The organism is Streptococcus parauberis NCFD 2020, assembly GCF_000187935.1.
GTDB lineage: Bacteria > Bacillota > Bacilli > Lactobacillales > Streptococcaceae > Streptococcus > Streptococcus parauberis.
Genome location: NZ_AEUT02000001.1, coordinates 2,065,514 through 2,164,480, shown reverse-complemented (window position 1 = coordinate 2,164,480; position 98,967 = coordinate 2,065,514). Strand labels below are relative to the sequence as shown.

Here is a 98,967-nt window from a genome sequence, read left to right as displayed (position 1 = left end):
GGGAGAACGATTACGGATACTCGAGGAAGAGCATGAGAAGTCAAAGCTGAATTAGTTGAAGCCGAGGAACAGCTTAATATCGACCAATACAATACAGTTGATGATAAAGTTAGAAAGCTTGAAAATGCCGAACGTATCTGTGAGTTAAAGCATGATAAGATTTTAGATACGCCTTTAATAGATGAAGCTGAATACAAGAAGAAACGTAAACAGTTAGAAGATAATGCAATCACTAAGATTGAAGCTATCAATGATAAAGCGTTACCGCTTATCACACAGATGAGGGAGCTGGCTGAGCAAACAGATATTATTTTCAATGAAACTAATGAACTACTAGATATCTTATTTAGAGACTTGTATAAGAGTGATGACATGATTAACCCATCATTTTCATATTATGAAAATGCTAGACTTTTATTCAATGATATTAAATCATCACACTTGACACAGCGCTTAGGAATTAAAAAGAACAATCATTCTTAGAACGTATGTTTATTCATCAAGATGAACAACAATCAAAGAAATATAAAATGAATAATAAAAAATAAGACCAGTTGGGCGGGTAGGATGGGAAAGGTTTTTGTAGTTTAAAAGTGGCTGTTTTGTAATCGTGCTTATCTTGTAAATAACTTTCAGTTCATAAGTTTTCATATTACAAATCACTTTCTTTTGGTAGGCGTACACAGTGCGCTTGCCTTTTGTTTTGTTGGGCTGTAAGTGTTGATGGGGTTTAAAATTAAATATTTGATAAAAAAAAGATTTTTATTATTTTTGAAGTGTTTTATAGTTTGTTAAATGAAACAAGATAACCCCCCTATGAAACGCTCGAAAACCGCACCAGAATAACGGTTGTACTCCTCTTGTAAAACTCTCCCCCATTTTTTTTGACACTTGAAACAGAAATTGCCCTATAAAATGGTATCTAAAAACTATCACAAACTTAATCATAACTAGAGAAAACTTAATTAAAATAATTACTAAATAGTAATAGCTTACATGAAACATATTAAATCATTATTGAAACGGGTAACGATATGAAAAAGAAATTGACTTTAGAAGAAATTAAATTGGAAAAAATGTTATCAAAAATAGAAAGAGACCTAACAGAAAAGAAGCATGCTCCTAACTTTAGGAAAAAATATAAACAGTATAGCGGTATTAAAAAGTAGGTAGTTACTTCCTTTTATTGTCTATATAAAGCGATATGAGACACATTTATTATTAAGTATATAAGTTATCGCATTTCCTATTGAAGTGGCTTAGAACGCAAGTGAGAGCGTCTGACAACGTGTTAGCAACAATCTTATTCCTTTAGCTAACTACATGACTGATTGATACTTGTATATCAGAATACCTTGTATCGTATAAATAGTACAATAGTATTATAATTATAAGTTGTTTTGTATAAAAAACGCGCTATATAATGTAATAGTACCAGAGTACCCCACCTAAATTTAACGGGGCTATGATTAAGTTTAAACAAAAGAACGCGGTCTATTTCGCGCAGTATTTCCCTTTTTTAAAACTTTTGAAAGAATGAAAAGACTATATTGTAGGCGTTTGTGAGACTTTTTTAGTCGTTATACTACCCCAAAGAGCAACAAAAAAACCGCATGGATAACCACACGGAAAAATAGATATGAGGTAGTTACAACTTTCCTATGTTGTTTTGAGAGAGAAATAGAGAGAAAACTGAAACTTCTTTTTTCTGAAAGTATACTACTTCCTTTGTTATCTGTAAACACCCTATAAAATCAATTCTAAGAGCGTTTAAGTTTTTAGGTATAATTCTATTGCTTCACTATTTAAAACACACCCCGCCCCACGTATGAGCCATAGGAGAGCCACTATAAGGTGTCTTCTTACAAAAATATCCAATTTTCCAGATTTTTTATAGGGTGTCATGGTCTCTATAAACATTGATATAACAGCTTTCTTTAAAAAATATGAGTGAAAAACGTACCTGTTTTAGACAGCAAAAAAGCCACTGATTAACAGTGACCTTACTACTCTGATAAGAACAAAAAGCACCCACGAAAGAACAACACCTTTAGTATTAGTTAGTAAATATATTATACCATAACATGCTAATAAATGCTAAGTTTTATCCTCTTTCAAATTGCTATAAAGCTAGTCATATCAATTGATACGGACAATCAGTCACTTAAAAACTTTACCTTGGCTTAGATTGGCAATATCAGCATTAAAGCTGGATATTTTTTCATTATTTTTCATTTATCAAACTTTTGAAATGTTGGTAAATGTTAACGTATCAATATATAAAGATAACTTTTAACCTGACTACATGAAAAAGGGGGCTATCTCTACCCACCCTACCCCCATTTTGTGAGCTTCCCGCTGTATTGTACATTTTTATTCATGTTAGGATATAGAACAAAGTTGAGCAATACCAGAACCAACAGAATTAACTTAAACCATTGATACCATTGATAATAATAGCTATAATGATAACCCCATTGTTCAAGTTAGGATATAGGAAACAAAACTTTCCGACTTTTTCCGATACTGCCATTTGTAAACTACTAATCTTTGCTAGAAAATACGAGCATATCCCAACAATACCCAACAATTCACAGGAAACAAAAATACCACCTTTCAATGGGTGCTTTTCTTCTTGCTTATCTGTGAATGATACGCGCCTAGAATGTCTTAAATTAAAAAATTTATTTTTTCCGAACGTTACCGTCTGTTTTTATATCAAAAATTGAACCCAAACAAGACCTATGTTATAGTAAACCTATTATTTTAAATAGGAGTATTCAAATGCATTGGGAAGTATTGAGAACAGAAAAATGTAGTCGTTGGCAATCTAATAAAATAATCAAAAAATTTACTACCGAAGAAGAAGCTAAAAGTTACAAAAGTTCTATAAAAGGGTATAGTGAAATATACATAGTTAACGAAAGCTACTCAAACCAATAGAAATCAGAAAGGCATTTCTTAAATAGAGATGTCTTTTATAATATAAAAAAAGCACTCTTCTAAATAAAGAGCGCAAAACGGGAGAATTGGGATAATTATATATTTATTTTTATGGAGAGAGAGAATATATAATTTTCCCGTTTTGAATAATTATAGCATAGATATTTCTTTTTGCAATACTGCAACTGGTACTAAAATATACTCTGTCTCTAATATTGTATCTACCATTAGCCAAATAAATGAGCTTCTCCCTATACATTTGACTTGTAATAAATATGCAATATTGTTTTATAAAAATTAATTAACAAAAATCCTAGAATATATTGAATTTTTTAAATATTTAAATTATAATATACTTATCTAAATAAAGACGAGCCTATGCTATCAGAGAGAGAGTGTGCACGGGCTTTTTTTATTTGTAATTAGAATAGTAATATGTTAAGTTGTTACTTGAGAGGTCTAGACCTCTTGCTAACATTTCTCGACTCGTACAATGTCTCCTAACATTGCATGAGTTTTTTATTATTAAAAGTAAAGTCTTTTATCATAATATGGCATTCCTATTGTGCTAAAAACTTCATGGTGGTATTATTCAGGTATAAAATAGCATAGGGGGCTTACTATGGTTAGGGATATACTTGATATTCTACTAAAGATATTTATCATTCCTTGGTATAGATTAGTCAAATATGTACTAGATGATATTGATTGAAAGAGGCGAATAGATGAAAAAGATAGTTAAATTATTTATCCTTATTCTGATTGGTGTACTTGGTGGTGTTGGTGGCAGTATGTACTTAGGAAGTGAGCGAGACAATGAAGAAGAAACTTACTAAAGATTGGTTGCTTGAAAATATCTACAATCTTATTTTAGACACTAACACACCTCAAAGTGAGCGAGAACTAATGCTAAAAGCCAAAATGGCACTAGAGAACAATGACTACTATATCCCAGTTGCAAAGGAACTAGTATCTGATATATCACGTTTAGCCATCAATAGAAAGTTATCAAGCGAAACTATTGCTTTTTATATGGCATTACAAAAAAGTCCACAATTACATAATAAGATAGGTCCTAATACATTTCTGTTTTTTTAGATATTAAGGGTAAAAGACCATGAAGAAGATCACTGACATTAAACATATAAAGACATTTAGGATAATACAAGCCATTGTACTAGTCTTAGCAATATATATATTAATCATAAAATGGGGAAACCCGTTTGGCGTCTTTTTTATAATAGGTATAAGCTGGTTATTATCTTTGTTACTTCCTTATGAGTATCAGGGCGGATATAATAAAGCACAAAAGAACGTTTTTCTAAAAAATGTTAGTCCACTGACAGAAAACCTAATCACTGATGGCTTAATTGCATTGGTTGTTATTATATTATATTTCTTAAATAAGTAAGGTAATCCTATGAAGCTAAAACAATTTACTGACATTAAACATATTAGGATAATAAAGGTTATTCAGATAGCCCTCCTCCTATTGGGGAACATTATTCTAGTGAAACATCTACCTAGTCTATTAAGTTATTTAATCATGACTATAATTTTACTTTTAGCCTTTCTCATTCCTAAAGACTACCAATGGGGGATTGGTGCTAAGAAATCTACTTTCTTTAGAAACAGTGACCCATTTATGGAAGCCATACTAATATTTGTTATCGTGATGATTATAATAATATCCATAAGTTGGTTTGTCTAATTTTTAACTAGTAGGAATAATAAACTTTAAGAGAATGCAATCACTTGTATTCTTTTTTCTATGCTCACCCCGACCTGAAAATAATCTACTTAAAACTAAAATTGGATAGCGGTGGGAAGGGTCGACTAAAGAAAAATATTTCTCTTACACGTAAGGGGGGGGATATAAAAAAATAAGCACTTTAATTAGTATTTTTCAATTATATAAATAATAGCATATTTTTATTGACAACGTTTTCAAATAAGAATATAATTATCTCAATTTATTAAGAAAGCTTGGTAAAAAAACATGGAAGTATTCACTTTATTTGCTAGTCTCATTGGTGTTTTCGCATTAGGATATTTAGTTTACTATATTTTTAGTTCAAAAAAAACCGACAAAACAAATCAAAATATTATCCAAAACCCATTATCTGGGAATGGCGGCATCCTAGTTGTGTTTTCAGATAAAGAAAAACAAATAGGAGACTTTCCAGAAATCTCTAAATTAGCTGATTGGGTTTACAATGATAGGTTAAAGGGTTTTGAAGCTACTAATATTAAATCAAAAATTGTATTAAGCGAACTTCGTCAAATATTCAAAGATTCCTATGGATTAGATAATAAACATGTTTCAGTTCAATCTATCGCTGGCACTTGGGGAACAATGATATCATAAAAAAATAAGCACCCGTTAAGGTGCCTTTTTTTTTTGCTTGCGGGACTCGTTTTTTGTGTACCTTTTTTCGTACTTTTTGTGCACTAATATATTAATCAATGAAACATAGAAAAATTGGAAAGTTATTAATACAGGGGTTATTCAACCTTATTAAAATATAAACAAATAGCACGGAATAAACCACGATTTTTCATTTTAATACTACCAAGTCACCTTTAAAAGGGGACCTTTTCCTTTTCATTTTTAACAATGTCTCTATTATAATTTATTCGAAAAAGAATAGCAAAAAATGATGACAGCTTTGCTATTCTCATAAAGAAAAAATCCCAACCAGAGTTGAGATAAATTATGACTAATTTTCAGGTACGAACTTAAATAGGACAACTGACATGATTGCTGTCATGCCAAAGAACAAAATCTTCATCCATACGAACGGAGCAAAAATAATAGATATTCCCATTAATATCCAAACTTGGATACATATTTTCTTTTTGCGGTCCCTAGCAATTGTCCGCGTTTCTAAATAGTCACCGACGTAGTATTTATAAACTTTTGTGTTGACCAACCAACTGTTAAAACGATCTGAACTTCTGGAGAAACAAAATCCTGCAAGTAACAAAAGGGGTGTTGTGGGTAAAATTGGTAACGGTATCCCAATAATTCCCAATACGAAACTTATTAAACCAACCGTAATATATATTATTTTTTTCATGATAATCCTTTTTCTTAATTTTTTACCATTATATCAAATTAAGAGAAAATCATCTCTCATCATGTTTTAATGTTATATATTTTGTTAAAAATTTTTGATTATTTCTTGATTTAATTTTACGAAAGCGATATCATTAAAATGAGAGAAAATCTCTTGGTTATTAGAAAAGAGGAAATACTATGAAACTGATTAGTATCGTCGGAACTAATTCAAAAAATTCCACTAATCGTAAGCTTCTCCAATATATGGTTAATCATTTTGCGGATAAATGTGATATTGAAATAATTGAAATCAAGGATATACCAGTCTTTAACAAGCCTGCTAACAAGGTTGTCCCTGAAATAGTAAAAGAAATCGCATCAAAAATTGAGGCTGCTGATGGTGTCATTATCGGTACACCTGAATATGACCACTCTATTCCTGCCGTACTGATGAATGCACTAGCCTGGTTATCCTATGGAATTTATCCACTGTTGAAAAAACCAGTCATGATTACTGGTGCTTCATATGGAACTCTCGGTTCTTCTCGTGCACAACTACAATTACGTCAAATCCTAAATGCACCAGAATTAAAAGCAACTGTTATGCCAGATGAATTCTTACTATCTCATTCCCTTCAAGCATTCGATAATGATGGTAATTTATTTGACCTAGAAACTATTCAAAAATTAGATGCCATCTTTGATGATTTTCGTATTTTTGTAAAAATTACCGGTAAGTTGTCTAATGCTCAAGATCTTTTGAAAAAAAATGCTGAGAACTTTGACTGGGAAAGTTTATAAGAAAAGAGGAAGTCAAATATGAAATTTGTAGGTATCGTCGGCTCAAACGCCGAACAATCATATAACCGTATCTTACTTGAATTTATTAGACGTCAGTTTAAAACAAAATTTGATCTTGAACTATTAGAAATCAAAGATATTCCTATGTTCAACCAAGATGACACAAATCAGTCAAATGAATTTGCGGTGCAATATATGTACAACAAAATCACTCGTGCTGATGGTGTAATCATTGCCACTCCTGAACATAATCACACCATTACACCTGCTTTGAAGAGTGCTTTAGAATTGATGTCTTTCAGTCTTCATCCACTTGAAAATAAGCCCGTTATGATTGTGGGAGCTTCTTACTATGACCAAGGAACATCACGCGCTCAGGTACATTTACGTAAAATTCTGGATGCTCCAGGTGTCAATGCTTACACATTACCAGGAAATGAATTCTTACTGGGTAAAGCTAAAGAAGCTTTTGACGACAAAGGAAACATCATTAACGAGGGAACTGTGAAATTCTTAGAATCTTGTTTAGATAACTTCATCAAATATGTTGGTGTCGTTTCTGCTTTAAAAAAACCTAAAGCAATTATGCCTGAAGATTTAGATGCTAGTAAACCAATTGCTACTACGATTACTGAAATCGATCCAGATGATCCAGATTGGTTAGAAAAAGCTTCTAAAATTGTCAATGCAGTTGAAGGGGACACTTATGTCAAACTTGATAATGGTCTCTTGACAGTTGATCAAATCAATATGTTCTTGAAAGCTATGCCATTCGAGCTAACCTTCGCCGATGACAATAATCAATTCCTCTATTACAACAATGCCCACCAAGACCCAGAAACAATGTATGCTAAACGTGTGCCTGCACAAGTTGGGAACCGTATGTCGACTGTTCACGGAAGTCTTCCTCCAAAACGTATGAAGAATGTTGAATGGGTTATTGGAACACTTCGTAACGGTAACCAAGAGTATGTTCGGACAATTGTACCTGGTTCCCCAGCAGAAATCATTAATACACACAACTACCAAGCAATGTACTATCCTGATGGATCTTATGCTGGTATTAATGAAATTGTCTTCAACTTTAAACCATGGTTAGACTGGTACTTAAAAGAAACTGGCCAACATTTAGCCGGTGGTAAAGCAAGTGCAATGCCTGCAGCTGCACACGCTCATGCCGATGCTAGCTCAGGTGCTTCAGACACCGGAGATGCTGCAGCTGCAGCCGAAGCAATTGTTGCTGAAGCAGATGCAAATTCTGGTGCTTCTGAAAGCTAATTATTTGAACTAAAAAAAAAAGACTCGATTTTAAAATCGAGTCTTTTTTTACTCAAACACAAACTGGTTGTGGTAGAGTTCTGAGTAGAATCCTTTTTGTCTGAGGAGCTCGTGATGATTTCCTTGCTCGATGACTTCACCGTCTTTTAAGACAATAATCTCATCAGCATTTAATATCGTTTTTAGTCTGTGGGCGATAACAAAGCTTGTTCGACCTGCGACAATAGCTTCCATAGCTTTTTGAATCTTACTTTCTGTAACAGTATCAACGTTTGACGTTGCTTCATCTAAGATGAGAACCTGTGGATCTGTTAACAGGGTCCGGGCAATTGAAATTAATTGCTTTTGACCTGTTGAGAAGATGTTTTCATCATCTGTTACTAGTGTATTGTAACCTTCCGGTAAAGACATGATAAAGTCATGAATATGGGTTGCACGCGCAGCTGTTTCAACCATTTCTTGACTAATGGAATCATCTCCAAATCGGATATTATCTGTAATTGTACCTGAGAAAAGGACTGATTCTTGTAATACAATTCCGACATTTTTACGAAGGCTATCCAGATCATAGTCACGAATATCAATACCATCAAAAGTAATTGAGCCAGCATCAACATCATAGAAACGGTTAATAAGGTTCATAATAGTTGTTTTACCAGAGCCAGTTGGCCCAACTACGGCTACCATTTTACCTTTTGACGCAGAAATTGAAACGTTCGATAAAACTTTTTTATTTGGTAAGTAGGCGAAATCAACATTTTTTATTTCAACGCCTTCTTTTAATTCTGAAAAGACAGGTCCATTCTCTGGACGGACTTCTTCTTTTTCATCGAACATTTCCTGTATGCGGCTAGCTCCAGTAAAGGCTAACTGTAACTCACCCCATGAAGCTGCAATTTGCATGATTGGTTGATAGTACTGTTGTGAATACTGAACAAACATCACGACCAAACCTAAACCAGCTGCCATTGAAATTGACTTATCGTCTAGGACAATTTTCGAACCAAGGAAGATAACAATGGCTGTGTTTACGAGACTCATCCCGTTCATAACAGGGAAGAGTAGTCCTGAGAAGAGGCGCCCTCTAAAGGTTGCTTGACGAACTTTTTCATTATGCTCTAAGAAACCATTAATCGTTTCTGCCTGAACACCTTGGACAATAATAGCTTTTTGACCAGAAATTTTTTCATCCATGTAGGCATTTAATGCTGAGACTTCTTTTTGTTGAATATTAGTGTATTTGCGAGCTAAACGGATAATGATAACTAAGAAAATCAAAGCGACAGGTGTTGAGGCAACAGTTAACCAAGCAAGACGTGTGTCCTGTCTAAACATCATCCATACTAAACCAATATACAAAGCAACGTTAGTTACAACCTGTACCAAAGATTGATTAAGTGAGTTTTGAATATTATCAAGGTCACTAGTGAAACGAGATAAGATATCACCATCTTTATGTTGATCAAAGAAAGCAACTGTAAGACGTTCCAATTTCCCAAATAACCCTTTTCTCATACGGTTCGTTGAGTGAGCAACGATTCTTGTAAAGAGTAAACTATAAACAAGGTTAGCAAGAGCTGTAAAGATATAAGCTAAAAGCAATTTCCACATTACAGCCATAAAATCTGACATATCTGGTTTAAAACCAGTTTGCCCAGCCATTTTTGCCATATAGTATTTTTGACCAATTTTACCCATTTCAGTTAGGGATTCCCCTAAGAAAACAGGTGCTTTAACTTGTAGGTAAGTGGCTAAAATAATAGCTACAAAGATAAAGAAAAATGATAATTTAAAACGTTTAAAATAAAACCAGAAAAAGCGTGCTGTTTTCATTAGTCTTCCTCCTTACCTTTCTGTGTATCATAAATTTCACGGTAGACTGCATTATTTGCTACTAATTCAGCATGGGTTCCTTGACCAATTAACTTACCTTCATCTAAAACTAAGATAGTATCGGCTTTAACCACTGACGAAATCTTTTGTGCAATGATAATTGTTGTTGTATCTTTCAAGTCCTTGTTTAAAGCTTCTTGGACTAGTTTCTCTGACTTAGCATCTAAGGCTGACGTTGAATCGTCCAAGACTAAGACCTTAGGATTACTGATAACCCCACGAGCAATGGACAACCGTTGTTTCTGACCACCAGAGAAATTATTTCCACGTTCTTCAACTTCACTTTCGTAGGCTAAATCCATTCGGTCAATAAATTCTTGAGCTTGCGCGATTCTAGCAGCACTTTCCATAGCTTGTAAATCAGCTGTTAAATTTCCTTGGCGAAGGTTATCTGCAATAGTCCCCGAAAAGAGAATAGCTTTTTGCAAAACAATTGAAACTGTTTCGCGGAGTGTTTGTTGGCTGAGTGTTTTTAAATCTTTACCACCAATTGTGATTGTACCCTCTTGTGGGTCAAATAAACGAGGAATTAATTGAGCCAAGGTTGATTTTCCGGCACCTGTTGCGCCAACGACACCAACCATTTGCCCAGATTTAATAGAGAAGGAAATATCTTTTAACATAGCATCTTCTTCATTTGGATATGAGAAAGATACATGATCAAAAACAATATCGCCATTTAAATCTTCAACTTCTTCAGTAGCAAAAGTCATTGCAGGTTCTGTCTCTAAAACTTCTTTCAGACGACCAATTGAAATAAAAGCACGACTAGCTTGCATCCCCATGAATCCAACCATAATAATTGAAAACATGATTTGCATCATATAAGTCATGAAGGAAGCAATACTACCTATAACTGTTGGATCTGTTTTTACCATCTTGGAAACTAATAAGAGTGATACAAAAACAGCTAAATACGAAACTAGCATTAAAGCTGGTTGCATCATTGAAAAACCGTACCCAATAAACATATTAAGATCTAATAGTTCATTTGATGTCTCTTTGAATTTAGCATATTGTTCTCTTTCTTGAACGAACGATTTAACGACACGAACACCACGTAGATTCTCTTTAGCAATACGATTAATTTTATCCATCAAGGTTTGGAACTTCCCAAAACGTGGGCCCATTTGACTCATAACAAGGGCCATAATAATAGCAATTAATACAACCATCAGGATAATAACCCACCATAGTTTTGGTAAAGTGTTAACCGCCATAATAAAGGCACCTATAAATAAAATTGGTAAACGGAGCAAGACTTGGAAAATCATCATCACCAAGTTTTGGATTTGGTTAACATCGTTGGTCATACGAACAACTAAATTACCAGCATTAAATTCCTCAACATTAGCATATGAAAAACTTTGGATTTTTCTAAATACCTTCTCACGGATATCAGCTGATACACCTTGAGCTATCTTAGCTGCTAAAATGGTATTGACAGTACCGGCAATTAAACCAACTCCTGCAATAATCAATAATAACTGTCCAACTTCTGTAATTTTATCTGTGTCATTTTTCATGACTGCACTTAGCACATCTTTCAGATAATGAGGTTGTAACAATGCACTTGCTACAACTGCTATGATCATTAAGACAGAACCTAGGGCATACCATTTATAACGCATGATGGCATTTTTAAGCATTTTTCTCTCCTTTGTATTCAGCAATATTTAGTTTTAGCTGGTCTATGACATGCTTGACTGTCATAAAGTCATCTTTTGATATTTCCTTGAAAAAATAATTTTCGATAGCCTTCCGGCATTCATGCAACAAAGGAATCTTTTCTTTTCCAACCTCTGTTAATACGACTTGTTTAAAACGTTTATCTGCTATTGAAGGAACTACTTCAATAAAACCATTTTTTTCCATGCGTTTAACTAAATTACTGGAAACTGATTTTGAGATATTTAATGTTTTTTCAATATCTTTAACAAAGATTTCTCGGTCCTGATTTCTTTCCAAGAAAACAAGTACATGGCCTTGAGGCCCAGCTAACTGGTCAATATGGTAAGCTTGCGCAATTTCTTAAGTGATTTGTTCAATTTGATGAGTCAAATCACGAAGATCAGCAATAATACGTGACATATTTTTCCTCCTTAGTTCTCATGATGACTATTTTAGTTCTCTTGGGAACTATTGTCAATGAAAATAGCTTATTTTTTTCAAAAATTTTAATCTTTTTTATGAAAATGATTACATTTTTGAGCCCATGTATGCCTTTTCTATTAGATGAATAAAAGCATCTGTGTTATAATAAAATTGACTAACTCTAAATTACGAGGAGAAAAAGAATGAATAAACAAAAAGTTGCAATTTTAGGTCCCGGTTCTTGGGGGACTGCTTTGTCTCAAGTCTTAATTGATAATGGACACCAAGTTATCCTTTGGGGAGACTCAGAGCAACAAATTACTGAAATCAATACAGAGCATACAAATACACGTTATTTCAATGATATCGTTTTAGATGAACGCATTACTGCGACTACTAACTTGAAAGAAGCTTTAGCTGAGGTAGATGCAATTCTTTTTGTAGTGCCAACAAAAGTTACTCGATTAGTTGCCAAACAAGTTGCTGAAGTTCTGGACCATAAAGTAACTATCATGCATGCTTCTAAAGGTCTTGAACCAGGAAGCCACGAAAGACTATCAACTGTTATCTCTGAAGAAATTCCTACCGAGCTACGCAGTGACATTGTCGTTGTATCAGGTCCTAGTCATGCGGAAGAAACAATTGTTCGTGATATTACCTTGATTACTGCAGCATCAAAAGATTTGGATTCTGCTAAATATGTCCAAAGTTTGTTTAGTAACCGTTATTTCCGTCTTTATACCAATTCTGATGTAATCGGAGTTGAAACAGCTGGTGCTCTTAAAAACATCATAGCTGTTGGTGCTGGTGCCCTTCACGGTTTAGGCTATGGTGATAATGCCAAAGCTGCTGTCATTACTCGTGGTTTAGCTGAAATTACTCGTCTTGGGGTTAAACTTGGAGCTAATCCATTAACTTACAGTGGTTTATCTGGTGTTGGTGACTTAATTGTTACTGGTACTTCTGTTCATTCACGAAACTGGCGTGCTGGTGATGCGCTTGGTCGTGGCGAAAAACTGGAAGATATTGAACGTAACATGGGAATGGTCATCGAAGGAATTTCAACAACTAAAGTTGCATATGAAATTGCACAAGAACTTGGTGTCTATATGCCTATTACAAGTGCTATCTACCGAGTTATCTATGAAGGTGCTGAAGTTAAAGCAAGCATTCTTGAAATGATGTCTAATGAATTCCGTTCTGAAAACGAATGGCACTAATAAGTAATATTGGAGGCACAAATGACTAAAGTAAGAAAAGCAATTATTCCTGCCGCAGGCCTTGGAACAAGATTTTTACCAGCCACAAAAGCACTAGCCAAGGAAATGTTGCCTATCGTTGACAAACCAACAATTCAATTTATTGTTGAAGAAGCATTAAAATCTGGGATTGAAGAAATCCTGATTGTTACTGGTAAAGCAAAACGTTCTATCGAAGACCACTTTGATTCCAACTTTGAATTAGAGTATAACCTAAAACAAAAAGGGAAAACTGAACTCCTCAAATTAGTTGATGAAACAACTTCAATCAATTTGCATTTTATCAGACAAAGTCATCCAAGAGGCTTGGGTGATGCCGTCTTACAAGCGAAAGCTTTTGTTGGAAATGAACCATTCATCGTTATGCTTGGTGACGATCTTATGGATATCACTGACAACTCAGTAATTCCCCTAACAAGACAATTAATGAACGACTTCGAGACAACCCATGCGTCAACAATTGCCGTTATGAAGGTTCCTCATGAAGATGTTTCTTCTTACGGGGTAATCGCTCCGCACGGTAAAGCTCACCATGGTTTGTACAGCGTTTCAACTTTCGTAGAAAAACCAAAACCTGAAGATGCTCCTAGTGATTTAGCTATCATCGGACGTTATCTCCTTACCCCTGAAATTTTCGAAATCTTAGAAAATCAGGCACCAGGTGCAGGTAACGAAATCCAATTGACTGATGCTATTGATACATTGAACAAAACGCAACGCGTCTTTGCTCGTGAATTCACTGGAAATCGTTATGATGTTGGTGATAAATTTGGCTTTATGAAAACTTCTATCGACTATGCTTTGAAACATGAGCAAGTTAAAGATGATTTGAAAAAATACATTATCCAATTAGGTAAAGAATTGGAAGGAAAAACAGAAACAAAATAAAAAGTGCCTAGGGGCACTTTTTTTATGTTAGATAAGTATAAGTTAGGATTGCGACTACAAGAAAGACATATAGAGCTAGCGATGCTAATCGATATTTTCTCTCAAATTGATTTTCTGGTGCTTGGCTAGGCAAGAAAAGTGCTGCTAAAGCACCACCGACAATCCCACCAATATGTCCTGCAATACTAACATTAGGCATAAAAATATTCATCAGTAAGTTGACAAAAATTAGTGACTGGTAAGACTTAGATAAAGCTTTTAATGATAAATTTTGACTAAAATAACCCAAAACAGTTATGGCCGCAAATAGTCCAAATAAGGACGTTGATGCACCTGCAGCTACGGTTGAAGGTGTAAAAGCTAAAACAAATAGGTTACCCATAATACCAGATAAGAGATACAAGAGCAGAAAATGACGTGCTCCCCACAGTTTCTCAGATAACTGACCAACAAATACCAATGTTAGCCCATTGAGTAAAAAATGTTCCCAACCAATATGAACAAAGATGGCACTAACTAGACGCCATAACTGAGAAGGTAGGGCTTTTACAGCAACTCCATACATGCCACCAAATTGGTAAATAGCCTGAACTGATCTAGCAAACTGACCATAAAATACTTGCATGGCTAAAAAAACCAGTGCGGTCAGAATTAATAATGTTAATGTAACTGGATTCTTTCGCAAATCATATATCATAAGGCATAAACCACTTCCACTGCAACATCATGTGCGGCAGGTTGAAATTGAGCTTTTTGACACTGATAAATGGTCGAAAAAGTATGACCCTGGTAATAACTTAGATAACGATCATAATAACCGCCACCATAGCCAATCCGGAATCCTTCTTCAGTAAAAGCAACTCCTGGCACATGAATCAGATCAATTTGATCTTTTGTCACTTCCTCTTCGCTAATTGGCTCCATCAATCCATAAGACGTTCTTTGTAAGTCTTTTGGATTATAGTGTACAAAAATCATTCGACCTTTCCCGTATGTTTTAGGGACAACAATTATTTTACCATCAGCCAATGCACGCTTGATGAAAAGGGTTGTTTTGTATTCATGAGGCATGGCTAGATAAGTCGCAACAATTTTGGCATCTTTGTATGCTTGTGAATTACAAACTAATTCTAGTAACTGCAAGTCTTTTTGACTTTTTTCTTTTTTATCCATCTTTTTCATAGATGAAATTACTTGTGTTCTTAATTCCTTTTTTTCCATATGATAAGTTTACCACAAAAAATGTCATTTGCCTTTTTTGGATAGTTATTGCTATTTGTTATGACAAAAGTTAAAATATAAAAGAATTTACAATTTTTTTATGGAGTTTAGGATGCAAAATTTAACAAAAGGTAACCCTTTAAAAGTTATCTTGATTTTTACCCTACCTTTACTAATAGGTAGTTTTTTTCAACTTGCTTATAATTTCGCAGATAGTATTATCGTTGGTCATACTTTAGGACAAGATGCCTTCGCAGCTGTTGGAGCGACAGGAAGTATTATGTTTCTGGTAGTCGGTTTTGCGATGGGGCTGACTTCTGGGCTGACTATTGTCACCTCACAGCGATTTGGTGCCCAAGATTTTATTGGAGTCAAAACTAGTTATGTTCACGGACTATTTTACTCTGTATTAGTCAGTTTTATCCTTACAGTCATTTCTGTAGTTTTCTTAAAACCACTACTCTATTTAATGCAAACCCCAGAAAACTTAATTGATAATTCCTATCAATTTCTTCTTGCCATGTTTTCGGGATTAATCTTCACTATTTTATTTAATTACTTATCAAATGCAATAAGAAGTCTAGGTAACTCTCGAACACCATTAGTTGCCTTAATCTTGGCTAGTATCCTTAACATCTTTTTGGAATTTCTTTTTATATTAGGTTTTAAGATGGGCGTTTTAGGAGCTGGTATTGCAACCATTACAGCGCAAGCTTTTTCAGTTGCTTACCTATTCTATTATATCCACAAAAATATTCCCTTTTTCAGATTGACCCGAGCAGACTTGGTCATTGATAAAGATAATCTTAACCAACACGGACGACTAGCAATTCCAATGGGCTTTCAAGCCAGTATTATTGCTATTGGTGCCATCACCTTACAAGTCACAATCAATAAGCTAGGAACTCAGGCTATCGCAGCGCAAGCCATTGCTAGCAAAACTGACCAATTAGCCATGTTACCAATGATTAATTTAGGTTTGGCCGTTTCAACTTTCACTGCACAGAACTTTGGTGCAAAAGAATTTAAGCGTATCTTTGAGGGACTCAAGAGTTCCCTTATCCTGGGAATAGGATGGGCAGTCTTTTTCGCCATCCTTCTCATTTCATGCCACCATTTCTTTTCTTCTTTATTTATCGCTGATGCAGACCCAGAAGTTTTCCATTTAGCATTACTTTACTATCTGATTAATGGGTCTTTCTACTGGCTCTTAGCAATTCTCTTTATTCTACGCAGCTTTATTCAAGGCTTGGGTTACGGATTTGTACCAACGGTTGCTGGAATTATGGAATTGGTGATGAGAGCTGGTGTAGCTATTATTGGTTTAATTTATTTTGGCTTTGCTGGTATTGCCTCAGCCAATCCTGCAGCTTGGATTGGCAGCGTCCTAATCTTAATCCCTTCAACTTTTATTTTGTTAAAACGACTTAAAGAACAAGAACTACAAGAATTTCTGTCAGTTAAGGAAATTTTAAGCTAAGTGTATTATCATAGTTATATCCTAAACAACGGTTTACCCAGACCGTGGGGTAGAAAGAGTAATCTGACCTACCCTTTTCATAAATCTCCAGGACACCTCCCTCATAGGTGTCCTATTTTTTTACAAAAAATTAATCAATTCCGAAAATATCTCGCGTATATACTTTATGGCCAACATCAGCTAATGAACGATCAAAGCGATTAGAAACAATGATTGTAGATTCTTTTTTAAAGCTATCTAAATTTTTAGTGACCTCATAGTCTAGTTCCTCTTCCAACATTGGTTCATAAATTAGCACTCGGATTTGATAAGAACTTAATAAATCCATCACGTCTTTGATAGCACTTTCTCTAAAGTTATCTGAGTTACTTTTCATAATTAAACGATGAACCCCAACAGTTGGTTCCTTGTCATTTTCATCTCGATCCTTTAGCAGTTCCTTAATCCGCTCGGCAATAAACTCCTTACGTTTTTGATTTGAAGCAACGATGGCAGATATTAAAGCTTGCGGTGTATCTTTGTAATTAGCTAATAACTGCTTAGTATCTTTTGGTAAGCAATAGCCACCGTAACCAAATGATGGATTATTATAATGTTCACCAATTCGTCTATCGCGACAGATACCTTCAATAACACGTTGTACATCCAAGCCTTTTGCCTCAGCATAGGTATCTAATTCATTGAAGTAAGAAACTCGCATAGCTAAATAAGTATTGGCAAATAGCTTAACCGCCTCGGCCTCATCAGTTCCCATAAAAAGAAGTGGGACTTCCTTAGTTAAGGCAGCTTCTTTGAGAAGCTTTCCAAATTCTCTAGCAGCTTCTATTGTCGCAGCTGAATCCTCTTTCTCATAAGAAACAATAATTCGACTGGGATGTAAATTATCATGTAAAGCTTTTGATTCTCTTAAAAATTCTGGACTAAAAATAATTCTATCCGTCTTAAATTGTTCTCTGACTTGTTTGATAAAGCCCATCGGGATGGTTGATTTAATAACAATAATTGCTTTATCATTGACTTTTAATGCCTGTGAAATAACGGCTTCAACATGTTTTGTATCAAAGAAATCAATATCACTATTGTAATTTGTTGGTGTGGCAACAATAATTAAATCTGCTTGGCTATAAGCCGAATCACCATCTAAGGTAGCGGTGAGAGATAAAGGCTTTTCAGCTAAATAACTTTCGATTTCCTTATCTTGAATTGGTGATTTTCTTTGATTAATTAATTTTACTTTTTCTTCAACAATATCAACGATGGTTACGGGATTAGTTTGTGCAAGTAAGACACCTAAGGATAAACCAACATATCCGGAACCGGCAACAGTAATTTTCAATTCTTTTTTTCCTTTCTACGAATAATTAAGTAAGAGATTCTTTTTTTCGAGTTCCCCAGTCAGCATTTCTAATGGTTAATAGTGAATAGAGCTTAAGTGGCTGCAAGACAAAAAGGTGAAGCAAGCCATAAAAAGGTGATAATAGAAATGCAAGAGGGTGCTTAACCATGTAATGAACGTTTCGGCACAGGGCGACAATAAAAATGATTAGTAGAAAGGCTAGTAATTTTTGCCATGAAAAAGCTTGTACTTCACCAATCACTAAATTACAGATTGAATAGATCAACATGATAAACATTGATACTTCAACAGTTGTCCAAACTGCGACCAGTGGACAAGATAATAGTTTTTTAACTGAGATTAATGATTCTCTAAAGAAAGATTTATTCCAACGATTCTGTTGTTTTAGGTATGTTTTGAACTGATGAGGAACATCTGTATCGCAACGAGCAGTTGATTGATAAACGGTCTTCCCTAAGTCAGTTGCATAATTGGTTAGACACCTGTCATCACCAATGCTCACCGGAACACCTAAGAAAGTTTGACTGGTATAACGTTTGATGTTAGGAACAACAACTTGGCGACGATAAATACTTAAAGGCCCCGAACAAACTAAGATATTCCCTGTCACAGATTGAGCCGCACGCTCGACACCAAAGGCATTGTCATAACGGATATCTGTTAAACGTGTTAATAGGTTAATATCTCGATTACGAGCGTTTAGATGCCCAGTTGCTGCATAAACTCGATTATCATTGAAGGTCTTTAATAGCTCTTCTAAGGCATTTGGATAGATATAGGTATCTGAGTCAACTGTTAAGAAAACATCTGCTTTTGATCGTTCAAAAGCCCAAGACTGAGCATGACGCTTCCCAACATTTTGTTCTAGTCGCTTAACGATAATTTTATCAGCTTTATTGTTACTATTTACATAGTCTTCAATCTTACTTATTCCTGATATATCCGCACTTCCATCATCAATCACATAAATTTCTCTGATTGGGTAATTTTGCGCCTCAACACTTTTCAGTGTTTCAAGTAAAGATTGTCCATCTTCATTATAGGAAGGGATAATTGCCGCCACATGATACTGACCAGCTTGTCCTTTATAAGGACGATAGAGAAATGATAGACCCATCTTAACAGAAAGATAAACCATTAAGACTATACCATAAACAGCTAGACTTCCTTTTGTCCCAAAAACAAAGACATTGAGCATTATTAAAAGCGTCCACAATACTATGAAAGTGACGAAAGTAATTGCATTTTTAATTTTTTCCATTGTTACCTCTCTTTATTTATTTTGACTCCATCAGCAAACGAAGTCACAAACTAAAAATTATTATAGTAAAGAGACAGGCGACTTTCAAACCAAGTTTTGATGTAAAAATTTAGAACTTGACCTTGTCATTTTTTTAAAAATAATATAAAAAACTACCTAGTTTGATATAACTAGGTAGTTTTTTTCATTATCCATTAATTAAGTTATCTAGAAATGCACCTACTTCTTTGACCGCAAAAGTAAGGGCCTCTTCGTTTGGACTCATCTTAGCATGGTGCAGTGGAAAAGGGGTTTCAACACCGAGCCAGAACATCACTCCTGGAATTTTGCTCAGTAAGAAGCCAAAATCTTCGCCAGTCATCGCTGGTAAACATTCAATTAAGTCTACAGATTCACGTTTTTTGAAAAATGCCATCAAGTTCTTAGCTAACTCCGGATTGTTTTCAACTGGGAGATAACCTCCTTGTTTTAATTCAATCTGAACTTCCAAATCAAAGCTGGCTGCAACGCCTTCTGCTATGGTCTGAATTCGTTTTTGTGTTAATATACTCATCTCTTGCGTTAAGGTACGGATTGTCCCATGTAAGTCCGCCCGTTCAGAGATAATATTGCTGGTCGTTCCTGCATGCATTGATCCAAAGGTCACTACAGCGCCTTCGATTGGGTCAACGTTGCGACTAACTATGGTTTGAACTTGTGTCAGGAAATATGCGGCAGCGATTAAGGCATCATTGGAATGATGAGGAAATGCTGCATGCCCCCCTTTTCCAAGAAAAGCAATTTTTACTTCACAGGTTCCCGCAAATAAAGTAGATGTATTAGTCGCAATTTGCCCAACTTTAAGATCTGGTCTAACATGGAGTGCATAGCATTCATCAGGAATCCACTCGTTTAAGGCACCATCTTGATACATAAGCATCCCTCCAGCCTCATTTTCTTCAGCTGGTTGAAAGATGAAAAGCATATTATTTTTGGGTTTATATTTGGATAAGCGTTCAAATAAGCCTAAGGCTACTGTCATATGGACATCATGTCCACAGGCATGCATATTGCCTTCATGTTGGCTAGAAAACTCTAACCCCGTCTCTTCTTTTACAGGAAGTCCATCTATGTCCGTCCGCCAAGCAACTGTCTTTTCAGGATCGTAGCCACTCAAATAGACTAAAATTCCGGTCTGACAGGTTTTAATTGTAATAAATGGCTTATTATCACTAATTTCCTTAATAATGTTCAGTAAAAATGCCTGAGTTTTAACTTCCTTTAGCCCAATTTCTGGAATCTGATGTAAGTGTCGTCTCGTTGCTAGCAAATCTATCATATCGTACTTCTCTTTCTTAGATTAAACGGAGTGCCTCTTCTAGTGCTGTTTTTTGTTGGGTTTGGGCATCAATTTCTTTGATGATTCGCGCTGGGACACCAGCAACAACAACGTTTTCTGGTACATTTTGGGTAACAATAGCTCCCGCAGCAACGACTGAACCGTCACCAATTTGCACACCCTCGATGATAACAGCGTTTGCACCTACTAAAACATTATCACCAACTCGAACAGGTTCTGCCGATGCCGGTTCAATAACACCTGCTAAGACAGCACCAGCACCGATATGACTATTTTTCCCAACAGATGCTCTTCCTCCAAGAATGGCACCCATGTCAATCATCGTTCCTGCACCAATCTCTGCACCAATATTTATAATTGCACCCATCATGATAACGGCATTGTCATCAATCGTAACTTGGTCACGAATAATCGCCCCTGGTTCAATCCGTGCATTGATAGCTCGTTTATCTAGTAAAGGAACCGCAGAATTACGACCATCTTGCTCTAGAACGTAATCTTTGTTCTCTGTTAAGCCAGCTAGTAACGGTTCAACATCTTTCCAATCACCAAATAAAACATTACCTAATTGTAAAACAGATTCTGGTAGTGGAACTGCTAATTGGCCTTGATAAGTTACCTTGACTGATGTTTTCTTTTCTGCGTTCCCGATAAATGCAATAATTTCCTGTGCTGTCATTTTTTGTGCTGTCATATTTCCAACTCCTCGTGCTTAGTTTTCTTATTATAACAAATTATCAGAAAATTTGGGAAATAAGTTATTTAACTTCAATAAAAAAACTAAAAACCTACAGGTCTATCTTCGACCTGTAGGTTTTTAGTTCAAATCTCGGTAAAAGTATTGTTTCTACTAACAGTCTATTTGAATTATTGATCCAATTTCTAAATGCGGACTATTGACTCCTTTTACATGCAATGTGCCAGGTAATGAAGCCTCTTCACTCCCATCGAAGGAAAGTGTAATGTGACCTAGACTTGATAAATTTTTTTCAACAACATTTCCGACTGCTGTGATGGTATACTTTTCTTCCCCGATAATTACCTTACCATTCTTGATGATGGTTCCAGTCAATTCTTTATTATTAATTGTAAAACAAAATTCTGATAAGTCAGCTGGAGCCCCTTCACCAAATAGAATTAACATATTTGTGTTTTCAATCATATTTTGAGCCTCTGACCCAATTTCCAATACTTTAGTTTCAAATACTTTTACCATTTTATTTTCCTTTTCAAATTTTATTTTATTATACTTCTTTTACTGATAAAGTCCAATACTTGCAATCCAAGCTACCACAACACGAGGTACCCCATTTAAGAAACGAGAATAAAGTACAGAAGGTACACCTACTTCAACTGTCTCAGCATCTGCTTCAGATAAACCTAAGGCAACTGGAATAAAATCACATCCATTTTGTGTGTTAATGGCAAATAGTGCAGGTAACGCCATCTGTGGTGGAATATTACCTTTCCCAATCTCAACACCAATTAGTGTTCCAATAATTTGTGATATTACTGCCCCAGGCCCTAATAATGGTGATAAGAATGGCAATGAACAGATAAAACCAATTAAAATTAATCCCCATATATTTCCAGCAAGTGGAATCATTAATTTAGCTAACCAGTTACCTACCCCAGAACCTTGTATAAAACCAATTAATAATGATACAAAAGCCATAAATGGAAGAATTGTATTGATGAGTGTTTGAATAGCTTCTCGAGCGGCCTGATTAAATGTTGCAACAACTTTACCAGCGCCCATTCCAATCCTAGCTACAAAACTGCTTTCAGCTCGTTGCTCAGTGATTTTTTTACTAGTATCAAAAGTTGGTTTTTTCTTTTCTTCGATAGTACTAATATTTTCAACTTTACTTTCTTGCGTAGAAGTAATTTGATTCATACCTACAGAAGAAACATAAATATCTTCATTAATGTATTGTGCTAATGGGCCACTTTTTCCTGTAGCGACTATGTTGATCGTTGGAATTCCTTTTTTGGGATAAATGCCACAACGTAGTGTTCCACCACAATCTACAATAGCTAAAGCTACTTCTTCATCTGGAATCGATGTTTTAAAACCATTAACAGCTTCCATGCCAGTTAATTCAGAAATTTTATCAACAATTTCCGGTTTTTCGCCTCCACCAGTAATATAGATAAATTTATGTTTTTGTTCAGTTGGTGTTATGATTAGTGGTCCACCATATCCGCCACTTCCTTTTTCAACTCGAATACTTGAATATGTCATTTTAAAATCCTCACTTATCTAATTCAATTGTTTTACTTAGGGTAACACCTTGTTGCTTAGAAACATAAGCTGTCGTAAAATCGGTCACCCAACCACTGACAAAGTTCATGATCAAACCTACTAATAAGTATCTAATAGCAAGTTCCATCTGACTCAAACCTAATGTCTTTATTCCTGAAGCAATTCCCATCCAAACAAATAATTCTCCTGGATTGATATGAGGGAAAACACCATTTGATGTGTGACAAAATTGCATTTGAGAGGCAACATAACTTGGTTTGTAGTACTCTGGCATAAATCGTCCCATACTAATAGCCATCGGATTCCCTAGCATAAATGCTGATATAAATGGTAAGATCATATAGCGACTAATTGGATTTCGTGCAGATACCTCAGCAAGTTTATTTACTTTTTCTTCTCCCAGTAATCCTATAAGCGCGTTCATAGCTACTAATAACATCAATACTACAGGTACAATTCCTGTCATCCAGCTGACAAAGGTTTCTCCACCTAGTTGAAAAAGTTTCATAAAACCTTCAGCAAATTTAGTAATATAGTCCATCCTTAACTCCTTTTATTTATTAATTGTAATTTTAGTCTTGAAATTAAACCTTTAACGTGCAAGTTCATATCAAATGCTGATCCGTATTTAGACACGTCTTCATATGACCCTGCTTCCGTTCTTAAGAACAACTCCTGTGCGTCTTTAATTGCTGCTTGTAACAGTTTGTTTTCTTGTCTAACCAATGGATTATGATGATCCAGATAATGGATATCTTGCCCAATATAGTTTGGCATATCTTTAAACATAGCAATTATTGTAACACCTTGCATTCTTTTAGCTTTTAAAACTTTTCCACTATTATCAACTGCAAACATAACAATAGTTCCAGCCTTTATTTTTCCAGAGCGTTTTCCAATAGCAACTTTTCCAGCTTTTCTTAACTCAGAATAAGTTTCATTGAAGTTTTTTAATTGTTTTAATCCAAAAATTATTTGAAGAATATATGCAATTACCATTACTAAACCAAGTATTATCATATTATTCATTAGAATACCTCTCTATCTTTTGTAAAACTAATAAAGCTTTCTTCATTATCAATTTTTCTTAGTTCATTTTTTAAACTATCACTACCTGCAATCCTAAAAATATCATCATAAAGTTCAAGTAATTCCGCTTCTTTTATGCCTTCAATTGTTTTTGGAATAGCAAGCATGAAAATAAATTCTACTAAGTTGTTAGTTCCCTTGAAAGGTTCCTCTAATAAACCTAACATTAGAATAATATTACCGTCTATGTGGTTAATAGTATGCGGAAATGCAACAAGATTACCAAATTGAGTTGTCTGTTTTTCTTCTCTTTTTAGAATTCTATCTTCAAATTCAAAATCAACTAACTGAGTCTCTTGTAAATGTTTAGCCATTTCTTTCAAATAATCTTGATAAGTTTCTCTAGGCTTTAACCTTAAAAATTTAAAGGTGGTCGTTTCCAAATTTTTCTGATGAAAATGGTTGACACGTTGCCATTCATTCTGCAACCATTGATCGTCAAATAAGTTTGTAATTTGCACTACTGGAGATTTTAAGTTTGCAAATTTTAATGGAATGGTTGTAAAAATGGCAAAATAGTTATCATCTAATTCAGGATTAAAGTCCTCTTCAGAGAACTGAGAAATAGCTATGTCCCTTCCCAATACTTGAGTTAGTCTTCTACAAATCATATTCGCAGTCCCTCTACCTGTTGTACAAACAACTGCTATTTTCTTTGTGGTGGTTTTAATAATTTCATTCTTTTCCCTTAAAACCATTTCAAAATATAATGCTAAGTAGCTTCTTTCAGAGAGTTGTAAAAGATAACCAAATTCTTCTTCCAACACTTCTGATGCTACATTAGCCATTTCAAAAGCTAAAGGGTATTTATATCTGATTTCACCATGAAAGATATCATTGATTTGAAAATGGAAAATCAGTCTATTGATTAAGTACTTTAAATGTGATTGAATATCAGAAAATAGTATCTTTTCATCAAAATTAATGTATAGTTTACTTTTTACTCTTTCCACTGCTTTATGATAAATTGAGAACAGCTTATCATCATAGTAATCACTATAACTTAGCCCCTCAATATACTGAACATTCAAGGGGAAATTAATGAAATTTTTTTCAAATTGACTTAACGAAATCTGATAATTCATTTCTAGGTAAAATAATAACTCTTCCATCAATTCGTTAGATTTAACCTCATTACTATAAAGTGAAATTGGTTTATCAAAATGATGATTATTTTTTATCCTAAGGATAGCTACTGAAATTGATTTTGTTAACAATTCTTGAATCTTTTTGGGGATTTTAAATGTTTTAAATAAGTTCAATAAAAATGACAATGTTTCATGATTAATATTTTCAATTTCAAAATGACTATACACTTTATGAATATAGATTAATCTTAAGTTTAATTCTTCTCCAGAAATTTCAATTCCCCTATTAGGTTTACTCAAAATTTCAAGTGAAAAATCTTTTGCTATCTGTTTTACTATTTTTAAGTCCTTATTGATTGTCCCTCTACTAACAGATATCTCTTCAGCTAAATCATCAATAATTAATGGTTTTATACTATCTACTAGACGTTTTATGATATAAGCTATCCGTTTTGTCGAAGAATTAAAATCACTTGTTTTTCGTAAACTGCCCCCTAAAATACTTTCAAGTCTAGAATAATCATAAACTCTAAGTTCAAGTAAATTTTTCTTTTGAACGATTTCAACATCGTTATCTAGAATGTCATTTAATTGAGCTACACTTTTTAATAATGTTTGTTGACTGATATCTAGTTCCTGAATTAATGTATCAATTTCGACTTTATGTTGCGCCACCAAAATGTCTATAATTTTATACCAACGATTAACTAATGTCACAACTCTCTTCTTTCTTTGTTTATTTATCCTCTCGTTTTACCACCTGCTACATTAGTTGTAATTCCGGTAATATAACTTGAACGATCAGATATATAATAAGCTACCAAATCTGCAACTTCTTTTAATTTTCCACTTCTACCAAGAGGTGTAGTGCTAGTTGAAGCATATCCTGCTCTTATTTCTTCAACTGTTTTCCCTCTAGTATATCCTAATGATTCTTCATAAGCTAATGTTCTCAGACCTGTTGCTTCCATTATTCCTGGAGCAACACCAACTACACGAACACCATGTTTCCCTAGTTCTTTTGCCCAAGAACGCGTGTAACTATAGACTGCTGCTTTCGTTGCCGCATAGGCACTTTGACCTTCAGAGCCTTCCAGACCTGCTTCTGAGGCCATATTAACAATAACACCAGAACCATTTTTTACTAATACTCGTCCAACCGCTTGACTGACTAAGAACAATCCCATTTGATTAATCATCGTAATTTTTTCAAATGTCTTGTCATCTAATTCATATTGTCCATGTGGATCATTTGGATCAACTAGAAGGCGAGGAACATTAATACCAGCATTATTAACAACTGCATCAATTGTTCCAAAAGTTTCGATAATTTTATCAACCCCAGCTTCTACTTCTTTTCTAGAAGTAACATCTACTTTTACAAATAAATAGTTGGGATGTTCTAAATTATTATCCGCAATATCAAAATTGACGACATTAACGTTTAGTTCTAATAGTTCATCCACAATTGCCTTACCAATTCCAGACGATGCTCCGGTAACTAAAACTGTCTTACCTGAAATATTTAACCAATCAGTCATTTGTTTCTCCTTAAATCTTTATTTGATAAGTCTAGTTTAAAACGTTTTCACTTTTTAATTAAGTCAGTCTTTTTTTGAATTGACATTATAAAACTATACTAATCACCTTTTGATTTAAAAGAGAACACAAAAAACAGACTATCAAATAGAAAATCTGTTTTTTTTATATGTTGTTTAAATTATAAACGAGCGTTTAATTCCGCGCTTAATTCTTCAAAACCTGGTTTACCAAGTAATGCAAACATATTTTTCTTGTATGCTTCTACTCCTGGTTGGTCAAATGGGTTAACGCCATTTAGGTAACCTGACATGGCAATTGCAATTTCGAAGAAGTAAATTGTGTAGCCAAGAGTGTATTCATCTTGTCCTGGAAGGGTTAAGAAGGCATTTGGAACACCACCATCAGTGTGGGCTAATAATACGCCATCTGTTGCTTTTTTGTTAACAAAATCTACATCTTTTCCTTGTAAGTAGCCAAGTCCATCAAGGTCAGCTTCTTCAGTTGGGATTGTAATGTTTTTGCGTGGGCTTTCTACACGAATAACAGTTTCAAATAAGTTACGGTAACCTTCTTGGATGAATTGACCAAGAGAGTGTAAATCTGTTGAGAAGTTAGCTGATGTTGGGTAGATTCCTTTTTGGTCTTTACCTTCAGATTCTCCGGCTAATTGTTTCCACCATTCACCAAAATATTGAAGTGATGGTTCGTAGTTAGCTAATACTTCTGTTACATAGCCTTTACGGTAAAGAATGTTTCGTAATACAGCATATTGGTAAGCTTCATTTTCAGCAATTTTTTCTGAAGAGTAAGCATTGCGAGCTGCGTTAGCACCTTCCATCAATTTAGTGATATCAGCACCTGATGCAGCAATTGGTAATAAGCCAACAGGTGTCAATACTGTGAAACGTCCACCTACGCTATCTGGAACAACGAATGTTTCCCAGTTATTAGCAACCGCTTCAACTTTAACGGCACCTTTAGCTTTGTCAGTTGTTGCGTAGATACGACCATTTGCTTCTTCTTGTCCATATTTTTCAATTAATAATTCTTTGAAAACGCGGAAAGCGATAGCTGGCTCTGTAGTTGTTCCTGATTTAGAAATAACATTAACTGAGAAATCTTTATCTTTAACATACTCTACTAAATCAGCAAGGTAGTTTGAAGAAATTGAGTTTCCAGCGTAAAGAATTTGTGGTGCTTTACGTTCTTCAGCTGTTTGCAAATTAACAAATGAATTATTTAAGAAATCAATAGCAGCACGCGCTCCTAAATAAGATCCACCAATCCCAATAACAACTAGGACTTGGCTATCTGATTGAATTTTTTCAGCTGCTTTTTGAATACGAGCAAATTCTGCTTTGTCGTAGTCTTCTGGTAAGTTTAACCAACCAGTCATTTCAGCACCTGGACCAGTTGCTTGACGCAAAGCAGCATCTGCAGCAGAAACATGCATTTGCATATAGTCCAACTCATGTGGTGCAACAAATTGACCTAATACTTTCGAATAATCAAATTTAATGTGTGACATAATTTACCCCTTTTATTTTTTCCGTTCACCTACTATATTAACTCTTTGCAAGCTTTTTTTCAATCATTTTGAACAATCTTTCACAAAAAGGAAAGGAATTTTCATTTTCATGTAAATGATATAATAAATCTTTTTTATGCTATAATTTTTCTATCATTTATAAAATCAGGTGCTCATTATGACAAAACGATACTTAAAACTCATCTCTTTGTGTATCATCAGCTTTGCTTTGACGGCATGTACAAATACAGCAGCAGGGCAATCAAGCAGAGAAAATGATTTAGCATTGCAAGGCAAAACACGAAGCAAAATCTTAAAAAATGTAGAACATCATTACTATTACTCGCAATTAGGCCCCTATCAAAAAGAGAACTATCTCCTCTTACGTAAGGATTCTGAAATCTTTAAAGATACCATTCACCTTGCCCCAGACTCTGAAAAAATTTAATGAAAACAATTGATGCTTTTATCATGGACAATCCCGATTTATATTGGCTAGCTTCTACAAGTTATCAAGTTGATTATTCTGATTCAGATGTATATGTGAGTTTCAAGGTCCCTAAAGATGCCAAAGCTACCTATGAACATTTACAAACGATTGGAGATCAAATTCTTTCGGCTAGTCCAAAAGGCGACGACTATCAAAATGTTCAGCACTTCTATAACTACATTATAGCATCCTTGAACTAAGCCATAAAGCCAATCGTGACATTATAGGTATGGACAAAGAGACTTATAAAAAAGTTTGGACTTTCCAAAATGCTCAGATAGTTCTTTACTTTATTCAAAATTACATGGTTATTATTTGGATAAATTTGACCAAGCTGGCCTCGAAAATATTCTCGAAAAACAATTAGCACAGGGCAACACAACTGTTGCTGTCCAAACTGTAAATAGTGAAGAATACAATATTCTTGTAAAGTCGATAGACAATAACAAGGAAATCTACCATAATCTTTTTAGCCGTTTCTGGACGAATTATTCTGATTTTAATTACACTGCGTCATTAGAAAGCAATACCATTACCTTCACTCATCCATGATATCAAACAGCAAGAAACTACTTATCTAGCTGTTTTTTCTTTATAAATTTAGATAGTATAGCATGAAGTATCTACTGTAGTCTCTATACAAGTATCCGTAATGAAGGGTAAAAAAAGAGAGTCGAATAATTCGACTCTCTTTCTCAGATTCTCTTAGTGTTAGCCTGTATTTCACATGCTATTATTACTTAGTTTCCTCTTTTTTTCAATCCTACTAAACCTAATCCTGCAATAACAGTTCCGATTACCATGGCAAGGGTTGCTGAAGCATCGCCTGTTCTTGGTAAGATTGGACGACTTGGTCGTGCCGGCGGAGTTCTTCTTGGTGGTGTTTTACCAGGAGGAGGAGTTACTGGTTTATCAGGAGTTTCTGGTGTTGGTGGGAATACATGAACTGGGTTTGTATCTTTTGTCCATGTTGAGCTTGGACCATGGTTAAAGCTTACTGTTGCAATATTTTCAAATCCATCTTTCAAATATGGCGTTAAGTCCGTACCTGGTTTGATTGAAGAGTAAATGATTGTTTTAACAGTGTAACCTTTAAGTGCTTCTAAAGTAGCCTTATCAGTTATTTCAACATTAACTAATTGTCCTTTGCTCTTAGCAGTTGAGATTCCAAGTTCTGTCATCTCAGCTTCTGTGAGCTCACCTTGATTAATCAGTTTAGCTAACAAGTCAGCTTTTTCTGCTACTTCCTTAGCTTTTGCATCTGCTTTATCGAATGCCTCTTGTGCTTTATCAACAAGTTTTTGTTGATTGTCAAGTTCCACTTTAATTTCAGCAGGTGTTTTAGCTTCTGAAAGTACCTTTTGAGCTGCTGATAAATCAGTTTTAGCTGTTGCTAGTTGACCTTTAAGATCTGCAATAATTGCTTCTTGAGCAGTAATTGCAGCAGTATTATCAACCGAAGAATCCGGAGTTGTTCCATCTGTAGGAACAGGTTCTGTAGTTTTAAGTTCTGCTAACTTAGCTTCAGCCTCAGCTAATTTATCCTCAAGGTCTGTTACTTTTGCTTGTGCATCCTCAACAGATTTTTGAGTATCAGTGCTTGTTGCTGCTTTACTAATTTCGTCTAATTTGGCTTGTGCATCTTTAAGTTCTTGCGTAGCTTTTTCAAGATCTTCGTCAATATAGTTAAAGTTAGCTTCAGGAATAGTTGTCTTAGTAGTTGTGATTTCAACAGCAACTCGTGCAACCATTAAATTAGGATCAAGAGTATCACTCATGTTAAAGTGTGTCAAATCGATACGATTCTTCTCATCTTTATCAGTCGGTACAACAGCTTTAACATCGAAGCGGAATTTCTCATCTGCTAATTTCAACTTAAGTTCTTTACTTTGGTCTGTATCATCATGTCCAACAGATTTCACTGGTGTTTCCGGTGTTGGTTCTTCTGGAACTTCCGGTGTTTCTGGTGTTGGAGGTGTTACAGTAACTGGTTTAGTTTCTTTGCTTCCTTCTTTACCGTTACTATTGATGAAATCAACTGTTGCGATATTCGGGATTTTATTATCAGGATATGTAGCTTTATCCAATTCAATACCTTCTTTAATCATTGAAGGGATGTAAAGTTGAATTTGTTTATAGCCTGCTAATGCTGCAAAATCGTTAACAGTTACTGTTACATGATTACCATTTGGAACAACTTTAAATGTTGAATCGGCAAGTTTGTAACCATCAACGTGTACTTCTACTGGGCCACTGATTGTAAGAGCTGCATCTAATGTATCAGAAATAACGAATTGTTTGTATGTTGCAATATCGTTAGGAACACTTACATTGACATTATACATGTATGATTTACCACGATCAATATCTAAGTGTTTTTCTGTACGATTAATATACTTCTCAATAACAGGTTCTTCTGGTGTAGGCGGTGTTACAGTTACTGGATTTGAATCTTTAGTCATATCTGGGTTGTTGTTAATAATGTATTTTGCAGTATTTGGAACACTGATACCTTTTGTTGTAAGGTAAGGCGTTAAATCTGCACCATCTTTAACTTTAGCAATAAATTCAATATGTACTGCTTGTCCAGCATAAGATTTCAATTGTTCTTTTGTGAACTTAACTGTAAGAGTCTGACCATCTGTTACTATTTGTTCTGTTGGAACATTTTTACCATCAACAGTTGCTTTGATATCCCCATCAAATGAAAGAACATTTTCTAGAGTATCAGTAACTTCAAATGCAAAAGCATTCTTAGGTAAAGTAGTATCAATTGTAAAAGTAAATGATTCTTGACGGTTTGCTAGATCCGCATGCTCTAACTTATTAACTTTCTTAGTTAAATCAGGCGTATCAGGAGTTGGAGGAGTTACCGTAACTGGTGGTGTTTCGATTTCTGTGTCAGGTTGTCCATTTACATGTGATTTGTCTTGATAAACAATTTTAGCTGTATTTGGAATATTTTGACGTTCAACTTCTCCACGAATTTGTGATGTGATCACAAGCTCGATTTCTTTACCTGCTAAATCTTTAGCGTTAGCGAAGTCTTTCATTGTTGCAGTGACTTTTTGACCGTCTACTTTAACATCGAAGAACTTAGCCGCATCGCCAGTTACTACTGGTGTGCCTTGGATTGCTAAATCTTTAGCTAACTCATCAACGATGACGAATGATTTGTACTTAGTGATATCTACTGGAAGAGTTGACTTAATGTTATAAGTGTAGTCTTTTTCGTTATCTACATCTAAGTGGTCAAGGCCATCATTGATTGTTTTCGTAACATTTGGTGTTTCACCTGGAGGGGTTACTGTTACTGGTGGGGTTGATGGTGTTTCGGCTGGTGTTCCTGATACATTGGATTTATTTTCATAAGTCACTTTAGTTGTATTTGGAATTGCCTGACGAGTGACACCGGCACGAATTTGTGATGTGATCACAAGCTCGATTTCTTTACCTGCTAAATCTTTAGCGTTAGCGAAGTCTTTCATTGTTGCAGTGACTTTTTGACCGTCTACTTTAACATCGAAGAACTTAGCCGCATCGCCAGTTACTACTGGTGTGCCTTGGATTGCTAAATCTTTAGCTAGCTCATCAACGATGACGAATGATTTGTACTTAGTGATATCTACTGGAAGAGTTGACTTAATGTTATAAGTGTAGTCTTTTTCGTTATCTACATCTAAGTGGTCAAGGCCATCATTGATTGTTTTCGTAACATTTGGTGTTTCACCTGGAGGGCTTACTGTTACTGGTGGGGTTTCTATATCCTTATCTTCATTTACAGCATTTGTAAAATCAAGTTTTGCAATATTTTCAATTAATTGAGTTGTTACATCCTTGTTGATTTGAGCTGGGATTCTTAAATTAATTGTCTTACCAACTAGTGCTTCTTCAAAACGAGCTCTAAATTGTTCTGAATCCCCACCTGCTTCAGAATCAGCAGCTTCAGCAACTTTATAATCTTTAAGTGTAGCTGTTACAGTTTGACCGTCGACTGTTATGTCAAAGAATTCTGCAGCAGCACCAAGAATATATGGTTTAGTTGCATCGGTATTAATGACAGAAAGTTTTGAATCTAGAGTATCTGTGATAACAAATTTCTTATATTTCAAGATATCTGTAGGTAGCTTAGAAGAAATGTCATACTCATAAGGTACTAAGTTATCAACATCTAAATGTGTTACTTGCGTCTCTTTACCATCAAAAGCTTTAGAAACTATCTTCTTATCTAAAGTAGGATCATCCTGAGGAGGAGTTACTGTAACTGTAGGTGAAGTTAGAATGTGAATATCTCCATTATGTTTAACACCTGTCTTAACTGCTTTATTCGGAATCTTAACATCAGTTACTCCGACTTTAATATGAGCAGGAATTACTAACCTGATCTTATATGAACCAGGTATTTCTGTAATACTACCATCTTTTACTTTAACAACAACTTGCTTAGTAGCTTTACCATCAACAGTAGCTGTAATAGTAGATATTTCAAAGTGATTTGCTAAGAAATCGTTTTGTGATGGATCAACTGTTCCATCTTCAAGAATTGCTTGAATATAAGGTTTTTCAGTTGAAGAAAGTTCAAGTCTTGGATCCATAGTATCTTCTAGTTTCCATGATTGATACTCATAGATATTACTAGGCATTACTGTATCTAAGAAATAATTATAGTCTTTTCCATTTTCTACAGATAAATCATCTACCAAGTCCTTTGGATCATTTTTAGAGTAAGGATCTTCAATTTTCTTATCTAATTCTGAAGCTGTTGGTGGTGGTGGCGTTACCGTAACAACATTAGATTTATTTGTGATTTTATTATTTATTATATAAGAAGCGTCATTTGGTATCTCTGCATGCTCTGAATTATCTGCGTATTTTACAGAATGGTTATCTTTAACAAATCGATACTTAGAAAGATCGGAATCTTTTTTGATTCTAGATAAGAATTCAATTATTACAGGTTTTGCTTCATTACCTTGAATGTCCTTAGCTGAGAAACTAACAGTTCCCACATTTGTTGTAACCCCATTGACAACTTTTTCTTCAACTTTTAAGACTCGAGTTAATTCTTCACCTGTATAGCGTTTATCTCCTACTTGAACTAATACTTCTTCAAATAATGATTTAAAGTCAATAGCTGGCTCGAAAATATCTGTTATTTCGAAAGAATTGGCATTATAAGGCATCTCAGTCTTAATTGTGTAGCGGAAAATTTGACCTATACTATCCAAATCAAAATGTTCAGTATCATTAACTGTCTTTTTAATTTCCGGTTTATTAATTGGGGGAGTTACTGTTACAGTATTTGAGTCAATTTTTGGATTGTCATTAACGATTACACTTGCTTTATTAGGAGCTTTCGGAAGTCCATTGGTATCAGAAATGTATTTAGTTAAACTTGCATATTGTTTGAATTTAGCTGTGAAGCTTAAAGTAATAGGTTTATCAACATATTCTTTAATTTGTTCTTCTGTCAATGTTACTGAGATTGTCTGTTTATCTAAATCAGATTTATCAATAACAATTTGATTTGTAGGTATCTCTACCATAGTACCATTAACATTTACTTCCACCTTTCGCGGTGTTGACCCAGTAATATTGTCATACATTTCCATTTCAGGTATCAATGTATCTGTAATAGTAAATGTCTTAGCACCTGAAGGAACTACTGAAGATACTTTATAAAGATATGGATCATTCCAAACAGCTAGTTCAATATCTTCACCAGATTTGTTAATTTTTGCAGTATATGTTCCCTCTGGAACACCATCGGCAGCACCAGCTTGTCGTTCTGTTACTGTAGGTTCAACAGTTTTAGTGACTGGCGGTGGAGGAGTTACTGTTACTGGTGGAGTTGAAGTTGTTGGTTTGCCATTATAAGTAATATCTGCTACGTTGTTAATTGTTCCAGTTGAACTATCTTTAACTTTTGCACCAATCTTAATATGGACAACATCTCCTGAGTGTGCATGTGCAAAAGCACCAGATTTCATACGAACATAGATTACTTGCTTACCATTTTCAGTGACAATTTCCGTATCAAAAAGATCAGTTGTATGCTCATCCAGTTGAATTGGACTGTTTGTGCCAGAAATATTAACAAGCTCTATTCGGTTATCAATAACATCTTTAATGACATACTCATTTGCAGAATTAATATCTGAGGGGAGTGTTGCCATTACATCATAAGTAAATTCTTGACCCTTTGATGTATTTAGATGTTGCAACTCTTCATTAATTAATTTGATTGCTGTTGGAGTATTTGGAGTAACAGTTACTTCATTAGAAGTTAATTTCTTGCTATCTAATGTTACGTTAGCAGTATTTGGAACGAGTACTTTTCCTGTTTTCGTATTAAGATATTTGTCAAGTGAGGCATCATCACGAATTTTAGCTTTTACTGCTAAAGTTAACTTGGCAGGGCCATTATTCCCATCATTAGCTGCTGTTATCTCTTTATTAATTCGATACAAATCAAGTCTTGTCAATGAAGATTTTTGAAGATCTAAATAGACGCGATCTCTTTGTTGACCATTAAGTGAGACTTGTTCAACTTTAATAAATTTAGTCAATGATGGTATTTCAATACCATTAACGTAGACTTTATCTAGTCCTTCACTATTAAGTGATTCTAATTCTGGTACTAGAATATCTTCAACAGTATAAGAATCAAAAATACCAGGCCAAGTTGAATTAACTCTATAGTAATAGTCATCACTGCGAACAGGTAGTTCTAAGTGATTTGTTCCTACTTCATTAGAATTCTCACCTACTTCTTTTGTAACATCAGTAGATAATGGAGGTGCTACATAAACTGCATTAGAACGACGAATCCTTGCAGTTGAGTCTGAAATAGATGTTGTGTCCCCATTCCAAATAATAGCTGCTTGGTTCATAAAACCTAGGCCATTATTTTCTTGCATCATCTTATAGTATTCTGTCGCATTATTTTGTAGTGAATATTGGTCTTTAATTTTCGCATCAATAACAAGTTTATAGTTTTTGAATGCATGTCCGCCATATTCACCCTCTTTAACAGTATCATTATTTGTTCCAGGCAATTTCGGAACTGTAACTACTACTGTTGTAGTTGGGTTGCCTTTCAAGTCTTTTGTTGCTTGTGTTGAAGTAACAAAGTCTGTTAGCTTGTTACCTGCATCATCTGTTACATAAGCACCTAAGTAATCTAAGTGATAGTTCAATTGGTCAGTAAACATGACATTTTGTTTCATCTCTAATGGAACATTGTACATGTTATAGTTTACAGAATATGTGAATTTTTCACTCTGATCAGTCAAAGTTGCTGCGTAAGATGGACGAACAATTCCAGATGAAGCTAACAACGGATCTTGGGCAAGGTTACCTGATTTGCCATCATCTCCATGTTTATCATTTGTAATGTCTCGGTCTTTAACGTCCTTAGTTGCACGAGGGTAGCAATATTTCAAGTCAGTAACTTGCACTTTAGTTGGTGTGGTCGAACCAATTTGAGGACTAGTATAATCACCAACACTAAATTTACCAACTAATTGCCCAACTTCTCGTTCAACTGTTGCTGGTTTATAACCTTCTGACGGAGGTGTCTCATCTGCTTCCGACATGTTTGGAGACTCTTCGGTTCGTTTAAGTTTGTAGTCGAACGCATTGTCTCCAGGCTTAAAGACACTTTCCGGCACATAAATCGTAACTTTGTTTCCATCTTGGTTCACTGTACCATGGATTTGAGTAGTTGGATCTGTTACATTTGGAACAACAGTTTTACCATTAATTGTTATAGAATCAACACTATATCCATCTGTTATTGTGAAATCACCTTTTACATCTTCTTGTACCAAAGCAGAAGCTACTGCTTTTAGTATTTTTTCAGAAAATAAATTTATATCTGATTCATTAACATAGAAAGATGCAGTTTCTCCATTAGGCAAAACTTTATCTGGCGAGGCAACACTCTGTATTGATTCATGAAATACATCTTGTATTGAGCGCGGATCCCCTGTTTGCATTGTTGTTTCAGATTTTGGTGAATCCAACGGATTTAAGTAGGCTGGGCCATATTGACCTTTTCCTGTAAACGCTTTTGTGTCTTCCCAGAAACCGACAACTACGGTCGAATCTGGTCCAAGCGTTTGTTTCAATTGAGCACCTTTTGCTGATAGTTCGTTTGCTCTTGAAATATAGTCCTGAGCAGCCTCAGGCCATATAGAATATCCATTTGCATCTGTTGGACGCCATTCATCAAGAAGTAAATCATTCCGATCCATACTACGATCAAAATAAACCGTACTATCTCCTGTTTTACGATATCCATTAGCAACACCGTCAGTAACTAATAAAAATACAGTACGACGATTATTTGCCATCGTTCCTTTAATTTTATTATAGGCTGCAATGGTATCGTCAATTGCAGGTACTGTTGGAGTACCTCCACCAGTTACCATGCTATTGATTGAATCATTAATTTGTGCCGAACTAGTCATTAATGGACTAGAAGTGTAATGATAATCGTAAAATGTACCACTAGTCGACTCTACAGTAGTCTTATTAGAAAAATCATCTTTTGAAAGAATCCCTTTCGCATATGAGCCTTCTAAGTCTTTCTCACTATAATTATAATAATAATATCCATTACTATAATATGTTGACTCATCTTTTACAAAGATTTTCCGATTAGATGCATCATATGTGAAATAACCATGTACTCTCATCGGAAAGTCAATGTATTTTAGAGTTGCATTTGAATCAAATTTAAATCTACGATACTGTATTTCTGCATCAATACCTCTGAAGGTGTTAACCATAACACGGTCAGTAGTTGTAGGATCACCAGTGAAAACGAGTTTTGGGTTATTTACATCATAAACTTCACCTTTTCCGAGCGGTGTTGTTAATGATTTCAATGCATTTTGTACATTCCCAATAGTATTTTCAAAAGAGCCACTATTATCTTGTAAAATAACCAAGTCAATTGGCTGACGTGGCATTTTCCAATCAACTTTTTCAGTTGTTTCAATTTTAATTGAACAACCTTCTTGAGTTGCTTTGGTTACTGTATTAGTCCCAGTAATTATCGTTCCTAGCTCTTGCGCTTTTATAAACAGTCCACTAGCGAGACCCAAATAGGCAACTCCCGAGACCGCTACTGAAGCAACAAGTAAACGGACAAACCAAGTTTTGAGTGTTTGCTTATCTAATTGTTTCATTTCTCTCCCCACTGAAAGGTGATTTATATCACCCTCCATCTCTTATTACTCTCCATTTAAAACTAATTCATTCTTTTCTTCTACTCATTTTTAACATCAATGTTGAAACTATTGTGATAAGCATTCCACTTATTAATGCTACTACTGATTTACTATCACCTGATTCAGGTAATTGTCTCTCTTTTTGTTTCGTCACTACAAACTCACTATTTGATAAAACAGTTTTTTTATTTTCTTTATTATCATTTAATTTGTTTGTATTTGATGGTGGAATAGTTGCTGTTTTTGTTCCTATTTCAATTAACTGATCTTTTGGAACTTGGAGCAATTCTTCAGAAATAACTTCCCTAGAAATTTCAACACCATTAACTTTGACGATACGATATGTAATTTTTCCAAGACCATTTAAGCCTTGTTTAAGAATTTTTGTTTTACCTTTTTCTAAGTTGGAGCTATTTATTTCAATAGTCTTAAAAGGTATTGTTTTTGTAACTACTTCTGTGAATACCTCTGATACTGCTTTAGTTCCTACTCGGTAGACAGCTGCTTGTCCCGCTACCGTCGTAACGGTTGGCGTATTAGCTGTGACTTTACCTGTACTTGTATCTAAACTATATGTCGTTGTGCTTGTTTTGCTGCCATCTTTTGCTGGACTAACCAGAACACGTTGCCCTTTTTCCAAGGTTGCATCTGCTTGTTCAATGTCAGCTGGGGCTACAACTGCCTCTGTGACGACTAATGGTTTAGTTCCGACGCTGATCACTTGGGCAACCATGACCTTAGTGACAACTCCAGCATCTTCAACACCGTTTGTTGTTGTATAGAGTTTTTCACCATCACTCCCAGCTGTTGTTACTGTTTGTACACCTGCTGTGGCATTAGGATCCGCAACATAAGTTATTGTCATTGGAATAACTTCAGTTCTTGTAGTAACAACTGGTGTAACAACTAGATCTTTAGTTCCTACTCGGTAGACAGCTGCTTGTCCCGCTACCGTCGTAACGGTTGGCGTATTGGCTGTGACTTTACCTGTACTTGTATCTAAACTATATGTCGTTGTGCTTGTTTTGCTGCCATCTTTTGCTGGACTAACCAGAACACGTTGCCCTTTTTCCAAGGTCGCATCTGCTTGTTCAATGTCAGCTGGGGCTACAACTGCCTCTGTGACGACTAATGATTTAGTTCCGACGCTCACAACTTTTGGAGTCATTGGGGTCGTGATAACACCCTTATCTTCAACTCCATTTGTCGTTGTATAAGTCTTAACACCATCTTTTCCAGCTGTTGTCACTGTTTGTACACCTGCTGTGGCATTAGGATCCGCAACATAAGTTGTTGTCATTGGAATAGCTTCAACTCTTGTAGTAACAACTGGTGTTGGCGTTGTTCCATAAATTAGCGCTCTAACATCTTCAATTCGTTGTAATAATGCTTTTTTTGATGCAACCATATCAACAATGTTATTGATTGCAGCAAAATCGGAAGCAGAATCTTCAAATACAGCTTGAGCATCTACCACACCACCTGAATTATAAAATTCTACGATCATGTCTAAAGTATCGTTCACATTCTTAATTTGCTGTTCCTCTTCCAAATTAGGAATGTCTTCATCCACTGGTGGATCTGTTTCTGCGGCCAATACAACCGGCGCGGACATAGCTGGTGTTTCCTCAGGCACTAATGTATATGTTGTTGCTGGTGCATCGACCGCTGTTGTTACCACAGAGTCAGTAGTCATTTCTGCCGGTGTATTATTTTCAGATACTACTGGATCCGACGAACTCGGAACTACTACTGCTGACTCTTGAGGAGCTGATGCTGCATCAGTAGTTGATGTAGTATCAGCGTGAACAACGACAAATTGACTCAATGCTGTCACTGATAGTAACGATACTACTGAAGTCTTCGTTACACGAATTAATTTTCTCTCCATAAAACTTTCCCCATTTATATCTCTAAATTTTAAGACATTATTTTAGCCAAAAGCTTCTCAACATCATCAGATGTTAAATCAGCTGTTGTAACATTTTGTACTTTCCCAGATTTGTCAACAAAAAAATAAGTAGGTACTGAGTCAACTTTTAACAAATCAGATGACTCCATATTCATATCATAAACAAAAGGTATTTGATAATTTTTATCTTTGATATATTTAGCTGCTTTTTCTTTTGTTTCTACACCGTTAGATGAACCATTCGCGTTTAGGAATACGAAGTTAACTTTATCTTTATATTTCAAATACTTTTTATTCATAATGGGCATAGCATCTTGACAATGAGGACACCAACTTGCCCACTCCATAATCACTGTCGGCTTACCTTCTAAACCTTGTGAATCAATGATTTTCCCATCAGTAGTAGTCATTTTAAATATTGGTAGCTCTTTACCTTCAAAATATTTTGCGGTTACCGTTTTGTCCTCAGCTTTTTTCTCATTTCGAGATGTTAAAACAGTAATAGATAAGCCCGCAGTTAAAGCTATCAATAATACTGATAGCATAATAAAACCAGTATATTTCTTCAAATGTACACTCTCCCCCATTTAAATCTAGTTTACTCATTTTAATTATATCACAATTTTTAATAATCAGCTCTAAATTTTAAATTTTTAATATAATATTATTTTCTTATTTGAGAACAAAATTTTCACAAAGAATATCTACTATTAATATAGTAGAAAACTCAAAAAAGTTAGATTCTTTGTCTAATTTTTGCGGCTTATTTATTCAAACAAAAAACTCTAAGCAGGTTCCACCTGCTAACTTATGACAGAAAAAACCGTTTAGCTTATAATTAAGGTGAACAGTACAAATCCGAGGTCTTTAATGGAGATTTGCCTAGCTCGTACAAAAAACTGGATGAACAAGATCCCTGAGACAACTCGACTACGCCTTGAGCGTGAAAATAAAATCACTAGAATCCTCTTGTTCCTATTGTTCAATAGATAACAGGAGGTTTTTACTATGGAAGTCATGATTGAAACCTGTTGTGGCATTGTTGTCCATCAGAAATCAATTGTTTGTTGTATCCTTGATGGTCCACTAGATACTAACAAACCTAAGAAAGTCCAAAAGAAGTTTGGTACAACGACCCTTTCTCTTCGGAAAGCTATGGCTTGGCTGGAAGAAAACCATGTGTCGCACGTATTCTTTGAGAGCACCGGTCAATACTGGCTACCACTTTTCAATATCTTTTCGGATTCTAATATGCTAACTCTTGTACTTGCCAATCCTCAACATATCAAGAATGTGCCTGGTCGTAAGACCGACATGAAAGATGCTGAGTGGATTGCTCAACTAGGCAGATGTGGTCTGATTGCCCCCTCATACATTCCAAGTCTATCCATAATAACTTTTTCGGGCTTACCTGATTTCTTCATTTCAATACAGGCTAATTTGGTTTCTAACGAGTAAGCTTTTTTGACCATAATAAAACACTCCTGATTCTATTTTACTAGAATTCTACAGGAGTGTTTTTCTTGTGTCTCATTTATTGGATGCAGTGCCATATATTACTCTACATTTTCAAACAGAATATGAACTTTTAGTAACAATTCCAGGTGTTAGTGAACACTGTGCTGCCACTGTTTTAGCTGAAATCGGTCCAAATGTAGAGGCTTTTCAAACAGATGGACATTTAACTTCTTGGGCTGGGCTTTGTCCTGGTTCTTATGTAAGCGCAGGAATTAAGAAATCATCACATATCACACAAGAAAACCCGTATATTAAGCAGGCTTTAACCATGTCAGGAATGATTGCTGCACACTCTAAAGACAAGGCTTTTTCTTCACTATATAGTAGAATTTCCCAACGAGGAAGTAAGATGAAAGCAGTCATTGCATGTGCACAAAAATTACTTCGCATTATTTACAGTGTTTTATCCACCCATCAAACTTACAACAAAACAAAAGCGCTAGGACTGAGGCAACAGTTCTAACGCAAACTAAAATATTAAAAATTTCAATTAAAGTATAACATAGGTAGTGAATTTTTTGTGCTTTTTACCTTATTTTTTTCAAAAAAAGAGCACACACCTGAAATCGCTTAGGGCTGCTGGATTCCTCCCCTGACCCACTTCACGCACAAGTGTTGCTCCGAATTATATTGTAACATAAATTGGTATTATTGCAAGTTAGGACTTTTCAGCCTCTTGGGCTAGTCGTTTAGCTTCCTTTTTGCGCAAGCGATTTTGCCGAAAGAAAGATTGCATAATGGCTGCACAGTCAGCTTCTAAGACACCTGTTTCAAGTTCGACACGATGATTAAGACGCTCATCGGTCAAAATTTGATAGAGACTTTGCGCACCCCCGAATTTTTGATTTGCAGCACCATAGATGACCTTAGGAATTCGCGCCAGACCAATAGCACCACTACACATGACACAGGGTTCAATGGTCACAAACATGGTCGTCTCAAGCAGGCGCCAATTACCTTCGTGAGCATTTGCTTGACTAATGGCCATCATTTCGGCATGCATAATGGCTTGATTTAACTCCTCACGCGCATTATGCCCCCGGCCAATGATTTGCCCATCCTTCACAATCACACAGCCAATTGGAATTTCCTCCTTAGCTAATGACTTCTCAGCCTCACGAAGAGCCTCACGCATAAAATTTTCTTTTTCTTCTAGACTGTACTCCATTACTTTAACGACCCCAAATCCCATGACAGATGTGGCATGGCCAAGTCAACAGGAATAGCCCCAGCATATTTCACTGTTTCAGCCTTTAAAAGGGCCAAATGGTTTTCGGAGTCAATCCCTTGCGGTGCCACAGGGGGCATATGGGTTAAAACAAGTTTCTTAACCCTAGCTTGCTGAGCAATTTGCCCTGCTTCTTTACTCGTTAGGTGAGCGAAATGATTCTCATTTCCTTCATATAGATAAACATCTGCCAGAAATAGATCCGCACCTTGAGCAAAGTCAGCTAATTCATCAAAGTAACCTGTATCACCCGTGAAAACAAAAACTTGGCCAGTTTTACGCTCAACAATCCGGAAAGCATAACAAACAACTGGATGAACCGTTTTGATAAAAGCAATATCAAAAGGACCAATTGATTGTGTCCCTGTAACATCATAGGCAATCCCAACAGATACCTCTGGCAACGTTAATTTCGCAAACTCAAATTGATCTTCATTATGACCATAAATGGGTAAGGCTTTGGGTTCCCACAAATGCTTTGGATACAATTGACGGTAGTGTCTGAGCACCCCTAAATCAGCAACATGATCCGGATGATAGTGGCTGATGATGACCGCATCTAAGTCCAATGGACTAATTTCTTTTTCTAATTCATTTAAAGCTCGGCTCCCAGCATCCATCAGCAGTTGAAAACCATTGTCACCAGTAATTAAATAAGAGGTTGTCCCACCATCTTGATAGGGATAGCCTCCCCAAGACCCTAAAGTTGTCACTTTCATCTGTCTACCTGCCTTCTTCTTTTCCTCATATTATACCAAAATCTGATAAATTTTGGTTTTGAGGAGACAACTAGGCTAAGCTTTTTTTAGGACTTGTTGATTCTACCTTGACGCGACTGGCTACTAAACAGGCCAAAATAGCTTTAATGGTGTCCCCAGGTACAAAAGCTAAGTTAGATAATAAGGCTGTTTTCAGTGGCATGCCCAGTTTGAAGGCTAGGCCAATTGACCCCAAAACGTCAACCCAAAGAACGCCGGCAAGAAAAATAGCTAAGAAAATCCAAACTGGTTTTTTTGTTGGTTGATTTGCTGTAAAGAGGCTATATAGGATTGGCACAAAGAGCCAAGAAAGGACATAGCCGACAGTTGGTCCAGCAAGTACTGGCAGCAAGGTGTTCCCTCCTGTAAAAGCTGGAAGGAAAACACTAATGATTAAGAAAAGGAATATTGAGATACTTCCTTTTTTCCATCCTAATAGCAGGGCTGCCATCATAATCCCTAAGTTTTGAAGAACAATTGGGACAGGGATAAAGCCAAGTGGGATAGGCGGGATAAAGCCCAAGACAATAATCAGGGTTGTCATCAAGGCAATTTGAGTCAGTGTGCGTGTATCTTTCATGAAGTCTCCTTTTGAAAATAGATCGATTTGTGAAGTTGACATTTGGGATTGAATTGACTAAGGCAAGAAGGGCAGTACCCCTTAGCATAACTTTCTTGAGACAAAGGTGTTTGACAGATGCCACAAAAAACTGGGAACCATTCCGAACTTGGATTAGCTTGGAAAAGATGGTCCTCTAAGCTATCATGACATTTGTAGCATGCATAATACTTCTGACAGCCGTGACATTTTAGTGCCACAATATCTTGCTCGGTGTGATAATGCTGGCATCGTCCTGCAGCATCTAATTGCAATCCATAAATAATCATCACTTCTCCTTACTTTGTCAGTTTAAAAAATTTTAGGTATTCTGTCAACCCAATTTTTCAAACAGGTTAACAAAAAGACACTAAAAAAACAGAGACTAGCTCTGTTTAAAAATTACGACTTGATTTATTATAACCATAACGTTCCAAGAAATCTTCACGGAATTCTAGTAAGTTATCATCCATGATAGCTTGACGAACTTTTTTCATCAAGTTAACTAGGAAGTAAAGATTATGATAACTTGTTAAACGGATGCCAAAGGTTTCATCTGCTTTTAGCAAATGACGAATGTAAGCACGTGTATAATTTTGACAAGTGTAACAGTCACAATCATGGTCAAGTGGGGTAAAGTCTTCTGCAAACTTAGCATTCTTAACCACTAGTCGACCCTCACTCGTCATACAAGTTCCATTTCTGGCAATCCTTGTTGGTAAGACACAGTCAAACATATCAACACCACGAATAACGCCATCAATCAGGCTATCCGGTGCACCAACACCCATTAAATAGCGTGGTTTATTTTCTGGTAAAAGCTGTGTTGTGAAGTCCAGTACAGCATTCATTTCATCATGGGTTTCACCGACAGCAAGTCCACCAATTGAATAGCCAGGGAAATCCATTGACACTAAATCAGCTGCTGACTGACGACGCAAGTCTTCAAAACCAGCTCCCTGAACAATCCCAAATAAACCTTGGTCATGTGGGCGACGGTGAGCATTTAAGCCACGTTCTGCCCAACGACTAGTACGCTCAATTGATTTCTTAACATAATCATATGGTTGGTAGAACTGAGGGCACTCATCAAAACTCATCATAATATCTGAACCCAAATTATTCTGGATAGAGATGGCTTTTTCTGGAGAAAGAAACATTTTTGAGCCATTCAAATGGTTTTTAAAGGTTACACCCTCTTCAGTAATATTTCGTGAATCTGCTAATGAATAAACCTGAAAACCACCTGAATCGGTTAAAATTGGTTGATCCCAGTTCATAAATTTATGGAGTCCACCAGCTCTAGCAATTAACTCATCACCAGGGCGGAGCCATAAATGATAGGTATTAGATAGGATAATTCCTGAACCCATTTGCTTCAATTCTTCAGGAGATTGTGTTTTAACCGTGGCTTGTGTACCAACTGGCATAAACATCGGTGTTGGGAAAGTTCCGTGTGGTGTGATGATCTCACCCAGACGAGCACCAGTTCGTTTGTCTTTTTTGATTAATCTGTATTTAATTGGATAATCTGTCATTGTTTCCTCGCTTTCAAGATAAACAGTCTTGAGCATTTATTAATTAATTGGCAAAGGCCAAATATCTGTATCGTATAGCCTTATTATTCTACCAAATTTACATCAGCTTGTCATACGTTCTGACAAAATTTTTACAAGTCAGAGTCTATTTCTAATCTGATTAGACTGTGTTATAATGATTTAAAGGAGAAACTATGTCAATTTCACAAATAAAAAAAGAAGCAAAACAAGCTTTGAAAGGACTTCCTGGGAAAACAGCCTTGTTCCTTGTTCCAATATTAATCCAATTTGCCTTAATTTTCATTCAAGTCCGTGAAGGGATACTTCAAAGACAAGGGGTTGAACCAACTTTTGCAGCCTCCCTCTTTCCATTGATTCTCAATATTATTTCGGCATTCTTCATTACTTCTGCAGCATTTACCATGCTACAAGTTCTCAGAGGCCGTCGCACTGAAGTTTCCTTTCAAGATGCTAGTATTACACTTTCTAGTCAACTTGTCTGGAAATTGATTGGCTTGTTCCTTTTGCGCTTCTTACTCTTATTACTCTGGATCATTATTTTCATCGTTGGGTTAAGCATGTCAATCATCGGATACACTATCTTAACAACTGAGGGAGCTTCTGCTATGGCAATTGCCTTGCTCTTTATTGGGGTACCAATTGCGCTTGGAGGCCTATATCTTTCTATCAATCGCCAGCTGGCTTACGCTATGGCAGAATACGTTTTATACGACCAAACAGTCACAGAAAGTTACCAAGGTGCAGTATCTGCTATAGATAAAAGTAAAGAACTAATGAAAGGTTACAAATGGAAATTCTTCCTCTTACAATTAAGTTTCATCGGTTGGTATATCCTAGTTTTCTGTAGTTTGGGTCTTCTATACTTCTACGTTACACCATATTTCACAACTGCATGCGCTAATTTCTACCGTCATCTAGATGATAAACTAGTAGCCGTCCCAGTTGAAGAAATAACTGACAAGGAAGAGAAATCTGACCCTATATATAAAGAGCCAAAGGTCGATGTCTTACCACCAATCGAACCTAAAGCTGACTCAGCAAATGCTCAAGAAGAAAATTAGGTTCAACATAAATCAAAAACACTAGATAAAACTGAACAAGAATATAAAGAGTCATCTAAAAAAGAGCCTATCATTTTGTTAGGCTCTTTTAAAATAGTCTTTTTTTAGATTTTTGACAATCTGGACAAATTCCATAGGCAATGATTGGAATACGTGTTATTTGGTAACCAGTTTGCTCATGGGCCTCTTTAGAGACATCCATTACATCCACATCCATAAAGTCAGCAATTTTACCACAGACCTCACAAACGACATTTACGTGTTGGTGCCCCATAAAGTCATAATAAGTTGTTAAATCATTTGAAATTTTAATTTCAGACACAAATCCTTCATCAACTAAAACTTTCAAATTATTATAAACAGTTGCTAAACTCATATTAGGATAGTCATCTTTTAGATCACGATAGATTCTATCTGCACTGGGATGTTCAGTAGACACAATCATATAGGAAATAATAGCCTTACGAGTTTCCGTAATTCTGATGTGTTTTTCGCGCAAATGCTCTAAGACATTTTCGAACATGTCCAAAGCTTGTTGATTATGTGAGTGAACGTCCAATGGCATCTCCATTTCTATCGATTATTTTCGATTAAAAGAATTAATCTAATTGGTGCATTAGTGAGCGGTATTCAATTTTAAGGCATTTATTCATGACAACATTATGACGATTTGCACCACGAAGAATAGCTTCAGCATCTTTATTTTCTAAGCCTAACTGTGCCCAAAAAATCTTAGCATCAGTATGAATAAATTCTTTGGCCACTTGTGGAAGAGCTTCACTTGGACGGAAAACATCAACCATATCAACTGGGAAAGGAATATCAGCTAAAGTCGCGTAAACTTTTTCACCAAGAATTTCTTGGCCAACCATCCCTGGATTAACAGGAACGATTTCATAGCCCATAGCTTGCATGAATTTTGCCACACTGTAAGAAGCCGCTTCCGGTTTACTAGATAAACCAACCACAGCAATCTTATGTGTTTTTCTTAAATAATCAGCGATGACATCATCACTTGGGTTCTTAAATTGATAAGTCATTGAAATCTCCATTGTCTTGCCTTTTCGATCTCATTTGTTTCTTATTATAACACAAAAACATTAAATCAAAAAGATTTCCTTAATCTACTTAGCTTCATACCAAGTTTTACCAGTATTTTCATCAGCCAATAATGGAACAGCTAAATCAACAGCACCTTCCATCGTTTTCTTCACTAAAGCCTTAATAGCCTCTAATTCGTCATTTGGAACTTCCAACACGATTTCATCATGAACCTGAAGTAACATCTTAGCTTTAAATTGACCTTCACTAAGCGCTTTGTCCAAATTAATCATTGCGATTTTTAGGATATCAGCTGCGCTACCTTGAATTGGCGAGTTAATAGCTGTCCGCTCCGCAAAAGAACGAATGTTGAAATTACGGGAATTGATATCCGGTAATTCACGACGGCGATTAAAGAGCGTCTCAACATAGCCAGTGTCTCTGGCATCACGCACAACAGTTTCCATATATTCTTTAATGCCTGGATAACGTTCAAAGTAAGTTTCAATGTAGTCTTTTGCTTTTTTACGTGTAATCCCTAAATTATTTGACAAGCCAAAATCAGAGATGCCATAGACAATTCCAAAGTTAACTGCTTTGGCATTACGACGATCATTTGGCGTAACATCTTCTTCTTTTTCAATACCAAAAACACGCATAGCAGTTGAGGTATGAATATCAGCATTTTCTTTAAAAGCAGCAATCAAGTGTTCATCCCCAGAAATATGGGCAAGCACACGTAATTCAATTTGTGAATAGTCTGAACTTAACAAGACCGCATCTTCCGAGGATGGCAAGAATGCTTTTCTAATTAAACGGCCTTGTTCTAAACGAACTGGAATATTTTGCAAGTTAGGGTCTGAACTAGACAGACGACCTGTCTGGGTCAAATCTTGAATGTAACGGGTATGAATTTTCCCGTCAGACATGATGTAGTCTTGCAAACCAATGACATAAGTCGATTGTAATTTACTGATTTGACGGTAGTCTAAAATTTTTGCAACAATTGGTGCAATTGGAGCTAGTCGTTCCAAAACATCAACAGCTGTCGAATAACCAGTCTTTGTTTTCTTAGTCATCTCTAGTGGCAATTGCATTTTTTCAAATAAAATTGAACCTAATTGTTTTGGTGAGTTTATGTTAAACTCTTCGCCAGCCATCTCGTAAATTTCTTCTGTTAGGCTTTCAATGACCGCTTTATTTTGCTCAGCCATTTCTTGCAGGGCTGTTTTATTAACCGTGATCCCTGCAATTTCCATCTTGGCTAATACGTTGGCCAGTGGCAACTCAATATCAAAATAAAGGTCTTCTTCTTTATTAACTGCCAACTTATCTAAGATGACCGCTTTGCTATCAACCAAAACCTGAATCTTCCGAGCTAAATGGTCAAACAAAGCCTCATCTTCAGGGAAGGCCCGTTTAACACCTTTTCCGTAAACCACTTCATCGGCTTCCATATTTAGATTGGTGTGTAGGCGCGCAATAGTCGCTAGCTCATTGTCTTCAATGTTTGATAAGAGGTAATTGGCTAAGCGAGCATCATAATTAGCTTGAGGCAAATCAATTCCTAGGTGACTAAGGAGCACTTTACTACGCTTAAAATCATAGGTTGCAATAGGTTCTGCCAGGCGTTTTGTGAAACTTGGACCAGTCAATAATGCAGAATCTTTGGAGACGTAGATATAGTCACTATTGCCCCATGCAAAAGCATGGATATCTTCTCTGTGATAATTATCTTTGAGAATTTCAAAGTAAAAGAGGTCTTGGTCAGTAAAGACAATTTGGTCTTCACTAGTGACAACTTCAAAAGAAATTTCAGCCTTTTCTTGTGGCACTTCTGTTTCAAGTCCAGCTTTAAGTTGTTTAAAGTCCATTTCATCATAGAATTCCATTAAAACTTGAACATTGGGTCCATGATAAACTAAATCTTCTAACCCTATCGTGATAGGAGATTCCGTATTGATTGTTGCTAGAGTTTTAGAAAGGAAGGCTTGTTCTTTATCGTTAATCAAGTTTTCTTTCATTTTAGAAGCTTTGAAGCTATCGATGTTTTCATAGATACCTTCTAGACTGCCAAACTCATGAAGTAGTTTCAGTCCTGTTTTTTCACCAATTTTGGTTACACCTGGTATATTATCTGATTTATCACCCATCAAGGCTTTCAGGTCAATGAATTGCTCCGGTGTTAAACCCATTTTCTCCATCAGATAAGCTGGCGTAAATTCTTCAAAGTCAGTTACACCCTTACGAGAAATTTCAACAACTGTGTTAGCATCGGTCAGTTGGATTAAGTCTTTGTCTCCACTAACTATGGTAACATCAAAGGGAACCTCTGTTTTCTCAGCCATTTTATCCAAGGTTCCAATTATATCATCAGCCTCATAGTTTGCTAAATCATAAAAAGGAACACCAAGTGCTGTTAACATTTCTCGGATATAAGGGAATTGTTCTCTGAATTCATCTGGAGTCTTTGCACGCCCAGCTTTGTAATCAGCAAACATTTCTGTTCTGAATGTTGTTTTGCCCGCATCAAAAGCCACTAAAATATGAGTTGGCTGTATGCGTTTCATCATATGATCCAGCATTAAGTGGAAACCATAAATAGCATTAGTATGGAGGCCACTTTGATTTTTAAATCGATCAATTTGACTATATAAAGCAAAAAAGGCACGAAAGGCTACTGAAGAGCCATCAATTAATAATAATTTATTCTTCTTTTCCATAGTCCCATTATAACACAGTTGTCGTTTATTGCTTCAAAGAAGGCGCTCCATGATACAATAAAAACCCTCGTCTTGAGACGAGGGTTTTAGGAGGTCAATTCATTATTTATTTTGTCCACTCAGCAACTTTTTCTGGATTTGCTTTAATCCATTTTTTAGCAGCGTCTGCAGGATCCATGCCTTCGTTCATATCAAGCATGACAGACTCCATATCTTGAGTTGTCCAATTAAACTTATCAACAATTTTGTAGAGTTTTGGTTTGTCTTTTTTCAAACCAAGACGAGCAATTGTGTTAATATTTTCTGAACCACCTAAGGTTTTCTTAGGATCCTTCAAATACTTCAATTTATATTTTGAGAACATCCAGTGTGGTGACCACCCAGTAACAACAATTTCTTTTTTATTTTTGTAAGCTTGATCAAGAGATGTTGTCATTGCTCCTGTTGACGAAAGGATAAGTTCCCAATCTGACAAGTTACTATAAGACTTCATTGTTTTTTTAGTGGCTGATGTAATACCAGCACCTGGTTCAATACCAGTAATTTTTTTCTTCGCTTGATCAGATAGATCTTCAATGCTGTTCACATCTTTCATATAGGTTGGAACGACTAATCCTAATTTAGTACCTTTTAAGTTAGGTCCTAAATCTTCTAGTTGATCTTTATATTTCTTCATATGTTCAGCTTGTGTAACTGGTAACCAAGGACTAACTGAAAAGTCAGCATCGCCATTAGCGACGGTTTGCCACATAACGGCATTATCTAATGGTGTTATTTCAACTTGGTAACCTTTTTGTTTTAAAAGTTCAGCAATAACATTTGTTGAGGCAATTTCAGAGTCCCATTGCATGTATGAAATTTTAACCTTTTCACCTGTTTCAGTCGAACCTGATGCCATATTAACAAAAGTGTGACCTAAAGCCGCAATGACAAATACAGCAATTGCAGCAAGACCAACAAGTTTGTTCGTTTTACCTGACTTAGCTTTGTCCTCTTGATTAGTATTAAAACTTTGTGTCGTACGGTCTAATATAATTGCTAAGATAACTAAGGCTAAACCTGAAACAAATCCTGTACCAATATCAGCATGTTGAAGGGCAGATAGTACTTTACGTCCTAAACCTGGAGCTCCAATCATAGACCCTGTTACAACCATTGAGAGGGCAAGCATCATGGTTTGGTTAATACCTGCCATGATTGTATTTTTAGCAAGTGGTAATTCTACTTTAAATAGCTTTTGTTTACTTGTTGAACCAAAACTATCTGCTGCTTCTACCAATTCAGTCGAAATTTCACGAATACCTAAATTTGTGAAACGAACAGTTGGTGGTAGGGCGAAAATAACTGAGGCAAAGACCCCAGGTACCATCCCAATACCAAAGAAGGCTACGGCTGGAATCAAATAAACAAAGGCTGGCATGGTTTGCATAAAGTCCAATATGGGATTGACAATATTTCTCACAGTGGAATTCTTAGCCATCCAAATGCCTAAAGGAACACCAATCACAATTGAAATTAAACTAGCAACAACAACTAAGGTGAAGGTGTTAATCAATTCTTCCCATAAGCCTTGATTATAAATAAACAATAAACCAAGGAAAGTAAAGGCTGGCAGTGGCCATTTTTTCTTTGATAAAAAAAATACTGCAATAGTAACCAATAAAATGAATAATAAGGCCGGTATGAATAACATGGTATTAGTCATCCAATCCATTAGATAACTACCCACTTTTTGCATCAAATCAAACAGACCAGAGAATGTGTTAGTTAACCATTCTGTTAATTTTTCAACCAGCTGTGCAACTGGTAATTTTGTTTGTAATAAATTCTCCAAAATATCTTCTCCTTCTGATTAATTTTGTGCTTGTAGTGCTTGTAATTCTTGTTGCTCTTGTTCAAGCTCTTTAGTAACCCCTGAATGTTCACTTACTGGATCATTGTCATCTTCATCAGAAATATTTGCTAGAGCTTCAATCACACGACCACGGATAATAACACCTAATAATCGATTATTCTCGTCAGTAACAGCAATTGGTGCTGATGAGTCATAAATTAATGGCATAATATCTGTAATGACCGTATCTTTGCTGACTGTGCGAACGTCACGATCAATAACTTCTGACAGTGGCAATGCTTTTTTACGAGCTTCTAGTGCTGCATCGGCAGTTACGGTACCAACTAGTTGGCGACGACGGTTTGTTGCCATCAACATTGAAACTTCTTCGGTGTGCATACGATTAAGAGCCACTTGTGGTCCGTCAATTTCAACATTAGCCGTAAATGGCTTGATCATAATGTTTTGTGCGGTTAAAACTTTCGATCTGTCGACGTCTTCAACGAACTCACGAACAAAGTCATTAGCTGGATTAGTCAGAATTTCTTCACCTGTGCCAATCTGCATAATTTCGCCATCTTTCATAAGAGCAATGCGGTCACCAATGCGAAGAGCTTCGTTCAAATCATGACTGATGAAAATGATTGTTTGTTCAGTTGATGCTTGTAGTTCAACCAGCTCATCTTGCATATCACGACGAATTAATGGGTCAAGTGCTGAGAAGGCCTCATCCATTAAAAGGATTTTAGGTCCGTTAGCCAATGCACGAGCTAAACCAACACGCTGTTGCATCCCACCTGACAATTGATTTGGATATTGGTCTTTAAAATTAAGTAGACCTGCATTGTCCAAGGCTTTTTCTGCTCTTTCTTGACGTTCTTCTTTTGGAACACCTCTTAATTCAAGACCAAACTCGGTGTTTTCGAGAATGGTTCTATGTGGAAAAAGGGCAAAGCTTTGAAAGACCATGTTAATATCATGGCGTCGCACTTCTCTTAAACTTTCTGGATTCATTTTTGAAATGTCTTTCCCAGATAATTGAATTGAACCAGCTGATGGCTCGATTAACCGGTTAATCATTCGAACCAAAGTAGACTTACCTGAACCAGACAAGCCCATAATAACGAAGATTTCACCTTCTTTAACATCAAAACTTGCATCATAGACACCAACCGTGGCACCTGTTTGTTTTAAAATTTCTGTCTTACTTTTTCCAGCTTTAACAAGTTCTAAAGCTGCTTTTTGTCTTTTACCAAAAATCTTTGTTAAATTTTTGACTTCTAAGATATTTGCCATCTGTATTTTTCTCCCAATCTGTGTATTTCCTACTAAAAAAACAAGGTATTTTCACTTGTTTAGGAATCATTTTTTATTATGTAAAATAATTTTTCTAACAGAACATCTCTATGATATCACGTGTGGTCACTTTTTGTCAAGGATTTTGCAGTGGCAAAACCCATTTGAATCAAGGAAAACGATATCATTGTTATCTATTTAGTGGAAATTTTAGAAATATACTACGCTATTTTTCTACAAAATAGAAAAAAGAACAGCTCTAAAAACTGCTCTTATTTTTTTAATCTTTTTTACAAGTATAAACTTTAATATGTCTTGGAAGAATGGCAATTGAGACAGGTAACATATCTCCTGGATCCCCATCTACATTTGTTTCTAAGTCAGCAAATTTTACAGAAATATTAACCTTTTTTGCACGTTTGTAAGATACTAAAGGTTCATCTGTCTGTTCTTTTTTCAATAAAGCAGGTAATGCTTCCAAAGTTTCCAGGAAGTTTTTATCCTTGGTTAAGATTAAATGTAAGTAACCATCATCTACCTTAGCGTCTGGAGTAAGATTATTGTAGCCACCGATTGAATTTGTTAGCGCCACTAATAAAAGTGAACCTTCTACTCTACTCCTCTTGCCATCATGAACAACTTGGAATTCATAGCTTTTGTTGGTTAGGGCATGTTTTAATCCTGAAATGAAATATGCCACTGGACCAAGCTTCGTTTTTAACTTATCATCCACATTATTGATGGACTGAGGAATATTACCTATAGCTACAACATTAGTAAAGTAAGATTGATTAACTTTACCAATATCTAAGTCTTGTGTATTATCAAGATTCATATTATCAATTGCTTCTTGGGGATCAACTGGAATACCTAGCGCTCTAGCTAAGTCATTGACTGTCCCTAATGGGAAAAAACCAAAGTTAGGTTTGTATCCCTGCTCTGCAATTCCACTAATTCCCTCATTGACAGTGCCATCTCCACCCATTACAAAAATACTGTGGTAACCTTCTTCAGCTGCTTGGCGAGCAAATGCTTGACCATCACCAACTTTCTCAGTCAACTTAACATCAACTTGATCAAAGTGACTATCTAATTTCTTTTTAGCTGCTTCTTGATAAGACTTTGCCTCTTCTCCACCTGAAGCAGGATTAACAATCAAAAGTGCATTTTTCATAAAATATTTCCTTTCTCTTATTCTATTATTGTTTTAATTTTAGCACAATCATTCCTATTTTCAGAAAACAAACCTCAAAAACTAAAAAATACCAAGTAAACTTGGTATTTTAGCTTTTTCTTATAATAGTGATTTAAATTGAATATTTGATTCTTCTAGGAAGCAATCATCAAATCCTCGTGGGTGATGGTATTCAATTCGATCTTGATCTTGTGGGTAGGTATATTTGCCACCGACTTCCCAAATAAATGGATGGAAATCATATTGAAGTCTTTCCTTACGCATTTTCCATAGTTGAAGAATTTCATCTGTTGAAGCCATGAAGTTTGACCAAATATCATAGTGAACTGGAATAATAACTTTTGCTCTCAAATTCTCCGCCATACGGAGTAAGTCAATTGAAGTCATTTTATCTTGAATTCCTAATGGGTTCTCACCATAGTTATTGATAGCAACATCGATTTTATAATCACGACCATGTTTAGCAAAATAATTTGAAAAATGCGAATCTGCCCCATGATAGATTGTACCACCCGGTGTTTCAAAAATGTAGTTGACAGCTTTTCGAGCCATTTCATCATCTGAAATAGCTAAACCAGCCAATTCACCATCATTTTCCTCTGCTCCATCAACAGGAAGTGTTACTAGACAAGTACGGTCAAATGATTCGACAGCAGTGATAGTCATGTCTTTAATGGTAAATGTCTCACCAGGTTTGATAACCATGATACGGTCCTCTGGGACTCCCCATTTTTTCCAAATTTCACCACATTCATAAGGACCTACAAATTTAACATGATTTAATTTTGGATTATTAATAATAGCTGCAGCCGTATTGATATCGATGTGATCACTGTGAAAATGAGATACAAGATAATAATCCAGTTCATTAATTTTAAAAGGATCAATAACCATTGGTTGAACGCGTAAATTAGGTTGCAATTTTCTGACACCAGCCATATTGGCCATTTGATGACCACGAACCATGTCTTTAACTTTTTTAGTTGATTTGCCTCGATTTGACCAAAGGTCCATGACAATATTTGCTCCACCAGGTGTTTTTATCCAAACGCCACAATTTCCTAACCACCACATTGCAAAATTATTTGCAGGAACGACTTCTTCTTCAATTTCTTCATTTAACCAAGTACCCCATTCAGGAAACGTACTTAAAATCCATGATTCACGTGTAATATCTTGAACCTTTGCCATTATTATTCCTCCGGTATTAATAAGTATAGTTTTAGTATAGTCCCATCACAAGCTGATTAAAAGACCAAGTCTCACACAGCATTGTGTTCAAAAATGGATATATAACTAAATTTTCATTCAGACACTAAAAATCCCCAGCATGGCATTGATTGCTGAGGCCTACACTTATTGATGTGGGTGATAAACTTGGATAGATGTGACCAATTCATCCCACAGAAGTTTTTCAATTTGATTTTTTATGGCGAATTGCTCCGCCTCACAAAGGTTTAGTGGTGCTACAATTTGATTGATTTTTTCAGAGAAATCCAAATTATCAACCTGGGATGCTCGGTTAATCGTGTTCACTAAATGGACAATATTATCATCTGTCAGAATTGGATTAACAACGATGCTCGATTCATTACTATCTAAGTCATCATTAGTCGTGATAATATAATCAACTGAAAGCAAATCCTCGATACTCTTATATTGTTCCGTTGTTAGCACGGCGTCAATCTGACTATTAGTTAAAAGTTGCTGACATTGTTTATAGAGTAACTTTTGAATACCAATCCCATCATCTGAAATAATGACTAATCGTGTAGGCGGTGTCAAACTTTTACTATTTCTTAATTCACCCCCTAAGTGAATCGTTATATAGGCAATGTCATCTTCAGCTAGACTAAGTTGCCAAGCTTCCTCTAGAATACTGGCTGCCGAATGGCAGCATTGATAAAGGTCGGCATATTTTTCCTTGATATGCTTAGTCATCGGATTTACTGAGGAAATACCATAATGTTTTCTATAAATCAGAGCTTTACAGTGTCTGATTAATTGTTTGACAAGTTCTTGTTCATGGGTAAATTGTAAGTGGTGCCGATCTTCGAGCACTTTAATAAAATGATATAAGGTTACCCTCATCTCATCATAATCAGGACTGTCAACATGATTATCCTTATCTTTTCTAAAAGATAATAAGAGCATCGCGACCAAACCTACTTCAATATCATCCAGAAATAACTTGAAATTTATAAAAAGTTGATGGGCTAGATCCTTTGCAATGTAGTACTCTTTTCTCTTCCAGATTAAACTAAAATCTTTTTCAAGAGTCTCTTTTACTTGCTTACCATATTGCATATTACGGTAACTTAGTAAAACAAAGGGAAGGATTTGAACCATAAATTGACTATCTGGACGAGTTAACTTTTTTCCTAGATTAGCTTGAGAAATAGGTAGATAATTCCTAAAGAAATCCTGCACTTCCTTAGAAAAATAGGTTGTTGTCCCTAAAAAATGATTTGTTTTCTTATCAAATATCTCGATGAAAGTGGTATTAGTACCCCTGTAGATATCATCGAGCAAGGTATGTAAGAATTGAATATAAGATAGAGGATGACAGTCAAAGTAATAGCCTTTGGCTTTTTTTGACAGCAAAGATATGGAGTAATCTTTTTGAGAAAGTTGTTCCCTTAATTCATTCAAGTCATTTAAAACCGTGTTTCTTGAAACATCTGTCAACTCCATTAAAGTATCAATCGTTACCCGTTGAGTAGATGTTGCAATACAGATTGCTGATAACTTCATCCGCTCGTCACACTTCAAAACATAGTAATAATCACTGACATTTTTCAATAATTCCTTACATGATTTAACTTGGGTCAAACTGAGTTGAATGCCGACTCTTGGGATAGCTACAATTTTTGGAACAGTCTCTGGAAGTGAATCATTAATTTTCTCAAGATGATAATAGATTTTTCGACGTGATTGGTCCAGATTTTTTGAAATTGTCATTATAGTCTCTGGTTTTTCAAGCTTGATAAGGTAATCTAATAAATCATAACTCTTTTTATCTAATAGCATGTCATCACCTCTATTTTTTAATATCTTTTAAAAAAATATTAAATTTTATATTTAAACATTATATCAAAAAATGCTTGGCGTATCCAAGATACCCCAAACATATACTATTTTTGCTTCTATTTTGAAATAATTTTAAGATTGTTGCCCATAATAAGCATTCGGACCATGCTTTCTCAGATAATGTTTATCCATTATGTAAGAAGGTGCTGGCTCAACCCGAGGATTGATTTGTTCTGTAAACCGGTCCATTTTAGCTACTTCTTCCAATACTACAGAATGATAGACTGCCTGTTCTGGCGTTTGACCCCATGTAAATGGGCCATGATTTCTGACAACAATTCCTGGCACCGCTGATGGGTTAATTCCACGGTTATTAAATTCTTCAAGAATAACTGTCCCAGTTTCTTTCTCATAAGCTATTTCCACTTCATTAGCCGACAAAGATCTAGCACATGGTATTGGTCCATAAAAATAATCAGCATGAGTTGTCCCATAAAATGGAATATCTCTGCCAGCTTGTGCCCAACCAACAGCTTCCGTCGAATGGGTATGTACAATTGCTTGAATATCTTCCCATGCTTTATATAATTGAACGTGAGTAGGCAGATCCGATGAAGGATTCAAATCACCTTCCAGGATATTACCGTCTAAATCTGTCACTACCATATTTTCAGGCGTTAATAACTCATAGTCAACCCCTGATGGTTTGATAACAATACGTCCTAATTCCCGACAAATCTCAGAGACATTACCCCATGTAAATTTGACAAGACCATGGTCAGGCAATGACTTATTTGCATCACACACCCGTTGACGCATTTCTTCTAAATTTTTTGGCATTTAGTTTAACTCCGCTTCTTCTATCAGTGGATACAAAAAGTTTTGTGCTTCTTTAATAGCAGTTTTTGTTTCCTCTATACTGTTACAATTTTCAGTCCACATTTCGATTAAGAATGCCCCCATATATCTGGTTTCCTTCAGAATTCTAAATAATTCTTTCCACTCAACACAACCTTTTCCAAATGGAACATCCCTAAATTGGCCACTACATGTCTCTGAAACTGCATAGGTATCTTTTAAGTGGAGCGCAGCAATTGACCGGTGGCCTATATAGAACTCACTCCAAAGATCATTGTGCCAAGCTGAGAGATTGCCAGTATCTGGATAGACGAACAAGTAAGGAGATTGAATTGCTTTTTCGACGGCCAGATACTTTTCGATTGAGTTGATAAACGGATCGTCCATGATTTCGATGGCTAAGACGACTTGAGCTTCTTCTGCCCAGTCACAGGCTTGTCTCAAATTTTTGAGAAAGCGTTGACGAGTCTGAGGCGACTTTTCTTCATAGTAGACGTCATATCCTGCTAATTGGATCGTTCTGACTCCTAAATCTTGAGCTAATTCAATACACTTTTTCATTAATTCCAAAGATTTTTCTTCTAAAATAGGATTATTTGACCCAAGTGGGTACCTACGATGACCTGAAAAACAAATACTTGGAATTCGTACGCCAGTTTGATAGATTGCTTTAACAAGATCTAAACGTTCTTCCTTTGACCAATTTAGCCGTTCTAAGCGGGCATCAGATTCATCAATTGACATTTCAACAAAATCAAAACCCAGTTCTTTGGCAAACTCCAGTCTTTCTAACCAAGAAAACTGTTTTGGGGTTGCTTTTTCATAAATTCCAATTGGTCGTCCCATTGACTTACCCCCAGATACGTTTGATTTCATCTTTAAATTCACGCGCAGCCTGAGCTGGATTGTCTGCCTCAGTTATGCCACGGCCAGCTATAAAGGTGTATACATCTACCCCTTCAAATAATGATAAAGTCTTAACATTTAAACCACCAGTAACTGAAACACGGAAACCCATCTCAATCAATCGTTTAACTTTATTTAAATCTTTTTCACCCCAAGTTTCCCCCGCTAAGAGTGCATCTCGTGATTGATGGTAAATAGCTTGTGAAATACCAGCATCTAACCACATTTGAGCCTGTTCAAAAGTCCAATCCCCGTATAACTCAATTTGGATCTCACCCTTATCTCCGCGTTCCTCTTTGATGGATTTTAAAGCTGCCTTCATTGTTGGAATTGTTGCACAACAAATACATGTCATCCAATCCGCACCACGTTGGGCATTATTAGCTGCTACCGTACCTCCAGCATCCGCACATTTGGTATCTGCAACTAGTATCTTGTCAGGGAAAAGATTTCTTAAAATCTCCACTAATTCACTACCAACCTGCAATAAGCAAACTGTCCCTGCTTCAATAATATCTACTTCTTGACCTACTGCAACTGCAGCTTTGATTGCTCCTTGCATATCAGAGTGGTCTAATGCTACTTGTAAATTTGGAATTGTTCTTGACATATTTTCTCCTATCATAACCAATCGATCCGATTAACTGTTTAAATCCATGCCTTCAAGGTAAGGACTATTTTTTGACTCATCAACTAAACTTAGGACTTCTTCAATTGTTTGACAAGCAACCAAACGTTCAATAGCATTCTCTAAATCAAATAAGGCAATAATTTGTGGAATGGCTACAGATGCATGTATAGCTGAACTAGTTGCTGCAAGTGCTAGTAAAACTTGTACTGGCTTACCATCAGAAAAAACTACAGGTTCTTGCAAGGTAATTAAAGAAAAGGCATCTCTAATCACACCTGCTTCTGGTCTTGCATGTGGCATCGCCATACCTGGCATTAATATATAATATGGTCCATACTCTTCAGTCGAGTCAATAATTGCTTGATAATATTCATCTTTTACTGCACCACTTTCAATTAATGGTTCTACAGATTTCTTAACAGCTTCCTGCCAACTGTCAGCAGTTTCACCAAGACGAATTGAATTGTTCTCAATAAAGGCTTGTTTTAAATTCACGTCGTTTTCTCCTTATCTTGAAAAGGTACCAAGAATAGTTATTTTTAAATTGAGAGTTGTCACAATGGCAACTCTCAATGGATTCTTATAATACCTTTTGTAATTTTTCTTTGATTTCCTTATCATCCATCAGGTTATCTAACCCTACCAAATGACCTTTTGTTCTTCCCTCAAGTTCATGAATTAAGTGATTTGAAGCAACCACAATATCATATCCTGAGGCCAAGCCCTTCGCTTCTCCAACAGAACAAGATGCTGATTGAATATCTGTTACACCTAATTGACGTAGTGCATTTTCAACTTTCATTTTGATCACCATTGATGATCCCATGCCGTTTCCGCATGCTGTTAGTATTTTTACCATAATAGACTCCTTATAAAATTGTATTCAGGTATTATTGGGCTTCACCGCGATAATAAGCTTCTTTATCTTTAGATTTCATATATTGCAATTGTGGAATAGCTAAGAAGAAGAGGCAGACCACAGCATAACCAGCAATTCCTAAGTATTTGAAAATATACCCAAATACGACCCATGGAATTTCGAAATCAATATTTCCTTCATAGCCACCAGCAAGTGTCAGTAAGCCAACTGCAACGGCACCTAGGGCAACTTGAATAACACCTGAGATGAATGAAAGGGCTACAGCTGCTTTCCAACCACCACGTTTATCAGCGAAGACCGCGATAGCAGCATTATCGAAGAAGACAGGAACAAAACCAGTGATAATCAAAATTGGATTTTTAAAGATTACTAATAATGTAATAGTCAACAATTGACCAATCAATCCAAAGGCAAATCCTGAAAGGACAGCATTGGAAGAACCAAAACCATAGGATGCCGCAACGTCAACCGCAGGGAATGAACCTGGTAACAGTTTGTTTGAAATCCCTTGGAAGGCATTGGTTAATTCAGAGACGAACATCCGAACCCCTTGCATTAAGATGAAGAGATAAACTGAGAAGGTAAGGGATGTTTGAAGAATATACATGAAGAAAGCTTGTTTAGCAGGAACATAAGCTCCAGATCCAATCAATTCAACATTAGACATGATTTCTGGGCCAAGGACAGCTAAGATACCACCAAAGAAGACCAACATTAAGGTCGCTGAAGCTACAACTGTATCATGGAAGATACTTAAGAATGAAGGTAATTTTAAGTTGTCTAGGCTTTCTTCTTTCTTACCAAAGAAAGGTGCAACTTTGTCTACAAACCAAATCGCAAATTGTTGTTGGTGTCCAATCGCGAATCCGCCACCACCAGTTAAGCGTTGGGTTGCTTCTACTGTCATGTTAGAACTAACAGCCCAATAGAGACCACAGATGATACCAACCGCCCATGCACCAAAAGCATTTTGGAATTGAGGAATTAAAAACAAAACAAATACTGAAATGGTTGCTGCTTGTTGAACCATAATGTGTCCAGTAATGAACAGTGTCCGAATTTTAGTCACCTTGCGAAGAGCAACCAAGAGAATGTTCACCCCAAAACCAATCAGTAAAGCTGTAGTAGCGACTGAAATGAAGCCCATGCCTTCTAATTTCGCATTTGCAGCTGCAAGACCAAAGTAAGGGTCAATAACAGCAGCCTTTAGTTCAAACTTCTTAGCCAAGGCAACTAAGATTGGACGGAAAGTATTTACCAAACCTCCTGCACCGACATTTAAAATTAAGTAGCCGACAGTTGCTTTGATAAAACCTGCAAAAACCTCATGGAAAGGTTTATTTAAAAGAATGTAGCCTATTAATACTAATAGACCGACGAAGAAAGCTGGATTTTGCAAGATATTTTGCGAAAACCAGTTAAGTGGCACTAGGAAGAATTGCATGATAACTACCTCATTAAGCTTTTTATTTATAATTCAATTATAGGTTTTGAAAACGCTTTAAAAAAGACCAAGTATCACACAGCCCAGTGTTCAAAATTAGACTTGATAAAAAATTGACAAACAAAAAAAGCTAAGTTTAACTTAGCTTATTTCTCTTTCTCAATTAAAAATGCTCGACCTTCTTGTCACATAAATAGTTCAGGTCCATGGGCGATTTCTTCTTCATAGGTTGCTTTTGCCTGATTGTTTTCTGCGATCAATCTAATTTGATCAGAACTGAAACCATGCTTTTCCTCAGCAGTATTATCTGAATATAAATCAATTATGAAGAGTTTTCCTTCTGCATCCTATGCTGTGAGTAATTGACTTAGGACATCTTCGACATCTGGTATATGATGTAAGACCAAAGAAAGTGCTAAATTACCCGTTCCTCCTCCAAAATCTAAAAGACGATCCAGATGTTAATCAGCTAGTTGTTGTGCAATTGCCTTGCTAAATTTGTCAGCTAAAGTTATTTGATGCTCTGAATCATTAGTGACGGCTTTGTCATCAAATTTATTATGCTTTCCCCTTACTCCCTCCAGTAGCGTGCCTTCATGATATTCGTCATGGTGCGTTCTAAGTTAGACAGAGTTTTCTCTTTGAACATGGCTTTTCTGAGGTCCAAAAATTCTCTTTGAATTGGGAAAGTTGCTGTAAACAGATGATCAAGTTCTGGGCTATCTTCAATGGCACCACAAATAGCTATGGTTGGTTTATTGAATTTTTTAGCAAGACGGCTGATGGCTACAGGCACTTTCCCAGCCTGACTTTGAGCATCCAAATTCCCTTCCCCAGTGATAACCAAATCCGTTCTATTGATTGACTCTTCTAACCTAATCATTCGGGCAATGGTCTCAAAACCTGGCTTTATTTCTCCGCCAAGGACGGCAATGGCTGCGCCAAGTCCACCAGCAGCCCCTGCGCCAGCTATGGATTGTAAATCCAATCCCCTTTGCTCTTTGATTCTATTAGCAAAAGCGCAAGCTATATTGTCCATTGCTGCAATTTCCTCTTGATTACCTCCTTTTTGCAATCCAAATGTTGGAGCAAAGCCATTTGGACCATAATAAGGATTAGACACATCTGCTAAGCCAACTAAGGTTAGCTGACTAAAGTCAAGGTCTGACTCCAATTGGCAAGTGTCGGGGTTAAAACCAAGGCTCTTCAGGAAACCAAAGCCCCCATCAGAGGTGCCCGTTCCACCAAGACCAATAAAGATCTCAGTGCAGCCACGCGCCACTGCATCTTTAACCAATCCTCCCAACCCATAGCTACTGGCTTTGACAAATGTCTCAGGTGAAGGTGTGATTTTATCCAGACCTATAATCTTAGCCGATTCAATAACAGCTAGCTTATCAGCTAATAGGTAGTCGGCCTTTATTTCCTGTCCTATCAAATCGACTGTTTCTACGGAAACCAATTGCCCATCTAAATGCTCAGAAAAGGCGTCAAGTGTCCCCTCACCTCCATCAGCTATCGTAAATGTTTCAACCCATGCTGAGGGCATAACTTTCTTAATAGCCTTTAAACTTGCTTCATTTAAGGCTTTTGAACTTGCAGATCCTTTAAAAGAATCAATGGCCACGACTATTTTCATCTTGCTCCCCCTTGCTTGACGGTCATGATAGCAAAAAAACACATAATGTGTTTTTTTGCTTATTTTACTACTATGTTGACTAATTTGTTTGGTACTGCAATAACTTTAATGATTTCTTTTCCAGCAATTTCTGCTTGAACTTTGTCATTAGCTAAAGCAATAGCTTCCAATTGGTCTTTCGAAAGGTCTTTGGCTACAACTAACTTAGCCTTCACCTTACCTTTAATTTGAACGACAATTTCCACGTCATTTTCAATAAGTTTTGTTTCATCCCAAATTGGCCAAGCCTCATAGGTCAATGATTGACCAGAGCTCGTTAGGACCTGCCATAGCTCTTCACCTAAATGCGGTGCAAATGGCGCAATTAATTGGACGAAGCCTTTGGCATAGTCTACAAATAATTGATCTTCCTTGTTGGCTGCATTAACAAAAATCATCAACTGTGCGATAGCAGTATTAAATTTCATGCTATCAATTTGTTCTGTCACTGCTTTGACCGTTTCGTGGTAAACCTTGTCAAGGGCTCCGCTATTCTCCGCAATAATCTCTTTGCTTGTAATCAAACGATAAACGCGATCAAGGAATTTGCGACTACCTTCGAGTCCTTCTTCTGACCAAGCAATTGAAGCATCGAGTGGTCCCATGAACATTTCATACACACGAAGGGTATCGGCACCAAATTCTTCAACAACATCATCTGGATTAACAACATTTTTGAGTGATTTTGACATCTTAGCTGGTGCTTGTTCTAGTTCCTCACCTGTTTCAATGTTAAAGAATGAGCCATCACGTTTTTCAACTTTATCAGTCGCAACAAGTGCCCCACGATGATCACGATAGCTTGTTCCCAAAATCATTCCTTGGTTATACAATTTTTGGAATGGTTCTTTAGTTGGAACAACACCTAAGTCATAAAGGACTTTGTGCCAGAAGCGAGCATAAAGCAAGTGAAGCACGGCGTGTTCTGCACCACCGATATACATATCAACAGGCAACCACTCTTTGAGCAATTCTGGATCTGCCAAGGCTTGGTCATTATGTGGATCAATATAACGAAGGTAATACCAACTTGAACCTGCCCATTGTGGCATTGTATTGGTTTCACGACGGCCTTTAACACCATCTTCACGAACAACTTCTAACCAGTCAGTAAGGTTAGCTAATGGAGATTCACCAGTTCCTGAAGGACGAATGTCTTTTGTTATTGGAAGAACAAGTGGTAAATCTTGTTCAGGAACAGCCGTTGATGTTCCGTCTTCCCAATGGATAATTGGAATTGGTTCACCCCAATAACGTTGGCGTGAGAATAACCAGTCACGAAGACGATAAGTAACTTTCTCATTACCGACTTGATTTTCTTCCAACCATTCTACCATTTTAGACATGCCTTCAGCTTTATCTAATCCGTTCAAGAAATCAGAATTAATATGTAGACCATCTTCAGTATAGGCTGCTTCTTGAACATTTCCACCTTCAAGGACAGGAATAATCTCAAGATTAAATTGTTTAGCAAACTCCCAGTCACGTTCATCATGAGCCGGTACCGCCATAATAGCTCCAGTACCGTAGCTTGCAAGGACGTAATCAGCAATCCAAATTGGCATTTCTTTACCATTAACGGGGTTAATCGCATAAGCACCCGTCCAAACACCAGTTTTTTCCTTAGCCAAGTCAGTACGTACTAAGTCAGATTTTAAACTTGCCTGACGTTTGTAGTCAGCAACAGCTTGTGATTGCTCAGGGCTGGTAATTGTATCAACCATGGCATGTTCTGGTGCTAAAACAGCATAAGTAGCTCCAAATAAAGTATCAGGACGAGTCGTGAAGACAGTAAAGTCTTGATCAGTGTCTTTTACTTTAAATGTAACATTTGCCCCTGTTGATTTACCAATCCAGTTACGTTGCATATCTTTAATTGATTCTGGCCAATCAACTTCTTCTAAATCTTCTAATAATCGTTCTGCGTAAGCAGTGATTTTCAACATCCATTGTCGCATAGGCTTGCGCACAACTGGGTATCCTCCACGTTCAGAAGTACCATCTGGTAGGACTTCTTCATTGGCGATGGCAGTCCCTAATTCTTCCACCCAGTTGACTGCTACTTCAGCTTCATAGGCTAAGCCTTTTTCATAAAGCTTTGTAAAAATCCACTGTGTCCATTTATAATAATTGGGATCAGTTGTATTAACTTCACGGTCCCAGTCATATGAGAAACCGAGGGCGTTAATTTGACGTTTGAAGTTAGCAATGTTCTCTGCTGTAAATTCAGCTGGGTCATTACCTGTATCCATAGCATATTGCTCAGCAGGCAAACCAAAAGCATCCCACCCCATTGGATGAAGGACATTATACCCTTGTGAACGTTTGAAACGACTCAAGATATCCGTCGCTGTGTAACCCTCTGGATGTCCCACGTGGAGACCTGCTCCTGAAGGATATGGAAACATATCTAAAGCATAAAATTTTGGTTTACTTTTATCTGTTCCAGTTTTGAAATTTTTGTTAGCTGCCCAATAGGCTTGCCATTTAGGTTCAATTTCTTTGTGATTATAAGTTGTCATGTGAATTCTCCCATGTAAAAAAGTCTAGTCTTCTTATTATAGCATGATATCAAGCTTTTAGGAATGTTTTATCACTGTAAGTTCCACTCATTTCAGGATAAAACAAAAAGATGAGACAAGTCTCATCTTTTTGGAAAGTGACATTTTAATTTTCTTTACGTTTGGTAGAATATGCCACCATACCGGCAGATGCAATGATACTTAAAGCAACTCCTGTAAAGAATGGATTTACTTTTTCACCAGTTACCGGCAAGTGTTGATCCGCTTTTTTAGTTTCTTCAGCTTTTACAGGTGTTTTTTCTTTAGTTGCTTCCATTGCAGGTTTTTTTGCATCTGTTTGCACAAATGGTGCCGATGCTTTTCCTTCAGTGTCTGCTAGAACAGATTTGCCTGTTGCTTGTCTTTCAACATCTTTGTCAGTGTTAAGGATTTCACTTGATTCAGTGTCTGTCTCAACACCTTCTGGCATTGGATTTTCAGAACCCATTGGTGCTTCTTCAGAAACTTCCGGAGCAACTTGATCTGCTTCTTCTTTTGAAAGAGTTGCTTCTAATGATGGAGTTGCTTCTGCCATTAAGGTACGAATATCTTCAACTGTTTTAGCATTTTCAACTAATTCTTTCAGATGATCAGTTGCACCAAGTTTTTCTAATTTTTTAAGCGCTGCATTTTTAGCATTAGTGAGAATAATATCCTTGACTGTATCTTCTGCAGAACGTTGTGATTTTAAGAAATCAGTTAAGCCACTTGTAGCTTTGACTTTCATTGCATGTTCAAGACTAGGACGTGTGATAGCCATAAACTCTTTGATGCCTTCTACTGTTTTAGCTGTTGAGACAATATTCTTCAAGAGACGACCTGCACCAAGATGATCTAACTCAGTCAAAGCAGTACTTCTTTCTTTTTCAAGTCGTTCTTTAGCAGCTTTTGCTTCACGTTCTTTTGTCTCAGCCATCAATTTATCACGCATAGCTTGACGAGATTCTTTTGTTTCTTTTTCTTTTGGACTTGGAGTAATGTTGATTTTTGGATCTTCATTATTACCCTCATTTTCGTCTACAGAATCTTCTTCATCCTCATTTTCGTCTACAGAATCTTCTTCTTCATCCTCATTTTCGTCTTCGTCTTCTACTTCATCTTCGTCTACTTCATCTTCGTCTTCTTCATCCTCCATATCTTCCTCAGCATTAACATCGGCTTCAGCATCACTTTCCTCAGACACAGTTTCTACGTCGTCTTCCTCAGCATCTTCTGTAGTTTGGTCTTCATCTTCAGAAATTTTTGATTTTTCTGCATCCTCTGCTGCTTTAAGCCATTCAGCGTCCGATATATTTTTATAAGAATCAACTTCTGTATTTTTTAATAATTCCGTTGTAGCATTGGATTCCGTTGTGGCATTTTCAACAATTTTCTTTATTGATTCACTATCTTGTCCTTTTTTTATTATTTCATCAATTTCGTCAAAATATTTGTTTTGAATATCCGCATCTAATTTTAACTTCTTGATTTCATTTTTTGCACTGTCACCCTTAGCATCTAATAAAATAGAATTAATTGCCTCTTTATCTGACTTATAGTACAACAAATCATTCTTATACATTTCTTTATCATCAGTATCAAGATTTAATTTCTCAATTTCACTATCTGGATTAATAATTGTTGCTTCATCAGCAGATACAAAACTTCCTCCGACAATAAATGCTGCAGATACTGATGCTAATCCAAAGATTGACTTTCTGAGAAAGTACTTCATTTGTTTGTTTTCTTTCATTTTTACTCCTTTATATTAAAGAATGTCTTTTTCGGCAATATCGATTCCCGTCAACAATAACTTTATTATATTTTAGCCATTAAATTAAGTCAATATGATAAATGCATTAAATTCAGTTCATTTTTTGAAGTGATTATATATATTTTGGATATTAGTCTGCACAAAAAAAGACCACATCTGTGATCTTTTAATTTAATTATTAAAGCTCTGCGATTTGATACAGTTCAACTTCTGCAATTGTTTCTGAACCAAACATGTTAAGCATAAGCTTAACTTTATTGTTTTCGATTTCAACAACGCGTCCTTCTTGTCCCATAAAAGCACCATCAATAATTTGGACCACGTCACCTACTTTAATATTAGTGTCAAAGACATCAACAGTTTGACCCATTGAAAGGAGGATAGCTCTAATTTCATCTTCTAATAGTGGTGTTGGTTTTGAACGGTTTCCATGAGATCCGACGAATCCAGTAACGTTAGGTGTGTTACGTACAACGAACCAAGCTTCATCTGTCATAACCATTTCAACAAGGACATAACCTGGGAAGCGATTTTCTTCAATTTCTTTACTTTGTCCATTTTTCTCAACATTTACTGTTTGAGTAGGAATTTCAACACGAAGAATATTGTCTAACATGTTATAAGTTTGGGCACGTAATAATAAATTTTCTTTAACTTTGTTTTCGTAACCTGAGTAAGTTTGTAAGACAAACCAACCTTTATCAAAAGAGTCTAACATAAAATTTCCTTTCATCAGAAAAAAGCCTTCAGCGGCTTTTGGAATGGTTTTGTTAGTTTCATTATAATCGATGAACCTAGGTCTGTCAATCATTTGTAAGTTGGACTACAAAAAAAGACCTAGTCTTTGACTAGGTCTACTTTTTCAGTTTAGAAATAATTAATAATGCTTAAGATACCTTTTGATAATAATTGGTCAAAGATAAAGATAATAACTGTAAAGAAAGCTGTATACTCAAGTACTGAGATAAAATCTTTCCAACGTTGTTTTTTATTTGGCCAAGTTGTATCTTTTAAAACTTTAAAAATACCACCAAAAAATCCCATCAGGCTCTCCTCTAACGTGTTTCTTTATGTAAGGTATATTTCTTACAATGTTTACAAAATTTATTAACTTCTAGTCGTGTCGGTTTAGGCGTACTACTGACCGAAATCGAGTAGTTTCGGCTTCCACAATCCACACACGCTAGGCTTGCTTTTTTCTGTGCCATAACGCCTCCGTAGAAATTATTCTAACACGATTCAGGGAAATACGCAAGTTATCTGAAGTAGTCTATAACACCATCCCAGAGGTTCTTAGCTTTTTCCTTGAGACCATAATTATCAACTACATCTGATATTGATTTAGAAGCATCTTCTGCTTGTTTGCGAATGTTATCGATAATATCTTGCGAATCACGCGCAGTCTCCGTATTGGTCTCATTAATACCATAAACTGCTGAAATCCCATTTTGCGCATATGCATTATCAACCTCGAACTGACTTCCTTTTGTATAAGGAAGGATATAGGAAGCTTGAGTTGAGAAAATGGTTGAAGCCGTTCCTGCACTAGATCCAGTTAAATAGTGATTTTCATCTGTTTTATTGAAACCAATCCATTGACTAATAACCACATCCGGTGTGTAACCAATAACCCATTGGTCGCTAGATAAATCAGGGTTAAAATCTGTTTCTGTCGTACCTGTTTTACCAGCCATTGTATAACCATAGACATTAGCATTCACAGCCGAGCCATTTGAAAAGGTTCCTAGCATCATACTGGTCATTTTATCTGAAACAGATTGACTAATGACACGTTTTGATTGATCCTTATGTTCTTTAATGACCTTACCACTTGCTGTTTCAATTTTAGTAATAAGGTGAGCTGTGTGCATGACACCGTTATTGGCAAAAACAGAATATGCTTGGGCCATCTCAAGTGGGTTGGTTGTGACACCTCCACCTAATGCAATCCCTAATTCTTTTTGTGCGGCATCCATATTAAGCCCAAATTTATTTCCATAGGAAACGGCCTTATCGATTCCTAATTCTTTGACAGTCGATACTGCTGGTATGTTATAAGAATTGGCCAATGCCTGATACATTGGGACGTCTTCAGACTCAACGTTACCATAGTTGTGGGGCTTGTATCCATCAAAGTCGGTAACAGTATTTGGTAGTGTTTTATCAATTGACCAGCCTGAAGCAATAGCTGGAGTATAGGCAATCAATGGCTTAATTGTCGAAGCCGGACTACGGCTAGCTTGAGTAGCATAGTTAAAACTCCTAAAGCTTTGTTCTCCATCACTATTAACCCGTCCAACTAGGCCTCGAACACCCCCCGTTTTAGGATCCAAAGCAACACTTGCCCCTTGAGCAGATGTGCCATCTTGCTCCGAAACAGGGAAAAGACTAGCTGTATTAAAGGTCGTTTGCATGCCGGTTTGGTAATTCTGGTCAAGTTCTGTATAAATTTTATAACCATTGTTAACAATATCTTTTTCAGAAATGCCATAAGTAGTCGTTGCCTCATTGATAACAGCATCAAAATAGGAAGGAAACTTATAATCGTCTGATTTTCCGACATAGGTATTGTCTAATCGGTCTCCCATCCCAACAAGCTCAGCTTGACTTGCTTGATCTTTAGTAATTTTACCAGCATCTACCATGACAGAAAGAACTGTATTGCGACGGTTTGTAGCATTTTCAACAGAATAGTAGGGATTGTATATCTCTGGCCCTTTTAGCATTCCGGCTAGGGTTGCCGCTTCATCGAGAGTCAGATTAGCTGCGCTAGTCCCAAAGTATTTTTGACTGGCATCTTCAACACCCCAGACTCCATTTCCAAAGTAAGAATTATTGAGATACATGGTCAGTATCTCATTTTTACTGTACTTCTTGGTTAACTCTAAGGCTAAGAAAAATTCTCTTGCTTTTCGTTTAATGGTCTGATCTTGTGATAAATAGGCATTTTTTGCTAATTGTTGGGTAATCGTCGATCCGCCACCAAACTTACCTAATGTTACAACAGCAAGTAAAAATCGTTTAATATTAATACCATTGTTACTATAAAAAGTTCTATCTTCCGTAGCAATAGCAGCGTTCTGCATATTAGGTGAAATAGTATCTAATTCGACATAAGTTCCTTTTTGTCCTGACAGTGAACCAGCATATTCATTTTTTTTGTCGTAAATAACCGTCGTTGCTTTTAATGCATTTTGCAAATCTGAAACCTTGGCTGTTTTAGACAAGTAAAAAAGATAGGAGCCAATCACCAAAACCACCAAACTGACCATGATTAGGATAATTTTCCCAATATGATAACGACGCCAAAAGCGTCTAATCGGATGTTGTGGTGATGGTAAAATAGCTTCTATTTTTTTTAACCATGCTGGTTGGTTTTTGTGTTGCTTTTCAGTATCGTGACTTCTTTTAAAGCGTGAAGTCGTTTGTTCCGAAGCATCTTGACTACTAGCTTCTGTAAAATGACTTCGATTTTGAAAAGCTTGATGATTCTCAGCAAATCCACTTTGTTCTTTTTTTTGTTGTTTCTCCTGATAACGTTTGGGAGTAAACTTTTTTTGCAATAATTCTAAAAATGTCATAGAGATATTATACCACTATGGTAATTTTCCTGCTATTCACCTGAAATCACGACTGGTTTTGAGAACGCAATACCATCAACTTGAAAGAGAAGCCCTTCTGAGCCACCTTGGTGTGCAAATTCAGTTTGAATTGATTTTCTTGCAGGGTATTTACCATTAAATCTTTCTTTAATTACTTTTTCCATGATTGGCAGATTCCACACATCTCGGAAAAGGCAGTCCATTTTGACAACTGCTTCTAATGTTAATCCAACCAAACCTAAACGGCGCTCCATTTCATCAAAAGCCCCATTGATTTGATCTTCAATTGGTGCTCCAATTTCGCCAACACAATAATTGAGAAAATAAAAATCGCCAGCTTCTACCAATCCTGTATGAGCCCATTCTTCATTCACATCATAACGTCTAATACTTTTCATTTCTCTTATCCTCACCTAAGATTTGATTACACCATATTATAGCAATAATTTCCTAAAAGCTATACAAAAAAATGTAATTTTTAATCTAGCTGTCACTTTGTAAAGATTCTCATTTTTAGAGAATTAGACTGACTATCCCAAATAGCATATCAAAACCAATTTTGCCATCAAAAAATGGTATAATAACAATATCTTGAAGGATTTATCTTAAGTATATTTAAATGAAGAGGAAATAATATTATGAAAAAATTTGATGCTTTTAAAGAAACTTTATCTGCTGAAAGCTTGAAAGCTATATATGACGAAACTCGCTTGGAAGTTGCTAATGATGAACGTGAAGGAACTGAAGCTTTCTCAGCTGCTTTAGCAACTCAGATGGCAATTAATTTAGTAGAAAAATACCATGATTGGCTTAATGAAAACTAAAACCACCCCAAACAAAGGATTTACTGTATCATTTCCGAATCCCTATCCCGATACTAGTGTCAAAACTTTATTAGAAGAGCACCTCTTGATCCCTCGCAAGATTAGACATTTCTTGCGCACTAAAAAGAATCTACTCATCAATAACGAGAGCATCAATTGGCAAAGCCCAGTAAAAAAAGGCGATCTAATAACACTTGACTTTGATCCAGATGATTATCCCGAGAAATCCATTCTTTTGGGTGATGCTACTTTAGTGGATTGCCTTTTCGAGGATGAAAACATTATTGTGGTTAATAAGCCTGAGGGGATGAAAACCCATGCTAATCAACCTGAAGAATTAGCTTTGCTCAATCATGTTAGTGCTTTTTGTCAGCAAACCTGTTATGTCGTGCATCGTTTGGATATGGAGACCAGTGGAGCCATTGTCTTTGCTAAAAATCCATTTATTTTACCAATTTTGAATCAGCTTTTAGAAAAGAGAGAAATTCATCGGGATTATTGGGCCTTAGTTGGCGGACAGATTCCTCAAAAAAGTTTGGTTTACAAAGATAAAATCGGTAGACATCGTCATGATCGACGCAAGCGAGTTGTTGATCCCAAAAATGGTCAGACTGCCATTACCAATCTCACGCGACTAAAAGTCTATCCTTCTAATCGAAGTTTGGTTAATTGCCAATTAGAAACCGGTCGGACGCATCAGATTAGGGTTCACTTAAGTTATCACGGTTTTCCTATCATTGGCGACCCTTTATATCAATCTCATCCAAATAAGGAGCGGTTAATGTTGCACGCCCATCAATTGCAACTCGTTCATCCTTTAACTTTAGAATTGATAACGGTCCAAGCCAAATCAACCAGCTTTGAAGAACTACTTAAATAAAAAAAGTTAGGAATAAATCCTAACTTTTTTATTGTTTCTTCAAGGTTAATCCTGGAAGTGGTTTACTGAAATCAAATTCAGAATTCATAGCCGTTTGCCATACAACTGGTGTCAAACTGTCTCCTGAGAGATTAAAACCATAAGTATACTGGATACCTGCTCCTCCAATACCGCCGCCAATTACCATAATACCACCGTCAGTTGGAGTTGCGAAAGTTAGATGATAATTGCCATTTGATTTATCCTCAGAATTGGTAATTTTGGCAACCTTATTTTCATCTGGTTTCTTCGGATCTTTAAAATCAACTTTACGTGTAACTGTGCCATCTTGAGCAATTGTTAAAGTATAGGTGATATCATCTTTTTCACCTTTCCAAGTACCAACTACGCCATCTGGCAATAAGGCAGGTTCCTTAATTTGGTTCTTCTCACTAGTTACACTTATGTTTTTAGCACCTTTTTGGCTAACAACATACCCATTTCCAGATTTCTTTAAGACAAGTTCTCCAGTTAGCTCCTGTAGGATATGACCAGAAGAACCTTTTTCCTTATCCGTTTCCTTATTATAGGTATAGTCATACGTAGCAGCAAAATCAACTAAAAAGGATTCTTTACCTACTTGCGCTAACCCATTAAGGACGATATTGGGAATTGCAAAGCTGGAAGCCAGTCGTTTATCGGTTTCCATTTTTGATTTGATACTTTCTTTCAACCCTTTATAAAAATCGTTATTAGCTCCGCCTTCAAATATAGTTCCTAAATTAGCAGGGTCTTGTCTGTTAGAATTATAAAACATCAATTGGTCAAAAACAGATATTAAATATTGTCCTGCCTTAGCTTGATCCAACTGATTTTCAAAGTCTAGTGCGACCTTATCATTCTCTTTTATGTCTGATAGTTTAACTTTTTTTGAAGTAACATCCCCATCAGCAAATGATTTTTTTAGATAAACATCTGCTATTTCTGTCATCGGATAATCTTTGACATCATAGGAACCATCTTTAAGCATCCCAATTGGGCTCTCGTTGACAAACATTTCACCCTCTTTTGAATTACTTGTCACAGAGAAATTTTTAAAGACTACCGTTAAATCAATGAGTTTTGAAGAACCATCATATGTTTTACTCACTTTTATTGAACGATTTTTATATTGCCCATCCAAACTAGCTACATAATTAGAGACTGGAATACGTTCCAATTTAGCTGAAAAGTTTTCTGAATTAGATGTCGTTACCAACTTCTTATTCAGCATAATATCTACCGATGGAACATTTGTTTTTATTTCTAATTGAATAGGTCTTATGGCAATCCGATAATCTGGGAAAATGAGAAATTTACGGCCGACCGACTTGACATAATAATCATCCTCAGCTGTCGCATTTTTTAACTTATTTTCCTGACTTTTTAGTTCATTACGATCAAACTTTTCGAAGTTAGCATATTGTGCTTGGTCATTGGTTACTTTTTTATTGGTATCTGCCCAAACTAGATATTCTTTGATATTTTCAAAAGCTGCCCCTTGCTTATTACTTCTTGCTGATACGTAATTATGAATCACTGCAGATTTTGAAGTAAAATAAGCACCAACAGCCACTAGTACAAGCATTAAGGTTACTAAAATTGCTGAAGTTACCTTAACCCATTTTTTCTTAAACATATTGCTCATATCTAATCACCTCACCTTTTTCATTATTATTATATCAAAATTTAATCATCGGAACTGTGGAAAATGTGAGGTAAATAATAAAAATAGGTTTTAAAATTTAGATAATTTACAAAATGAAATAATTTAAGAAGCCTATTGAAAAATAAACTAATGTGCACTATAATAACTATGGAAGCGCTCACATATTTTATTTGGAGGTTCATGATGAACACGAGAAAAATAACTTTAGGAGCTGTAGCATTATTAACAGCATTCACTTTGCAAAGTTCAGTAGATGCCTGTACTGGTTTCATCATTGGTAAAGATTTAACCACAGACGGCAGTACACTCTATGGTCGTACGGAGGATTTAGAACCAAATCATAATAAAACTTTTGTTGTTAGACAAGCAAAAGATAATAAAGATGGTGATATATGGAAAGATAAGTCCAATGGATTTGAATACCCATTACCAAGTCATTCTTATAAATACACTGCTGTCCCTGATGTTACTCCAAAATATGGTGTATATGATGAAGCTGGTATGAATGAATTCGGTGTATCTATGTCAGCTACTGTATCCGCATCAGCAAATGAAAAGATTCAAAAGAAAGACCCATATGTTGAAGACGGAATTGCAGAATCGTCAATGCCAAGTGTGATTTTACCAAGCGTAAAAACCGCTAAAGAAGGTATTGAATTAATTGCTAAGATTGTTGATGAAGAAGGCTCTGCCGAAGGTAATATCGTAACTATCGCTGATAAAGACGGTATCTGGTACATGGAAATTTTATCTGGCCACCAATATGTAGCGATGAAATTCCCAGATGATAAATTCGCAGTATTCCCTAACACTTTCTATCTAGGTCATGTTGATTTAACTGATAAAGAAAATGTCATTGCTTCAGCTGATGTTGAAAAGCTTGCTAAAGAAGCTAAAACTTATAAAGAAGTTGATGGTCAATTCCATATCTCTCAATCATACAATCCACCAATGGATGATGCAAACAGATCACGTACCTTCTCAGGTATTAAATCTCTCGACCCAGATTCTAAAGTAACCTACAAAGATGATAATTTTGAATTACTTCAAAGTACTGATAAAAAATTCACTTTAGAAGATGCCATTAAACTTCAACGTAACCGTTTTGAAGGTTTAGAATTGAAACCTTTAGATCAAATGGAACTTGATGGCAAAGGAAAACCTAAATCTAAAGAGGCTGTCAAAGGCTATGCTTATCCAATTTCAAATCCAAACGTTATGGAAGCACATGTTTTCCAACTTAAAGATGGTATTCCAGCAGAACTAGGTGGTGGTGTTATGTGGTTATCAATTGGTAGCCCAAGAAATGCACCATATCTTCCATACTTAGGAAATATCACTAAAACTTATGAAGCATATCAGGAAACTAGCACTAAATACAATAAAGATTCTTGGTATTGGACAATTTCACACATCAATGATATGGCTGCTAAATATCCTAAAAAATTCGGCACATCAGTTGTTGACGAAATGAAGGAATTAGAAAAAACTTGGATGACTGAACAAGATCAAATTAACAAAGAAGTTAGTGATTTACAGCAATCTGATCCAACAGCCGCTCAAGAAAAAGCAGACCAATCTTCAATGGACCGTGCTGAAAAAACATTCAAACGTCTAAAAGAAATTGAAAGCAAAATGGAAAAACAAGTTCAAAAAAACATAAAGTCAAATAAAAAATAAACAATAAAAGCCCTTAAGAATTCTTAAGGGCTTTTAAGGAGGTTATGAAATTTTTCTCCTTGGTAATGCAAGAAGAAATAGAGATAACCTAATTATAGGCAGACTGACTTAAAGTTAGCTTAAACTTTTAGTTTCTATCTTTTTTTAATTTTTTTGATAAAGCTAAGCCGGTAACCAAGAGTATTGAACTTGAAACAATTGCAGAGAAGCTAGAAGCTTTGTCTCCGGTTGTTGGAAGCTGCGCTTCTTTAACAGGAGTTTTCTCTTTTGGAGTTGCAACTGTTAGAATTTCCTTCTTAGTATCTTTCACAACCACAGGTTGAGGTTTAGCTTCTGGTTTTGAAGGCTCTGCTGGATTTTCATCTGGTGTTTCGGGAGCAACATAAGTTCCTTCTTCAATCATTCTATTTTGAGCATCAATAATTACAGGATTACCATATTGAACATTAGTAAAATGGCTATTTGCCCCATCTTGGATGAAATCATAAGATTGAACAGACTGAGTAGTTTGACCATCTTCACCAGGAGTCACAACAACTTGTGTACCTTTTAGTAAAGTTGGATTATCACGATACTCTGTTTGGTAAGCAATTGCTGTTACTTTATCAACACCAACTTTGTATTGAACAATCATTGGTTTCATTGGTGTTACAGTAGTTGTCGTTGTTGCTGGAGTAATCACTCCAGTTGTTGGATCTAATATGTAAGTTGTTGCTGTGCTGACAAGTCCTGCTTGTCCATTATCAACAACCTTAACTTGCCAGTCAGCTAATGAATTGTCTGTAACTTCTTGATAAACCACTGTTATAGCCACTGCCGTATCAGTGCTTGTTGGTTGAGTACCTTTAGTAATAATTTGGTCCTGCACAGCTGTGTCAGAAATAACAGTTTCTGTAGCTACCAATTGATTATTAGCATCTAATGAATAGGTAATTCTCACTGTTTTTTGACCATCAGCGCCTGCCTTTACGACATCTGTTTGACCAGTTGGATCATATACTTTATTTGGATCGGCAACATATATTGTCTTATAAGCAGTTGTCATTGTGGAATCTGTTGGCATTGCTCCATAAATAACTTGACCATTGATAGGAGCTTTTTGCGTAATAGTTGTCACATAAGGAACAACAGTTGCTGTTCTTGGGTATTCAAATAATTTATTAAAGAGACTAGCAAAGTAGAATTCAGTAGCTGCAAATGGACTATAGCCTGTCCCATTACCTGGATCATATGCATCACCAGTATATGGATTTGGAACATAAGTAGCATATGGTGAACCAAATAGACGGTGCATAATATACTGACTTAATACTTCAGCAAACGCTTCAGAACTATTATCTCTATAGTAAGGCCAAACATCACTACGATCAAAATAGGTATGGTAGATATCTAAAAATTCTTGTGTATCAGATAAGGCCGGAACAGTGTCAAGAGTACCATCAGTATTTCTATCACTTGTCTCAACATATAAACCACTCTTGAAGTCGATAATATGAGTCATTTCATGGAGAACAGTTTCCATCAAACTAGTATTGCTTGCCTCATATTTCAAAGCAATTGATTGGGCAGCTGAATTTGCTAAACCTAAGGTTCCCTGGAATTTCATTGTCATAAATTACCAAGTCAGCAATGATACGCTGTAACTCCTCAGGGAGAGCATGAATTCTGGCTTCAAAATCAGCTTTTTGTGTATCAGACATCATTGTCGTATTACTGTAATCAATTGACGTAGAAATACTGCCTTTATAATTATTATAGCGACGTGTTAATGAATTGAACCGGTCAGTAATATATTCATATCTGTCTGCTGTTGCGTTGTCCATGAACCAAGTGCTTCTAACTCTTGTTCAGCTAGTATGGCACGTTGATAATCTGCCTTGATATCAGCATAAAAGGCATCATTGATAATATTACTGTTATCATATCTCAAAAAGTCATCTGTCGATGTTGATAAATCTTCTGGTACTATTTCTATACCATAGTCTTGTGCGGATGCTGTCCACATATCTTCTTGAGCTGTTGTCAACAAACGTGAATAGAATGCCGCATCATCTGTCAAACCAAGCAAACTACGTAATTGTGTATCTGTTGGGTCTGACATTTCAGCCGTGATTGTTCTAATATATCTTGTTTGTGTAGTTGTTCCATCAGGATTGGTTACTGTTAGATACTCATATATATAGTTCTAACTGTATTGAGCAAGTTCACGAACAGTTGATTCAGTAGTATTATAATCAGCAGTCAACGGAGGTCTATCCACAAACAATGTATCAAGAACAATCCGATCACTTGGTAATGTCTGAGTTGTATCAACATGATAGAAAGTTTGGTCTATCCATTTATAACTATCATCATAGACAGCCTGGCTGGCTGGATCTGTTGTTTCTGTTTGAATAATATTAGTTGTTGTAGTTGTTTTAGTCCCATCTTGGCCAAGAATAATTACATCGGTGACAACTGGTTTTGTGACATCAATACTATATTCAGTTATAGCTGGTGCAATCATCTCTGTCGTTGTTGTTGGCATTATCCCCATCACAATAACAGTTTCTGTAGGCTCAATCCGTTGGACTGTAGACACGCCATTTACTGTAGTTGTAATCAATTTACCATCAGTTCCTTGAGTCTGTACTGCTTGGTAACCTTCAGGCTGAGTATCATCAGATACATAACGAATAGGACTAGCAATGACCGTTTCTGTAACAACTGAATCACCAACTGCAGCAGCTGTAACATCTGGACTAAGTGTTGTAGCTGTCGAAGTATCTGTTAGGGTAATTGTTGCAGCTTTCTCAACTACTTTAGTGGTTATTGCAGGCGCCTCAGCGACGAGGGATGGGGTGGTTGCTACAGTAACGTCTGCAACAGTTTCATCAGCGGCTATCATTTGTGTTGTTAGCATAACACCTAATTAAACACTTCCTACTCCAAGAAGCGTTTTTCTAATGCTAAAAATTTGTTTTTTATCCCTAAACATGGCGGTCTCTCTCCATTTTTAATTTTTCTATTTATTCACTTTGATTGTAGCACATAGCACTACCCTTTACAAAATAATTTAAAAATAAAATTAAAAAGAAGTCGCATTGTGCAACTTCTTTTATTATAGTAATAAATTCTTATTAGATACTACATCATTCCACCCATCATATTAGGGTCCATTCCACCTGGCATAGCTGGCCCAGCTGGCTCTGGTTTAGTAGCTACAACTGCTTCAGTAGTAAGAATAAGACTGGCCACTGATGCTGCATTTTGTAATGCAGAACGTGTTACTTTAACTGGATCAATAATTCCTGTCTCAATCATATCAACCCATTCACCATTGGCAGCATTGAAACCAGTTCCTTTAGGACTGTTTTTCAAACGATCGATGACAACTGACCCCTCATAACCTGCATTATAAGCAATTTGACGAACTGGTTCTTCAAGGGCACGAAGGACAATGTTACGACCAGTCGCATTATCACCTTCAAGTTCTAGAGCTTGAACTTTCTCAATCACTGAAATAAAGGCAGTTCCTCCACCAGCTACGATCCCTTCTTCAACAGCAGCACGAGTAGCATTCAAAGCATCTTCAATGCGGAGCTTCATTTCTTTCAACTCAGTTTCTGTCGCAGCACCAACCTTGATAACTGCCACACCACCCGCTAACTTAGCTAGACGTTCTTGCAATTTCTCACGGTCGAACTCAGACGTTGTTGTTTCTAATTGGGATTTAATTAGGCCAACACGATTGGCAATAGCATCCGCACCGCCAGAACCTTCAACAATAACTGTTGAATCTTTATCCACAGAGATTTTAGCTGCTTGGCCTAGCGCTGCTATTGTCGCATCCTTAAGCTCTAAACCAAGCTCTTCAGTAATCACAGTTCCACCTGTTAGAATGGCAATATCCTCTAACATAGCCTTACGACGGTCGCCAAATCCTGGTGCTTTAACGGCAACAACATTAAATGTTCCGCGAATTTTATTTAAAACTAATGTTGGTAAGGCTTCACCATCAACATCATCAGCAATAATCAATAATGGGCGGTTTGTTTTTAAGACTTCTTCTAAGAGTGGAAGAATTTCTTGAATGTTTGATACTTTTTTATCAGTGATCAAAATAAATGGATTTTCTAAGTCAGCAACCATTTTTTCGTTGTCTGTTACCATGTATTGAGAAAGGTAACCACGGTCAAACTGCATTCCTTCAACTACTTCTAGCTCAGTTTCCATTCCACGTGATTCTTCAATAGTGATGACACCATCATTGCCAACACGTTCCATGGCTTCGGAAATGTACTCTCCAACTTTTTCTGAACGTGAAGAAACAGCCGCAACTTGCGCAATGGCTTCTTTTCCTGTAACTGGTTGGGCAATTACTTTTAGTTCTTCGACAGCTGTCGCTGCAGCTAATTCAATCCCACGTCGAATACCAATTGGATTGGCACCTGCAGTAACATTCTTTAGTCCTTCACGAACAATTGCTTGAGTCAATACAGTTGCAGTTGTTGTTCCATCACCAGCAATATCATTGGTTTTTGAAGCAACTTCTGACACTAGTTTTGCTCCCATATTTTCAAAATGATCTTCTAACTCAATTTCTTTAGCAATTGTAACCCCATCATTAGTGATCAATGGTGATCCAAATGCCTTCTCAAGAACTACATTACGACCTTTAGGGCCTAATGTAACTTTGACAGTGTCAGCTAAAATATCGACACCTCTGACCATTGCTGCACGCGCATCTGCTGAGAATTTAATATCTTTTGACATAATTATCCTTCTTTCTTATCCTTATCTATACTGTATATTAGTCAATAATGGCTAAAATATCTGATTCACGAATAACAGTTACAGTCTCCTCATCGAGGATAACATCCAAACCAGGATTCTCAACTAAAACTTTGTCACCAACTTTGACAACTGGAGGAACTAAATCACCTGTAATGGTACGCAATCCTGTCTCACTAACAGCAAGAACCGTAGCTTTTTTAGTTGATTCTTTATGAGCTCCAGCAAGAACAAAGCCGCCAACAGTTTGTTCTTTTTCTTCTTCAAATTTCACGACCACGCGGTCACCTAAAGGTTTTATCATGTGTATGCCTCCTATTAATTACTAGAAATTTAGCACTCTCTTATAGATAGTGCTAACTTACTCTATTATTTTATCACTTGGTCAAAAATAGTCAAGAAAAAAATACTTAGTTATAAAGCAAAAATTTCAATAGTTTAAATATTTTGGTTTTTCCAACTAGACAAAAAGACTGAGTGTCATCCTCAGCCTTTTATTTATTCTATGTCAAATTTTAATTTGCCATGGGACATTCCTATTTTCAACTGGTGTCCACTAGATAAGTCGCCAGAAAGAATCAATTCTGACAGTTTATCTTCAATATGCGTTTGTATCGTTCTTCGGAGTGGTCTTGCCCCCATCTCCACATCATAGCCTTCCTCTGAGAGATAGTTGAGGGCCGATGGTTGAATTTTCAGACTAACGCCTTTTTCCGCCAAATTAGTAACTAATGGTTTAACCATAATCATCACTACTTCTTTCATATCCTCTTGACTGAGGCTATGGAAGACTACCTTCTCATCTATCCTGTTAATGAATTCTGGTCTGTAGGATTTCTTCAATTCTTCCAAAATTCGTTTTTCCATGGCTTGGTGGTCTTGAGAAATATCTTTGGCACCAAAACCAACTGTTTTATCATCACGTAAGGCCGTCGCGCCCAAGTTACTAGTCATAATAATAATGGTGTTTGAGAAATCAACGCGACGCCCGCGACTGTCTGTTAACATCCCATCATCTAGAACTTGCAATAGGACATTAAAGATATCCGGATGGGCTTTTTCAACTTCATCAAATAGTAGAACAGAATAAGGTTTATTTCTAACCTTTTCTGTCAGTTCGCCACCTTCTTCATAGCCGACATAGCCTGGAGGTGCCCCATTTAATCGACTAGCTGCAAATTTTTCCATATACTCGGACATATCGAATCGAATTAGTGCTGACTCATCATCAAAGAGAACTTCTGCTAAAGCTTTTGCTAATTCTGTTTTACCAACTCCCGTTGGCCCTAAGAACATGAATGAACCAATAGGTCGTCTGCCTGTTCTAATTCCTGACTGATTGCGACGAATTGCCCGTGATATTGCTGATACAGCATCTTCTTGACCAATCACACGCTTATGCAATTCTTTTTCCAAGTTAAGATATTTTTTGCTATCTGCTTGGGTTAGTTTTTCAACAGGAATTCCTGATAACTTGCTTAGTGTAGACATGATATTATCTTCAGTCACTAGTGTAGGCTTTGCAGATTTGTTATTAACTTGAGCTTTCAATAGTTTTGAAACTGTTTTGAAATCCTTCTCTAGAATAGCTTGATCAATTGGTGTTAAGATGGAAGCTTTTTCTTTTTTGACTAACCCTTGAACCGTTGCACTTGCTTCATCTAATAAGTCAATGGCTGAATCAGGAAGATTTTTACTGGTTAAATAGCGATGAGCTACCTTAACAGCCGTCTTGACCGCTTGGTCTGAAATTGAAACATTATGGAAACGTTCATAAGATCCTTTTAGTCCTAACAAAATTTGATAAGCATCTTCCAAATTTGGTTCTTCGATAAGCACTTTCGCAAAACGACGAGATAAAGCTGCATCTTTTTCAATATGTTTTTGATACTCTTCTTGTGTTGTCGCACCTACCATATGGAGCGTTCCACGTGATAAAGCAGGTTTTAAAATATTTGCTGCATCTAAAGTACTGTCAATCCCACTACCAGAACCCATGATTGTATGTAGTTCATCAACAAAAAGAATAATCTGACCATCCGTCTCAATATCGTCGATGATTTGATTCATTCTTTCTTCGAAGTCCCCACGGAAACGTGTACCCGCAACAACACTCATCATATCTAATTCCAAGACCCGCATATCTTGCAATTCATAAGGAATTGATCCATTGGCAATCCGTTGAGCTAGTCCATAAGCTAAGGCTGTCTTACCAACACCAGCATCTCCAACTAGTACAGGATTGTTCTTGGTTTTACGACTGAGAACCTGAATCATCCGTGTGATTTCTTTATCTCTGCCGATAACTGGTTCTAATAATCCTTGGTTGGCCATTTCCGTTAGGTCTCTGGTGAAATCTGACAAGTCTCCAGCTGTACTAGCCGGCTTCATCATGTCAGAAAAAGATCCAGCACCTTTGGCTTTTTTAGGTTTTCGTAACTCATGAATAGCTTTAATTGTTTCTTTACTATATGCCGCCTGTATTTCAATAGCTTTTCTGAGATCAGCAAGCTTTGGTTGTCCTTGTCCATCATCCTTAATTTTGAAGCCAGCCATCTCTAAGAGTCGGGCAGCCATAATATCTGGATTTAACAAAATTGCAAAAAGAACATGCTCTGAACCTACTTCAGAAGCATTTGTAACCAAACTTATCATTTCAGAAAACTTAAGAATATTGGTTAAAGTCTTGGACTGACCTAAGAAATGTACTTCTTTAATATCATCTTGAGGACTTTTTCCCACGGCCAAAATTGCAGCTGCTTCATATTCTTCTTCTGAAATTTTATTATTAAATTCACTAAAAACTAATCCTGCTAGGGAACCTTCTTCTTTCACCATTGCTAAGAGAATATGCCAGGTCTCCAAATGCGAACTGCCAAAGCGAGCTGCTTGGTACTGGGCCTGTTTAAATATCTCTTGCATCTTTATTGAGTAATCAATCATTAATGCTTCCCTTTCTATCAATACGACGTAACAAACGATATAACATCTTTGCACGGATGCTTGGAGCATCTTCACCTAATACATCGTCCGTCGCCATAGCAAGAACAATGTTTCCTTCTCGCTCAGTAATAAGATTTTCATCAAAAAGCATTTGAATCGAATCTGTAAACACTTGTTGGCTAACGCGTTCACCAAGCATTGCATTCATGGAACCAATTAATTGGTGCTTATCTGAAAAATGCACCTTGGCAATACGAATATAACCGCCGCCACCGCGTTTGCTCTCTACTTCATAACCACGACTTTCAGTAAAGCGCGTTTTGATGACATAATTTATCTGACTAGGTACAACCTGAAAAGAGTCAGCTAATAAAGACCGTTTAATTTCTGCAATCCCAGATTGCTCCAGAAGTTCTTTGATATACTCTTCAATACTATCCGATGTGTTTTTACTTGGCATAATCTCACTCCCTTAATTAATACTTACTCATTCACAAGGTTGTTTCCCTATTTGACTAAAACTGACTTTAATTATAACAAATTGCTATCCTTAAAAGCAAATGGAAATATCTGACTATATTAAACAAAAAAATGAGCACCAGAAGGTACTCATCATTTATGCATGTTTAATTGTAAATTACAATTTAACGATGTTTACTGCTTGAGGGCCACGTTGACCTTCTTCAACATCAAATTCCACTTTTTGTCCTTCATCTAAAGATTTGAAACCATTAGATTGGATAGCTGAAAAATGTGCGAAGACATCTTGCCCGTTTTCAGTTGAAATAAAACCGAAACCTTTTTCAGCGTTAAACCATTTAACTGTACCTTGTGCCATAATCATCTACTTCCTTTCCATAAATTCTTGTGTAAAAATAGAGAGAAACGATGATGTGGAACACATATACTAACTCACAAACTAATTTACTAGTCAAGTGTATCAAACTGTTATAGTAAAGTCAAGAAAAAACATTAAAAGCGCTTTTAAAATAAAGTGAATAGAAAACGCTTTTTTATTTTGCTAGAGTTTTTTCTTGAGTTAATTTATTTTCTAGGCTAAAATGTGTCATAAAGAGATTAAATTTGTTTTATTTTAAAAACAAGTTATCATCTAAAATATATTATAGTTATAAGGAACAGAAGCTTGTTTCTAGGGAGTACAAATATTGACAGAGTCAAATATTATTAGTCGTGTTCAAGAAATGCGTCAAAAATACCTTTACGATAAAATGGAAACAGCTGACTGCGGAGATTTCACTTGCAAAGATCTTAAAAAAGCTAAGAAAATCAAGAAAAAATTGATTGGCTTAGAAAAAGAGCGTTGTCACAAACTGATTGAGCATGAGGATATTTCATTAATTGATCAAAAGATTGCTTTGTTAAAAGAAGAATTCCGCAAAGAAAGTAACTCTAAACAAGGTCAGGACACCCCTTAATATGTCAATTCCAATACTGGTCATTACCTTCCTCCTTTCGCTCATTTTATCAAATGTGATCAATCGGATTTTTCCACAAATCCCCCTACCTGCCATTCAGCTCTTTTTCGGAATCCTGTTTGGCATTTTTAATAAAGGTCACCATTTAATCATTGATCCAGAAATCTTCTTAGCCTTTGTCATTGCCCCCCTTAACTTTCGAGAAGGTCAGGAAAGTGATGTCAAAAGCTTTATCCGTTCAAGAGGTTTAGTTCTCTATTTAATCTTACCTGCTGTCATGATTAGCACAATTGTTATGGGTTATGGTATCAAAACCTTACTTCCGGTCGAATTACCATTAGCCCTCTGTTTTGCCATGGGAGCGGCCCTAGCGCCAACCGATGCCGTAGCCTTCCTATCCTTGGCCAAACGCTTCAAATTCCCCAATCGGATAAAAAACACCTTAACTTCTGAGGGTTTGTTGAATGATGCTAGTGCACTTGTTGCTTTTCAGTTTGCACTAACAGCCTTGGTCACAGGCTATTTTTCCCTAGCCGATGCAGGCTTAAATCTACTTTTTTCAATTTTGGGTGGAATTGTTATTGGTTTAATCTTTGCTCTACTCAACAGAATCTTTCTGTCGGTGCTTGAAAAATTTGATGCAGCAGACGTGACTGGTGCGCTTCTGTTAGAATTAACTCTCCCATTTGTCGTTTACTTCATTGCACACATGCTTCATGTCTCAGGTATCATTGCCGTCGTTGTAGCCGGTGTGATGCAAGCAAATCGGATAAAAAAAGTTACCCTCTTTGATGCGCAAGTTGACCGCGTCACAAATATTATCTGGGAAACCATTAATTTTATACTAAATGGTTTAGTCTTCATTATTTTTGGCGTCGAACTAACCCAATTTACTGGGCCCCTTTTAGCTAGTCCAAGTTATAGCAATGTCTACCTACTTTTTATCGTGGTTATTTTGACAGCTTTCCTATTCCTTATAAGATACCTAACAATTATCATTTACTTCTTTTTCAGAAGTCGTAAGTACCACAAAGCTTTTAAAAAATACTTACCTACTGTTAATCTTCTGACTTTTTCAGGAGTTAAAGGGAGTGTTTCTTTAGCCATTATCCTTTTAATTCCGCAGATTGATACTTACAAAAATTCATTGACTTTGTTTACAGTCGGTGCAATTACATTGCTTAGTTTTTTGATTGGCTTACTGGTTCTACCCCACTTAGCGCCTGTTGCTCGGTCGACAGAGAACTATTTAACTAAGATTGATATTTTAACGTCAGTTGTCAAAAAATTAGAGACAGAAGGACAAAAAGCTCAAGCAAATCAAGCTGGATTATACTATGTCTTAGATGCCTATAACCGTCGGATTGAGAATCTAATCTTGGAACAAGAGCCAAATAATGTCAAGGAGGAATTAGCTGAGTTACAACTGCTGATGCTTGCTATTGAAAATGAAGGACTAGAACACGCCTTTCGCCACAAAGATATTACAATTTTTGAGTATCGGATTTATCAAACCTACCTAAAATCAATGGAACGTCAAGTTAACCGAAGTTTTATCTCAAGTTTTAATTATTCCTTTACCATTTTGCTCCGTGTTATTCGACATGTCATTCATGAGATGTGGTCTGTCGGTAGCGACTTGAAATCGAGTTTGACCAGTTTACAAAAAGCTAGAATCCGTTTATCTGAAGAAAATCGGGACCATTTGACGGATTTATATTTAGCTAATATAGAATTAATCCTCGAATCACTGGAAGACTTAGAAGGCTTTTACAATTCGTCATTAGTTAATTTTTTACAGAATCAAAGGATTCAAAATGCTGAATTGATGAAGTCTGGACTTTTTGTTGAGCGGGTGATTGCTAACTTTATCCCAGATTCTAGCGGTGAACGGATTCATGGTTACTATCTGGAACGACAAACGATTCATGAATTTGAAGTTGCTGGTCATATCACAGCTAGAGAAGCACAACAACTTCGTGATGAAGTTAATGAATTAGAAAGCTATTCTCTGCGTGATAATTCACCAAACTTTGTCTACGATATCATAAATTATCGACACCAATTGAAGTAACTTGAAGTTACTTCTTTTTTGATGAGCAAATCTTTTGTTTTATTACTAATTAGTGATAATATATAGGTAGAAAAATGATTTGTTATATTAGGAGGTATTATATGACTCAAACAAACTTACTTGGCATCCATCATGTTACGGCGATGACCAATAGTGCTGAAGCAAATTATCGTTTTGTGACGGAAATTTTAGGAATGCGTCTGGTCAAAAAGACTGTTAATCAGGATGATATTCATACTTATCATACATTCTTCGCAGACGACATGGGTTCAGCTGGGACAGATATGACTTTCTTTGATTTTCCCAATAATCCAAAGGGCGTCCGTGGTACAAACGGAATTACCCGGATTGGACTTCGAGTGCCAAATGACGCAGCACTAGATTATTACTTAAATCGTTTTAACCAGTTTGGAGTCAAACATGATGGTATCATCGACCTATTTGGTCATAAAGCTCTCCCATTTGAAGAAGAAGATGGCCAACGCTATCAATTAGTTTCTGATCAACACAATTCGGGAGTTCCTGCTGGTCAACCTTGGAAGAATGGTCCCGTACCTTCGGATAAAGCAATCTACGGCTTAGGACCAATTGAAATCACGGTTTCTTACTTTGATGACTTCAAAAACTATTTAATCCAAGTCTATGGAATGCGTATCCTGGAAGGTGAATCAGATTACGCTATCTTAGAAGTTGCCAAAGGTGGACATGGCGGGCAAGTTATCTTACGTCACAAGGAAAGTGACCAACAAGAAATGCAAGGTTATGGTTTGGTCCATCACGTGGCCTTCCGACTTGCTGACCAAGAAGCTATCAAACATTGGGCCGAAAAATATAATGCCTTGGGTATCATGAGCTCAGGACTAGTTGATCGCTTCTATTTCCAAGCCCTCTATTCGCGAATTGGTCATATATTACTTGAGCTTTCTACTGATGGACCAGGCTTCATGACAGATGAACCCTATGAAACTTTAGGCGAAGCCTTATCACTTCCGCCATTTTTAGAACCAAAACGTCATTTTATTGAAGCGGCCATTAGACCCTTTGATACTAAAAGATCCTAAGGAGGCAAAGGATGCCCACAATCACATCAATTCACCATATTAGTGCCATGGTTGGCGACGTTAACAAAAACATCCACTTTTACAGAGACTTGCTCGGCCTAAAACTGGTCAAACAGACCGTCAATTTTGACGACCCTAGCCACTACCACCTCTATTACAGTAGCCCCCATAACCACCAAGGTTTGCTAACTTTTTTCCCTTTAGGAAATAGCAAAGCTGGTCAAATCGGTAGTGGACAAGTCGGACGTATTGCTCTCAGCGTTCCCAAAAATGCATTAGATTTTTGGCGTCAAAAATTGAAGAAGGCTAACATTGCTTTCCAAGAAAGCCAATGGGGAACGAAGCCTGCCTTGTTCTTTAGTGACCTTGATAACCTAGATATAGCCCTAGTAGCAACAAGCGACAAGAGTCAGAATCCATCAATCACCGGACTCCACGGTTCCTATTTACTCTCTTCTAACTATAAAGCTAGTCAAGAATTTCTCCAAAAAAACTTGGGGCTTGCACCTGCTTTTGAAGACGGTTTAACAATATCATTCACCTTTAAAAGTGATTCTGAACAGGAAATCATTATTCCCAAGGTTAATTATCAACGAGGAGAAATGGGACCAGGAACCGTTCACCATATTGCTTGGCTGGTCAATGATTTAGAAGAGCTGAAAGCAAAACAAACGCAACTAACCGACCAAGGTTTCAATGTCACTGTTATCCGTGACCGCAAATATTTCCAATCCATTTACTTAAGAGAACCTGGTAAGGTAATCTTTGAATTCGCCACAAAAGTTCCAGGTTTGACAGTTGATGAGCCTGTCGATTCTTTGGGTCAAAACTTACAACTGCCATCTAGACTTGAGCAGAAGCGCCAGCAACTGATTCAGAATTTGGAGCCACTTGATTTATAAACTTAGAAAGGATCCTTATGATTTCTATTGAAGCATCTCAATTATCAGCCAAAGATCAATATAAGATTTTGATTGGTAGTGTCATTCCTCGGCCAATTGCCTTTTTATCAACTCTCTCTGCTGAGGGGATTGTTAATTTGGCTCCTTTTAGCTTTTATAACATTGTCTCTTATGATCCAGCTATCTTATCCGTCAGCATTCAACGCAAAAATGGTCAACCAAAAGATACCACTATCAATATACTTGAGCGTGGCGAAGCTGTTATTCATAGTGTGTCCAGTCATAATTTAGAAGCTGTCAATCAGGCTGCAAAAGAGCTGGCGCATAATGAAAGTGAACTTAATCTAACTGGCATGACCATGATTGACTCCTCGACAATTAGAACGCCTGGGGTTAAAGAGTCAGCTATTCGTTTTGAGACTAAGCTTTACCAACACGTTCCAATCAAAGGGGCGGATGAGCAGATTATAGCGGACCTCCTACTACTGTCGGTTCAAGCTTATCATTTAGAAGATGCCTTATATCAGAAAACCCACGTCTTAGCTGATCAACTCGATCCTATCAGCCGTTTAGCCGGAAATGACTATGCCAAGCTTGGTCAAACCCTGACCATCCCACGACCCTAGGAGGAATTATGAAATCACTCTTCAAATCTGGACAACCAAATCAACCCACCTTAGTGCTCTTGCATGGAACAGGTGGTGACGAAAAAGATCTATTACCAATTGCCAACTACCTCAATCCTAATGCTACGGTCCTCTCCCTGCGGGGCGATGTTTCGGAGAATGGTGCTCTGCGCTTTTTTAAACGAAAAGCGGAAGGACAGTTTGATCTGGACGTCCTTGAGATGCGAGGGCAAAGCCTAACAGAATACATTATCACCAAAAGCCAAGAAAAAGATTTTAAACTAGATAACCTAGTCCTCGTCGGCTTCTCAAATGGTGCAAATATGGCAATTAATTTATTATTGCAAGAAGATAGTCCTTTTAGACAAGCTATCCTGATGGCTCCCATGTATCCACTGGAGCCCAGACATAGCACGCCCTATGTTAAAAAAACACAAGTCTTCATTTCAATGGGTCAAGATGACCCTATTGTTTCACTAGCAGACAGCCAACATGTAGTCGATCTTTTTGAAGAAAGACAAGCTAAAATCATTAGTTTTTGGGTTCGCAGTCACCAAATCACGCAAGCCAGTTTGCAAGCTGCCAAAGAATGGCTAAACAAACTATAAAAAAGTCTGGACTTAGGGGTCCAGACTTTTTTATTCATTTAAGGAATGATGTTTGCCTAAGCTGATAGCATCTGCTTCTTTCATCTCAACAACATTTTCAAGTTTAGTTGTTGACGGCATGCTTTCTTTATAATACCAATAAGCATCTGAAGTCCCATGGCTAGCTACATAGACAATTCGATTTGGATCTTGAGCTGGTGCTTGTGCTTCCAAACTAGATGAAGGCTGAGCTGGAACAGTTTTTTGATTTTCGACCACTTGAGCTTTTGCGACTAGGCCTTGGGCCTTCCCATCAACATAATTAATGGTTGCATTCGGAGACTGATTTTCTAAAGCTACTTTTGTAATGCCGTAAGCATCCACTGACTCTTTGTCGCCACCTAAAGAAATTTGTAAAAGCTGGCCCTCCTGATCAATCCCAACATACTGCAACTCAACTTGACGCGGAATTAATTCATCTCCTTGATAAATAGCCTTAACCTGGTAGTCTAACCAATAATTAGGGTGATTAGCTAACCAGCTGTCAAGAAGATTTTCATAATAGAGAATCCCTTCCTCATTGCCAGAATCCATGCCCGCATAATTCCCCGAATTGAGCCAAGCAGTCATTGGTACGAGATTCTTACCATCCTCTTCTAAGCCACTGAATTGATAACCCACTAAGTGCCCACGATTCATTAACCAAGCTTCCTTAGTTCCATCACCAAATGGAAATTTAAAGTTATGCCAGCCAACTGGATTATAAGAAATGCGGTTCTTACGTTTATTCACCGGCTCATCAGCATCCCGTAACTGAATGTGCCCCAAAGTTGCACGGCCCAAGCGATCCAATGGAGCTAAATAAAGCTGTTTTTTCTTTGTAAATTCTAAAAGGCCATTACTTTGGAATTGACTCGCGCTGATTTGACTTTCTTCTTTATTTATAGAAGACGAACTAGTATTTAGCTGACTAGAACTAGTGGCAGTGCTAGTAGAATCAGTAGAGCTACTTTCAGGCTTACTACTACTAGAAACTAGGTTTGACTGATTCCAATCCTTATTCTTGCCTGAAGTTGTTTGAGAGTTTGACACTAATCCTGTCAGAGCAAAGCAGCACAAAGCTGCTACCAAGACAGCGCCTGCTCGCTTCCAATTTTTTTGAAACAGCGCAAAATAGGTACTTGCGGCTAGGCCAATCGCCCCTAGAAAAGGTAATAGTACAACTAAAAGAGACAATAAAAAGACCCAAAGAATAATTTTCCCAAGTCCTAACTGTGATCTCCCTGATTTTCTTTTCATAATCTAACTTCCTAATAAATAATAGAAAAAATAAAAAAAGCATCCCGACGAATGCTTGGATGAAGGCGGTAGACGGATTTGAACCGACGATCAAGCTTTTGCAGAGCCGTGCCTTACCACTTGGCTATACCGCCACAACAGTAATAATTTTACCCTAAATTCCAGTAAAGGTCAAGATAAATTTAACTTCAATATAGGATCAAAAAAACTTTTGGAATTTTTTTCTAACCTAGTTCAATATTTTTAACAATTAGAATCATTCTAAATATTGCAACAGTGCTATTTAAATTATTTCTAATTTAAGAACAATCTCATACCACTAGAATTTTCTGATAATTGCCCTGTTTTACTAGCTTTTTTCAATAGACTTTTATTATTTCTTTGCCTATAATACAAGTATAAAAAAGAAGGAGGACTTGTAAATGCCTTTAGTCGGAAAAGAAATTCTTGAATTTTCAGCGGACGCATATCATAATGGCGAGTTTATCACTGTTACTAGTGAGGATATTAAAGGGAAATGGGCAATTTTCTGTTTCTACCCTGCAGATTTCTCTTTTGTTTGTCCAACTGAACTTGGTGACTTACAAGATCAATATGCATCTCTTAAATCATTAGGTGTTGAAGTCTACTCAGTTTCTACAGATACTCACTTTGTCCATAAAGCATGGCATGATGACTCTGAAGTTGTTGGAAAAATTGAGTATACAATGATTGGTGACCCTTCACATAAAATTTCAGAAGCTTTCGAGGTCTTATCAGAAGACGGCTTAGCTCAACGTGGAACATTTATCATTGATCCAGATGGCATCATCCAAATGATGGAAATCAATGCCGATGGTATCGGACGTGATGCAAGCACTCTAATTGACAAAATCCATGCTGCTCAATATATTCGTCAACATCCAGGTGAAGTATGTCCCGCTAAGTGGAAAGAAGGATCTGAAACATTAACTCCAAGTCTAGATTTAGTTGGTAAAATTTAGTTAATTTTTTTCAATAGATAAGGAGGGAATTTATGTCGCTTACTCCAGATATTAAGAACCAACTCAAACAATACCTTGATCTATTAGAATCTGATATTGTCTTTCAAGCAAACCTTGGTGATGATCAAAATTCTAAAAACGTAAAAGAGTTTTTAGAAGAAATAGCAAACATGTCTAGTAAAATTACCATCGAGGAAAAATCACTAACTAGACAACCCAGTTTTAAAATTGCCCAATTAGATAAAGAAAGTGGTGTTGAATTTGCTGGTATTCCACTCGGACATGAATTCACATCATTTGTTTTAGCTTTGTTACAAGTTTCTGGTCGACCACCAAAGATTGAACAAGAGCTGGCGAATCAAATTAAAGCAATTGATAAAGAGCTTCATTTTGAAACTTATGTTAGTTTATCATGTCATAATTGTCCTGATGTAGTACAGGCATTTAATATCATGTCAGTCTTAAATCCTAAGATTTCACACACCATGATTGAAGGTGGCATGTTCCAAGACGAGGTTAAAGAAAGAGGAATCATGGCCGTCCCAACGGTCTACCTAGATAACCAAGTCTTTTCTTCAGGACGTACCACTGTTGAACAGCTATTGGAAAAGATTACCGGCCCAGCCTCTGCTGACAATTTTTCAGAAAAAGGCGTATATGATGTCCTTGTCATTGGCGGTGGCCCTGCGGGCAATAGCTCTGCAATCTACGCTGCGCGTAAAGGACTGAAAACTGGCCTTCTAGCTGAAACTTTCGGTGGACAAGTAATGGAGACTGTCGGCATTGAAAATATGATTGGTACTCTTTATACTGAAGGTCCTAAATTAATGGCCCAAATTGAAGAGCATACAAAATCTTATAATGTTGATATTATCAAAGTTCAGTTAGCTACTTCGATTGCTAAAAAAGAAGATTTAATTGAAGTAACACTTGCTAATGGTGCTGTATTACAAGCTAAAACAGCAATCCTAGCCCTTGGGGCAAAATGGCGTAACATCAATGTTCCAGGTGAAGATGAGTTCCGTAACAAAGGGGTGACCTACTGTCCACATTGTGACGGACCACTATTTGAAGGAAAAGATGTTGCTGTTATAGGTGGCGGTAATTCAGGTATGGAAGCTGCCTTAGACTTAGCTGGTTTATGTAAACAAGTAACTGTCTTAGAGTTTTTACCTGAAGTAAAAGCCGATCAAGTCCTTCAAGATCGCGCTGCAAAAACAAATAATTTAACCATTATTACTAATGCAGCAACGAAAGATATTGTCGGTCAAGATCATGTAACAGGTCTCAACTACACTGACCGAGAAAGCCAAGAAGAAAAGCATGTTGACTTGGAAGGTGTCTTTGTCCAAATTGGACTTATACCGAATACCCAATGGCTTAAAGATAGTGGAATTGAATTAACTGACCGAGGCGAGATTGTCGTTGACGGCCATGGTTCTACAAATATTCCTGGTATCTTTGCTGCTGGTGATTGTACAAACTCTATTTATAAACAAATTATCATTTCTATGGGATCAGGAGCAACTGCTGCCATTGGCGCATTTGACTACTTAATCCGTCAATAATAATTCAAACTACTCTTTAACTAATCACAGTTTCTGAGTAGTTTTTTTTGTTTTATTAAAGTGAGATTGACTTGCATAAATTGAATATTTTTGATAGAATGGTCATGTCGTTTGTGCGACAAATACTCATCTTAAACCAATTGTTGACTTGTTGCCCTTTGGGTTAGTCTGCAAGCTGAAGTTTAAGAGAGGAAAAAAACATTATGAAGGAGAAACTACTCATGGCAGTAATTTCAATGAAACAACTATTAGAGGCTGGTGTTCACTTTGGCCACCAAACTCGTCGCTGGAACCCTAAGATGGCTAAATACATCTTTACAGAACGTAACGGAATCCACGTTATCGACTTACAACAAACTGTTAAATTAGCTGACCAAGCTTACGAATTTGTTCGTGACGCTGCAGCAAATGACGCTGTTATCTTGTTCGTTGGTACTAAAAAACAAGCTGCTGAAGCTGTTGCAGACGAAGCAACTCGTGCTGGTCAATACTTCATCAACCACCGTTGGTTAGGTGGAACTCTTACTAACTGGGGAACAATCCAAAAACGTATCGCTCGTTTGAAAGAAATCAAACGTATGGAAGAAGAAGGAACTTTTGAAGTTCTTCCTAAAAAAGAAGTTTCACTTCTTAACAAACAACGTGCACGTCTTGAAAAATTCCTAGGTGGTATCGAAGATATGCCTCGTATCCCAGACGTAATGTACGTTGTTGACCCACATAAAGAACAAATCGCTGTTAAAGAAGCTAAAAAACTTGGTATTCCAGTTGTAGCTATGGTTGATACTAATGCTGATCCAGATGATATCGATGTTATCATCCCAGCTAACGATGACGCTATCCGCGCCGTTAAATTAATCACTGCTAAATTAGCTGACGCTGTTATCGAAGGCCGTCAAGGTGAAGATGCAGACGTTAACTTTGAAACTGAAGCTAAAGCAGATTCAATCGAAGAAATCGTTGAAGTTGTTGAAGGCGACAACGCTTAATTCACTTAAGATTTTGAATGATTAGTCTTTGACAATCGAAAAACCAAACGGGGCAGAAGCAAACCGCTCTGTTCCGTTTTTTTAAATTGATAAAAAATTATTTTTGGAGGATTTTACTAATGGCAGAAATTACAGCAAAACTTGTAAAAGAGTTGCGTGAAAAATCTGGTGCCGGCGTTATGGACGCTAAAAAAGCACTTGTTGAAACTGACGGAGACATGGACAAAGCAGTTGAATTACTCCGTGAAAAAGGTATGGCTAAAGCTGCTAAGAAAGCTGACCGTGTTGCCGCTGAAGGTTTAACTGGTGTTTACGTAAATGGTAATGTTGCTGCTGTTGTTGAAGTTAATGCTGAAACAGACTTTGTAGCAAAAAATGCTCAATTCGTTGAATTAGTTAACGAAACAGCCAAAGTTATTGCTGAAGGTAAACCTGCTAACAACGAAGAAGCACTTGAATTAACTATGCCTTCTGGTGAAACATTAGCTAATGCATATGTAAATGCAACTGCTACTATCGGTGAAAAAATTTCATTCCGTCGTTTTGCACTTATTGAAAAAAATGACGAACAACACTTTGGTGCGTACCAACATAACGGTGGACGCATTGGTGTTATCACTGTTATCGAAGGTGGCGATGAAACTCTTGCTAAACAAGTAGCAATGCACGTTGCAGCTATGAAACCAACTGTTCTTTCATACACTGAACTTGATCCTCAATTTGTACACGATGAATTAGCACAACTTAACCATGCTATTGAACTTGATAACGAATCACGTGCAATGGTTGATAAAGCTCCACTTCCATTCTTAACTTATGGATCAAAAGCTCAATTATCAGATGAAGTTATTGCTAAAGCTGAAGAAGATATCAAAGCTGAATTAGCTGCTGAAGGTAAACCTGAAAAAATCTGGGATAAAATCATTCCAGGTAAAATGGATCGTTTCATGCTTGATAACACAAAAGTTGACCAAGCATACACACTTTTAGCACAAGTTTACATCATGGATGACAGCAAAACTGTTGAACAATACCTAAACTCAGTAAACGCAAAAGCAATCTCATTTGCACGTTTTGAAGTTGGTGAAGGTATCGAGAAAAAAGCTAACGACTTCGAATCAGAAGTTGCTGCTACAATGGCTGCTGCTCTTAATAACTAAGAACCACAAAAACCTTGAACTCAACTGGTTCAAGGTTTTTTTCTCTCATAAAAAGGGTTGAGCTTAGGCTCAACCTTTTCTATTACCAAATAATAACCCTATCTTCAGGACGACGCCACATAAAGTCTCCTTCAGTTACGCCGAACTCTTGATGGAATTCATCAAAGTTTGTAAGCGTAACATTTGTACGCCATTCTCCTGGTGCATGCACATCAACTGTCGCCATCATTTGCATAAATTCAGGGCGAGCTTTCATCCGCCAAATACGAGCAAAGTTAACAAAGTAATCACGCGCTGAGAAGTCAGCCTCTTTTTTGGCAGCTTCCAAAGCACAAGCCACACCACCAAGGTCTGCTACATTTTCAGAAACAGTTAACTTACCATTAACCTTGGCTCCATAGGAATCCAAACCTTCAAATTGGTCAACAACCTTATCAGTTCTTTCTTTAAAGGCTGTGTAGTCTGCCTCAGTCCACCAATCTTTCAATGATCCATGTTCATCGAAGGAAGCACCGTTAGTATCAAAGGCGTGTGAAATTTCATGGGCAATAACAGCTCCAATACCGCCATAGTTGGCTGAAGAACTTTGTTCTAATGAGTAGAAAGGTGCTTGTAAGATGGCCGCAGGAAAGACAATTTGATTCTGTTGCGGATCATAGTAAGCATTGACCATATGAGCAGGCATATGCCATTCTTTCCGATCAACAGGTTGATTCCATTTACTCCAACTGTGAGCGATTGAAATAGCCGCTAATTTTTGCGCATTTTCAACTAATGATAGACTCTCATCGATAATTTTCTTAGCATAAGTTTCAGGTAATTGTTCCGGATAACCAATGTGTGGTGTAATCACATTTAGTTTAATAATCGCTTTTTCACGTGTAGCTGGTGCTAGCCAATCAGCGGCTTGTAAACGCGATTTGTAAACATCGATCATCGTAGCAACTTTGTGCTCCACATCAGCTTTCGCCTCAGGTGAGAAGAACTTATCAGCATACCATAAACCAATTGCTTGACTGTAAGGTCCTTGTGCGAGATAGTAAGCAGCTTTTTTCTTATTCATGGCTTGAGGTGTTCCTGAGAGCGCACGGCCATAAACACCAGATTCAACCCTAATCGCATCTGTTAAATAGGAATTATAGGCATTGGCAGCACCAATGATTAAATCAGCTTTCAACAAGTCCCAATTTGCTTCAGAATAATAGCGAGAAGCAAATTTCGTCCAAAAGCGTTCCTCAGGAACAATAACCTTATCTGGAACCTGACCTAAGATTTGCGTAAAGATAGCATCTAATGGCAATTCTGGAGCTAA

General features: G+C 36.6%; 84 protein-coding genes, 1 tRNA gene, 1 other RNA gene and 1 pseudogene (1 of these 87 running past the window's edge). 27 read left to right on the top strand and 60 right to left on the bottom strand.

The window, feature by feature from the left end; all coding sequences use genetic code 11:
• Positions 1–3,759: 3,759 nt before the first annotated feature.
• From SPB_RS10840 to SPB_RS10925, 3 genes are all read left to right on the top strand, one after another.
• Complete coding sequence (locus tag SPB_RS10840) at positions 3,760–4,041, top strand: bacteriocin immunity family protein (protein ID WP_003103407.1); 282 nt, start codon at positions 3,760–3,762, stop codon at positions 4,039–4,041.
• Positions 4,042–4,489: 448 nt separating this feature from the next.
• Positions 4,490–4,654 carry a hypothetical protein gene (locus SPB_RS11410; protein WP_175282151.1) on the top strand — a complete coding sequence of 55 codons (165 nt, stop codon included), beginning with the start codon at positions 4,490–4,492 and terminating at the stop codon, positions 4,652–4,654.
• Positions 4,655–4,942: 288 nt separating this feature from the next.
• Positions 4,943–5,311: a hypothetical protein gene (locus SPB_RS10925; protein WP_003105818.1), complete on the top strand. Its 369-nt coding sequence runs from the start codon at positions 4,943–4,945 to the stop codon at positions 5,309–5,311.
• Between the two features lie 352 nt (positions 5,312–5,663).
• On the opposite strand, the gene SPB_RS10820 is transcribed toward SPB_RS10925, so the two are convergent.
• Positions 5,664–6,023, bottom strand: coding sequence for a YbaN family protein (locus SPB_RS10820; protein WP_003104655.1), 360 nt, complete (start codon positions 6,021–6,023; stop codon positions 5,664–5,666).
• Between the two features lie 179 nt (positions 6,024–6,202).
• Here SPB_RS10820 and SPB_RS10815 point away from each other — a divergent pair, with 179 nt between their 5' ends.
• Positions 6,203–6,805, top strand: a complete 603-nt coding sequence (locus tag SPB_RS10815; RefSeq protein WP_003104239.1) for an NADPH-dependent FMN reductase — start codon at positions 6,203–6,205, stop codon at positions 6,803–6,805.
• 18 nt (positions 6,806–6,823) lie between these two features.
• On the top strand, positions 6,824–8,083 hold the full coding sequence (locus tag SPB_RS10810; protein ID WP_003102888.1) for an NAD(P)H-dependent oxidoreductase: 1,260 nt from the start codon (positions 6,824–6,826) through the stop codon (positions 8,081–8,083).
• Positions 8,084–8,131: 48 nt separating this feature from the next.
• On the opposite strand, the gene SPB_RS10805 is transcribed toward SPB_RS10810, so the two are convergent.
• From SPB_RS10805 to SPB_RS10795, 3 genes and pseudogenes are all read right to left on the bottom strand, one after another.
• The gene (locus SPB_RS10805; RefSeq protein ID WP_003102433.1) at positions 8,132–9,916 is read right to left on the bottom strand and encodes an ABC transporter ATP-binding protein; all 1,785 of its coding nucleotides are present in this window, start codon (positions 9,914–9,916) and stop codon (positions 8,132–8,134) included.
• Positions 9,916–11,625, bottom strand: a complete 1,710-nt coding sequence (locus tag SPB_RS10800) for an ABC transporter ATP-binding protein (RefSeq protein ID WP_003105695.1) — start codon at positions 11,623–11,625, stop codon at positions 9,916–9,918. The genes SPB_RS10805 and SPB_RS10800 overlap by 1 nt, the downstream gene beginning before the upstream one ends.
• A pseudogene (locus SPB_RS10795) lies at positions 11,618–12,067 on the bottom strand (MarR family winged helix-turn-helix transcriptional regulator). The gene SPB_RS10800 and the pseudogene SPB_RS10795 overlap by 8 nt, the downstream one beginning before the upstream one ends.
• A 206-nt stretch (positions 12,068–12,273) precedes the next feature.
• Between SPB_RS10795 and SPB_RS10790 the strand changes: the two are divergent.
• Positions 12,274–13,290: an NAD(P)H-dependent glycerol-3-phosphate dehydrogenase gene (locus tag SPB_RS10790; protein WP_003103951.1), complete on the top strand. Its 1,017-nt coding sequence runs from the start codon at positions 12,274–12,276 to the stop codon at positions 13,288–13,290.
• A 21-nt stretch (positions 13,291–13,311) separates the two neighbouring features.
• Positions 13,312–14,217 (top strand): UTP--glucose-1-phosphate uridylyltransferase GalU, encoded by a 906-nt coding sequence (galU, locus tag SPB_RS10785; RefSeq protein ID WP_003103063.1) that lies wholly within the window; start codon positions 13,312–13,314, stop codon positions 14,215–14,217.
• Positions 14,218–14,239: 22 nt separating this feature from the next.
• Here galU and SPB_RS10780 read toward each other — a convergent pair whose 3' ends face one another.
• Positions 14,240–14,914 carry a rhomboid family intramembrane serine protease gene (locus SPB_RS10780; protein WP_003103715.1) on the bottom strand — a complete coding sequence of 225 codons (675 nt, stop codon included), beginning with the start codon at positions 14,912–14,914 and terminating at the stop codon, positions 14,240–14,242.
• Positions 14,911–15,438 (bottom strand): 5-formyltetrahydrofolate cyclo-ligase, encoded by a 528-nt coding sequence (locus tag SPB_RS10775; RefSeq protein ID WP_003104087.1) that lies wholly within the window; start codon positions 15,436–15,438, stop codon positions 14,911–14,913. Before SPB_RS10775 ends, SPB_RS10780 begins: the two co-directional genes overlap by 4 nt.
• A 112-nt stretch (positions 15,439–15,550) precedes the next feature.
• Between SPB_RS10775 and SPB_RS10770 the strand changes: the two genes are divergently transcribed.
• Positions 15,551–16,918, top strand: coding sequence for an MATE family efflux transporter (locus SPB_RS10770; RefSeq protein ID WP_003105465.1), 1,368 nt, complete (start codon positions 15,551–15,553; stop codon positions 16,916–16,918).
• 130 nt (positions 16,919–17,048) lie between these two features.
• On the opposite strand, the gene SPB_RS10765 is transcribed toward SPB_RS10770, so the two are convergent.
• The 11 genes from SPB_RS10765 to SPB_RS10715 form a co-directional block, all read right to left on the bottom strand.
• On the bottom strand, positions 17,049–18,254 hold the full coding sequence (locus SPB_RS10765; protein ID WP_003104371.1) for a nucleotide sugar dehydrogenase: 1,206 nt from the start codon (positions 18,252–18,254) through the stop codon (positions 17,049–17,051).
• A gap of 25 nt (positions 18,255–18,279) precedes the next feature.
• Positions 18,280–19,536: a glycosyltransferase family 2 protein gene (locus tag SPB_RS10760; protein ID WP_003105206.1), complete on the bottom strand. Its 1,257-nt coding sequence runs from the start codon at positions 19,534–19,536 to the stop codon at positions 18,280–18,282.
• Positions 19,537–19,723: 187 nt separating this feature from the next.
• Entirely contained in the window at positions 19,724–20,854 is a 1,131-nt protein-coding gene (locus SPB_RS10755) for an N-acetyldiaminopimelate deacetylase (protein WP_003104562.1), read from the bottom strand.
• A 16-nt stretch (positions 20,855–20,870) separates the two neighbouring features.
• Positions 20,871–21,569 carry a 2,3,4,5-tetrahydropyridine-2,6-dicarboxylate N-acetyltransferase gene (gene dapD, locus SPB_RS10750; protein ID WP_003103502.1) on the bottom strand — a complete coding sequence of 233 codons (699 nt, stop codon included), beginning with the start codon at positions 21,567–21,569 and terminating at the stop codon, positions 20,871–20,873.
• 156 nt (positions 21,570–21,725) lie between these two features.
• Positions 21,726–22,091, bottom strand: coding sequence for a PTS glucitol/sorbitol transporter subunit IIA (locus SPB_RS10745; RefSeq protein WP_003103334.1), 366 nt, complete (start codon positions 22,089–22,091; stop codon positions 21,726–21,728).
• A gap of 39 nt (positions 22,092–22,130) precedes the next feature.
• Positions 22,131–23,120, bottom strand: a complete 990-nt coding sequence (gene srlE, locus SPB_RS10740; protein WP_003106025.1) for a PTS glucitol/sorbitol transporter subunit IIB — start codon at positions 23,118–23,120, stop codon at positions 22,131–22,133.
• Between the two features lie 10 nt (positions 23,121–23,130).
• Complete coding sequence (srlA, locus tag SPB_RS10735) at positions 23,131–23,682, bottom strand: PTS glucitol/sorbitol transporter subunit IIC (RefSeq protein ID WP_003103085.1); 552 nt, start codon at positions 23,680–23,682, stop codon at positions 23,131–23,133.
• 2 nt (positions 23,683–23,684) lie between these two features.
• Positions 23,685–24,170, bottom strand: a complete 486-nt coding sequence (locus tag SPB_RS10730; protein WP_003104053.1) for a transcriptional regulator GutM — start codon at positions 24,168–24,170, stop codon at positions 23,685–23,687.
• Complete coding sequence (locus SPB_RS10725) at positions 24,170–26,035, bottom strand: BglG family transcription antiterminator (protein ID WP_003103115.1); 1,866 nt, start codon at positions 26,033–26,035, stop codon at positions 24,170–24,172. The genes SPB_RS10730 and SPB_RS10725 overlap by 1 nt, the downstream gene beginning before the upstream one ends.
• Before the next feature lie 23 nt (positions 26,036–26,058).
• Entirely contained in the window at positions 26,059–26,859 is an 801-nt protein-coding gene (locus SPB_RS10720) for an SDR family oxidoreductase (RefSeq protein ID WP_003106003.1), read from the bottom strand.
• Between the two features lie 179 nt (positions 26,860–27,038).
• Positions 27,039–28,388: a glucose-6-phosphate isomerase gene (locus tag SPB_RS10715; RefSeq protein ID WP_003105243.1), complete on the bottom strand. Its 1,350-nt coding sequence runs from the start codon at positions 28,386–28,388 to the stop codon at positions 27,039–27,041.
• 178 nt (positions 28,389–28,566) lie between these two features.
• Between SPB_RS10715 and SPB_RS10710 the strand changes: the two genes are divergently transcribed.
• Genes SPB_RS10710 through SPB_RS10700 form a run of 3 tightly spaced genes read left to right on the top strand, consistent with a single transcriptional unit; the run spans position 28,567 to position 29,430 of the window.
• Positions 28,567–28,836: a hypothetical protein gene (locus SPB_RS10710; protein ID WP_003103596.1), complete on the top strand. Its 270-nt coding sequence runs from the start codon at positions 28,567–28,569 to the stop codon at positions 28,834–28,836.
• On the top strand, positions 28,836–29,078 hold the full coding sequence (locus tag SPB_RS10705) for a hypothetical protein (protein ID WP_003105032.1): 243 nt from the start codon (positions 28,836–28,838) through the stop codon (positions 29,076–29,078). Before SPB_RS10710 ends, SPB_RS10705 begins: the two co-directional genes overlap by 1 nt.
• A 55-nt stretch (positions 29,079–29,133) precedes the next feature.
• Positions 29,134–29,430, top strand: a complete 297-nt coding sequence (locus SPB_RS10700) for a hypothetical protein (protein ID WP_003105436.1) — start codon at positions 29,134–29,136, stop codon at positions 29,428–29,430.
• 188 nt (positions 29,431–29,618) lie between these two features.
• Here SPB_RS10700 and SPB_RS10695 read toward each other — a convergent pair whose 3' ends face one another.
• The 3 genes from SPB_RS10695 to SPB_RS10685 form a co-directional block, all read right to left on the bottom strand.
• Positions 29,619–38,075 carry an isopeptide-forming domain-containing fimbrial protein gene (locus SPB_RS10695; protein WP_175282150.1) on the bottom strand — a complete coding sequence of 2,819 codons (8,457 nt, stop codon included), beginning with the start codon at positions 38,073–38,075 and terminating at the stop codon, positions 29,619–29,621.
• A 67-nt stretch (positions 38,076–38,142) separates the two neighbouring features.
• Positions 38,143–40,008 (bottom strand): G5 domain-containing protein, encoded by a 1,866-nt coding sequence (locus tag SPB_RS10690; protein ID WP_003103248.1) that lies wholly within the window; start codon positions 40,006–40,008, stop codon positions 38,143–38,145.
• A gap of 29 nt (positions 40,009–40,037) precedes the next feature.
• Positions 40,038–40,598 carry a TlpA family protein disulfide reductase gene (locus SPB_RS10685; protein WP_003104572.1) on the bottom strand — a complete coding sequence of 187 codons (561 nt, stop codon included), beginning with the start codon at positions 40,596–40,598 and terminating at the stop codon, positions 40,038–40,040.
• A 439-nt stretch (positions 40,599–41,037) separates the two neighbouring features.
• On the opposite strand from SPB_RS10685, the gene SPB_RS10680 reads away from it, so the two are divergent.
• Together SPB_RS10680 and SPB_RS10675 are read left to right on the top strand one after the other, a co-directional pair.
• Positions 41,038–41,487, top strand: coding sequence for an IS110 family transposase (locus SPB_RS10680; RefSeq protein ID WP_003102953.1), 450 nt, complete (start codon positions 41,038–41,040; stop codon positions 41,485–41,487).
• A 67-nt stretch (positions 41,488–41,554) separates the two neighbouring features.
• Positions 41,555–42,010: an IS110 family transposase gene (locus SPB_RS10675; protein ID WP_003104349.1), complete on the top strand. Its 456-nt coding sequence runs from the start codon at positions 41,555–41,557 to the stop codon at positions 42,008–42,010.
• Positions 42,011–42,088: 78 nt separating this feature from the next.
• Here SPB_RS10675 and ffs read toward each other — a convergent pair.
• The 6 genes from ffs to tgt all read right to left on the bottom strand — a co-directional run bounded on the left by ffs (position 42,089) and on the right by tgt (position 45,669).
• Positions 42,089–42,174, bottom strand: an RNA gene (gene ffs, locus SPB_RS10930) — signal recognition particle sRNA small type.
• Positions 42,175–42,205: 31 nt separating this feature from the next.
• Entirely contained in the window at positions 42,206–42,715 is a 510-nt protein-coding gene (gene tadA / locus SPB_RS10670) for a tRNA adenosine(34) deaminase TadA (protein ID WP_003105197.1), read from the bottom strand.
• A complete protein-coding gene (locus SPB_RS10665) occupies positions 42,715–43,494 on the bottom strand; it encodes an MBL fold metallo-hydrolase (RefSeq protein ID WP_003105502.1) in 780 nt (259 codons plus the stop codon). Before SPB_RS10665 ends, tadA begins: the two co-directional genes overlap by 1 nt.
• A gap of 70 nt (positions 43,495–43,564) precedes the next feature.
• Entirely contained in the window at positions 43,565–44,113 is a 549-nt protein-coding gene (locus SPB_RS10660) for a biotin transporter BioY (protein WP_003102448.1), read from the bottom strand.
• Positions 44,110–44,421: a CHY zinc finger protein gene (locus SPB_RS10655; RefSeq protein WP_037620093.1), complete on the bottom strand. Its 312-nt coding sequence runs from the start codon at positions 44,419–44,421 to the stop codon at positions 44,110–44,112. Before SPB_RS10655 ends, SPB_RS10660 begins: the two co-directional genes overlap by 4 nt.
• A gap of 105 nt (positions 44,422–44,526) precedes the next feature.
• Complete coding sequence (tgt, locus tag SPB_RS10650) at positions 44,527–45,669, bottom strand: tRNA guanosine(34) transglycosylase Tgt (protein ID WP_003107795.1); 1,143 nt, start codon at positions 45,667–45,669, stop codon at positions 44,527–44,529.
• 194 nt (positions 45,670–45,863) lie between these two features.
• Between tgt and SPB_RS10645 the strand changes: the two genes are divergently transcribed.
• Positions 45,864–46,751 carry a DUF975 family protein gene (locus SPB_RS10645; protein WP_003103145.1) on the top strand — a complete coding sequence of 296 codons (888 nt, stop codon included), beginning with the start codon at positions 45,864–45,866 and terminating at the stop codon, positions 46,749–46,751.
• A gap of 88 nt (positions 46,752–46,839) precedes the next feature.
• Here the strand turns inward: SPB_RS10645 and perR are convergent, their stop codons facing one another.
• The 22 genes from perR to SPB_RS10540 all read right to left on the bottom strand — a co-directional run bounded on the left by perR (position 46,840) and on the right by SPB_RS10540 (position 72,581).
• Complete coding sequence (gene perR / locus SPB_RS10640; protein ID WP_003104513.1) at positions 46,840–47,310, bottom strand: peroxide-responsive transcriptional repressor PerR; 471 nt, start codon at positions 47,308–47,310, stop codon at positions 46,840–46,842.
• A gap of 40 nt (positions 47,311–47,350) precedes the next feature.
• Positions 47,351–47,791 carry a CoA-binding protein gene (locus SPB_RS10635; RefSeq protein WP_003105084.1) on the bottom strand — a complete coding sequence of 147 codons (441 nt, stop codon included), beginning with the start codon at positions 47,789–47,791 and terminating at the stop codon, positions 47,351–47,353.
• Positions 47,792–47,875: 84 nt separating this feature from the next.
• On the bottom strand, positions 47,876–50,515 hold the full coding sequence (gene polA, locus SPB_RS10630) for a DNA polymerase I (RefSeq protein WP_003105859.1): 2,640 nt from the start codon (positions 50,513–50,515) through the stop codon (positions 47,876–47,878).
• Between the two features lie 106 nt (positions 50,516–50,621).
• A complete protein-coding gene (locus SPB_RS10625; RefSeq protein ID WP_003102772.1) occupies positions 50,622–52,349 on the bottom strand; it encodes an ABC transporter permease/substrate binding protein in 1,728 nt (575 codons plus the stop codon).
• 18 nt (positions 52,350–52,367) lie between these two features.
• Positions 52,368–53,645 carry a quaternary amine ABC transporter ATP-binding protein gene (locus tag SPB_RS10620; protein ID WP_003103680.1) on the bottom strand — a complete coding sequence of 426 codons (1,278 nt, stop codon included), beginning with the start codon at positions 53,643–53,645 and terminating at the stop codon, positions 52,368–52,370.
• Between the two features lie 280 nt (positions 53,646–53,925).
• A complete protein-coding gene (locus SPB_RS10615; protein ID WP_003104256.1) occupies positions 53,926–54,819 on the bottom strand; it encodes a diacylglycerol/lipid kinase family protein in 894 nt (297 codons plus the stop codon).
• A gap of 120 nt (positions 54,820–54,939) precedes the next feature.
• Positions 54,940–56,031, bottom strand: coding sequence for an L-ascorbate 6-phosphate lactonase (gene ulaG / locus SPB_RS10610; RefSeq protein WP_003105336.1), 1,092 nt, complete (start codon positions 56,029–56,031; stop codon positions 54,940–54,942).
• Between the two features lie 165 nt (positions 56,032–56,196).
• A complete protein-coding gene (locus SPB_RS10605) occupies positions 56,197–57,870 on the bottom strand; it encodes a BglG family transcription antiterminator (protein ID WP_003105896.1) in 1,674 nt (557 codons plus the stop codon).
• A gap of 132 nt (positions 57,871–58,002) precedes the next feature.
• Positions 58,003–58,710, bottom strand: a complete 708-nt coding sequence (locus SPB_RS10600; RefSeq protein ID WP_003105096.1) for an L-ribulose-5-phosphate 4-epimerase — start codon at positions 58,708–58,710, stop codon at positions 58,003–58,005.
• Positions 58,711–59,574, bottom strand: coding sequence for an L-ribulose-5-phosphate 3-epimerase (locus SPB_RS10595; RefSeq protein ID WP_003104365.1), 864 nt, complete (start codon positions 59,572–59,574; stop codon positions 58,711–58,713). It abuts the gene before it with no gap.
• A 4-nt stretch (positions 59,575–59,578) separates the two neighbouring features.
• The gene (locus tag SPB_RS10590; RefSeq protein WP_003106044.1) at positions 59,579–60,244 is read right to left on the bottom strand and encodes a 3-keto-L-gulonate-6-phosphate decarboxylase UlaD; all 666 of its coding nucleotides are present in this window, start codon (positions 60,242–60,244) and stop codon (positions 59,579–59,581) included.
• 30 nt (positions 60,245–60,274) lie between these two features.
• The gene (locus tag SPB_RS10585) at positions 60,275–60,760 is read right to left on the bottom strand and encodes a PTS sugar transporter subunit IIA (protein WP_003102597.1); all 486 of its coding nucleotides are present in this window, start codon (positions 60,758–60,760) and stop codon (positions 60,275–60,277) included.
• Between the two features lie 85 nt (positions 60,761–60,845).
• Complete coding sequence (locus tag SPB_RS10580; RefSeq protein ID WP_003108527.1) at positions 60,846–61,124, bottom strand: PTS sugar transporter subunit IIB; 279 nt, start codon at positions 61,122–61,124, stop codon at positions 60,846–60,848.
• Between the two features lie 31 nt (positions 61,125–61,155).
• Positions 61,156–62,589 carry a PTS sugar transporter subunit IIC gene (locus SPB_RS10575; RefSeq protein ID WP_003103667.1) on the bottom strand — a complete coding sequence of 478 codons (1,434 nt, stop codon included), beginning with the start codon at positions 62,587–62,589 and terminating at the stop codon, positions 61,156–61,158.
• Between the two features lie 571 nt (positions 62,590–63,160).
• Entirely contained in the window at positions 63,161–64,228 is a 1,068-nt protein-coding gene (locus SPB_RS10570; RefSeq protein ID WP_003104760.1) for a glycerate kinase family protein, read from the bottom strand.
• Positions 64,229–64,287: 59 nt separating this feature from the next.
• Positions 64,288–66,789 carry a leucine--tRNA ligase gene (gene leuS / locus SPB_RS10565; RefSeq protein WP_003103037.1) on the bottom strand — a complete coding sequence of 834 codons (2,502 nt, stop codon included), beginning with the start codon at positions 66,787–66,789 and terminating at the stop codon, positions 64,288–64,290.
• A gap of 145 nt (positions 66,790–66,934) precedes the next feature.
• Positions 66,935–68,560: a YSIRK-type signal peptide-containing protein gene (locus tag SPB_RS10560; RefSeq protein ID WP_003104054.1), complete on the bottom strand. Its 1,626-nt coding sequence runs from the start codon at positions 68,558–68,560 to the stop codon at positions 66,935–66,937.
• 199 nt (positions 68,561–68,759) lie between these two features.
• The gene (gene nusG, locus SPB_RS10555) at positions 68,760–69,299 is read right to left on the bottom strand and encodes a transcription termination/antitermination protein NusG (protein WP_003104173.1); all 540 of its coding nucleotides are present in this window, start codon (positions 69,297–69,299) and stop codon (positions 68,760–68,762) included.
• 149 nt (positions 69,300–69,448) lie between these two features.
• On the bottom strand, positions 69,449–69,625 hold the full coding sequence (gene secE, locus SPB_RS10550; protein ID WP_003103586.1) for a preprotein translocase subunit SecE: 177 nt from the start codon (positions 69,623–69,625) through the stop codon (positions 69,449–69,451).
• An 11-nt stretch (positions 69,626–69,636) separates the two neighbouring features.
• Positions 69,637–69,789 carry a 50S ribosomal protein L33 gene (rpmG, locus tag SPB_RS11155; protein WP_003100347.1) on the bottom strand — a complete coding sequence of 51 codons (153 nt, stop codon included), beginning with the start codon at positions 69,787–69,789 and terminating at the stop codon, positions 69,637–69,639.
• A gap of 48 nt (positions 69,790–69,837) precedes the next feature.
• Positions 69,838–72,162, bottom strand: a complete 2,325-nt coding sequence (gene pbp2a, locus SPB_RS10545) for a penicillin-binding protein PBP2A (RefSeq protein ID WP_003103424.1) — start codon at positions 72,160–72,162, stop codon at positions 69,838–69,840.
• Positions 72,163–72,194: 32 nt separating this feature from the next.
• The gene (locus SPB_RS10540) at positions 72,195–72,581 is read right to left on the bottom strand and encodes a RidA family protein (RefSeq protein ID WP_003102746.1); all 387 of its coding nucleotides are present in this window, start codon (positions 72,579–72,581) and stop codon (positions 72,195–72,197) included.
• 240 nt (positions 72,582–72,821) lie between these two features.
• On the opposite strand from SPB_RS10540, the gene SPB_RS10535 reads away from it, so the two are divergent.
• On the top strand, positions 72,822–73,007 hold the full coding sequence (locus SPB_RS10535) for a hypothetical protein (RefSeq protein ID WP_003105537.1): 186 nt from the start codon (positions 72,822–72,824) through the stop codon (positions 73,005–73,007).
• On the top strand, positions 72,985–73,887 hold the full coding sequence (locus SPB_RS10530) for an RluA family pseudouridine synthase (protein WP_003104974.1): 903 nt from the start codon (positions 72,985–72,987) through the stop codon (positions 73,885–73,887). The genes SPB_RS10535 and SPB_RS10530 overlap by 23 nt, the downstream gene beginning before the upstream one ends.
• Before the next feature lie 28 nt (positions 73,888–73,915).
• On the opposite strand, the gene SPB_RS10525 is transcribed toward SPB_RS10530, so the two are convergent.
• Complete coding sequence (locus SPB_RS10525) at positions 73,916–75,553, bottom strand: zinc ribbon domain-containing protein (protein ID WP_003104793.1); 1,638 nt, start codon at positions 75,551–75,553, stop codon at positions 73,916–73,918.
• A 204-nt stretch (positions 75,554–75,757) separates the two neighbouring features.
• Between SPB_RS10525 and SPB_RS10520 the strand changes: the two genes are divergently transcribed.
• On the top strand, positions 75,758–77,254 hold the full coding sequence (locus SPB_RS10520; protein ID WP_003105600.1) for a C69 family dipeptidase: 1,497 nt from the start codon (positions 75,758–75,760) through the stop codon (positions 77,252–77,254).
• A 127-nt stretch (positions 77,255–77,381) separates the two neighbouring features.
• Here the strand turns inward: SPB_RS10520 and SPB_RS11570 are convergent, their stop codons facing one another.
• The 8 genes from SPB_RS11570 to SPB_RS10490 form a co-directional block, all read right to left on the bottom strand.
• Positions 77,382–78,866 (bottom strand): G5 domain-containing protein, encoded by a 1,485-nt coding sequence (locus tag SPB_RS11570; RefSeq protein WP_003102539.1) that lies wholly within the window; start codon positions 78,864–78,866, stop codon positions 77,382–77,384.
• A 153-nt stretch (positions 78,867–79,019) separates the two neighbouring features.
• A complete protein-coding gene (locus SPB_RS11565; protein ID WP_003103479.1) occupies positions 79,020–79,355 on the bottom strand; it encodes a hypothetical protein in 336 nt (111 codons plus the stop codon).
• Between the two features lie 84 nt (positions 79,356–79,439).
• The gene (locus SPB_RS11560) at positions 79,440–80,156 is read right to left on the bottom strand and encodes a hypothetical protein (RefSeq protein WP_003105434.1); all 717 of its coding nucleotides are present in this window, start codon (positions 80,154–80,156) and stop codon (positions 79,440–79,442) included.
• A 224-nt stretch (positions 80,157–80,380) separates the two neighbouring features.
• Complete coding sequence (groL, locus tag SPB_RS10510; protein WP_003104684.1) at positions 80,381–82,009, bottom strand: chaperonin GroEL; 1,629 nt, start codon at positions 82,007–82,009, stop codon at positions 80,381–80,383.
• A 37-nt stretch (positions 82,010–82,046) separates the two neighbouring features.
• Complete coding sequence (groES, locus tag SPB_RS10505) at positions 82,047–82,331, bottom strand: co-chaperone GroES (RefSeq protein ID WP_003105909.1); 285 nt, start codon at positions 82,329–82,331, stop codon at positions 82,047–82,049.
• Positions 82,332–82,525: 194 nt separating this feature from the next.
• On the bottom strand, positions 82,526–84,970 hold the full coding sequence (locus SPB_RS10500; protein WP_003102418.1) for an ATP-dependent Clp protease ATP-binding subunit: 2,445 nt from the start codon (positions 84,968–84,970) through the stop codon (positions 82,526–82,528).
• Entirely contained in the window at positions 84,963–85,430 is a 468-nt protein-coding gene (locus SPB_RS10495) for a CtsR family transcriptional regulator (protein ID WP_003103836.1), read from the bottom strand. The genes SPB_RS10500 and SPB_RS10495 overlap by 8 nt, the downstream gene beginning before the upstream one ends.
• 177 nt (positions 85,431–85,607) lie before the next feature.
• Positions 85,608–85,808, bottom strand: a complete 201-nt coding sequence (locus tag SPB_RS10490) for a cold-shock protein (RefSeq protein WP_003104168.1) — start codon at positions 85,806–85,808, stop codon at positions 85,608–85,610.
• 328 nt (positions 85,809–86,136) lie between these two features.
• Here SPB_RS10490 and SPB_RS10485 point away from each other — a divergent pair, with 328 nt between their 5' ends.
• From SPB_RS10485 to SPB_RS10460, 6 genes are all read left to right on the top strand, one after another.
• Positions 86,137–86,406 (top strand): hypothetical protein, encoded by a 270-nt coding sequence (locus tag SPB_RS10485; RefSeq protein WP_003105467.1) that lies wholly within the window; start codon positions 86,137–86,139, stop codon positions 86,404–86,406.
• Between the two features lies 1 nt (position 86,407).
• Entirely contained in the window at positions 86,408–88,480 is a 2,073-nt protein-coding gene (locus tag SPB_RS10480; RefSeq protein WP_003103075.1) for a cation:proton antiporter, read from the top strand.
• A gap of 101 nt (positions 88,481–88,581) precedes the next feature.
• Positions 88,582–89,541 carry a VOC family protein gene (locus SPB_RS10475; RefSeq protein ID WP_003104770.1) on the top strand — a complete coding sequence of 320 codons (960 nt, stop codon included), beginning with the start codon at positions 88,582–88,584 and terminating at the stop codon, positions 89,539–89,541.
• An 11-nt stretch (positions 89,542–89,552) separates the two neighbouring features.
• Positions 89,553–90,443 (top strand): VOC family protein, encoded by an 891-nt coding sequence (locus tag SPB_RS10470; RefSeq protein WP_003105711.1) that lies wholly within the window; start codon positions 89,553–89,555, stop codon positions 90,441–90,443.
• A gap of 17 nt (positions 90,444–90,460) precedes the next feature.
• Entirely contained in the window at positions 90,461–91,069 is a 609-nt protein-coding gene (locus SPB_RS10465) for a flavin reductase family protein (RefSeq protein WP_003105801.1), read from the top strand.
• Positions 91,070–91,077: 8 nt separating this feature from the next.
• Complete coding sequence (locus SPB_RS10460) at positions 91,078–91,677, top strand: alpha/beta hydrolase (RefSeq protein WP_003103369.1); 600 nt, start codon at positions 91,078–91,080, stop codon at positions 91,675–91,677.
• 30 nt (positions 91,678–91,707) lie between these two features.
• Here SPB_RS10460 and SPB_RS10455 read toward each other — a convergent pair whose 3' ends face one another.
• Together SPB_RS10455 and SPB_RS10450 are read right to left on the bottom strand one after the other, a co-directional pair.
• Positions 91,708–92,955 carry a DNA/RNA non-specific endonuclease gene (locus SPB_RS10455; protein ID WP_003102555.1) on the bottom strand — a complete coding sequence of 416 codons (1,248 nt, stop codon included), beginning with the start codon at positions 92,953–92,955 and terminating at the stop codon, positions 91,708–91,710.
• Positions 92,956–93,018: 63 nt separating this feature from the next.
• Positions 93,019–93,089 (bottom strand) — tRNA-Cys (locus tag SPB_RS10450).
• Between the two features lie 288 nt (positions 93,090–93,377).
• On the opposite strand from SPB_RS10450, the gene ahpC reads away from it, so the two are divergent.
• The 4 genes from ahpC (at position 93,378) to tsf (ending at position 97,655) form a co-directional block, all read left to right on the top strand.
• Positions 93,378–93,938, top strand: coding sequence for an alkyl hydroperoxide reductase subunit C (gene ahpC, locus SPB_RS10445; protein ID WP_003103938.1), 561 nt, complete (start codon positions 93,378–93,380; stop codon positions 93,936–93,938).
• A 32-nt stretch (positions 93,939–93,970) separates the two neighbouring features.
• Positions 93,971–95,506: an alkyl hydroperoxide reductase subunit F gene (ahpF, locus tag SPB_RS10440; RefSeq protein WP_003105216.1), complete on the top strand. Its 1,536-nt coding sequence runs from the start codon at positions 93,971–93,973 to the stop codon at positions 95,504–95,506.
• A gap of 221 nt (positions 95,507–95,727) precedes the next feature.
• Positions 95,728–96,495 carry a 30S ribosomal protein S2 gene (gene rpsB, locus SPB_RS10435; protein WP_003105621.1) on the top strand — a complete coding sequence of 256 codons (768 nt, stop codon included), beginning with the start codon at positions 95,728–95,730 and terminating at the stop codon, positions 96,493–96,495.
• A 119-nt stretch (positions 96,496–96,614) separates the two neighbouring features.
• Positions 96,615–97,655: a translation elongation factor Ts gene (tsf, locus tag SPB_RS10430; protein ID WP_003103092.1), complete on the top strand. Its 1,041-nt coding sequence runs from the start codon at positions 96,615–96,617 to the stop codon at positions 97,653–97,655.
• Positions 97,656–97,737: 82 nt separating this feature from the next.
• On the opposite strand, the gene SPB_RS10425 is transcribed toward tsf, so the two are convergent.
• On the bottom strand, positions 97,738–98,967 hold the 3' portion of the coding sequence (locus tag SPB_RS10425) for a M13 family metallopeptidase (protein ID WP_003104456.1). Its footprint extends 666 nt past the window's final position; 1,230 of the gene's 1,896 nt are visible here — the last part of the coding sequence; its start codon lies beyond the right edge, outside the window; its stop codon occupies positions 97,738–97,740.

Bases quoted from the DNA above. Each gene is read 5' to 3' on its own strand.
- SPB_RS10840 (WP_003103407.1), top strand. From the start codon at position 3,760: ATGAAGAAGAAACTTACTAAAGATTGGTTGCTTGAAAATATCTACAAT.
- SPB_RS11410 (WP_175282151.1), top strand. From the start codon at position 4,490: ATGACTATAATTTTACTTTTAGCCTTTCTCATTCCTAAAGACTACCAA.
- SPB_RS10925 (WP_003105818.1), top strand. From the start codon at position 4,943: ATGGAAGTATTCACTTTATTTGCTAGTCTCATTGGTGTTTTCGCATTA.
- SPB_RS10820 (WP_003104655.1), bottom strand. From the start codon at position 6,023: ATGAAAAAAATAATATATATTACGGTTGGTTTAATAAGTTTCGTATTG.
- SPB_RS10815 (WP_003104239.1), top strand. From the start codon at position 6,203: ATGAAACTGATTAGTATCGTCGGAACTAATTCAAAAAATTCCACTAAT.
- SPB_RS10810 (WP_003102888.1), top strand. From the start codon at position 6,824: ATGAAATTTGTAGGTATCGTCGGCTCAAACGCCGAACAATCATATAAC.
- SPB_RS10805 (WP_003102433.1), bottom strand. From the start codon at position 9,916: ATGAAAACAGCACGCTTTTTCTGGTTTTATTTTAAACGTTTTAAATTA.
- SPB_RS10800 (WP_003105695.1), bottom strand. From the start codon at position 11,625: ATGCTTAAAAATGCCATCATGCGTTATAAATGGTATGCCCTAGGTTCT.
- SPB_RS10790 (WP_003103951.1), top strand. From the start codon at position 12,274: ATGAATAAACAAAAAGTTGCAATTTTAGGTCCCGGTTCTTGGGGGACT.
- galU (WP_003103063.1), top strand. From the start codon at position 13,312: ATGACTAAAGTAAGAAAAGCAATTATTCCTGCCGCAGGCCTTGGAACA.
- SPB_RS10780 (WP_003103715.1), bottom strand. From the start codon at position 14,914: ATGATATATGATTTGCGAAAGAATCCAGTTACATTAACATTATTAATT.
- SPB_RS10775 (WP_003104087.1), bottom strand. From the start codon at position 15,438: ATGGAAAAAAAGGAATTAAGAACACAAGTAATTTCATCTATGAAAAAG.
- SPB_RS10770 (WP_003105465.1), top strand. From the start codon at position 15,551: ATGCAAAATTTAACAAAAGGTAACCCTTTAAAAGTTATCTTGATTTTT.
- SPB_RS10760 (WP_003105206.1), bottom strand. From the start codon at position 19,536: ATGGAAAAAATTAAAAATGCAATTACTTTCGTCACTTTCATAGTATTG.
- SPB_RS10755 (WP_003104562.1), bottom strand. From the start codon at position 20,854: ATGATAGATTTGCTAGCAACGAGACGACACTTACATCAGATTCCAGAA.
- dapD (WP_003103502.1), bottom strand. From the start codon at position 21,569: ATGACAGCACAAAAAATGACAGCACAGGAAATTATTGCATTTATCGGG.
- SPB_RS10745 (WP_003103334.1), bottom strand. From the start codon at position 22,091: ATGGTAAAAGTATTTGAAACTAAAGTATTGGAAATTGGGTCAGAGGCT.
- srlE (WP_003106025.1), bottom strand. From the start codon at position 23,120: ATGACATATTCAAGTATTCGAGTTGAAAAAGGAAGTGGCGGATATGGT.
- srlA (WP_003103085.1), bottom strand. From the start codon at position 23,682: ATGGACTATATTACTAAATTTGCTGAAGGTTTTATGAAACTTTTTCAA.
- SPB_RS10730 (WP_003104053.1), bottom strand. From the start codon at position 24,170: ATGAATAATATGATAATACTTGGTTTAGTAATGGTAATTGCATATATT.
- SPB_RS10720 (WP_003106003.1), bottom strand. From the start codon at position 26,859: ATGACTGATTGGTTAAATATTTCAGGTAAGACAGTTTTAGTTACCGGA.
- SPB_RS10715 (WP_003105243.1), bottom strand. From the start codon at position 28,388: ATGTCACACATTAAATTTGATTATTCGAAAGTATTAGGTCAATTTGTT.
- SPB_RS10710 (WP_003103596.1), top strand. From the start codon at position 28,567: ATGACAAAACGATACTTAAAACTCATCTCTTTGTGTATCATCAGCTTT.
- SPB_RS10705 (WP_003105032.1), top strand. From the start codon at position 28,836: ATGAAAACAATTGATGCTTTTATCATGGACAATCCCGATTTATATTGG.
- SPB_RS10695 (WP_175282150.1), bottom strand. From the start codon at position 38,075: ATGAAACAATTAGATAAGCAAACACTCAAAACTTGGTTTGTCCGTTTA.
- SPB_RS10690 (WP_003103248.1), bottom strand. From the start codon at position 40,008: ATGGAGAGAAAATTAATTCGTGTAACGAAGACTTCAGTAGTATCGTTA.
- SPB_RS10680 (WP_003102953.1), top strand. From the start codon at position 41,038: ATGGAAGTCATGATTGAAACCTGTTGTGGCATTGTTGTCCATCAGAAA.
- tadA (WP_003105197.1), bottom strand. From the start codon at position 42,715: ATGGAGTACAGTCTAGAAGAAAAAGAAAATTTTATGCGTGAGGCTCTT.
- SPB_RS10665 (WP_003105502.1), bottom strand. From the start codon at position 43,494: ATGAAAGTGACAACTTTAGGGTCTTGGGGAGGCTATCCCTATCAAGAT.
- SPB_RS10660 (WP_003102448.1), bottom strand. From the start codon at position 44,113: ATGAAAGATACACGCACACTGACTCAAATTGCCTTGATGACAACCCTG.
- SPB_RS10655 (WP_037620093.1), bottom strand. From the start codon at position 44,421: ATGATTATTTATGGATTGCAATTAGATGCTGCAGGACGATGCCAGCAT.
- tgt (WP_003107795.1), bottom strand. From the start codon at position 45,669: ATGACAGATTATCCAATTAAATACAGATTAATCAAAAAAGACAAACGA.
- SPB_RS10645 (WP_003103145.1), top strand. From the start codon at position 45,864: ATGTCAATTTCACAAATAAAAAAAGAAGCAAAACAAGCTTTGAAAGGA.
- SPB_RS10635 (WP_003105084.1), bottom strand. From the start codon at position 47,791: ATGACTTATCAATTTAAGAACCCAAGTGATGATGTCATCGCTGATTAT.
- polA (WP_003105859.1), bottom strand. From the start codon at position 50,515: ATGGAAAAGAAGAATAAATTATTATTAATTGATGGCTCTTCAGTAGCC.
- SPB_RS10620 (WP_003103680.1), bottom strand. From the start codon at position 53,645: ATGGCAAATATCTTAGAAGTCAAAAATTTAACAAAGATTTTTGGTAAA.
- SPB_RS10615 (WP_003104256.1), bottom strand. From the start codon at position 54,819: ATGAAAAATGCACTTTTGATTGTTAATCCTGCTTCAGGTGGAGAAGAG.
- ulaG (WP_003105336.1), bottom strand. From the start codon at position 56,031: ATGGCAAAGGTTCAAGATATTACACGTGAATCATGGATTTTAAGTACG.
- SPB_RS10605 (WP_003105896.1), bottom strand. From the start codon at position 57,870: ATGCTATTAGATAAAAAGAGTTATGATTTATTAGATTACCTTATCAAG.
- SPB_RS10600 (WP_003105096.1), bottom strand. From the start codon at position 58,710: ATGCCAAAAAATTTAGAAGAAATGCGTCAACGGGTGTGTGATGCAAAT.
- SPB_RS10595 (WP_003104365.1), bottom strand. From the start codon at position 59,574: ATGGGACGACCAATTGGAATTTATGAAAAAGCAACCCCAAAACAGTTT.
- SPB_RS10590 (WP_003106044.1), bottom strand. From the start codon at position 60,244: ATGTCAAGAACAATTCCAAATTTACAAGTAGCATTAGACCACTCTGAT.
- SPB_RS10580 (WP_003108527.1), bottom strand. From the start codon at position 61,124: ATGGTAAAAATACTAACAGCATGCGGAAACGGCATGGGATCATCAATG.
- SPB_RS10575 (WP_003103667.1), bottom strand. From the start codon at position 62,589: ATGCAATTCTTCCTAGTGCCACTTAACTGGTTTTCGCAAAATATCTTG.
- SPB_RS10570 (WP_003104760.1), bottom strand. From the start codon at position 64,228: ATGAAAATAGTCGTGGCCATTGATTCTTTTAAAGGATCTGCAAGTTCA.
- leuS (WP_003103037.1), bottom strand. From the start codon at position 66,789: ATGACAACTTATAATCACAAAGAAATTGAACCTAAATGGCAAGCCTAT.
- SPB_RS10560 (WP_003104054.1), bottom strand. From the start codon at position 68,560: ATGAAAGAAAACAAACAAATGAAGTACTTTCTCAGAAAGTCAATCTTT.
- nusG (WP_003104173.1), bottom strand. From the start codon at position 69,299: ATGTTAGACTCTTTTGATAAAGGTTGGTTTGTCTTACAAACTTACTCA.
- secE (WP_003103586.1), bottom strand. From the start codon at position 69,625: ATGGGATTTTTTGGTGGTATTTTTAAAGTTTTAAAAGATACAACTTGG.
- rpmG (WP_003100347.1), bottom strand. From the start codon at position 69,789: ATGGCACAGAAAAAAGCAAGCCTAGCGTGTGTGGATTGTGGAAGCCGA.
- pbp2a (WP_003103424.1), bottom strand. From the start codon at position 72,162: ATGACATTTTTAGAATTATTGCAAAAAAAGTTTACTCCCAAACGTTAT.
- SPB_RS10540 (WP_003102746.1), bottom strand. From the start codon at position 72,581: ATGAAAAGTATTAGACGTTATGATGTGAATGAAGAATGGGCTCATACA.
- SPB_RS10535 (WP_003105537.1), top strand. From the start codon at position 72,822: ATGAAAAAATTTGATGCTTTTAAAGAAACTTTATCTGCTGAAAGCTTG.
- SPB_RS10530 (WP_003104974.1), top strand. From the start codon at position 72,985: ATGATTGGCTTAATGAAAACTAAAACCACCCCAAACAAAGGATTTACT.
- SPB_RS10525 (WP_003104793.1), bottom strand. From the start codon at position 75,553: ATGAGCAATATGTTTAAGAAAAAATGGGTTAAGGTAACTTCAGCAATT.
- SPB_RS10520 (WP_003105600.1), top strand. From the start codon at position 75,758: ATGAACACGAGAAAAATAACTTTAGGAGCTGTAGCATTATTAACAGCA.
- SPB_RS11570 (WP_003102539.1), bottom strand. From the start codon at position 78,866: ATGACAATGAAATTCCAGGGAACCTTAGGTTTAGCAAATTCAGCTGCC.
- SPB_RS11565 (WP_003103479.1), bottom strand. From the start codon at position 79,355: ATGTCAGACCCAACAGATACACAATTACGTAGTTTGCTTGGTTTGACA.
- SPB_RS11560 (WP_003105434.1), bottom strand. From the start codon at position 80,156: ATGCTAACAACACAAATGATAGCCGCTGATGAAACTGTTGCAGACGTT.
- groL (WP_003104684.1), bottom strand. From the start codon at position 82,009: ATGTCAAAAGATATTAAATTCTCAGCAGATGCGCGTGCAGCAATGGTC.
- groES (WP_003105909.1), bottom strand. From the start codon at position 82,331: ATGATAAAACCTTTAGGTGACCGCGTGGTCGTGAAATTTGAAGAAGAA.
- SPB_RS10500 (WP_003102418.1), bottom strand. From the start codon at position 84,970: ATGATTGATTACTCAATAAAGATGCAAGAGATATTTAAACAGGCCCAG.
- SPB_RS10495 (WP_003103836.1), bottom strand. From the start codon at position 85,430: ATGCCAAGTAAAAACACATCGGATAGTATTGAAGAGTATATCAAAGAA.
- SPB_RS10490 (WP_003104168.1), bottom strand. From the start codon at position 85,808: ATGGCACAAGGTACAGTTAAATGGTTTAACGCTGAAAAAGGTTTCGGT.
- SPB_RS10480 (WP_003103075.1), top strand. From the start codon at position 86,408: ATGTCAATTCCAATACTGGTCATTACCTTCCTCCTTTCGCTCATTTTA.
- SPB_RS10475 (WP_003104770.1), top strand. From the start codon at position 88,582: ATGACTCAAACAAACTTACTTGGCATCCATCATGTTACGGCGATGACC.
- SPB_RS10470 (WP_003105711.1), top strand. From the start codon at position 89,553: ATGCCCACAATCACATCAATTCACCATATTAGTGCCATGGTTGGCGAC.
- SPB_RS10465 (WP_003105801.1), top strand. From the start codon at position 90,461: ATGATTTCTATTGAAGCATCTCAATTATCAGCCAAAGATCAATATAAG.
- SPB_RS10460 (WP_003103369.1), top strand. From the start codon at position 91,078: ATGAAATCACTCTTCAAATCTGGACAACCAAATCAACCCACCTTAGTG.
- SPB_RS10455 (WP_003102555.1), bottom strand. From the start codon at position 92,955: ATGAAAAGAAAATCAGGGAGATCACAGTTAGGACTTGGGAAAATTATT.
- ahpC (WP_003103938.1), top strand. From the start codon at position 93,378: ATGCCTTTAGTCGGAAAAGAAATTCTTGAATTTTCAGCGGACGCATAT.
- ahpF (WP_003105216.1), top strand. From the start codon at position 93,971: ATGTCGCTTACTCCAGATATTAAGAACCAACTCAAACAATACCTTGAT.
- rpsB (WP_003105621.1), top strand. From the start codon at position 95,728: ATGGCAGTAATTTCAATGAAACAACTATTAGAGGCTGGTGTTCACTTT.
- tsf (WP_003103092.1), top strand. From the start codon at position 96,615: ATGGCAGAAATTACAGCAAAACTTGTAAAAGAGTTGCGTGAAAAATCT.